The 115,343-nt window shown below is 45.3% G+C and carries 95 protein-coding genes and 3 tRNA genes (1 of these 98 cut by a window edge); 67 read left to right on the top strand and 31 right to left on the bottom strand.

The genetic code is table 11. The features are described from left to right. The 5 genes from rplA to rpoC all read left to right on the top strand — a co-directional run. A protein-coding gene (gene rplA / locus AC5ZC7_RS24300; RefSeq protein WP_496158437.1) for a 50S ribosomal protein L1 crosses the window boundary here: on the top strand, nt 1-228 show its 3' end. The gene continues 462 nt to the left of window position 1, outside the view; the window shows 228 of its 690 coding nt (coding positions 463-690); the start codon falls outside the window, past its left edge; its stop codon occupies nt 226-228. 58 nt (nt 229-286) lie between these two features. Beyond that, a complete protein-coding gene (gene rplJ, locus AC5ZC7_RS24295; RefSeq protein ID WP_496158438.1) occupies nt 287-814 on the top strand; it encodes a 50S ribosomal protein L10 in 528 nt (175 codons plus the stop codon). 133 nt (nt 815-947) lie between these two features. Next, a complete protein-coding gene (gene rplL / locus AC5ZC7_RS24290) occupies nt 948-1,319 on the top strand; it encodes a 50S ribosomal protein L7/L12 (RefSeq protein WP_496158439.1) in 372 nt (123 codons plus the stop codon). Nucleotides 1,320-1,536: 217 nt separating this feature from the next. Continuing rightward, nucleotides 1,537-5,346 carry a DNA-directed RNA polymerase subunit beta gene (gene rpoB / locus AC5ZC7_RS24285; protein ID WP_496158440.1) on the top strand — a complete coding sequence of 1,270 codons (3,810 nt, stop codon included), beginning with the start codon at nt 1,537-1,539 and terminating at the stop codon, nt 5,344-5,346. A 122-nt stretch (nt 5,347-5,468) separates the two neighbouring features. Continuing rightward, nucleotides 5,469-9,767 carry a DNA-directed RNA polymerase subunit beta' gene (gene rpoC, locus AC5ZC7_RS24280; RefSeq protein WP_496158441.1) on the top strand — a complete coding sequence of 1,433 codons (4,299 nt, stop codon included), beginning with the start codon at nt 5,469-5,471 and terminating at the stop codon, nt 9,765-9,767. Between the two features lie 346 nt (nt 9,768-10,113). Here rpoC and AC5ZC7_RS24275 read toward each other — a convergent pair whose 3' ends face one another. Further along, a complete protein-coding gene (locus AC5ZC7_RS24275) occupies nt 10,114-10,671 on the bottom strand; it encodes a hypothetical protein (RefSeq protein WP_496158442.1) in 558 nt (185 codons plus the stop codon). 137 nt (nt 10,672-10,808) lie between these two features. Between AC5ZC7_RS24275 and AC5ZC7_RS24270 the strand changes: the two genes are divergently transcribed. The 7 genes from AC5ZC7_RS24270 (at nt 10,809) to AC5ZC7_RS24240 (ending at nt 17,568) form a co-directional block, all read left to right on the top strand. Continuing rightward, a complete protein-coding gene (locus tag AC5ZC7_RS24270; RefSeq protein ID WP_496158443.1) occupies nt 10,809-11,498 on the top strand; it encodes a DUF4397 domain-containing protein in 690 nt (229 codons plus the stop codon). Nucleotides 11,499-11,722: 224 nt separating this feature from the next. Further along, on the top strand, nt 11,723-12,745 hold the full coding sequence (locus AC5ZC7_RS24265) for a glycerophosphodiester phosphodiesterase family protein (protein WP_496158444.1): 1,023 nt from the start codon (nt 11,723-11,725) through the stop codon (nt 12,743-12,745). Between the two features lie 116 nt (nt 12,746-12,861). Beyond that, entirely contained in the window at nt 12,862-13,470 is a 609-nt protein-coding gene (locus AC5ZC7_RS24260; protein WP_496158445.1) for an OmpH family outer membrane protein, read from the top strand. A 78-nt stretch (nt 13,471-13,548) separates the two neighbouring features. Beyond that, entirely contained in the window at nt 13,549-14,973 is a 1,425-nt protein-coding gene (locus tag AC5ZC7_RS24255) for an amino acid permease (protein ID WP_496158446.1), read from the top strand. 739 nt (nt 14,974-15,712) lie between these two features. Further along, entirely contained in the window at nt 15,713-16,318 is a 606-nt protein-coding gene (locus AC5ZC7_RS24250; RefSeq protein WP_496158447.1) for a DUF4254 domain-containing protein, read from the top strand. Between the two features lie 11 nt (nt 16,319-16,329). After that, on the top strand, nt 16,330-17,367 hold the full coding sequence (locus AC5ZC7_RS24245; protein WP_496158448.1) for a glycosyltransferase family 9 protein: 1,038 nt from the start codon (nt 16,330-16,332) through the stop codon (nt 17,365-17,367). 130 nt (nt 17,368-17,497) lie between these two features. After that, nucleotides 17,498-17,568: transfer RNA gene (locus AC5ZC7_RS24240), tRNA-Gln, on the top strand. A 77-nt stretch (nt 17,569-17,645) separates the two neighbouring features. Here the strand turns inward: AC5ZC7_RS24240 and AC5ZC7_RS24235 are convergent. Both AC5ZC7_RS24235 and AC5ZC7_RS24230 read right to left on the bottom strand, forming a co-directional pair. Then, nucleotides 17,646-18,686 (bottom strand): hypothetical protein, encoded by a 1,041-nt coding sequence (locus AC5ZC7_RS24235; protein WP_496158449.1) that lies wholly within the window; start codon nt 18,684-18,686, stop codon nt 17,646-17,648. Between the two features lie 73 nt (nt 18,687-18,759). Beyond that, on the bottom strand, nt 18,760-19,824 hold the full coding sequence (locus AC5ZC7_RS24230; RefSeq protein ID WP_496158450.1) for an NAD-dependent epimerase/dehydratase family protein: 1,065 nt from the start codon (nt 19,822-19,824) through the stop codon (nt 18,760-18,762). Between the two features lie 103 nt (nt 19,825-19,927). Between AC5ZC7_RS24230 and AC5ZC7_RS24225 the strand changes: the two genes are divergently transcribed. The 4 genes from AC5ZC7_RS24225 (at nt 19,928) to AC5ZC7_RS24210 (ending at nt 23,973) form a co-directional block, all read left to right on the top strand. After that, nucleotides 19,928-20,779, top strand: a complete 852-nt coding sequence (locus AC5ZC7_RS24225) for a helix-turn-helix domain-containing protein (protein ID WP_496158451.1) — start codon at nt 19,928-19,930, stop codon at nt 20,777-20,779. Between the two features lie 181 nt (nt 20,780-20,960). Then, nucleotides 20,961-22,430: an RICIN domain-containing protein gene (locus AC5ZC7_RS24220; RefSeq protein WP_496158452.1), complete on the top strand. Its 1,470-nt coding sequence runs from the start codon at nt 20,961-20,963 to the stop codon at nt 22,428-22,430. Between the two features lie 170 nt (nt 22,431-22,600). Then, nucleotides 22,601-23,389 (top strand): TerC family protein, encoded by a 789-nt coding sequence (locus AC5ZC7_RS24215; protein ID WP_496158453.1) that lies wholly within the window; start codon nt 22,601-22,603, stop codon nt 23,387-23,389. Nucleotides 23,390-23,580: 191 nt separating this feature from the next. Further along, the gene (locus tag AC5ZC7_RS24210) at nt 23,581-23,973 is read left to right on the top strand and encodes a hotdog domain-containing protein (RefSeq protein WP_496158454.1); all 393 of its coding nucleotides are present in this window, start codon (nt 23,581-23,583) and stop codon (nt 23,971-23,973) included. A 2-nt stretch (nt 23,974-23,975) separates the two neighbouring features. Here AC5ZC7_RS24210 and AC5ZC7_RS24205 read toward each other — a convergent pair whose 3' ends face one another. The 3 genes from AC5ZC7_RS24205 to AC5ZC7_RS24195 are packed head-to-tail and all read right to left on the bottom strand — an operon-like array spanning nt 23,976 to nt 25,880. Then, nucleotides 23,976-24,371 (bottom strand): DUF1634 domain-containing protein, encoded by a 396-nt coding sequence (locus AC5ZC7_RS24205; protein WP_496158455.1) that lies wholly within the window; start codon nt 24,369-24,371, stop codon nt 23,976-23,978. 10 nt (nt 24,372-24,381) lie between these two features. Beyond that, nucleotides 24,382-25,215, bottom strand: coding sequence for a TSUP family transporter (locus AC5ZC7_RS24200; protein ID WP_496158456.1), 834 nt, complete (start codon nt 25,213-25,215; stop codon nt 24,382-24,384). An 11-nt stretch (nt 25,216-25,226) separates the two neighbouring features. Next, a complete protein-coding gene (locus tag AC5ZC7_RS24195; protein WP_496158457.1) occupies nt 25,227-25,880 on the bottom strand; it encodes an FCD domain-containing protein in 654 nt (217 codons plus the stop codon). A gap of 383 nt (nt 25,881-26,263) precedes the next feature. On the opposite strand from AC5ZC7_RS24195, the gene AC5ZC7_RS24190 reads away from it, so the two are divergent. After that, entirely contained in the window at nt 26,264-28,198 is a 1,935-nt protein-coding gene (locus AC5ZC7_RS24190) for a hypothetical protein (RefSeq protein ID WP_496158458.1), read from the top strand. A 73-nt stretch (nt 28,199-28,271) separates the two neighbouring features. On the opposite strand, the gene AC5ZC7_RS24185 is transcribed toward AC5ZC7_RS24190, so the two are convergent. Next, nucleotides 28,272-28,604 carry a magnetosome magnetite crystal formation protein family gene (locus AC5ZC7_RS24185; protein WP_496158459.1) on the bottom strand — a complete coding sequence of 111 codons (333 nt, stop codon included), beginning with the start codon at nt 28,602-28,604 and terminating at the stop codon, nt 28,272-28,274. Between the two features lie 242 nt (nt 28,605-28,846). Between AC5ZC7_RS24185 and AC5ZC7_RS24180 the strand changes: the two genes are divergently transcribed. The 5 genes from AC5ZC7_RS24180 to AC5ZC7_RS24160 all read left to right on the top strand — a co-directional run bounded on the left by AC5ZC7_RS24180 (nt 28,847) and on the right by AC5ZC7_RS24160 (nt 32,647). Beyond that, on the top strand, nt 28,847-29,329 hold the full coding sequence (locus AC5ZC7_RS24180) for a DUF4126 family protein (protein WP_496158460.1): 483 nt from the start codon (nt 28,847-28,849) through the stop codon (nt 29,327-29,329). A 78-nt stretch (nt 29,330-29,407) separates the two neighbouring features. After that, nucleotides 29,408-29,478, top strand: a tRNA-Gln gene (locus AC5ZC7_RS24175). Between the two features lie 414 nt (nt 29,479-29,892). Further along, a complete protein-coding gene (locus AC5ZC7_RS24170) occupies nt 29,893-30,471 on the top strand; it encodes a hypothetical protein (RefSeq protein WP_496158461.1) in 579 nt (192 codons plus the stop codon). Nucleotides 30,472-30,497: 26 nt separating this feature from the next. After that, nucleotides 30,498-31,295 carry a hypothetical protein gene (locus AC5ZC7_RS24165; protein WP_496158462.1) on the top strand — a complete coding sequence of 266 codons (798 nt, stop codon included), beginning with the start codon at nt 30,498-30,500 and terminating at the stop codon, nt 31,293-31,295. Between the two features lie 167 nt (nt 31,296-31,462). Further along, nucleotides 31,463-32,647 carry a hypothetical protein gene (locus AC5ZC7_RS24160; RefSeq protein WP_496158463.1) on the top strand — a complete coding sequence of 395 codons (1,185 nt, stop codon included), beginning with the start codon at nt 31,463-31,465 and terminating at the stop codon, nt 32,645-32,647. 114 nt (nt 32,648-32,761) lie between these two features. Here the strand turns inward: AC5ZC7_RS24160 and AC5ZC7_RS24155 are convergent, their stop codons facing one another. From AC5ZC7_RS24155 to AC5ZC7_RS24100, 12 genes are all read right to left on the bottom strand, one after another. Beyond that, the gene (locus AC5ZC7_RS24155) at nt 32,762-34,366 is read right to left on the bottom strand and encodes an FAD-dependent oxidoreductase (RefSeq protein ID WP_496158464.1); all 1,605 of its coding nucleotides are present in this window, start codon (nt 34,364-34,366) and stop codon (nt 32,762-32,764) included. A 347-nt stretch (nt 34,367-34,713) separates the two neighbouring features. Next, on the bottom strand, nt 34,714-35,562 hold the full coding sequence (locus tag AC5ZC7_RS24150) for a hypothetical protein (protein ID WP_496158465.1): 849 nt from the start codon (nt 35,560-35,562) through the stop codon (nt 34,714-34,716). Nucleotides 35,563-35,879: 317 nt separating this feature from the next. Continuing rightward, nucleotides 35,880-37,376: a S41 family peptidase gene (locus AC5ZC7_RS24145; RefSeq protein WP_496158467.1), complete on the bottom strand. Its 1,497-nt coding sequence runs from the start codon at nt 37,374-37,376 to the stop codon at nt 35,880-35,882. 15 nt (nt 37,377-37,391) lie between these two features. Then, nucleotides 37,392-38,705 carry a MutS-related protein gene (locus AC5ZC7_RS24140; RefSeq protein WP_496158468.1) on the bottom strand — a complete coding sequence of 438 codons (1,314 nt, stop codon included), beginning with the start codon at nt 38,703-38,705 and terminating at the stop codon, nt 37,392-37,394. Nucleotides 38,706-38,715: 10 nt separating this feature from the next. Continuing rightward, on the bottom strand, nt 38,716-40,023 hold the full coding sequence (locus AC5ZC7_RS24135) for a MutS-related protein (protein ID WP_496158469.1): 1,308 nt from the start codon (nt 40,021-40,023) through the stop codon (nt 38,716-38,718). Between the two features lie 12 nt (nt 40,024-40,035). After that, complete coding sequence (locus AC5ZC7_RS24130; protein WP_496158470.1) at nt 40,036-42,354, bottom strand: Gldg family protein; 2,319 nt, start codon at nt 42,352-42,354, stop codon at nt 40,036-40,038. 15 nt (nt 42,355-42,369) lie between these two features. Then, entirely contained in the window at nt 42,370-43,290 is a 921-nt protein-coding gene (locus tag AC5ZC7_RS24125; RefSeq protein WP_496158471.1) for an ATP-binding cassette domain-containing protein, read from the bottom strand. A 79-nt stretch (nt 43,291-43,369) separates the two neighbouring features. Continuing rightward, nucleotides 43,370-44,122 (bottom strand): hypothetical protein, encoded by a 753-nt coding sequence (locus AC5ZC7_RS24120; RefSeq protein WP_496158472.1) that lies wholly within the window; start codon nt 44,120-44,122, stop codon nt 43,370-43,372. Nucleotides 44,123-44,135: 13 nt separating this feature from the next. Then, nucleotides 44,136-45,635, bottom strand: a complete 1,500-nt coding sequence (locus tag AC5ZC7_RS24115) for a RagB/SusD family nutrient uptake outer membrane protein (RefSeq protein ID WP_496158473.1) — start codon at nt 45,633-45,635, stop codon at nt 44,136-44,138. Between the two features lie 12 nt (nt 45,636-45,647). Beyond that, a complete protein-coding gene (locus AC5ZC7_RS24110; RefSeq protein WP_496158474.1) occupies nt 45,648-49,076 on the bottom strand; it encodes a SusC/RagA family TonB-linked outer membrane protein in 3,429 nt (1,142 codons plus the stop codon). A 140-nt stretch (nt 49,077-49,216) separates the two neighbouring features. Further along, complete coding sequence (locus AC5ZC7_RS24105) at nt 49,217-50,398, bottom strand: FecR domain-containing protein (protein ID WP_496158475.1); 1,182 nt, start codon at nt 50,396-50,398, stop codon at nt 49,217-49,219. A 57-nt stretch (nt 50,399-50,455) separates the two neighbouring features. Continuing rightward, nucleotides 50,456-51,058 carry an RNA polymerase sigma-70 factor gene (locus tag AC5ZC7_RS24100; protein WP_496158476.1) on the bottom strand — a complete coding sequence of 201 codons (603 nt, stop codon included), beginning with the start codon at nt 51,056-51,058 and terminating at the stop codon, nt 50,456-50,458. Between the two features lie 383 nt (nt 51,059-51,441). On the opposite strand from AC5ZC7_RS24100, the gene AC5ZC7_RS24095 reads away from it, so the two are divergent. Beyond that, the gene (locus tag AC5ZC7_RS24095; RefSeq protein ID WP_496158477.1) at nt 51,442-51,801 is read left to right on the top strand and encodes a cupin domain-containing protein; all 360 of its coding nucleotides are present in this window, start codon (nt 51,442-51,444) and stop codon (nt 51,799-51,801) included. 85 nt (nt 51,802-51,886) lie between these two features. On the opposite strand, the gene AC5ZC7_RS24090 is transcribed toward AC5ZC7_RS24095, so the two are convergent. Next, nucleotides 51,887-51,960, bottom strand: a tRNA-Gln gene (locus tag AC5ZC7_RS24090). A gap of 484 nt (nt 51,961-52,444) precedes the next feature. Between AC5ZC7_RS24090 and AC5ZC7_RS24085 the strand changes: the two genes are divergently transcribed. The 10 genes from AC5ZC7_RS24085 to AC5ZC7_RS24040 all read left to right on the top strand — a co-directional run bounded on the left by AC5ZC7_RS24085 (nt 52,445) and on the right by AC5ZC7_RS24040 (nt 64,579). After that, entirely contained in the window at nt 52,445-53,983 is a 1,539-nt protein-coding gene (locus tag AC5ZC7_RS24085; protein ID WP_496158478.1) for a hypothetical protein, read from the top strand. Between the two features lie 98 nt (nt 53,984-54,081). Then, nucleotides 54,082-54,633, top strand: coding sequence for a sigma-70 family RNA polymerase sigma factor (locus tag AC5ZC7_RS24080; protein ID WP_496158479.1), 552 nt, complete (start codon nt 54,082-54,084; stop codon nt 54,631-54,633). A 90-nt stretch (nt 54,634-54,723) separates the two neighbouring features. Further along, the gene (locus AC5ZC7_RS24075; protein WP_496158480.1) at nt 54,724-55,755 is read left to right on the top strand and encodes a FecR domain-containing protein; all 1,032 of its coding nucleotides are present in this window, start codon (nt 54,724-54,726) and stop codon (nt 55,753-55,755) included. 106 nt (nt 55,756-55,861) lie between these two features. Next, nucleotides 55,862-59,221 carry a SusC/RagA family TonB-linked outer membrane protein gene (locus tag AC5ZC7_RS24070; RefSeq protein WP_496158481.1) on the top strand — a complete coding sequence of 1,120 codons (3,360 nt, stop codon included), beginning with the start codon at nt 55,862-55,864 and terminating at the stop codon, nt 59,219-59,221. A gap of 12 nt (nt 59,222-59,233) precedes the next feature. Beyond that, the gene (locus AC5ZC7_RS24065) at nt 59,234-60,628 is read left to right on the top strand and encodes a RagB/SusD family nutrient uptake outer membrane protein (RefSeq protein WP_496158482.1); all 1,395 of its coding nucleotides are present in this window, start codon (nt 59,234-59,236) and stop codon (nt 60,626-60,628) included. Between the two features lie 55 nt (nt 60,629-60,683). Continuing rightward, a complete protein-coding gene (locus AC5ZC7_RS24060) occupies nt 60,684-61,727 on the top strand; it encodes a Type 1 glutamine amidotransferase-like domain-containing protein (RefSeq protein ID WP_496158483.1) in 1,044 nt (347 codons plus the stop codon). Nucleotides 61,728-61,749: 22 nt separating this feature from the next. Next, a complete protein-coding gene (locus AC5ZC7_RS24055) occupies nt 61,750-62,790 on the top strand; it encodes an isoaspartyl peptidase/L-asparaginase (protein WP_496158484.1) in 1,041 nt (346 codons plus the stop codon). Nucleotides 62,791-62,908: 118 nt separating this feature from the next. After that, a complete protein-coding gene (locus AC5ZC7_RS24050) occupies nt 62,909-63,355 on the top strand; it encodes a hypothetical protein (protein ID WP_496158485.1) in 447 nt (148 codons plus the stop codon). A gap of 166 nt (nt 63,356-63,521) precedes the next feature. Next, nucleotides 63,522-64,103, top strand: coding sequence for a cyclic nucleotide-binding domain-containing protein (locus AC5ZC7_RS24045; protein ID WP_496158486.1), 582 nt, complete (start codon nt 63,522-63,524; stop codon nt 64,101-64,103). Nucleotides 64,104-64,162: 59 nt separating this feature from the next. Continuing rightward, the gene (locus tag AC5ZC7_RS24040; RefSeq protein ID WP_496158487.1) at nt 64,163-64,579 is read left to right on the top strand and encodes a DUF4267 domain-containing protein; all 417 of its coding nucleotides are present in this window, start codon (nt 64,163-64,165) and stop codon (nt 64,577-64,579) included. 5 nt (nt 64,580-64,584) lie between these two features. Here AC5ZC7_RS24040 and AC5ZC7_RS24035 read toward each other — a convergent pair whose 3' ends face one another. Both AC5ZC7_RS24035 and AC5ZC7_RS24030 read right to left on the bottom strand, forming a co-directional pair. Continuing rightward, the gene (locus tag AC5ZC7_RS24035; protein ID WP_496158488.1) at nt 64,585-65,568 is read right to left on the bottom strand and encodes a BTB/POZ domain-containing protein; all 984 of its coding nucleotides are present in this window, start codon (nt 65,566-65,568) and stop codon (nt 64,585-64,587) included. Nucleotides 65,569-65,638: 70 nt separating this feature from the next. Beyond that, nucleotides 65,639-66,205 carry an RNA polymerase sigma-70 factor gene (locus AC5ZC7_RS24030; protein ID WP_496158489.1) on the bottom strand — a complete coding sequence of 189 codons (567 nt, stop codon included), beginning with the start codon at nt 66,203-66,205 and terminating at the stop codon, nt 65,639-65,641. Nucleotides 66,206-66,406: 201 nt separating this feature from the next. Here AC5ZC7_RS24030 and AC5ZC7_RS24025 point away from each other — a divergent pair, with 201 nt between their 5' ends. From AC5ZC7_RS24025 to AC5ZC7_RS24010, 4 genes are read left to right on the top strand one after another with little or no spacing between them, the layout of a single operon-like run. Further along, entirely contained in the window at nt 66,407-67,378 is a 972-nt protein-coding gene (locus AC5ZC7_RS24025) for a FecR domain-containing protein (protein WP_496158490.1), read from the top strand. Between the two features lie 17 nt (nt 67,379-67,395). Then, entirely contained in the window at nt 67,396-70,725 is a 3,330-nt protein-coding gene (locus tag AC5ZC7_RS24020) for a SusC/RagA family TonB-linked outer membrane protein (RefSeq protein ID WP_496158491.1), read from the top strand. 18 nt (nt 70,726-70,743) lie between these two features. Further along, the gene (locus tag AC5ZC7_RS24015) at nt 70,744-72,480 is read left to right on the top strand and encodes a RagB/SusD family nutrient uptake outer membrane protein (protein ID WP_496158492.1); all 1,737 of its coding nucleotides are present in this window, start codon (nt 70,744-70,746) and stop codon (nt 72,478-72,480) included. Between the two features lie 18 nt (nt 72,481-72,498). After that, nucleotides 72,499-73,836 (top strand): alkaline phosphatase family protein, encoded by a 1,338-nt coding sequence (locus AC5ZC7_RS24010; protein ID WP_496158493.1) that lies wholly within the window; start codon nt 72,499-72,501, stop codon nt 73,834-73,836. Between the two features lie 74 nt (nt 73,837-73,910). On the opposite strand, the gene AC5ZC7_RS24005 is transcribed toward AC5ZC7_RS24010, so the two are convergent. The 5 genes from AC5ZC7_RS24005 to AC5ZC7_RS23985 all read right to left on the bottom strand — a co-directional run bounded on the left by AC5ZC7_RS24005 (nt 73,911) and on the right by AC5ZC7_RS23985 (nt 77,782). Next, complete coding sequence (locus tag AC5ZC7_RS24005) at nt 73,911-74,909, bottom strand: hypothetical protein (RefSeq protein WP_496158494.1); 999 nt, start codon at nt 74,907-74,909, stop codon at nt 73,911-73,913. 10 nt (nt 74,910-74,919) lie between these two features. After that, nucleotides 74,920-75,921, bottom strand: coding sequence for a redoxin domain-containing protein (locus AC5ZC7_RS24000; RefSeq protein WP_496158495.1), 1,002 nt, complete (start codon nt 75,919-75,921; stop codon nt 74,920-74,922). A 173-nt stretch (nt 75,922-76,094) separates the two neighbouring features. Next, nucleotides 76,095-76,850, bottom strand: a complete 756-nt coding sequence (locus AC5ZC7_RS23995) for an SOS response-associated peptidase family protein (protein ID WP_496158496.1) — start codon at nt 76,848-76,850, stop codon at nt 76,095-76,097. A gap of 6 nt (nt 76,851-76,856) precedes the next feature. Next, entirely contained in the window at nt 76,857-77,351 is a 495-nt protein-coding gene (locus AC5ZC7_RS23990) for a hypothetical protein (RefSeq protein ID WP_496158497.1), read from the bottom strand. 11 nt (nt 77,352-77,362) lie between these two features. Continuing rightward, nucleotides 77,363-77,782 carry a translesion error-prone DNA polymerase V autoproteolytic subunit gene (locus AC5ZC7_RS23985; protein WP_496158498.1) on the bottom strand — a complete coding sequence of 140 codons (420 nt, stop codon included), beginning with the start codon at nt 77,780-77,782 and terminating at the stop codon, nt 77,363-77,365. A gap of 338 nt (nt 77,783-78,120) precedes the next feature. On the opposite strand from AC5ZC7_RS23985, the gene AC5ZC7_RS23980 reads away from it, so the two are divergent. The 23 genes from AC5ZC7_RS23980 to AC5ZC7_RS23870 all read left to right on the top strand — a co-directional run bounded on the left by AC5ZC7_RS23980 (nt 78,121) and on the right by AC5ZC7_RS23870 (nt 100,992). Continuing rightward, nucleotides 78,121-79,095 carry a DUF8189 domain-containing protein gene (locus AC5ZC7_RS23980; protein ID WP_496158499.1) on the top strand — a complete coding sequence of 325 codons (975 nt, stop codon included), beginning with the start codon at nt 78,121-78,123 and terminating at the stop codon, nt 79,093-79,095. A gap of 375 nt (nt 79,096-79,470) precedes the next feature. Next, the gene (hisG, locus tag AC5ZC7_RS23975) at nt 79,471-80,325 is read left to right on the top strand and encodes an ATP phosphoribosyltransferase (RefSeq protein ID WP_496158500.1); all 855 of its coding nucleotides are present in this window, start codon (nt 79,471-79,473) and stop codon (nt 80,323-80,325) included. A gap of 15 nt (nt 80,326-80,340) precedes the next feature. Continuing rightward, a complete protein-coding gene (hisD, locus tag AC5ZC7_RS23970) occupies nt 80,341-81,621 on the top strand; it encodes a histidinol dehydrogenase (protein WP_496158501.1) in 1,281 nt (426 codons plus the stop codon). 23 nt (nt 81,622-81,644) lie between these two features. Further along, nucleotides 81,645-82,718 (top strand): histidinol-phosphate transaminase, encoded by a 1,074-nt coding sequence (gene hisC / locus AC5ZC7_RS23965; RefSeq protein ID WP_496158502.1) that lies wholly within the window; start codon nt 81,645-81,647, stop codon nt 82,716-82,718. Further along, entirely contained in the window at nt 82,715-83,851 is a 1,137-nt protein-coding gene (gene hisB / locus AC5ZC7_RS23960; RefSeq protein WP_496158503.1) for a bifunctional histidinol-phosphatase/imidazoleglycerol-phosphate dehydratase HisB, read from the top strand. The genes hisC and hisB overlap by 4 nt, the downstream gene beginning before the upstream one ends. A gap of 359 nt (nt 83,852-84,210) precedes the next feature. After that, entirely contained in the window at nt 84,211-85,623 is a 1,413-nt protein-coding gene (locus AC5ZC7_RS23955) for a chorismate-binding protein (RefSeq protein WP_496158504.1), read from the top strand. Between the two features lie 2 nt (nt 85,624-85,625). Continuing rightward, a complete protein-coding gene (locus AC5ZC7_RS23950; RefSeq protein WP_496158505.1) occupies nt 85,626-86,195 on the top strand; it encodes a glutamine amidotransferase-related protein in 570 nt (189 codons plus the stop codon). An 87-nt stretch (nt 86,196-86,282) separates the two neighbouring features. Then, nucleotides 86,283-87,278 carry an anthranilate phosphoribosyltransferase gene (gene trpD / locus AC5ZC7_RS23945; RefSeq protein ID WP_496158506.1) on the top strand — a complete coding sequence of 332 codons (996 nt, stop codon included), beginning with the start codon at nt 86,283-86,285 and terminating at the stop codon, nt 87,276-87,278. Nucleotides 87,279-87,290: 12 nt separating this feature from the next. Next, nucleotides 87,291-88,091, top strand: a complete 801-nt coding sequence (trpC, locus tag AC5ZC7_RS23940) for an indole-3-glycerol phosphate synthase TrpC (protein ID WP_496158507.1) — start codon at nt 87,291-87,293, stop codon at nt 88,089-88,091. Between the two features lie 6 nt (nt 88,092-88,097). After that, nucleotides 88,098-88,733 carry a phosphoribosylanthranilate isomerase gene (locus AC5ZC7_RS23935; protein WP_496158508.1) on the top strand — a complete coding sequence of 212 codons (636 nt, stop codon included), beginning with the start codon at nt 88,098-88,100 and terminating at the stop codon, nt 88,731-88,733. A gap of 6 nt (nt 88,734-88,739) precedes the next feature. Beyond that, nucleotides 88,740-89,948, top strand: coding sequence for a tryptophan synthase subunit beta (trpB, locus tag AC5ZC7_RS23930; RefSeq protein WP_496158509.1), 1,209 nt, complete (start codon nt 88,740-88,742; stop codon nt 89,946-89,948). A gap of 8 nt (nt 89,949-89,956) precedes the next feature. Next, nucleotides 89,957-90,730, top strand: a complete 774-nt coding sequence (gene trpA / locus AC5ZC7_RS23925) for a tryptophan synthase subunit alpha (protein ID WP_496158510.1) — start codon at nt 89,957-89,959, stop codon at nt 90,728-90,730. Nucleotides 90,731-90,734: 4 nt separating this feature from the next. Then, entirely contained in the window at nt 90,735-91,328 is a 594-nt protein-coding gene (gene hisH, locus AC5ZC7_RS23920; protein ID WP_496158511.1) for an imidazole glycerol phosphate synthase subunit HisH, read from the top strand. A gap of 1 nt (nt 91,329) precedes the next feature. Further along, nucleotides 91,330-92,475 (top strand): 1-(5-phosphoribosyl)-5-[(5-phosphoribosylamino)methylideneamino]imidazole-4-carboxamide isomerase, encoded by a 1,146-nt coding sequence (gene hisA, locus AC5ZC7_RS23915; protein WP_496158512.1) that lies wholly within the window; start codon nt 91,330-91,332, stop codon nt 92,473-92,475. Between the two features lie 11 nt (nt 92,476-92,486). Then, nucleotides 92,487-93,242 (top strand): imidazole glycerol phosphate synthase subunit HisF, encoded by a 756-nt coding sequence (gene hisF / locus AC5ZC7_RS23910; protein WP_496158513.1) that lies wholly within the window; start codon nt 92,487-92,489, stop codon nt 93,240-93,242. Nucleotides 93,243-93,263: 21 nt separating this feature from the next. Further along, a complete protein-coding gene (gene hisIE, locus AC5ZC7_RS23905; RefSeq protein WP_496158514.1) occupies nt 93,264-93,860 on the top strand; it encodes a bifunctional phosphoribosyl-AMP cyclohydrolase/phosphoribosyl-ATP diphosphatase HisIE in 597 nt (198 codons plus the stop codon). A 221-nt stretch (nt 93,861-94,081) separates the two neighbouring features. Continuing rightward, the gene (locus tag AC5ZC7_RS23900; RefSeq protein ID WP_496158515.1) at nt 94,082-95,170 is read left to right on the top strand and encodes a redoxin domain-containing protein; all 1,089 of its coding nucleotides are present in this window, start codon (nt 94,082-94,084) and stop codon (nt 95,168-95,170) included. 70 nt (nt 95,171-95,240) lie between these two features. Next, complete coding sequence (locus AC5ZC7_RS23895; RefSeq protein WP_496158516.1) at nt 95,241-96,380, top strand: redoxin domain-containing protein; 1,140 nt, start codon at nt 95,241-95,243, stop codon at nt 96,378-96,380. Between the two features lie 140 nt (nt 96,381-96,520). Beyond that, the gene (locus AC5ZC7_RS23890; protein ID WP_496158517.1) at nt 96,521-96,880 is read left to right on the top strand and encodes a BlaI/MecI/CopY family transcriptional regulator; all 360 of its coding nucleotides are present in this window, start codon (nt 96,521-96,523) and stop codon (nt 96,878-96,880) included. Between the two features lie 11 nt (nt 96,881-96,891). Continuing rightward, nucleotides 96,892-98,391, top strand: a complete 1,500-nt coding sequence (locus AC5ZC7_RS23885) for a TonB-dependent receptor plug domain-containing protein (RefSeq protein WP_496158518.1) — start codon at nt 96,892-96,894, stop codon at nt 98,389-98,391. 35 nt (nt 98,392-98,426) lie between these two features. Beyond that, the gene (locus AC5ZC7_RS23880) at nt 98,427-99,914 is read left to right on the top strand and encodes a M56 family metallopeptidase (protein WP_496158519.1); all 1,488 of its coding nucleotides are present in this window, start codon (nt 98,427-98,429) and stop codon (nt 99,912-99,914) included. Nucleotides 99,915-100,021: 107 nt separating this feature from the next. Then, nucleotides 100,022-100,474 carry a redoxin domain-containing protein gene (locus AC5ZC7_RS23875; RefSeq protein ID WP_496158520.1) on the top strand — a complete coding sequence of 151 codons (453 nt, stop codon included), beginning with the start codon at nt 100,022-100,024 and terminating at the stop codon, nt 100,472-100,474. 5 nt (nt 100,475-100,479) lie between these two features. Continuing rightward, nucleotides 100,480-100,992 (top strand): thioredoxin domain-containing protein, encoded by a 513-nt coding sequence (locus AC5ZC7_RS23870; protein WP_496158521.1) that lies wholly within the window; start codon nt 100,480-100,482, stop codon nt 100,990-100,992. Here AC5ZC7_RS23870 and AC5ZC7_RS23865 read toward each other — a convergent pair whose 3' ends face one another. Beyond that, nucleotides 100,993-102,042, bottom strand: a complete 1,050-nt coding sequence (locus AC5ZC7_RS23865; RefSeq protein ID WP_496158522.1) for an SUMF1/EgtB/PvdO family nonheme iron enzyme — start codon at nt 102,040-102,042, stop codon at nt 100,993-100,995. Between the two features lie 206 nt (nt 102,043-102,248). Between AC5ZC7_RS23865 and AC5ZC7_RS23860 the strand changes: the two genes are divergently transcribed. Next, a complete protein-coding gene (locus AC5ZC7_RS23860; protein ID WP_496158523.1) occupies nt 102,249-103,613 on the top strand; it encodes a GH1 family beta-glucosidase in 1,365 nt (454 codons plus the stop codon). A gap of 199 nt (nt 103,614-103,812) precedes the next feature. On the opposite strand, the gene bamG is transcribed toward AC5ZC7_RS23860, so the two are convergent. Both bamG and AC5ZC7_RS23850 read right to left on the bottom strand, forming a co-directional pair. Next, entirely contained in the window at nt 103,813-105,042 is a 1,230-nt protein-coding gene (bamG, locus tag AC5ZC7_RS23855; protein ID WP_496158524.1) for a BamG family beta-barrel-assembly machinery protein, read from the bottom strand. 9 nt (nt 105,043-105,051) lie between these two features. Further along, a complete protein-coding gene (locus AC5ZC7_RS23850; RefSeq protein ID WP_496158525.1) occupies nt 105,052-106,386 on the bottom strand; it encodes a DUF4270 family protein in 1,335 nt (444 codons plus the stop codon). Between the two features lie 247 nt (nt 106,387-106,633). Here AC5ZC7_RS23850 and AC5ZC7_RS23845 point away from each other — a divergent pair, with 247 nt between their 5' ends. The 5 genes from AC5ZC7_RS23845 (at nt 106,634) to AC5ZC7_RS23825 (ending at nt 111,510) form a co-directional block, all read left to right on the top strand. After that, the gene (locus AC5ZC7_RS23845; RefSeq protein WP_496158526.1) at nt 106,634-107,623 is read left to right on the top strand and encodes a Kelch repeat-containing protein; all 990 of its coding nucleotides are present in this window, start codon (nt 106,634-106,636) and stop codon (nt 107,621-107,623) included. Next, entirely contained in the window at nt 107,616-107,963 is a 348-nt protein-coding gene (locus AC5ZC7_RS23840; RefSeq protein ID WP_496158527.1) for a DUF4907 domain-containing protein, read from the top strand. Before AC5ZC7_RS23845 ends, AC5ZC7_RS23840 begins: the two co-directional genes overlap by 8 nt. 204 nt (nt 107,964-108,167) lie before the next feature. After that, entirely contained in the window at nt 108,168-109,436 is a 1,269-nt protein-coding gene (locus AC5ZC7_RS23835; protein ID WP_496158528.1) for a histidine kinase, read from the top strand. Then, nucleotides 109,433-110,164 (top strand): LytTR family transcriptional regulator DNA-binding domain-containing protein, encoded by a 732-nt coding sequence (locus AC5ZC7_RS23830; RefSeq protein ID WP_496158529.1) that lies wholly within the window; start codon nt 109,433-109,435, stop codon nt 110,162-110,164. The genes AC5ZC7_RS23835 and AC5ZC7_RS23830 overlap by 4 nt, the downstream gene beginning before the upstream one ends. 218 nt (nt 110,165-110,382) lie before the next feature. Then, nucleotides 110,383-111,510 (top strand): aminotransferase class V-fold PLP-dependent enzyme, encoded by a 1,128-nt coding sequence (locus tag AC5ZC7_RS23825; RefSeq protein WP_496158530.1) that lies wholly within the window; start codon nt 110,383-110,385, stop codon nt 111,508-111,510. Nucleotides 111,511-111,643: 133 nt separating this feature from the next. Here AC5ZC7_RS23825 and glmM read toward each other — a convergent pair whose 3' ends face one another. After that, nucleotides 111,644-113,026 carry a phosphoglucosamine mutase gene (gene glmM / locus AC5ZC7_RS23820; protein WP_496158531.1) on the bottom strand — a complete coding sequence of 461 codons (1,383 nt, stop codon included), beginning with the start codon at nt 113,024-113,026 and terminating at the stop codon, nt 111,644-111,646. 240 nt (nt 113,027-113,266) lie between these two features. Here glmM and AC5ZC7_RS23815 point away from each other — a divergent pair, with 240 nt between their 5' ends. Beyond that, nucleotides 113,267-115,285, top strand: coding sequence for a sulfatase-like hydrolase/transferase (locus tag AC5ZC7_RS23815; protein ID WP_496158532.1), 2,019 nt, complete (start codon nt 113,267-113,269; stop codon nt 115,283-115,285). Nucleotides 115,286-115,343: the final 58 nt, after the last annotated feature.

Below are 115,343 nucleotides of genomic sequence, written 5' to 3'. Positions count from 1 at the left end.
AAAGGCGGTAAAATCACTTTCAAGGTTGATAAAGCTGGTATCATCCACGCTTCTATCGGTCGTGTATCTTTCGCATCTGATAAAATTGAGCAGAACTCCCTGGAGCTGATCAATGCTATCATCAAGCTGAAACCAGCTACTGCAAAAGGTACTTACCTGAAAGGTCTGTCTATGGCTAGCACCATGAGTCCTGGTATTGTTATCGATACTAAATCTGTTCAAAACTAATTGATCACGAGTTGTAGTCGTTATCTGTAAAGATGGGACTTGCTACAAACGTTTTAATATGAATAAAGATCAAAAAAATGATGTGATTGAACTGCTGAAAAGCAAGTTCTCTCAATACAGCAACTTTTATATCACTAATACCGAGTCATTAACGGTAGCACAGGTAAATAGCCTGAGGAAAGTGTGCTTCGATAAGCAGGTGGAAATGAAGGTGGCTAAAAACACCCTGATCCGCAAGGCGTTGGAGTCTCTGGATAGCGAAAAATATGCAGGTGTATTTGACAGTCTGCATGGCGTAACTGCCCTGATGTTCTCTGACAGCCCGAAAGAGCCGGCTCTAATCATCTCTGATTTCCGCAAAGCTAACAACAAGCTGGAAAAACCAGTTCTGAAAGCTGCTTTTGTTGCTGACGAAATTTTCGTAGGTGACAACCAACTGAAGGCACTGACCAACATCAAGACCAAGAACGAGCTCATTGGCGAAGTTATCGGTCTGTTGCAATCTCCTGCAAAACGCGTTATCGCTGCTTTGCTGGAAAAAGGCAAGAAAGAAGAAGCTGGGGTGGAAGCACCTGCAGCAGAATAGCTATCAGCTATTAGCCATTAGCTATTAGTTTGACTAACTGCTAAGAGCTAAAAGCAGAAGCTCACAAAACTGGCTTCCAAGTCACAATATAATTAACAACAACATTACAAACATTACATTAAAACATTATAAAATGGCAGACGTAAAAGCATTAGCTGAACAATTAGTAGGTTTAACTGTTAAGGAAGTACAAGAACTGGCAGACGTTCTGAAATCAGAATATGGTATCGAACCAGCTGCTGCTGCAGTTGTAGTTTCTGGCGGTGGTGGCGAAGCTGCTGCTGTTGAAGAAAAAACTGCCTTCAACGTAATCCTGAAAGCTGCAGGTGCTAGCAAACTGAACGTTGTGAAGATCGTTAAAGATCTGACCGGCTTAGGTCTGAAAGAAGCGAAAGAACTGGTTGACGGTGCGCCTAAATCTGTAAAAGAAGGCGTAAGCAAAGCTGAGGCTGAAGACCTGAAAGCTAAGCTGACTGAAGCTGGTGCTGAAGTTGAAATTCAGTAATTCTTTGCTTAAGTATACATCTTTTAAAGGTCAAAAGTGCTTTTGCACTTTTGGCCTTATTCCCTTTGGGAAAGTGTCTTTTTCAGAGAGTCAAAACGGGGAATCACTTGAGGTGACTTTGACCACGTGTAGAAGGCATAAATAAATCGGGATGGTATTGGCAAAGAAATCTTAATTTCCCTAATTCTTACAAGTCATATAACTGCTAACTTCGAATATGTCTCTAAAAAAAGCCCAAACAAACGAAAGAGTAAATTTTGGAAAGATCAAACAAGTTACTGAGACACCGGATCTGTTGGCTATCCAAATCCAATCTTTCAAGGATTTCTTCCAATTAGAAACCACACCAGACAAGCGAAACAACGAAGGCCTTTTTAAAGTATTTAAAGAGAACTTCCCGATTACGGATACCAGAAATATCTTTAATCTGGAATTCCTCGATTATTTCGTGGATCCGCCGCGTTATACCATCGAGGAGTGTATTGAGCGTGGGCTTACTTATTCCGTACCGTTGAAAGCGAAACTCCGCCTCAGCTGTAATGATGAGGAGCATGTGGATTTCCAGACGATTGTTCAGGATGTGTTCTTAGGAAACATTCCGTACATGACTCCAAGAGGTACTTTCGTTATTAATGGTGCTGAGCGCGTAGTTGTATCCCAACTGCATCGTTCACCTGGTGTTTTCTTTGGTCAATCTGTACATCCGAACGGTACTAAAATCTACTCTGCAAGGGTGATTCCGTTCAAGGGCGCGTGGATGGAGTTTGCAACGGACATCAACAACGTGATGTACGCCTACATCGACCGTAAGAAGAAATTCCCGGTTACCACCCTGTTACGTGCCATCGGCTATGAAACAGATAAGGATATCCTGCAGCTGTTTGGCATGGCAGATGAAGTAAAAGCAGACAAAAAGAGTCTTGATAAATATGCCGGCAAAAAGCTGGCTGCCCGTGTTTTAAGAAGCTGGGTGGAAGACTTTGTGGATGAAGATACCGGTGAAGTGGTGAGCATCGAGCGTAATGAAATTATGCTGGAGCGTGATAGCATCCTGGATGAAGCGAATATCGAAACCATCGTAGACATGGGGCTGAAAAGCGTTTTCGTTCAGAAAGAAGAGGTGAGCGGCGATTTCTCCATCATCTACAATACATTAAATAAGGATACATCTAACTCCGAGCTGGAAGCCGTTCAGCACATCTACCGCCAACTGCGCGGTGCCGATGCGCCGGATGATGAAACTGCAAGGGGCATCATCGATAAATTGTTCTTCTCCGACAAACGTTACGATTTAGGTGACGTGGGTCGTTACAAGATCAACAGAAAATTAGGTCTTCCTACTCCGTTAGACATGAAAGTGTTGACGAAGGATGACATCATCTCCATCATCAAGTACCTGGTACAGCTGACGAACGGTAAAGCGGAAATCGATGATATCGATCACCTCTCCAACCGTCGTGTGCGTACTGTAGGCGAGCAGTTATATGCTCAGTTTGGTGTTGGTCTGGCACGTATGGCACGTACCATCCGTGAAAGAATGAACGTACGTGATAACGAGGTATTTACCCCGGTAGATCTGATCAACGCCAGGACTTTGTCTTCCGTGATCAACTCCTTCTTCGGTACTTCCCAGTTATCTCAGTTCCTGGATCAAACAAACCCGTTATCTGAAATCACGCACAAACGTCGTATTTCCGCTCTCGGACCCGGTGGTTTGAGTCGTGAAAGAGCAGGCTTTGAGGTGCGTGACGTTCACTATAGCCACTATGGCCGTTTGTGTACCATTGAAACACCAGAAGGACCAAACATCGGTCTGATTTCTACCCTTTGCGTTCACGCGAAGGTGAATGAAATGGGCTTCATTGAAACACCTTACCGTAAAGTAATCAGCGGTAAAGTAGACATGCATAAAGTGGAGTTCCTGAGCGCTGAGGAAGAAGATTCTGTGAAGATTGCACAGGCTAACGCCCCACTGGATGATAAAGGTCATTTCGTAAATGATAAAGTAAAATCCCGCGAAACCGGTGACTTCCCGATTCTTGACAGAGATGAAGTGGAATTCATGGACGTGGCACCTAACCAGATCGTAGGTTTGAGTGCGTCGCTGATTCCGTTCCTGGAACACGATGATGCCAACCGTGCGTTGATGGGATCAAACATGCAACGTCAGGCAGTACCATTGCTGAACCCTGAAGTACCTATCGTAGGTACTGGTTTGGAAGGCAAAGCTGCACGTGACTCCCGTTTGCAGATTACCGCAGATGGTAACGGTGTGATCGAATTTGTGGATGCAAATGAAATCCATGTTCGCTACGAACGTGATGAAATGCAGAAACTGGTGAGCTTTGAAGACGATCTGATCGTTTACACACTGACTAAATTCGTTAAAACCAACCAAAGCACCTGTATTAACCTCAGACCTTGCGTGAAGAAAGGTCAGCGTGTTAAGGATGGCGACTTCCTCACAGAAGGTTACGCTACCCGCGGTGGTGAACTGGCACTGGGACGCAACCTGAAGGTAGCGTTCATGCCTTGGAAAGGTTACAACTTTGAGGATGCGATCGTAATTTCTGAGCGTGTTGCACGTGAAGATCTCTTTACTTCCATCCACATCGATGAATATGAACTGGAAGTTCGTGATACCAAACTGGGTGAAGAAGAGCTGACTCCAGATATCCCTAACGTAAGTGAAGAGGCTACCAAAGACCTCGACCAGAACGGTATTATCCGTGTTGGTGCGCACATTAAAGAAGGTGATATCCTGATCGGTAAAATTACCCCACGTGGTGAGTCTGATCCTTCTCCTGAAGAAAAACTCTTAAGAGCGATCTTTGGTGACAAGGCTTCTGATGCGAAAGATGCTTCTCTGAAAGCACCTCCGTCTACAGAAGGTGTGGTAATCGACAAGAAATTGTTTAGCCGCGCTAAGAAAGACAAGAACTCCAAAACCCGTGAAAAAGCGGCGATCGAGAAACTGGAGAAAATTCACCAGAAGAATGCGGAAGATCTGCTGGAAGTGTTGATGAGCAAGTTGCTGGTATTACTGAAGGATAAAACCTCTCAGGGTATTACCAACACTTACGGTGAAATACTGATTTCCAAAGGATCCAAGTTCTCTCCAAAGAACCTCGTGAATATTGACTTCATGAACGTAAACCCACTGGGCTGGACAACAGACGAAGTGGTGAACGATCAGATCAATACCCTGCTGCATAACTATAACATCAAGTTCAACGAAGAGCTGGGTCGTTACAAACGTGAGAAGTTCAACATCTCTATCGGTGATGAGCTGCCAGCGGGCGTACTGAAACTGGCGAAGGTTTACCTGGCCAGCAAGCGTAAGTTGAAAGTGGGTGATAAGATGGCGGGACGTCACGGTAACAAGGGTATCGTTGCCAAGATTGTGCGTGATGAAGACATGCCATTCCTGGAAGATGGTACACCACTGGATATCGTACTGAACCCACTCGGGGTACCTTCCCGTATGAACCTTGGACAGATCTACGAAACCGTATTAGGTTGGGCAGGTCTGAAACTGGGTGTACGTTTTGCGACTCCGATCTTTGATGGTGCTACTACAGAAGAAATTGCCGGATATATCAATGAAGCTGGTTTACCAAGCTTTGGTCACGCTTACCTGCATGACGGTGAAACGGGTGACCGCTTCCACCAGAAAGCAACTGTGGGTGTTATCTATATGCTTAAACTGAGCCACATGGTGGATGATAAGATGCACGCCCGTTCTATCGGACCGTACAGTCTCATTACCCAACAGCCTTTGGGTGGTAAAGCCCAGTTCGGTGGTCAGCGTTTTGGTGAGATGGAGGTATGGGCACTGGAAGCATACGGTGCATCTAACATCCTGCAGGAACTGCTTACTATTAAATCAGATGATATCGTTGGTCGTGCCAAAGCATATGAATCTATCGTGAAAGGAGACAACATCCCTAAAGCGGGTGTACCTGAATCCTTCAACGTATTGATCCATGAATTGCGTGGTCTGGGTCTGGATCTGAAATTTGACTAAGAGCTTTTAGCTACCAGCCATTAGCAGTGAATGCTAATGGCTGATAGCTTGGATATTTCGCAGGAATAAAATTTTTGTCGCTGGCTTATCACCAACGGCTAACAGCTAAAAGCTAATAACAGATGGCTATCAAGAAAGAAAATCGTCCTAAATCAAATTTTAACAGCATTACCATCAGTCTGGCTTCTCCGGATGTTATCCTGGAGCGTTCATACGGTGAGGTGCTGAAACCTGAAACCATCAACTACCGTACTTACAAACCGGAACGTGATGGTTTATTCTGCGAAAGAATATTCGGGCCTGTAAAGGATTACGAGTGCTATTGCGGAAAATATAAGCGTATCCGTTATAAGGGTATTGTGTGTGATCGTTGTGGTGTTGAGGTAACGGAGAAGAAAGTACGTCGTGAAAGAATGGGTCACATTCGTTTAGTGGTTCCCGTTGTACATATATGGTATTTCAAATCCCTGCCTAACAAGATTGGTTACCTGCTTGGAATGTCTTCCAAGAAACTGGAAACCATTGTGTACTATGAAAGATATGTGATTATCCAGGCGGGTATGAAACAGGAGAAAGGCATGAACTACGGTGATTTGCTCACTGAAGAAGAATACCTGGATATCCTGGACACCTTACCAAAAGACAATCAACTGTTACCGGATGAAGATCCTAACAAGTTTATTGCTAAAATGGGTGCGGAAGCGGTAGAAATGATGCTGGCCCGTATTGACCTGGACAGCCTTTCTTATCAGCTGCGTAACCAGGCGGCTACTGAAACTTCCCAGCAACGTAAAGCGGAAGCGCTGAAACGTCTGAGCGTAGTGGAAGCTTTCCGTGAAGCAAATGGTCGTGTAGAAAACCGTCCTGAATGGATGGTGATGCAATATATCCCGGTAGTACCTCCTGAACTGCGTCCGTTAGTTCCATTGGATGGTGGCCGTTTCGCGTCTTCCGACCTGAACGACCTTTACCGCAGGGTAATTATCCGTAACAACCGTCTGAAACGTTTGATCGAAATTAAGGCACCTGAGGTGATCCTTCGTAACGAAAAACGTATGCTGCAGGAAGCAGTGGATTCCCTGTTCGACAACTCCCGTAAATCCAATGCGGTGAAAGCGGAAGGTGGTCGTGCACTGAAATCACTGTCAGACGTACTGAAAGGTAAACAAGGTCGTTTCCGTCAGAACTTGCTCGGTAAACGTGTGGATTACTCCGGACGTTCTGTTATCGTGGTAGGTCCTGAACTGAAATTACACGAATGTGGTTTGCCTAAGGATATGGCGGCGGAGTTATTCAAACCGTTTATTATCCGTAAGCTGATCGAAAGAGGTATCGTTAAAACCGTGAAATCAGCTAAGAAGCTGGTAGATCGTAAAGAAGCGGTGGTTTGGGATATCCTGGAAAATGTACTGAAAGGTCACCCGGTAATGTTAAACCGTGCACCAACCCTGCACCGTTTGTCTATCCAGGCATTCCAGCCTAAACTGGTAGAAGGTAAAGCGATACAGTTGCACCCACTCGTGTGTTCTGCGTTCAACGCGGATTTCGATGGTGACCAGATGGCGGTTCACGTGCCTTTGAGCAACGCTGCAATCCTGGAAGCCCAACTGCTGATGCTGTCTTCTCACAACATCCTCAACCCGCAGAATGGTACGCCAATCACCCTGCCTTCACAGGACATGGTTCTTGGTCTGTATTACATTACCAAGGGTAAGAAAACGATAGGCGATGTAGTAGTAAGAGGAGAAGGTAAAGCCTTCTATTCTGCTGAAGAAGTAATCATCGCACTGAATGAAGATCGTATTGACCTGCATGCTCACATCCGTGTGAAAGCGGACGTAAGAAATGCAGATGGTTCACTGGAAAGAAAGCTGATCGAAACTACTGTAGGCCGCGTACTGTTCAACCAGTTCGTACCTAAAGCTGCCGGTTATGTTAACGCCCTGCTGACCAAGAAATCACTGCGTGAAATCATCGGTGATATCATCAAAGCAACTGACATCCCTAAAACTGCGAAGTTCCTGGATGACATCAAACAATTAGGTTTCCGCATGGCGTTCCGCGGTGGTCTGTCATTTAACATTAATGACCTGATCATCCCAGATGTTAAGCAAGACATGATTGATGGTGCTTCCAGCGAAGTAGACGAAGTGTGGGATAACTATAACATGGGTCTGATTACCAACAACGAACGTTACAACCAGATCATCGATATCTGGTCACGTGTGGATACGAAGGTAACAGAAACCCTGATCCGTGAGCTGGCAACAGACAAGCAAGGTTTCAACTCAGTATACATGATGTTGGATTCCGGTGCGCGTGGTTCCAAGCAACAGATCAAACAGCTGGCTGGTATCAGAGGTCTGATGGCTAAGCCGCGTAAGAGTGGATCTACCGGTTCCGAGATCATCGAAAACCCGGTATTGTCCAACTTTAAAGATGGTTTGAACGTATTGGAATACTTCATCTCTACGCACGGTGCCCGTAAGGGTCTTGCGGATACGGCGTTGAAAACGGCGGATGCGGGTTACCTGACCCGTCGTCTGGTAGACGTTGCGCAGGATGTGGTAATTAATGAAGAAGATTGTGGCACTCTCCGTGGTATCGCTACTTCTGCATTGAAAGATAATGAAGAAGTGATTGAAACCCTGTATGACCGTATCCTCGGACGTACTTCCCTGCACGATGTGTTTGATCCTCATAACGATGATGAACTGATCGTAGCAGCAGGTGCTGAAATCACAGAAGAAATAGCACACAGAATTGAAGAAAGTGCCATTGAAACCGTAGAAATCCGCTCCGTACTGACTTGCGAAAGCCGTCGTGGTGTGTGTGTGAAATGTTACGGTAAAAACCTGGCGAGCGGTTACACTGCACAAAGAGGTGATGCCGTTGGTATCATCGCGGCGCAGTCCATCGGTGAGCCTGGTACCCAGTTGACACTGCGTACCTTCCACGTGGGTGGTGTGGCCGGTTCTACTTCCGTTGAATCCGGTTTGCCAGCCAAGTTTGATGGTACTGTTCAATTCGACGGTTTACGTACTACCACCTACGAAAACAACCAGGGTGAAAAAGTACAGATCGTTATCGGCCGTACCGGTGAGTTGCGTATCATGGACGTGAAAAACGATCGTCTGCTGGTAACCAACAACATCCCTTATGGTTCTACCTTACTGGTGAAAGACGGGCAGAAAGTAGTGAAAGGAGACATGCTCTGTACATGGGATCCGTTCAATGCCGTTATCGTGTCTGAAATCCCTGGTAGCATTCGTTTCGATAGCATCGTAGAAGGTATCACCTTCCGTGAAGAAGCAGACGAACAAACCGGTCACCGTGAGAAAGTGGTAATTGAAACCAAAGACAAGAATAAGATTCCGTCTATCCTCGTAGAAGGTAACAAAGAGGTGAAATCATACAACTTACCAGTAGGTTCCCATATCGTGATCACCGAAGGTGATAAGGTAAGAGCCGGTCAGGTAATTGTGAAGATCCCACGCGTTATCGGTAAACTGCGAGATATCACGGGTGGTCTGCCACGTGTAACGGAGCTCTTCGAAGCACGTAACCCAAGCAACCCTGCCATCGTTTCTGAAATTGACGGTGTGGTAGCATTTGGTAACATCAAACGTGGTAACCGCGAAATCATCATCGAAAGCCGTGAAGGTCAGATCAAGAAATACCTGGTGCCATTAACACGTCACATCCTGGTACAGGACGGTGACTTCGTGAAGGCTGGTACTTCTCTCTCCGATGGTTCTACTACTCCTGCAGACATCCTGTCTATTAAAGGACCGTTTGCTGTACAGGAATACCTGGTAAATGAAATCCAGGAAGTATACCGTTTACAGGGTGTGAAGATCAATGACAAGCACATTGAGGTGATTGTTCGTCAAATGATGCGTAAAGTAAACATCGAAGATCCGGGTGATACCCGCTTCCTCGAAGGTGATACTGAAGATAGATTTGACTTCTTTGAAGAAAACGATATGATCTTCGATAAGAAGGTTGTAACTGAAGCGGGTGAATCTGCTAACCTGAAAGCGGGCCAGATCGTAACCCTGCGCCAGGTTCGTGAAGAAAACTCTCTGTTACGTCGTGCAGATAAGAAACTGGTTGAGTACCGCGATGCACAGCCGGCTACTTCCAGCCCACTCCTGCAGGGTATTACCAAGGCATCCCTCGGTACCCGCAGCTGGATCTCTGCTGCTTCGTTCCAGGAAACTACCAAAGTACTGTCTCAGGCTGCGATCAACGGTAAAACCGATGATATGATGGGTCTGAAGGAGAATGTGATCACAGGTCACCTGATCCCTGCCGGTACCGGTTTACGTGAGTTCGAAAACATGATCGTAGGTTCTAAAGAAGAATACGATATCCTGGCCTCTTCTAAAGAAGTGTTCCAGTTCGACGAAGAAGAATAGTGCTGAAAAGCATCTTCAACAATACGAAAGCGGGTGTTTCCAATAGGAGACACCCGCTTTTTTTATGAGGTAAAGACATCCATGTATTGATATCTATCTCCCGAAATCAAAACTTACGGCCTACAAATGAAAGCGGGTATTCCCAACCGGAAACACCCGCTATTTTTTTGAAGTAAACCAATGGATGTATCGATATACGTCTCCTTAATCAATATCTATTGCTTGCCGGTAGCTTAAGGAGTTGTAAGCCTGGGGAACAGGATGAACACGGGTCTTTGCTCATGTAAACACCCGTTTTTGGGGATAAGTCAATGAATGTTGGAGTATAGATTTTTCAAATGAATAACTACTGTTTAGCTGCATCCTGTTGCAGGTCTTTTTTGTCATGCTGTAAATCTTTTACATCATGGTTTTTATCTTTCCTTTCCCGGTTTAGCTGGTGTTTATCCTGCTGAATGTCTTTGTTGTCCTGGTTGCGGTCCCGGCGATCTTTGTTCAGATCTTTATTGTCCTGTTGCAGGTCTTTTTTGTCGTGATGAATGTCGTGGTAGTCGTGTTTCAGATCTGCCTTATCTTTCGCGAGATCTTTAGTATCGCCGTTTTTGCGGTCTTGTGCGATATCTTTTCTGTCTTTGTTTACATCGTTACGATCATGTTGTAAATCTTTGCGGTTGGCATGGATATCTTTTTTGTCATTATTGATATCCCTGTTATCCTGTTTTACCTCGTTGCGATCCCGTTTGATATCTTTTTTGGTGTTGCTGATATCTTTATTATCGTGTTGTATGTCTTTACGATCGTGACGGATATCTTGCCGGTCGTGGCTGGCGCGTTTCTGGGCACTGGTATTCAGGGAAACGAGGCCTAAAAGAAAAGCGGGTACAAGGATAGCTGGCATTTTCATTTTGTTGCAGGTTTTTGTTATATGATAAATAAATTGTTTGTGAAGAATAGACGGGGAAGAATAATATTTGTTTAAGCAGGGCTCATTAAAAACTAATTAAAACCTATTTTTGATTCCGTAAAAACGAAGCGGATTTCATGAAATACCTGATTATTCCCATTATTATAGGGCTCACTATGCTGGGAGCATGCAAGAAGAACAGCGACAGTGCGGTGCCAGATACGCATGGACATTTTATGGTGGTTGATGCATTACCTAATAATGTACAATACGATATCCGCCTGGATTCGCTTGCTTTTGCCAGCAACGTAGGCTACAAAACCGTTACCGGTTATAAAGCCTATCGTGCGCAGAAATACAACCTCATTATTACGCCTACCGGCCAGCCTAATGTGATACTATATAACAGTGGGATTTTTTTGAGAAATAATCACTACTACACGGCGTTCCTGGGGGGAGACAGTGCATTAAATCCCCTGTTGATCATTACAGAAGATGATTTAAGTTCATTTGGTGAAGGCAGTGCAAAGTTCAGGGTGGTTGATCTCAGTCAGGGATTTAAACCTAACAGAACGCCGCTGGGCATGGACGTTTTTGCAGGCTCGTCGCCAGTGATTTTTAAAGGATTAGCCTTCCCTTCGCGGACTGATTTTGTACCATTGATTGGTGATAGTGCTTACTCCATTCGTTTCAATTACGTGGATTCTTCTTTGTCGTTGAGGTATCACCCGTTGCCTACGCAAAAAGGGAAGGTATATACCCTGGTGACGGCCGGTTATCCATTGGACTCTGCAAGATTTGATATATTAACGATCCAGCATAATTAAGCATAAAGCATAAAGCATAAAGCGGAAAGCAAAAAGCTATTGTAGCGAATGATGATAACGTATAAGAGTAGTGCGTGCTGCCATCATTCGATACAATAGCTTTTTGCTTTCCGCTTTTCGCCTTTGCTTTTCCAAAGCTTTATTTTAATTTAACGAGGTGATTTCCGGCAAGGGGGGAGAAAGGAATAAATTGCACGCTATTTTTAGCAACAAACGATCGGGATATGAAAAAAATGTTTCTTCTTGGAGGAATGGCTATGCTGGGCGCCGTAACAGCAGGCGCGCAACAGGCGGCGGCTCCTTACCTGGATGCCTATACGATTCCCGTTAAGAAAAGGAACGCCACCATCGGAAAGGTGTACGACAAAGAAGGAAAGGTAGGTTCGGCTGTGATACTGGAAGATAAATCCGGTTTATTTACCATCAGCGGAAATGAGTTGAAGTTAAAGAGGAAGGTGAGTGTGGCTGATAACGGCGTTATGACTTACCCGGTGCGTATTAAAGCGGGTAATGATACTGCTGATTTTCTGCTGGTAGCAGACCAATTCATCCGCAATAAGGTAGTGGCGCATCGGGGTGCGTGGAAGTATCATGAAGGCAGTCAGAATAGTTTAACCTCCCTGAAAGACGCTATCAAACTGGGTTGTGAAGGATCTGAGTTTGATGTTTGGTTATCGTCTGATGATCAGCTGGTGATATCGCATGATCCGGAGATAGGAGGTAAAAAAGTGGAAGAAACCACCCTGGCGGAGTTACAAACCGTGCAGTTAAAGAATGGCGACCGCGTGCCTACCCTGGAAGAATATATCAATACCATTATGGAACAGCATAAAACCAGGCTGGTATTGGAGCTGAAGCCTTCTGCCAAAGGGAAAGGCGCGCAACTGGCTACGCAGGCAGTAGCCATGGTGCATGCTAAGAAAGCCCAGGCCTGGATGTTTTATATCAGTTTCGACTATAACATTTGTAAGAAAATAAAGGAGCTGGACCCTACCGCTAAAATCGCCTATCTGAATGGTGATAAAACGCCGGCCCAATTGCAGGCGGATGGTATATGGGGACTGGATTACAACCAGCAGGTATTTAAAAAGGATCCTCAATTAATTGCTACCGCCCGTCAACAGCAGGTTACCACTAATGCGTGGACCATTGATAATCCGGAAATAATGGATGGATTATTGAAAGATGGTATTGATTTCATTACTACCAATGAGCCGGAACTCCTGTTGGAGAAGGTAAAGCACTAATATTAGTTAAATCCTAGCTAAAAAAGGGGATCCGAATTTGAAAATCCGGTAAAAACCTTATTTTAGCCGTTCCATTTTAAAAATGTACTAAAAGAAGCACAAATCCACCTATTAACATGCGCACTCGTAAACAATTAGTGACAAAAGGATTATTAGCGGCATTAGCAGCCGGATTATTGATGTCTTGCCAGGGAAACAAAGCTGGTAACAACGCCCCAGCCACGCCAGCAGCAGGTACCAGTACTCCAGCAGCGGGAAGTTTCAAAATTGCGTATGTAGATCTGGATTCACTGGAAGCGCATTTCGAGTATTTTAAAGAAAAAAGAGCCTTACTGGAACAGAAGCAGGAGCAGATGGACAATCAGCTGAAAGGCAAGGCCCGTGCTTTACAGGCAGAATATGAGGACCTGCAGCGTAAAGCGTCCACGCTTACACAGGAGCAGGGTGAGGCCGCGCAACGCAGCCTGATGGCTAAAAAGCAGCAGCTGGATCAGGAAGCGCAGAACCTGGGTGCTTCTTATACTGAGCAGCAAACCAAGTTTAATGAGGAATTGCAGAAAAGACTGGATGATTTCCTGAAGTCCTTCAACGCAGACAAACGTTATGCTTATATATTCTCATACCGTAGCAATGCCAGCAACATTCTGTATAAAGATCCGGCATATGATGTAACACCGGATGTTATCAAAGGAATGAATGCGAATGGTGCGGGTGCGTCAAAATAAGCGCATAAAACCTTCGAAATTTTTTCTACCTTATAGTCCCGGTTCCTTTATGAACCGGGATTTTTTATAAATAACAATATGGAAATCAACCAAACTCAATCTTTCAAGCCCTCCCTGGGGCTGCTAGATGCCACGATGATTGTAGCCGGTTCCATGATAGGTTCCGGTATTTTTATTGTAACGGCCGAAATAGCCCGTAGTGTAGGCGGTGCTGGCTGGATTACCGCGATGTGGGTGTTGGCCGGTGTGGTCACCCTGATTGCCGCGCTCAGTTACGGAGAACTCTCCGGTATGTATCCCAAGGCTGGCGGGCAATATGTTTATTTGCGGGAGGCCTACAATCCATTTATTGCTTTCTTATTTGGCTGGACGCAGTTTGGGGTTATCCAAACGGGTACTATAGCTGCAGTAGCGGTGGCTTTTGCCAAGTTTACCGCTTACCTGATTCCTGGGTTCAGTGAAAAGAATATTTTGTTAGATATAGGTGTGGTGCAGATTTCTGCGGCGCAGATAGTGGCCATTGTGTCTATCATCTTACTAACGTTTATCAATACACGTGGTGTGCATCATGGTAAGTTGATACAAACGGTGTTTACGTTGGCTAAGCTGCTGTCTTTATTTGGCCTGATTATTTTCGGATTTGCGTTGGGAGCTAAACATGAAATCTGGCAGGCTAACTGGCAGCATGCGTGGGATGCGGCGTCGGTAACTACCCTGAATGGAGACGTAGTAACGGCTGGTTTGTCGGGATTGGCATTGATGGGGGCTGTGGCGGTATCTATGAAGGGGTCGTTGTTTTCCAGTGATGCCTGGAACAACGTGACTTTTATTGCAGGTGAAATTAAGAATCCGGCAAAGAATATTGGTCGTTCTCTTTTCCTGGGTACGTTGATTGTAACGATTATTTATGTGAGTTGTAACCTGATGTACCTGGCTGTATTGCCACTGAATGAAATTGCATTTGCCGCCAATGACCGTGTAGGTGTGGCTGCAGCGGCAAAGATCTTTGGGTCTAATGGTGCGATCATTATTGCTGTGATGATTATGATTTCCACGTTTGGCTGCAATAACGGACTGATTTTATCGGGTGCCAGGATTTATTATACCATGGCAGAAGATAAATTGTTTTTCAAACAGGCAGGTGTATTAAACAAGCACAGTGTGCCGGCATATGGATTGTGGATACAATGCGCCTGGGCGTCTATGCTGTGTTTGACAGGCCGCTACAATGATTTGCTGGCGCTGGTGATATTTGGGGTATTGATATTTTATGTGCTGACTATCCTGGGTATTTTTATTTTAAGACGTAAGCGTCCGGAGGTGGACAGACCTTATAAAGCTTTTGGTTACCCGGTACTGCCACTCGTTTATATCATTGTGGCATTGTCGCTTGCGGCGTTGTTGCTGGTGTTTGAAAGCAAATTTACTTTACCCGGACTGGGTATTATTTTATTGGGCATTCCGCTCTATTACATTGCCATGGCGCGTCAACCGAAGAGTTGATTTAGCTAAAATGGACAAAGAAACAGGAGATTTACCACGAAAGTTGTATAAAAAAGAGTGGCCACTGCAGTGCATACTGCAGTGGCCACTCTTAATTTGCACTAAGACACACAGACAATGTGATGTGTGCTAACAGAACCCTAATAATTTAGAAAACCCAGTAGTAATAGAGAATATTTAAACAAAAGGAATTGTCAACATAAGCATAGGAGGTCCCATAAAGCTGGTGGTAAGAGGCCACTTCCATTTATGAAATTTAATGTCTGTGATCCGGCCCTGTAATTTGTGATTTGGATTTTGTTAACAATTGCCGCGATTAGTTATTTTTTATTTATACCCTCAAAAAAACGTATAGCCATTAGAGTGATTAACATTTACTTCATTCAAACAATATTCAACAATATAAACAGTCAATAAAAATATTATTGCCAACATTTGGTGTGTTACAGCATCATTTTTAGGGTAAAAAGGAAATTAAGGTGGTACACCTTGACGGCATCTCAACCCCAAGATAACCATTAAAAGCCTTCACGATTTGCATTCTCGAACATTCACATGACAATCTTTTACAATAAGCGTATGGTTTCTACCATGCGCTTCTTTTTTTTAGCTATTAGCTATTAGCGGTTAGCTTTTAGGAAAATGCGAGATTTTTTAGTGTTTAAGTGAATGGGTTATTTTGGTTTTTACTAACAGCTAATGGCTAACAGCTAATAGCTGTTTTTTGTACCTTCGCGGCATGTTTACACAATTGTGCAATAAGATATTTAACCAGAGTATCGCGGCCTACCACGAGCATAACGATGTGCATCAGGCCATTTCCAATCCTTATGAAAAGAGCAGCATTGAGCACCTGCTTTTCCTGAAAAACTGGATAGACACGGTGCAGTGGCACCTGGAAGATATTATCCGTGATCCGAAAATAGACCCGGTGGAAGCCCTGGGCATTAAGCGCTGGATAGACCGTTCCAACCAGGAGCGTACCGATGTGGTGGAGTATATCGACAGCTATTTCCTGGAAAAATACAGTAAAGTAGTACCGGTGGCGGATGCCAGCATTAATACGGAAAGTCCGGCCTGGGCTATAGACCGTTTGTCTATCCTGGCGCTGAAGATTTATCATATGCAGGAGGAGGCCAATCGTGTTGATGCAACGCCGGAGCACCGGGCTGCCTGTCAGAAGAAACTGGACATCCTGCTGGAACAGCAACAGGACCTGGGAACAGCCATAGAGGCGTTACTGGCAGATATTGAAGCAGGTAAAAAGTTCATGAAGGTATATAAGCAGATGAAAATGTATAATGATCCTTCGCTGAACCCTGTTTTATACAAAACTGAAAAATAAACTGGCAATCATTGGGCACTGTTAAAACGATACTGGTTACCCGGTTGTCGGCCATGGGCGACGTAGCCATGACCATCCCGGTGATGAAGCAGGTGCTGGAAGATAATCCGGAAGTGGAGATTGTTTTTGTGACCAACCGCAACTGGGGTGCTTTGTGCGCTGACATTCCCCGGCTTACTTTTTTTCCGGCAGATGTAAAAGGCATACATAAAGGAGTAAAAGGACTATACCGTTTATTCCGTGAAGTTAAAAAAGCACACCACATTCATGCCGTAGCCGATTTGCACAATGTATTGCGTTCTAAGATAATACGCAGCTTTTTCCGGCTTACCGGTACCCCGGTAGCGTCGATTGATAAAGGACGTGCAGAAAAAAAAGCGCTGACAAGAAAGGAGAACAAGGTATTACGGCCACTTACCAGCACTATTGAACGGTATGCCGTGGTTTTCCGGCAGTTGGGCTTTCATTGTGAAATGGGCCATAAACCCGTTTTTCCGCCCCGTGCCTTAACAGCATCCATCACTGCGGTCACTGGTGCCAAAGACACCGGAAAGTGGATTGGAATGGCTCCTTTTGCCACTTACCGGGAAAAGATGTACCCGCTGGAGAAAATGGCTGATGTGCTGGAGATGTTACTACAGGAACCTAATCACCGGGTTTTACTGATGGGAGGGGGAAAACAGGAGGTGGCGCTGCTAACCGAATTGCAGGCTAAATATCCACAAGCCATACTGGTAGCGGGCCGCTTTACGCTGTTGGAAGAAATGGCGATTATCAGCCAGCTGGATGTTATGATCAGCATGGATTCTGCTAATATGCACCTGGCTTCCCTGTTTGGGGTGCCCGTGGTATCTGTATGGGGGGCTACCCATCCCTTTGCCGGCTTTATGGGCTATGCACAACCGGTGGACCTTGCGGTACAAATCAATGACCTTAGTTGCCGCCCCTGCTCTGTTTTCGGGAATAAACCCTGTTTCAGGGGAGATCACGCCTGTATGGAATGGATAAAACCGGAACAGATAAGCGAAAAAGTAAATAAGTTGCCGTGATCCGCCGGATGGTTGAAATTGAATAGGCTTTACTGTAGCGGATCTCGAAGGATATTTAAAAAATATTGCAAGTTTTTTTTGCAGAAATAAAAAAAGTTATACTTTTGCCATCCCAAACAACAAAGGGTATTGCCCAATAGTATAATGGTAGTACGACAGATTTTGGTTCTGTTTGTCTTGGTTCGAATCCAGGTTGGGCAACTACTAAAAAAGAGAATGGAATTTTTCCATTCTCTTTTTTTTTCTGGTAGATGGAAAAATCAGCACAACATTTTTCATTATTTAACCATTAGCTCCATCAACCACTTTCGCCAATCTTCCGCTACTTTATTCCAGTTGAAAACATCGTAGTTGATGCTACCATCCTCCTTTACCGGGAAATAGTTATGTTCTGTTCCTATATATGTTTTGAAGGTAAAATTCCTGCTTCCCGTTCTAATGGTCTCCACCCTTAAATAATCATTAAATGGCGCGCCGGCATCCCTGGAACCATAAGTTACCAAAACTGGGATTTTAAGCCTGTTAAGATAGTTGACAGGTGGTATGGAGAATTGGTAGGTCGTTTTATAAGGGTCACCAGACAGTGTTTCCATACTTTCCCGGTGTGCTACAATATTTTCCCAGTTACTTATTTCGTCTTCTGCTGCACTCACACTGTCTTTCTCTGCTTTCCTGCTGCGCTCAATGATGGTCATTATCCGCCCCATTGGATTACCTGCCGAATATATTAATGCAGTAACTGCCGGAGTAGCCATGGCTAATTTTGCCGCAATGGTACTTCCTTCTGAATGCCCTGCTACAATGAGTTGTTTTTTCGAAATCCAGTTTTGCTTTTGTAAGAAGAGAAGGACCTGTTTATTCCTATCAACATAATATTCCAGCAGGTTGCGGTCAAGGTATTTTCGTGGGTACTTCCGGGTACTGTCGCTATAAGTCAAATCAGGGTTCAATTGCTCCTGATTCATCATCAATGGAACATATGGTTTACTGATAATAGCGAGATGATATTTTTCGCACAAACTATCGGTGTTAAAAGGAAATACGCTATAAATACCATTCTCCTTAGTTTTATCATAGACAATGATCAGCGGGATAGGTAAACTACCCTGGCAAAAAAGAAATAAGGGTTTCGTTTTTGTTTCTTCTCCTTTCTTCGACTTTATTAAGATATCAACGGTATCTCCTTTGAAAATTGTTTGCAGATGTCTGAAACCATAGTATGCCGGATGATTATTTTGTCCATACAACAGGTAGGAAAAAAGAATAAGGATTAAACACGGTAATTTCCTGATAAACTGTTTGAAGACAATTGGGTTCATGTTGTTAGGATAGGGGTTAATGATGCCAGCGTTACTGGCATCATCTCCTACAGATATCCAAAAATAAAAATCCTCACGGAATCACCTTCATCTTTTTAAAATTGTCGAAGATTTCCATAAACATCCTTTCTGTATCCACAAATTCCTGGAACCCCGCTCTGCGGGCTTTGGAGCCATCAGCAAAGAAGTCGTAGTCCCAGGAGAACACGAAGTCTCCGAATTTCCAGGAAGACACTTCTTCATAGCCATATTGTAATCCGTATTTTTCCATCATGTTATTCCATAGCGGGGCTTTATCGGCCATTACTTCTGCCAGTGGTATGGGGAGCGGATCTGCCACTTCCATATCAAAATAGCGGGCAATGCGTGGCCAGAGATCGGACCAGCGAAACAGGTCGCCGTTGTTGATGTTGAAGGCGTTGTTTGCGCCGGCATCGCTGGTGGCGGCCCAGGTGGTGGCTTTGGCCAGCAGGTTGGCATCGGTCATTTCCATCAGCGTATGATAGGCGCCTGGTTTACCGGGAAAACGGAGCGGCAGTCCCAGCTCTTTGGAAATAGCAGCGTATACAGCTATGACCATGGCGAGGTTCATGGGGTTGCCCAGTGCAAATCCACCTACTACAGAAGGACGTATGGCCGACCAGGTCCAGGATTTTCCGCTTTGTTGTTGCTCCAGGAAATGTTGTTGCGACATATTGAATTCCGGTGGCATAAAGGTACCGGCATCTGATTCCCGCGCAGGTGTTTTAAATGGGCCGAGGTGTGCGCCATATACTTTGTAGCCCTGCATGAGGCTAATATGTTGTAGTTGGGTAGCTATAGGTTCCACTACTGTTACTACATTCTGCAACATGGTCATATTAGGTGCCACCAGTGCGGCCCAGCTGCCGGCATCCTGGTAGGCAGCATAAAATATATGCGTGACAGTGGTGAGATGACCGAGTTTTTGTTGGGTATCTTCCCGGTTCATCAGGTCTACGGCGATGTGTTTTACGTGAGGTCTGTCTTCGCCACCTCTTCTCGACAGGCCAATGATCTCCCACTGCTGCTGTGTTTCCAGGTATGTGGATAAGTTACGTCCTATTACGCCCTGTGCGCCTACTATCAGCGCTACTTTCCGATTATTATGTTGTTCCATATTACTGTTGTATTTTTAGTATTGATTTTGATAACACAAAGATCGCGGGCGGGGACTTTACCGGGCTTGTACATCGCGGTGGATAATTGGTATATTTCAACGAATGAAGAGATACATACAACTGGAGTACCTGAAGGTGTCGCACTTTACTGCTACGGAATGGCAACATCCGGTGCACAACCACAATCATTTTGAATTGATTTTTATTCATAGCGGAAGTGGTACACATTGTATATCTGGTGTGGATTATCCTTATACGGGCCCTTGTCTTTTTTTGCTGGCTCCCTGCGATGCGCATCATTTCGATATCACTACCGCTACTACGTTTACGTTTATTAAGTTTACCAATGTATATCTGCAGGGTAGCGGGCATATGCGGTTAGAACAACACTGGAACCAGGAACTGGACCGGTTATTATTGCAGGCGCGGGAGCAAAGAGTATTTACTTCAGCTGCTGCGGGTATGGAGCCGTTGGTGCAATTGATCAGCAGTGAATGGAAGGCGGCTGCCGGTGAAAACAGTGACACCATTTTCTTCCTGTTGCAGGCATTGTTTGCGAAAATTAAAAAGGCAGCCAACGAAGTGTTAACACCCGCGGGTACTGCCAGTGGCGCCCGGGTAACGGCTATTCTGCATCATATTCATGAACATATCCACCAAACCGGTGAAGTGCAGATAGAACAGTTGGCGGCTATTTTCGGTTACTCCAAACATTATCTCGGTGCTTTCTTTAAAGAGCAAACCGGGAATACCCTGCGGGAATATGTGAACCAGTATAAACTGCATTTGCTGGAAAACAGGTTGCACTACAGTACTTTTTCTTTGAAAGAAATTAGCCACGAACTGGGATTCAATGACCAGAGCCACCTGAATAAATTCTTCCGGAAGCATCATGGTATCAGTCCTTCCGCTTACCGGGAACAGGTACAGGCATCTCCGGAAATTCGCCACTAAAGCGGGCGGGACAGTTCGTTTGTCTTTTTACTTTCACTTTTATACGAATACTAATTTACCCCCTCTTTTAAACGATTTACTCCCCCGGTGTACTACCGGAACACCCCTATATTGCCGGCGTTATTCCACAGAAGACTGATATCATTAACCCTTCCTTTTCACGTTTAAAAAGCAATTCATCATGAAACGATTACTATTCTATCTCCCGTTGATCGTCATTTTTGCTGGCTGTACAAAGAACATGAAAGAAAATTTAGTTACAAAAGTGACCGGAGATAAAGCGGTGATGGCGAATGCGTCACTGCAGGCAGTTTCTTCCGACTTCAGGGGGATGAACTGGGCCGATCCTGCAGACAACTTTAAGGACGACTGGGTAGTTCCCACCGGACTGAGTTCATCCGACAGCTATGCCACCACGGCAACCAAAGCGATTAATATTGTTAATGCCTTTAAACAAAGAGGCGCCAATACCATTCGTATCCCCATCAATCCACCTACCGCTTCCCAAAACTGGTGGAACAGTTATATTGGCGCTATTGACACTGCTGCCAGCAGTGGTATGAAAGTAATCATCGCTTATTGGGAGGCGGCCAGTTCCCGCGATGGTGTAGTGGACAATTTAACCGAATTCTGGGCCATGTGGCAAACAGTGGTAAACAGATACAGTGGCAATGGTAACGTTTATTTCGAGGTGTTTAATGAACCTCATGGGTATAATTTAACGAATCTGAATAATTTGTATGCAGACTGGCTTACCCATTATCCGAATGTGCCTAAAGGCCGGATCCTGCTGGATGGCGCCGGATTTGCCTCTGATGTAAACGGCGTAGGGGCAGATAGCCGGTTTAGTACCTGCTTATTGTCTTTCCATGATTATACCTGGTTTGATAACTCCAAGCACACCAGCGCGGACTGGGAAACTGCCATCACAACTATTGCTTACCCCGATAGAACCGTGGTGACAGAGTTTGGTATTCCTATGACAACCGGGGTGGATTACCTGGCCGCACCAGGCACCAATGTGGATGCTACTTACTACCAGGGGATGACCAACGGTATCCATAACCGGGGGATGGGCTGTGTGTATTGGCCGGGGTTAAGGGACGGCGATTATTACGCCGTAACGGCCCTCAGTGGCAGCACGGTTACTACTACCAATGCTTCCGGTCTGGCCCGTTTGCAGTATGCCTGGGGACTGACTAACATTACGCAACCTGCCGCTACTTTTGATGGCAATGCATGGTATAAGATTATTTGCGCACAAAGCGGAAAGGCGCTGGATGTATACAACAGCTCCACCAGCAATGGTGGAACTATTGACCAGTGGGCCTATTGGGGTGGCAATAACCAACAATGGAAAATGGGCAGCCTGGGCAGCGGACAGTTTAGTATTACCAACCGTAACAGTAATAAATCGCTGGATACCCCCTCCAATAACGCCGGTACGGGTATTATTCAGTGGGATTTCTGGGGTGGTATCAATCAACAATGGAACATCGTAGATATAGGTTTTGGTTATTACCAGGTGTTGAATGTAAGTAGTGGAATGTCGTTGGATGTAAATGGTGCTTCAACGGCCAATGGCGCCAGTATCATTCAATGGTACTGGAATGCAGGCGGTAATCAGCAATGGCAGATTGTAAAATTATAAGAGAACATATCAGTTTTGTGGAATAGCAGAAAGCATAAAGCATAAAGCAAAAAGCTATTATAGCGAGTGATTACCCGCTATAATAGCTTTTTGCTTTATGCTTTATGCTTTCTGCTATTTATAGTATATTACGGTTTGCACATGCAACAACCTATAGATAACTGTCAATTATGGAACACCTGCTCACGGTAGATTCGCTGATTAGTCTTTTGACACTGACTGTACTGGAAATAGTATTGGGGATCGATAATATTGTATTTATTTCGATCCTGGCGGGGAAACTACCGCTGGATAAGCAAAAGAGAGCCCGTCGCCTGGGATTGGGACTGGCGATGTTTGTCCGCATTTTATTATTGCTTTCTATTAGCTGGATCATGTCATTAACCAAGCCGCTGTTTAATGTAGGAGAGTGGATTGGATTGCAAAATCCGGATTGGCTGGAGAAGTCCGCCATTTCCGGCAGGGATCTTATTTTGCTGATTGGGGGATTATTCCTGATTTATAAAAGCACCGCAGAAATTCATGAGAAACTGGAGGGAGGAGAACATGGTAATGCTAATGCCAAAGCCCTGCGCTTTGGACAGGTGATTGTGCAAATACTATTGCTCGATATTGTGTTTTCACTGGATTCTGTGATTACCGCCGTGGGCATGGCCGATCATGTGGAAATCATGATAGCTGCGGTTGTTATTGCGGTAGGTGTGATGATGCTGGCATCTGAATCAATTAGTCATTTTGTGAATAAACATCCAACAGTGAAAATGCTGGCGCTGTCGTTCCTGCTCCTCATTGGCGTTTCATTGATTGCGGAAAGCTTTGATCAACATATTCCTAAAGGCTATATTTATTTTGCGATGGCGTTTTCCGTATTCATTGAGGTGCTCAACCTGAAAATGAGAGCGCGTTCGGAAAAGCCGGTAAAGCTGCATCAGCCTGAATTGCCGGATAGTGAACAATAAGGTATTTATCTTCCGAAAAATAAAACAATAACGGAAAAGGGTATACGTTTTATCTACAGCGCAATTGCCATCTGTCTAAAATCATATACATTATTTTTGATGCAGATATCAATATACAGTTAACCATGGTAGCCGGAAAAGTTGTGCATTGTATGTAAGAAATGGGATAGCTTTGCCCCAAATTAATTGTCATGAATTTTTACACCCGGAAATGGGTAAAGCCCGAGGACTTAAATGCACACGGTACTTTATTTGGTGGTAGTTTGCTACGTTGGATTGATGAAGAAGCAGCTATTTATTCTATTATTCAGCTGGGCACCAATCGTTGTGTAACCAAGTACATGTCTGAAATCAACTTCATCAACTCTGCCCGGCAGGGAGATATTGTGGAATTGGGTATCAAAGCCACTCATTTCGGTCGCACTTCTTTAACACTGACTTGCCAGGTGAGAAATAAGATTACGCAGAAAACTATTCTGACCGTCGATAAAATGGTGTTTGTAAGCGTGGATGAACACGGCAAACCTGTGCCACACGGCCGTACTGAAATCACGTATACGGATGAACGACTGAGAGAAGAATAGCTTTATATTTTCAGTCCGCCGAACATACTGAACAAAATAATTCCCAGCACTATCGTGGTAATTACCACATACAGTTTATCTTTTTCCAGTGCGAAAGCGATGAGGGAAAAAAAGATGCGGAGAATAGGAGTGGCCAGTAATACCAGTACGCCCAGTTGTATAATTTCTGTGGCGTTACCCGTAGCTACGCCATGAAATATGCCGGTGAAGGAAGTATAGTCCGCGCCTTCTCCCCTGAACACACTATAATCCGGAATGCTGGCGGCGCCCTGCTGTACCAGGTATAAAAGACCTCCCAGCAAAGCTATGCTGCTGGCGGTGATTACGCCGGTTCTCAATACCTGGCCAATGAATAATTCAATATCGCGGTCGCCCAATAATTTTTTTAATGGCTTCATATCACTGTTGTTAAAACTGATGATGTAATCCGTTATAGATCATTTCTATGGCCACAAACGTAATGGCGATACCGAAGATGATCCGTAACGTGGTAGGATTAATGAGGGTGAGTATCCTGGCCCCGGTGAAGGCGCCGCCCAGCACGCCCAGTATTACCGGGAATGCAATCCCCGGATCTATATAACCTCTTTGCAGGTATACCACGGCGCTGGCTGCCGCTGTAACACCAATCATGAAATTGCTGGTAGTAGTGCTCACTTTAAATGGAATGCGCATGGTGCTGTCCATTGCCAGTACTTTTAAGGCGCCGGAGCCAATGCCGAGTAAGCCGGACAGGACGCCTGCCACCAGCATGATAGAGAATCCTCCGCCTACATTTTTCAGTTTATAGCTGACTACTCCGGTGGGAGTAGGGTAGCTGCTGTTTAATTTTAATAAGTAAGACAGTTTACTCCCTGTTTCTTCTGCGTGTACATTTTTTTTGCGGATGGTCATCGCAGCAGAAAAGATCAGTACAACGCCCAGCAGAATGGCAATGGCGTTGACCGGCATAAAAATAGCGATGAGAGCGCCGCCTACTGCGCCTGCGGTGGTGGCTATTTCCAGGAACATACCCAGTCTTATATTGGTAATACCTTCTTTTATATAAGCGGTGGCAGCGCCGGAGGAGTTGGCGATAGAGGCCAGCAGTGCGGTGCCTATAGCATAGCGGATATCCACATGAAATACCAGGGTTAACAAAGGAATCAGGATCACGCCTCCACCCAGCCCCGTGATGGAGCCGAGCAGTCCTGCCATGTACGCGCTTCCTAGCAGGATCACACTAAAAATCAAAATATTCATCTCTCAAAAATTTAATAATTGTTGTCCAGGATATCTTCCATCACTTGGCGGGCTAGTTTGGCGTTGCCGCTTTTGATGGCTTTATAAAGTGCCTCATGTAGATGATGACTGATGGCGAAATGGCTAATGCTTTGGGTATCGCGTTTGGTGAAGAAGTCGCGGATTACCACGGTGAAGCTGCGGAACAGATCGGCCAGTACATTGTTACCGGAAGCTTTGGCAACGGCGATATGAAAGGCGATGTCAGCATCCAGGCATTGTTGGTACTGTTGTTCCAGGATGGCTTTTTTCCGTTGTTCCAAAAGATTTTTCAGTTCATGGATATCTTCTTTGGTGTGGTTTTCGGCGGCCAGCTTTACGATTTCGTAGTCCAGCATGCGTCTTACCTGGTTAATTTCTTCGAAGTCGGCGCGGCGGAGGCGCTGGTCCAGCGATTCCGCTTTGATGGTTTCATTCACAAAGGTGCCGGCTCCCTGCTGTACCCGGAGTACGCCGGACATGGCGAGGGTTTTGATGGCTTCCCGGATGGTGGAGCGGCCTACGGCATATTGTACCATTAGTTCCGGTTCTGCCGGTATTTTTTGCCCGGGTTTATATTTCCCCTGGGAGATATCTTTCTGGATGGCGTTGATCACGCGATCGGATAATTTGGAGGTGGGTTCCATTTTCCTTGTTTTGCTGCACAAAGGTATGATGTTTATTTAAACATCAGATGTTTTATTTTTGAATTACGAATTACGGATTTGCGGGAAGATGGTAAACGCGAATTGATATTCGCTATTATCTTCCTACAAATCCGTAATTCGTAATTTGTAATTCTTGTGTGTTTGGGATAACTAACAAAAGAGGAAAGGCCGTATTTATGCGATGTTAAGTTCAGGTGTAGGATGCCGGTTTTTCAAATTTTCCATATGGCGCCTTTTTTTATGAACTCTGATGCAAAAATACAGTACAGTGGCGGATTGCAGGTGTTTTGTATATCTACAACGTTACTACAGGGCCGTATTTTTTATATCTACAAAACAACTACAAATAGTATTTTTGCGGGATGAACCATATTGGAAAGGGGCTGGTATTTTTGTTATGTGCCATTGTTAGCCTGGTATCTAGTATTACATTATCTGCCAAAACGGTGGCGGATTCTTTGAAGCGGGTGTTAACTCAACCCGGGCTCACCGCGGAGGAGCAGGTATTAACAAGACTGAAATTAAGTCGTGCTTTATTGAGCTATGATCAGAAACAGGCGCTTGCCAATGCCCAGGTGGCGTTGTCGATGAGTCGTTCTATGAAGGATAGTAAGTATGCCGCACAATGTCATTCATCGTTAGTGTCTTTAATGTTTGGACAGGAAGAGGTGAAGAAAGTGCAGCAGCAACTGGACTCCGCCTTCCTGTTGGCAGAACAATCCGGGGATCCGCTCACCATGGAAAATGTGTGGTACCGGAAAGGCTGGCTGGAAAACAGGATAGGTAAGCCACATGATGCGGTGAAAAGTTTTCAACAGGCCTTAAAATATGGAGCGGGGCAGCCTGCCAATAGCCTGGAGACAAGCATCCTGTATAATCTTTCTGCTATTTATGCCGACTGGGACGACCTGGAAAACCAGTCGCGCTACGCCTTTGCGACCCTCGATGCAGCCAAGCGTTTCCCTGATCCGGATGATCAGTGCAATGCCTACCAGGCTGTAGCTGGTAGTTATGAACATCGTTTTGCCAGCGATACCAGTGCCCGGCAGTTGTTGGATTCGTCTTTGTATTATAACCGGGCTGCCATCCAGTATTATCAGCAGCATAAAAATCAGATTAGTTTCCCGAGCATATTGGGGTTGGTAGCGTTGAATACGGCTAACCTGTATGCGGAATATTTTCCCCGTAGTTACCGCGATTCTGCGCTGAACTACCTGCATATTTCCCTGGAAATAGGCGTGGCTACTAACCAGCAGGAAGTCATTGCCAGCAGCTATGGCATGATGAGTAACTTTGAAATGGAGGACGGTCATTATGACCGTGCGTCCCATCTTTTAATGGGGGCGCTGGAAACCCTGCTGCGTTCTACATCTCCCGACAACAATGTAATGGCCCACGTGATGGGCTCTTTGTCGGAGGTATTCGAAAAAAAGGGAGACCTGCGCGGCGCCCTGGACTATTCCCGTGAGTATATTAAATATTATACCGCTGCTTTCAATGCAGAGAAAATGTCGATTGCCAAAAAGCTGGAAGCCCAGTACCAGTCGCAGCAAAGAGAGCAGGCATTGACCGCCTTACAGGAAAAAGCTGCCTTCAATAAAAAGTTGAATATCGTATATGTGATCGGGATAGTAGCTTGTATACTGGCGCTGGTATTTCTTTTCCGCGCCTATCACTTCCGCTTGAAAGCGACTATGCAGCAGCAAACTTTATTGGAAAAGGAAAAACAGGATGCCGTGTTGCAGGTGCGGTTGAAGGAAGAAGAGGCGAGGGTATTGGCATTGGAGAAGCAGGAAGCGGCGTTGCAGGCGCGGTTGCAAACAGAGGAAGCGGCGCGTTTACAGGCCGAGCAGGAATTGATGCAGGCGCAAAAAGAGCAGTTGCAGAGAGATTTGCTGGCCGGTACTTTGCAGGTAGAGCAAAAGAATGAGCTGCTGCAAACCTTGCAGGATAAGCTATCGGAGAAATCGGGCGATCGTAACTTGGTGGGGCAAATTAACCGCATGATAGATCAGCACCGGCGTATGGATGAAGATTTCGAGACGGCTAAAACAGAGCTGGAAAATATTCATCCTGAATTTTTCAGCCGCTTGCAGGAGAAGGCGGGCAATAGCCTCACCCGACTGGATTTGAAGCATTGTTCTTATATTTCTATGGGATTATCTACCAAAGAAATTTCCTCGCGGATGGGCGTAGCGCCTAAGAGTATCCTGATGTCGCGGTACCGGATCAAGCAAAAGTTGGGGCTGGGGAAAGAAGAAGGACTGGATGCTTACCTGATGAGTATTGTACACTAATATAAAAAGAATGAGACTGGCTACAGCAGACAGTCTCATTCATGGGGTATAACATTTTGGGGCTTGGTTTTCACTAATCCCGGAGGAAAACAAACTTGTTCTCAAACATTTTTCCTATTACAGGAATCGGTTGTTGCGCGTTGTTGCTGGCGTTGATGATACCAAAAATCATGAACACCAATGGCAGTGCGCCTGCAATAGACAGTATGCCCGCCAGGGATGCTGGTAAAATTGATATCACAATTCCCAATACCACTCCCCATGCGATGCTGGCTATAATAAGTCCCAGCGCCTGTTCCAGGTGATAATTAACCAGGGAACTTTTTTCGTCTTTTCTTTTTACATAAGCAATGATCCATCCTATCAGGGTGATATAGGCAATCATAGCCCATTGATTTGCTTTCATAGTTGTTGTTGTTTTTGTGGTTTAACGATGTGATGCAAAAGTAGGAGGCGGGAATTGGAAAGATGAGAAACGCAGTACTACACGGTAACTACACTACGGAAAATGGACTACTACAAAATGACTACATCTATCTTTGTATATTATAAATCAAATAGTTATTTATGTTTAATATTTTGTATTTTATAAAGAAGCATACACAGCAGGTGTGCTGGTCATGGCACAATGATTGATGCGCAGCTGGTATGAAAAAAGCAATTATACCCTCCATGTTACAGGTAATTGGTTTAGGAATTGTGACCGGCATGCGTAGTGCGATGGGGCCGGCCTTCACCAGTTATGCCATGAACCAGCAACCCTCTGATAAATTACGGCGGTCGCCTTTAGGCTTTATGCAACAGCCCACCACTGCCCGGGTGTTGAAAACACTGGCAGCCGGAGAGCTGGTAGTAGATAAATCACCGGGCATTGGAAATCGTATAGCCGCTTCCGGTATTGCCGGCAGGGCACTTTCCGGGGCATTAACCGGGGCTACACTTTACCAGGCAAAAGGAGGCAAAGCCTGGAAGGGCGGGCTGATAGGAGCAGTGACCGCAGTAGCTGCCGCCTATATATTTTTCTATTTGCGACGGGAAACAGGGCGTAGGTACCAGGTCAAAGATGCAGCATTAGGGGGCGTAGAAGATGCTATGGCATTGGGTATTGCGTCAGTGTCTATCCGGAAGTAATTATTTTTTTGCAGAAATATTTTTCGCGGATGTTGTTTTATTTAAGAAAAAAACTACATTTGCATCCCGTTGAAACGGTGCCTAATAGTATAATGGTAGTACGACAGATTTTGGTTCTGTTTGTCTTGGTTCGAATCCAGGTTGGGCAACAAAGAAAGGACAAAGTGGAAGTAATTCCGTTTTGTCCTTTTTGTTTTAGTTTGTGTGAAGCGTTTAACCATTCCCGTTAGAAGTGATCAATTTGGTAAATATTGAGATAACAATCCTCCCCTTTAAGTAAGGGAAAATCATAGAACCTCATAGTTGTGCATTATGATTTTAAAACTTGGTTCGCGAGACACTTAGTTAAATTTTTTTTTTTAATTTAAATACTTACTATACATTTAATACATACTTATAGAGCAATGAAATTGTGTAAGTAAAAAGTTAACCTTAAGCATTTTTCGTAAGCTTATTACCTATTTGTAAATCCAATTCAAATGTCTGTGTTGTCAAATTAACAAGCAGCAATAGTCAATCAATAGTTTTCCATAGTTTTATCACCAAACCCAAATATTATATTTATGAAAATCATCAAGCTTTTGTTGCCCGCCACAGTATTGTTTTTGTTCGCTTGTCAAAAGGATCAGACAGAATTCTCATCAGTAAAAAAAGAAAATTCCAATTTGTCTACGTTAGAAAAAGATGGTGTTGCTACACCAGATACGGGAAAAGCTAATCAGAGAATGCTCTTAGCATATACTCCGGAAGAGTTGTCGCAGGTTTCTGCTACCTGGGGTGAACCTGGAGGTATTAATGCGACAGTTACGCCATTAAATGATTCAATTCTCCGTAGAACAAGGAATTGGGTAGTATTAAAAAGTCTCTGGAATGTTTGGAGTGTGCAAGCAACCCTTGAATGTACAGGGAATATTAGGACAGGAAAATTTATAAGTTATACGTCAAAAGGATCTTATCTCTCTGGTCCTTCGATGGCAGCTCTTTCCTGGCAAGAGATTTCTTCGACAGTATTTTTGAGTCAAGCGGAGTCAAACGTAAATGACTATAGATCGGGGTATATTGATGTGAAATGGGGAAAAACAGTACCCATCGAGCGTACTAAAGCATATAACTTCAATGCATTCTTTTTTCAAAATAATTGAGTCTAGTTCATTTTTTTGTTCTTAGTTTGATCAAAGAACTGTTTGACAGTCAATTTTTTGCAAAATTCATTCGCATGCATTTTTTAAATCTTATTGGGTTACTTGCTTTCATTTGGCTTCAAATTGGATGTTCTACGCCACAACCCACTCATGCTTTACAAGGAGATTTACAGCATGAAACTCCATCAGGTTCTCAAGTATTGTACGTATCATTCTTTGATCCGGACTCAGCGAAGTATTGCTCCATACCTGAACTACCTCCTCAGGTGTATTTATACTATGATAAATATATTGTGAATGAGGGTAGCCGCGTAGTTGATAAATCAATGACAAGCGTTGACTCTATTACTCATCAATTGGTTACTACCCGTAAAGTTTCCTATCCAATTGATTGGTACGATTTGATAGATTTAGGAAAGCGAAAATATACGCGTTATACTTCGTTCTCCGCGTCAGCAGTAAAAAGTAGAGAAGGTACTATCTCCAAAGAGGTTAATTGGAATGACTTTAATGATTTATCCCTGGGTATGTCAGTCGTGAAAGATTTGAGTGATACAGTAATTGACAGTAGGAGATTCAAGCGGGCATTGCTCAAATCAGACACCAATATTACACATTGTGTTGCATATTTTGAAAAGATAAAAATGGAATCTCCACTTCAAATAAGTAAAATGCTAAGTACAAAATATAATGCAACACTTGTGAAATTTGAAGTATTGAATCCCAATGGAAATCGTATGGTGTACGAAATGGTGTATAAACCAGGTAGCCTTACCAAGGAACAAAAAGAAGTAGTTACGCAATGGATTAAGAATGAGAATTAAATAGTTTGTTCGAATACATTGATAGAAAAGGGCAAAATGGAATCATACCATTTTGCCCTTTTTTTATTTTCAATAAGCTCAGTTTTTGAATCTTGAAAAGATCATTCTCCGCCAATTTTCATAGATTGATGAGCTGAAAACCTATTTAATCCTCAAAAACAATTGTAATGCGATACACATGGCTTTTCTCCGTGTTTTTTCTTTTTGTTATCTCATTCGCACAGGCTCAACAAACCAACATTCAGGTCCTTCCAGGTATCCGGATTCCCATTACTGATAGTGTAGTGAAAGCACAACTTTTCAATGACCTGAATGACTTCCTGGCGCAGAAAAACAAACCGGTAGATAGTAATACCCGCGTTGCGCTGGAATATGCGCTGGAAACAGCAGCTTTGCTGGATGAATTAAACGGCATCGAGAAAAGCGCTAAGTATAAGAACGAGTATTTTTATCGTTGTTATCTGAATAATCTCATCGTGCAAAGTGATGGTCTGGTTTCTATTCAGTTTTCCTATAGAGCAGTATACGACAGTACCCCTTTATTAAGAGCAAGCTTTCACCTTCTGGCAAAGAAAACTGGTGCTAACTATTACTTTTATTCACCATTATCGCAATTGACCAAATCCTGGAAAATCAGTCAAATAGGTAATGTTACTTTCCACTACAAGGATCGGTTAAACGAAAAAAGAGCCGCTGTGTATGCGCAAAAATTAAAATCTTTTGATGCAAAGCTGGAACTTTCCGGTTGTACCACTGAATTTTATTGTTGCGATAATTTCAATGAAGCGCAGCAGCTGATCGGCCTGCAATACAAGGCGGATTACAGTGGAATTGCTTTTAACTCATTAAGTGCTTCTCATGGACATAAAAGCATTTGTGTAGCCGGTGCTGATAATAAGGATGGATTTAATGAGGTGGATATCCACGATCTGTGGCACGACAGGCTACATAGCAAGGTATCTGTGGAAAAGATTAATCGCCCGGTAGATGAAGGATGCGCTTATTTATACGGTGGTAGTTGGGGTATTCCCTGGCCGAAGATTATGGATATAGTTAAACGTTATGCAGCGGCCCACCCGGACGCTAATTGGTTTAATTTGTATAATGAGTCGTATAATTTTTCAGAAGACACCCAGCGTCCTTTGAAAGCTGATTTTGCGATCAATGCGTTAATTGTTAAAATGATAGAGGCGGAAAAAGGGTTTCCGAAAGTGCTGGAATTATTATGCTGCGGAAAGCTGGAAGTGGGAAATGAAAATTACTTCCGGACTTTGGCAGGTATAACAGGGATTACTAAAGAAAAATTTAATGAGCAAGTGACGGCGTTGATTGCCGGTGTCCGGCAGCAATAAAAGAACCGCTACAAGTATTCCCTGTAGCGGTTCTTTTATTAGGTAGTAGTTTACCGGGAAACCTTGCTTTGAAGTCCGTCATTCAAAACAAAGTTTCCGGGTGGAATTAATGGGTTATTTTTTTTCTTCGTGATATTCCTGTTCTGTGTTAATAGACCAGATATTTGATTTGGTAACAATGCCATTGGCGATATTATCTACCGCTACCATGGCTGTTAGCATGGAGTGATCGGAGTTGTTGTATTTGTGCATACCGTTGCGGCCTACAAGGAAGAGGTTTTCGAAGGTGTCAATATATGCTTTCAGTTCTTCGAAGCGTTCGTAGGTGCCCCAGTAAGCGGGGTATGTTTTTTCCATTCTGAGTACGGTGGCATCCAATACATCAGACTGTTGTGCCAGCCCGATTTTGCAGAGTTCGGTGATGGCGGTTTGCCTGATTTGTTCGTCGGTAAGTTCCCAGAAATCATCTCCTTTATTGCAGAAGTATTCCATACCTACCCAGGTAGTATCGGGGTCTTTTACCATGTATGGGCTCCAGTTGTTGAAGAGTTGGAGGCGTCCTACTTTTACATCTTTTTCCTGTATATAAATCCAGGTATCTTTTAATGATAACGGTTGATGTTGCCCTGTTTTTTTATCTTCAAAACTCAGGTTTTTTAGCAAGATGCCGATGGTGATGAAGTCGCGGTAATGCAGTCCTGCCGCAATCTCCCGTACATTGGCCGGTACATTTGCTTCCAGGTCGGCCACCAGTTCCTTGATAGGCATGGTGGAAAAGAAGTAGTCTCCTTCCAGGGTGACTACTTCGCCGGTGGCGCGGTCTACTGCTTCGATGGAAACAATTTGATTGCCGGCGGTGTGAATTTTCTTCACGTCATGTTGCATAAGTACCGTGCCGCCTTTATTGATTACCTGGTGCGCCACTTCTTCCCATAGTTGGCCGGGGCCGTGTTTGGGATAGAGGAATTGTTCGATCAGGCTTGTTTCTACATTTTTTTGTTTAAGATCTTTGGGTTTGCCGGCGTCGATAGCTGATTTTACGGCATGCGCAATGGCCTTACCGATAGAGATCCCTTTGATTCTTTGTGCGCCCCATTCCGCAGAAATGGAGCTACAGGAAATTCCCCATACTTTTTCCGTATAGTCTTTAAAGAAAAGGTGGTAGAGGGTTTTGCCGAAGCGGTTGATCATGAAATCTTCCAGCGACTTTTCATTTTTCCGGGGAAAAATTTGTGCCCACAGGTACGAGAACATGATGCTGATAGTGGTAGTGAATCCCAGTTTTTTCAGGGTATCAATGGATAGTTGTATGGGATAGGTAAAGAATTTTTTCAGGAAGTAGATGCGTGACAGGCGTTGTCTCACCAACATAATCAGATCGGGGTCAGTTGCTACCAGTGTATCGGTGTTGTTATTGTTGTTGCGGGGCGCTTTTACTTCCCTGGTTTTCGACTGGTAGCTGATAGAAAATATTTCTGCCGCTTCTTTGTCCAGGGGCATCATCGTCATCCACCAGTCCATTACGCGATCGGATTTGGAGAAGAAGCGGTGTCCTCCAATATCGATGCGGTTACCTTTGTAGTTGACTGTTTTGGAAATGCCCCCGATGTCGGTACTTTTTTCCAGTACTACCGGTATAATGCTGGTGCGCTGTAATAGTTCATAGGCGGCGGTAAGCCCTGCAGGGCCGGCGCCGATGATGATAGCTTTCTTTTGCATGAGCGAATGAGGTTATTAAATAAGTGATTGCTGAGGTGAGCAGATGGTGGTTGTCAGGGTATTTGTCATAAGTTGTTGGAGAGGTATTCCCCGGATGTAGAAAAGGTGGAACCTGTTGAACATTGGCATAGCAAAATGGTTTTATGCAGGTATTTCCGGTGAAGGAATTACCTGTTTTGAGGGTGTATATTTTATGGGTTAGCAGCAGATGATGAGGGCTGCCCGCACTATACAATTATAGGAGTTGTTACTGAAATGCGACAGCAGCATTACTACTTTGGCCGCGGTTTTGAGCGCAGCGCTTATTGGGAAAAGGGTTTAGTTTTCGTTAAATAGCGGAGCGGGTCTTAGAATTTCCACTTATAAAAATAGAGGGGCGAATTTTTGCCTTCGCTGATGGTTACATAGCCATCGTTGGCAGGTGTAATGGTAATGCCTTCTCCCTGCTTTTCTACCACATACGGCAGTATTTTCGCAGGTTTAGCCATGGCTTCCTCTACACTTTCATTGGCATTGCGATGCCAGTAGTAGATAGTGGTTAATGTTTTAATAACAATGTGGTGGCCGTCTTTAGAGATATCTCCCGAAGTTACCCAGGTATAAGGGAGCTTTATTGATTTTTCCAGCACCACTTTATCTCCATCTTTGAAAAAGAGTGGGCCGGCTTTATAAAGACTCACTTCTTTTTCTCTTTTGCTGATGATATAAATTTGTTTGTTAATGGGATCTATCAGAAGTGATTCAGCATCCCTGGCGCCATTCGGGAACTTGAGGGTGAGTACATCTGGTGTAACACTTTCCTTTTCAGCTGGCATTTTTACAGGCTCCGGAAAGCGATAAATGCGGATATGTTTGCGGATGCCGCCGTTGTCGCCAATGTCGCCCACGTATACGTAATACTTTCCTTTTTCCGGTCCTATACCTTCTGCAATATCTTCCCAGTCGCGGTTGCTGACTTCTTCCAGTTTAATGGTGCTGATCAGCGCGCCTTTGTGATTGAGTAAATATACTTCCGGTTTATTGCCACTATCATTATGCGTCCAGTAGCAGCCTTTTAAAGGTACACTGGCGGCAATGCCTGAAGCTTCCCGGATTTTATCTGTTTCGAGATGCCCGAGTATCTCGGGCGCAGCTGTTTGGGCTACGGAGGAAGCCGTAAACAGCAAACAAAGCATGGAAAGGATGAGTAAGCGCATACGTTAATTTACAGAAAACTGCCGGAATGGAAATTTTTTTGGGTAGTTTTTTGTGGAGATGTTGATTCAAGGGATAAACCGTTCACCACTTATAAAGGTACTTTTTTATTGATCAGGTGATCCCATTGGTATCAGTAGAAGTAGCTTTGATGGCCCTGTCTTCCAGCGTTTTTGAAAGCGACTGAGACGAATTTGTAAGAAATGGTATAGAAGATATAGCTACTTTTTGTCTTTCGATAATGTCAAGAGACACCTTCTGGTTACTTAGCATTCAATAAATAAAAACGCTGCAAAATCATTTGCAGCGTTTTTATTTATTACTTCTTCGCCAAATCTGACTTGGCTTTTATCCGCTCAAACACATACGTCAACTCAGGATCCTTACTCTCCCGTACATAACTAATGAACTGATTCAACGGCACTTCATAATCAGGCATAATACCCCGGCCACTGTCTTTTGATGCATTGAAGAAATACAACTCAGACATAGGTACGGTGAGAATAGATTTTGTTTTGGGCAGCATATATTTCAGGAACCAGGCAGCAGTAGTAGCATCTACGCCGCTACCGGTTTCTTTACCAATAATTTCACCGCGCTTATTTTTTTGTACCAGTGAGGCAAAATAAGTAGCGGCTGATACGGTGCCGCCGCCTGTTAATACATATACTTCTCCTTTGAAGGCATCTTTATCGGCAGGAAAATCTTCCAGTAATCCATCTCTTAAACGGGCATTTCCAACAAAAAAACCGGTACTGTCCTTGTCAAAACGTTGATAGAGGAAGTTCAGATTGCGGCGGATATCATCTTCGGATAATACACGTCCATTGTCGGCTACTGCGTATTCCGTGTAGGAAATGTCAATTGTTTTGGTACGGTAGTTATACACATTGCGGAATGGCCCTTTTGCCAGGAAGGAATAGAGCAATGCGCTGATAGCGGGATTGCCGCCGCCGTTGCTTCTGATGTCGATCACTACCTGTTTGTAATTCCGGCGATTAATTTCTTTAAAGAAATCGCTGAACTCTTTGTAGGCAGTAGCTTCGTCGAGGGAGAAGGTATTTACCGTCAGCAGTCCTGTTTGGGTTTCGTCATAATAATTCCGGTATACATAATACGCGCGTTGCAGCATATTAATGGGCATAACGGCTTTCTTGGTGGCATGGAAAGCATCTGTGGGTGATGAAAAGGGGAGGGTTACTTTACTTTCTTTGCTGGTGTCAGGTGCTTTGTACACGATGTCAAAAGAGCGGGTCACGTTGGTACGGAGACTGAACAGTAATTGAAATTCTTCATATACCCTGTCGGTCCCTGTTTTAATATAGCCGTCACTGTAAGCTGCACTGGAAAGTACGCGAAGGATATCGGGTACTGTCATGCCATTGATGCTTACTACCTCTGATCCGTAGGGAACTTCACCTCCTTTTAAGTTAATAAAGATTCTGCCTCTTTCAATCACAACAGGGAAGGGGAAGAACTGAATATTATTATAGACCTCACGGATATGTTCTGGCGAAAAGTTAAACGCAGTATGTACATCATGCAGGAGTTGCACCGGCGAATATTGCAGGCAACTAAGGATGTCTTTTTGCTGAGACGCCAGTTTTAACAGGGAATCTACCTGTTTGTTAAACGTGGTGGAGTCGGTGAATTTGTACGGGTTTGGATGCTGCTTTTTCAGGATATCCACGGCTAAACGGAAATCTGATAATAGATCTTCTTTCGAGAGTTGGGAGAATTCTTTTTCCTGTGCATGGCTTCCCAAACTTTGTAATGCCAGGACGGCAGCCAGTCCTGTTTTAATAAATTGTTTCATATAATACATAAAATTTTACGAATAAATAAGATCAAGAATGCCTTCATTCCTGATGATCATCATTCCCTGTCTGTCGGCTGTGATGCCTTCTTTCAGCTGATAAGTGTATTTAGGTATGCTGCCTTCCATGATAGTAGGCATGTAGGAGAAACGGATATTCGGGTTGCCTTTCAGCGCTTCGCCTACTTCAATGATGTGTGTAGATACTACAAAAAGACAATGCTGAAAGTCCGCGAAAGCTTCTGTAACGGCCAGGGTGCCATCATAGGCATCTTTTACGTTGGTGCCTTTAAACAGTTCATCGAAAAGGAGGAACAATCTTTTTCCGCTGGCCGTAGCTTCTGCGGCTTGTTTCACCCGCATTACCTCTGCGTAGAAATGGCTGTAACCCAGTCCTATGTTATCTGCTACGTTAATGGACGTATATAGTCCTTCCCGTATAGAAAACTCCAGTGTGGTGGCTGCTACGGGAAATCCCATGTGGGCCAGGTATACGGCAATTGCTACTGATTTCATCAGGGTAGATTTGCCGGCCATATTGGCGCCTGTCAGGAATAATACATTGCTGTGTTCATCCATGGTGAGGCGGTTGCCAATGGCATTGGTTAATGCCGGGTGACAGAGGTTGTCGGCCGTCAGTATGTTTGTTTCTTTCGATAAGGCACGCGCGTAATTAAACCCTCTTTTGGCGGCAACTTTGCTGACGGCGATATATACGTCTACTTCATAAATGAAGCGCAATATGGATTCCATTTTAGCGGCGTAGGCCGATTTCAGCAGGTAGTCGTATCGTGCCAGCGCTGTTAAGGAGAGTGTCTGATAGATATCGGTATCTGCCAGTGTTTTTAGTACCGGTTCTCCTAACAGGGTGCGCATTTCTTTGGTCTTGTTCGCAAAGGGCCCGTTATCCGGGAGGGCCTGTAGTAATGCTGCACAATGATGAAGTACGCCTATCGTAGATTGGAGGCCCTGTACTTTCTTTTTGTAGTGTTCATCGCGGGTCAGGCTTGCCAGGCATTTCTGGGTGAGTGTACCTACAAGTGAGGCCAGCCGGTTACCGCCGGGGGAGGTATCCAGGTATTCCCGCATGTTGATGATTTGTTGTTCATCAAAAGGGAAGGGCATATTTAATGCCTGGAAGAAGCGAAATATCTCTGTGCGCGTGTTAATGGCGTTGATATCTGTCAGCGGGTGATGAAACATATCGTCCAGCATCTTTTCTCCGCCTCTTGTTTTCACCTGGTTAAACAAATGAAAGATAGATCCCGTGCGATATTTTCCTAACAGGTTCAGTTCCTCTAACGTTTGTTTGTCAATAAAAAAGCTCATGTCACTTCGTTTAAACGTTTACGTTAATATTCTTCTTTCCGTTTTTTAGGATGTCGAGGATTTTTTCATTCTGTATAATGATCATCCCGTGGCGATCGGCGGTGATACCTTGTTCCACGCGATAGGTATATTCCGGTGTGTGACCTTTCATGCGGGTAGGAAGATACAGGAAGCCAATGCCTGGGTGTTGTTGCAGGTCTTCGCCTGCTTCCACGATGTGGGAGGAGATAATGAACCGGCTCGCTGTTTTGGATGCAAAAGCTTTGGTTACTTCTACGGTAGCTTCATGAGCGTCTTTTACATTGGTACCCCGGAATAATTCATCAAACACTACAAATATTTTTTTTCCTGCACTGAGTTCTGCGGCTACTTTTTTTACGCGTAGTACTTCTGCATAAAAATGGCTGGCTCCCATACCCAGGTTGTCGGGTAGGTTGATGGTGGTATAAATGCCATCCATAACAGCAAACTCCATTTTACGGGCTGCTACCGGGAAGCCCATATGAGCGAGATACATTACCGTGCTTAATGAGCGCAGGAAAGTAGATTTGCCGGCCATGTTGGCGCCGGTGAGAAAGATCACACGTTGCGATAAGCCCATTTCCACATCGTTGGCGATGGGCTGTGTTAAGGCAGGGTGGTACAGGCCTTCGAGGGTGAGGGTATTGCTTTCTTTTTCCAATGGTATTGGAAAGATGAAGTGATGCTTATTGGCTACCTGTGCTACGGCAATATAAACATCGAGTTCGTATATAAAGTGCAGTATGTGTTGTACTTTTTCCCGTTCGCGGATACGAAGTAAATTATCAAATGCAGCGTTGGCTGCAAATGATAATTTACTTTTCCCGTTTTCACGGAATACAGGTGTAAAAGCGGGATCAGACAAACGCGCTTCCATTTCTTCCCGGAGGGAATTGAAGGCGGTATTGCTGGTGACAGCGTCTGTGGCGATAAAGGCTTTTACCCGCTGTAATAATTCCAGCACGGCTGTTACGCCGTTTTGAATATCTTTTTCTCCTAATTCGCTCTGGCTGTTTCTTCCGGATTGTTGTGCCGGGTGGGAGAAATATTTTTCGGCCAGGTCAAACAGGGATCCGTTAAAAGGGAAGTCTATACGTGCTTGTGCGAAATGCCGGATAATATTCCCTCTGCGGCGAATCGCGGTGGCATCTGTGAGCGGATGGCGGAACATATCCTGTAGCAGCGCTTCTCCTCCCCGGGTGCAGGCCTGATTATAGATTTCATAGATGCCCACAATATCTCTTTTGCTAAATAAGCGCAGATCATCAATTGTTTGCTCATCAGTTTGTAAATGCATCTGACAATGTGGTTATTGCCTTTTACGGCGGATTAATAAAATCGTGGCGCCTACTAACAGTACTCCGGGAATGATCCAGATGAATATCCATTTGATAGTCATCACCTGTGCATAGGTTAATAGTATCAGGTTGTCTTTTGGTGAATGTTGGTATACGAAAATCGGGAAGCGGTTATAGTCCAGCCAGCTATAGATGGTGCTATACATATAGTCGTTCTGGATGCGGCCATTACTCATAAAGTCGGCGTCTCCGGTTACTACGATACGTTGTTCTTTTCCCTTGTGGTTACGTACCAGTTGAAGGGCCGTTACAAAGCTATCGGCCTGTATATCGCCGGCAGCCGTATTGAATATGGGCGCAGCAGAATCCACTACGATGCCATGGGCGCTGTGCCAGGTAGATTGTGGCCGTGTAAGCAGGATAGGCTTTATGGTAAATCCGCTGGAATCGGACCATTTTAGGGGTAGAGCACCGGGCATCATAATATTGATGCTGTCGCCTCCTTCTTTGGCAAGATAGGCGGTTTCATTGTCTGCCATATCCATAGCGGGACGGCTTACATATAAACCGATATGATCCGGCATTTCGTGCGGCGATGGTTGTACGAGCATACCATCCAGTGCGGTAACACCTAACGGTTGCAGTAATGGATTGATCGTATTTTGTTTGCCATTTTCTGCCAGTATCAACAGGTTACCACCCTGGTCAATGTATTTGCTTAATCTCTGACGCGCCTGTTCACTCAGGTCTGTTTTAGGGTCTGCTATTACCAGGCTGGATATGCCGGCAGGAACATCCTGGTGTTCGAGATTAATCGTATCTATATCAAAACCAACATTGGTTAAAGAGCCTCGTACCCACTTTGAAGCGGAGTGGCCGGCATATTCCCGTTCGCCCAGTTTAGATGGATTGCGTTCGTAATGTCCTGCGCTGAATAACACTTGCGGCATCTCTTTCTGTAAAAGTCTTTTGAAGGCGGCGGCAGTAGCCGATTCTGTAGGCCAGAAGAGCGGATCATCGAATGTGCGGAGGAAAGTAGTTCTACCTTTGTATTTCAGTTCCATTACCAGGCGCATATTTTCCGGCGCCAGGTCTATTATTTTCCGGATGCTGTCCGGGCGAAGGAAAGAAGAAAGATCTACCTTATTGCCCTCTGCGGTTAACGCCGCTATTTGATCCAGTGTTTTACCGGGTAAATATTTAAACAGGGTGCTATCGCCGTCCGGAACATCGTAGTAGTATACATACTTAAATTCAATGTTGGGTTTAAAACGGATGTAGCGTGACCACATCTGGGCGAGGTATGCATTCCGGTTTTCCGGGAATCCATTGCTCATGCCGCCCCCCAGCAAGTTCACGTACATGGTTACCTGTAAAGGCTCATCTCCCAGTTCTTTCACTACTTCCTGTGTTTTGGGATGCAGTGTATTAACTTGTTGGGCAGTGGTATCATAATACCAGATATTAGTTAAACGGGAAGTGAAAAAACCGATGACTAATACTACCAGGAAAGCACCCAGGTATTTGGCTGTTTTAACATACCAGGGAAGTACTGCTCTGGCATTCTGTAACCGGAGATAAGTAAACAGGATCAACATAGCATCTATCAACAGAAAGTAAGCGATATCACTGCTGTTAATAAGCCCCATCAATAGATTTTGTGTACGACCATTGATGGAGATGAAGGTAGTCAGGTCTCTGATGAAATCATATTTCTGCCAGAGTTGTCCTATCGAACCCAATACAAAAAGCAGGATGAAGCAGCCAATGGCGGAGAGTACCTGGTAGTTGGTGAGGGAAGACATAAACATGCCGATAGCGGTGTAGGCAGAAACAAGCAGGAAGAAGGCCAGTATTCCACAAAGGAGCACGCCATAGTCGACGTGACTAATACCAAAAAGACCTATTAATACAAAGATGCTGACAATGCTCACCAGCACCATATTAAAGGTTAAAATAGCCAGGTATTTACCCAGCACAATATCTCTTGTTTTAACCGGCGAGGAGTAGAGTAGCCGGATGGTTCCATTGTTAAATTCCCGGCTGATCAGGCCCATTGTCAGCAATGGCACAAAAAGATATAAATTTTTCAGTGCGCTGATAAACAAGCTATTGGCCCCCAGGAAAACAGCGCGTGTTTGCGAGCCGGGAAAACCTTTAAAAATGGGTGAGTTCTTGAAGAAGATATCCTGCCATTTTGCTGTTTCTTCTGTGGCAGCAACAAAAAAGTAGCCGCAAAACACAAAGAAAGCGATGGCTAGAAACCAGGCAACCGGCGAATAGAAAAGGTTGCGAAGTTCATTTCGGGCAATTTTTAAAATAATTTTCATCTGCGCGATATATTATTAGTTCGTTTTAGTAGAGAGTTGTTTGAAAATATCATCCAGTAGAGAGCGTTCCAGGCTTAATTCCCGGAGTTGCCAGTTATGTTGTACACTGGCGTGTACCAGGCGTTCTGTGATGTCAGCGTCTCCTTCGAAATAAAGGCGTATTTGTTTTTTCGTGAGGTATTCCACTTTGGTAGCGCCACGGATTTGTAGCAGGTCTGCTTCTGCCGGCGGGTTCTCCATCGCTATCAGTACGCTTCCCGGCTGGATATAGTTATTGAAGGCATCCATGCTGTCTGAGAAGATGATGCGTCCACCTTCTATCATAATAATTTCCCGGCACATCAGCTGTATTTCAGGCAGGATATGAGAAGACAACAATACGGTATGTTCTTTTCCAATTTCCTGTAACAGTTTTCTGGCTTCAATCAGTTGGTTAGGATCAAGGCCGGTAGTAGGTTCATCCATCACTACCAGCTTCGGTTTATGAATAATCGCCTGCGCAATGCCTACGCGTTGTTTATAGCCACCGGAAAGATTGCGGATCAGGCGGGAGCTGAAATGGGCAATGCCTACTTTTTCTTTTACTTCTTCTATGGCTTTCCTGATACGGTCTTTGGGAATAGCTCTCAGCTCTGCAGTATACCGGAGGTATTCATCTACCGTAAGATCTGTATACAAGGGCAACTGTTGCGGCAGAAATCCTATTTGCTGCTTGGCCAGTTCCGCTTGTTTGCGGGTATCTACACCGTTGATGGTTACCAGGCCTTCGGTTTGATTGAGTACACCGCAGATGATGTTCATCATGGTAGATTTTCCTGCGCCATTGGAGCCCAGCAGGCCAACGATGCCATGCTGATTAATCTCCAGGTTGATGTCGCGGACTGCCCAGGAGCTGCTGTACCTGTGGGAGAGTCCTTCAATGTTAAGTACGCTCATATTATTTTGTATGGATAAAGGTTCCCCGGGAGACCGCATTTGCGGTCTCCGTCAGGATTTCTTTTAGTGAAGCAATTAACTATCTCGAGTGCCTGATGTCCGCTACAGCAGGAGCTTGGGCGCCTGTTGCGCCAGTAGCACCTGTAAGCACCAGGCTAATATTGCGACGGAGCCATGGATTGTTGCCCGTATCAAACTGCCCGATATCATTGGCGATATAAGAGGCGATCAGTGTATTGGTGATCGCATCCCGGAATTCAAATACATAGTTTTCTATTCCTGCTACTACTGGTACTTTAAAAAAAGCGGTTTGCGTTTTAAAAGAAAGCTGGGCCAGTTCTTTTTGTGGCTCGCCTTTGAGTATCACTTTTACTGGTGCAATGCCTGTGGCGGCGTGTATTAGTCGTATGCCCATTACGCTGTCGTTGACTGCATAATAGGGCAGGTCATCGTGAATCAGGAGGCTATCTGGTTTCGCCCTGCTACCGGTCAGGATCAATGTGGTAATGGAGCCTACCGGTAAGGAAAGCGACAGGTTATATAACGCATGATCAGCGGTGGTATCAGGATATTCAAAAATACCTAACGGCTGTGTGCCGCTATAGGAGCTGAATGCCTGCGCTGCGTTATAAGAAATTCTTGTAGTGAGCAAATAATTTATTGGCGTAATGCCTTTAAAATTCATTGCCACATTATTGCTCCCTGCGATGGCATTCATGACCATGAGTGAGGAAGTACCTGGTGGTGTGGCGTCTTTCTTGCAGGAAATAATGCCCAGGCCAAGTAACAACAGCAGGGTAGCAATTTTTTTGTTGATCCGGTAATTGTTCATATGCCAGTTCTTTTTATAGTGCATTGTATCCAGGATTCTGTTTCAGGAAAGGTGCCTTGCTGATTTCATCTTTAGGAATAGGATATAGTAATTGATAATCTCCTGCCCAGGGTTGTTTAAGCGCTATGCTGGAAAGCACTTCCCTGGCTTTCCCTGTTCTTTTAAGATCCAGCCAGCGATGTCCCCATTCGGCAAAGAGTTCCGTACGCCGTTCCGCGGCTACTGCATCCAGTACGGCTGCAGCAGGGAGGTCTTTAGATAATGTGGGAATGCCGGCACGGCGGCGAAGTTGATTCAGGTCATCAATGGCTACGCCCAGACCACCACCAGCGCCGTGTGCGGCCGCTTCCGCACGAATCAGCAGTACTTCTGCCAGTCGTACTACCATATAATACTCCGTGGCAGGTGCACCTGCTACCACATTAGGGTTGCCCGTTTTGTATTTTTTCGGATACCAGGTAAAGAAGGGTGTGTTAGGGTTGGTCTGTTTATTATCGGTGCTGTCTATCCACGCAGTATATCTTTTATCGCCCGGTTCAAAGGCCTGGCGCAATGCTGTGGTCAGGCAGTAAGTAGTACTACCGGAAGTGAAGTTGCCTGTGGGCAGCAGCGCAAACCCTTCTGGCGTAGCATTTTTCAGGATATAAAGATCTTCTGAAGTTTGTTTCAGTTGCCAGATGGCTTCACGGCTATTGGCAAGGAACACCTTGTTGAGATCGTCGAGTTCATAGAGAGAGGTTTGTGCCAATACCTCCGATGCTTTGGCTGCTGCTTCCGGGTAATCGCGTAAATAAAGCGCTACACGGGCAAGGAGTGCCGCTGCGGTCCATTTATTGGGCCTTACTCTTTCACCGCGACCAGCCGTGTAATCACCAGGCAATACGGTATAGGCTTCTTGTAAATCTGCTACTATCTGCCGGTATATATCCTGTTGTGGGGCATTAGGTAATTTTATGGTACTGTTGTAGTCCATCACAAGTGCCAGTGGTACTTCTCCAAATAAATTCGTCAGGTAGAAATAGCAAACGGCACGCGCCAGTTTGGCTTCTCCTCTGAAAACTTTTTTAACGCTGTCCTGCAAGCCGGGAGCTGTTGAAGCATTTAATCCTTCAATCACTGCATTGGCGGCACTAATCGTTTTATAGGCGCTTGCCCAGGCATTCCGGACACTGGTACCGCCATTCTCTACATTTAGTTTGTTGGTACTAAAATAATAGAAGGCAGTATTTTGTACGCCTGCTCTTAAATAAAGTTCATCCGATGATAATCCTCCCAATATGGTGGCGAGTCCGGAGGTAGTGCACTCGGTGGCTGCCTGCCAGGGAGTGAATCCGTTTGAATTGATCATCCGGGAATAAATTCCCACCAGCGCACCTTCAGCTTGTTTATCAGAAGAGAATATTTTCTCTGAAGTCACCGAGGTGGCAGGATCTGGAATTTCTATTAATTTTTTACAGGAAGAAGATAGCAGTAAAATCAAAAAACTGGCGAATACACCACGTGTTAAAGACATATACTTCATGATTTAAAAAGTAAAGGACAATCTGCCAGTCAACGTCCGGGCAGTAGGAATGGTGGAAAGCTGCTGAATTTCAGGATCTAATCCCATATACCTGCTGATCCAGAAAACATTCTGTATACTCATCATCAGGCTGCAACTGTGCATGCCTGCCTTCTTTGCGAAAGCTGATGGTAATTCATAGCCTACACTCAGGTTATTCAGCCGGAGAAAAGAGGCATCCGTATAAGTGCGATCAGATTCATTCATCACATCGATGTTGGTGGAATAAGGTGCATATAATGCAATGTCACCTGGTTTACGCCAGCGGTTTTTAGCATAGTTGGCAGGGAGATATAAGTTTTCCATTTTCCCCGGACGTGCGTTCGCCAGCAGATTTTGTCCCAATTGTTTTCTGAAAGAGAAGCCCAGGTTAAGGGTGAGTTGTTTGTAAGTGACTATTGCTCCTGCGCCACCGGCGAAAGCAGGTGTCATATCCAGCTCTATGTACCGGTCATCGATATTGGGTGTCTGCAAATTGGCATCGTAGGTAACACGTCCGTCTTTGTTATGATCTTCATAACTGTATTGCCCGGTTCTGGGATCCACACCCAGGTAATGAAGCAGGTACATGGTACTGAGCGATCTGCCAACCTTGTAATACATGGCATAGGGTGAGTTTTCGATACCGTCGTAAGACACTAATTTGTTTTTGTTTGCGCCAATATTGAAGTTCACAACAAGCGAAAAATCTTTTTTGCTAATTGCCTGCCAGTTCGCACTCGCCTCGATGCCGCTGTTTTGTACATTGGCAGTCCAGTTGCCCAATACATAAGGGAAGCCGGTAAATATAGGTGTTGGAAACTGCGTGAGCTGATTGTCGGTATGTTTACGATACCATTCCACCGAGATCATCAGTTTGTTATTGAAAAATCCGCTTTCCGCTGCCAGCGACAGCTGTTTACTGGATTCCCATTGATATTGATCATTGAAGGAATGTTGCAGCAGGTATGGTTTAATGCCGTTGTAGGCGGGCATGAGTACCGAGTTGTAATCAGGATCCTTGGGGGCCCATTCTTTCATGTACTGATAATCCATGGAGCCATCGCTACCCGTCATACCGTAGCTTCCCCGGAGTTTGAAGAAATTGATCCATTGCGGCAGGAGAGCTCTCATCCATTTTTCATCGCTGATGACCCAGCCGGCTCCAATGGAGCCAAAATTGCCGTACTGTTTTCCTGGCGCAAACCGGGAGGAACCATCTCTTTCGAGATTAATGTTCAGCATGTATTTATTTTCCAGGTTATAATTCACCCGGGTGAACATGCCGGCATATTTATAGTCGGTACGCATTTCAGTAGTTTGCTGAGAAGGCGCATTGGCTATTGTATTCAGCAATTCATCGTATTCATACCCGGTACCGGTAGCGGTGGTGCCGGTGGTAGTGGCCTGTTGAATAGTACCTCCTACCTGTACGGCTATACGGGATTTTCCCAGCATATGCACATATTCCAGTTGGGGAGTGGCATTAAAATTCCGGGAGAGTGTGTTCCCGAAAGTAGCCTGGCCGGTCACGTCTCCAAACAAAGGATTTTGTGCAGCGATGGGTATTTTATAATTATTGCTGCCGGTATTTTGAGTGAGACCACCTTGTACACTGACGCTCAGCCCAGGGGCCAGCTTATAGGACATATTGAGCGCTGAGGAGAGGAAATTGGTTTTACTAACACTGGGTGTCAGCAAGTAAGAGAAGGGAAATGCAAATGAATTATAACCAAAATTCCATCCTTCGAAGTTTAACTTTCCGTGCTCATCAAAGATGGGTGGCGCATTTGGAATAAACGTGGAGAAGCTGCCGGAATAGTTCACGGCATCCACCAACATACTACTGTAACCCACATTCAAATCCATGCGTAGCTTCTCATTCGGGCTTTTGTGGTTCAGGTTAAATTGTACTAATCCCCTGGTATTGCCACCAGAAACATTCATCAGATCGATGGTTTTATCATAGTTGGCATTTAACCGGAAAGTAGTATGGGAGTCTCCTCCACTTAGCCCTACTGCTATCACACGTTGTCTGCCGGTACCCACCAGTTGCTTTTGCCAGTCGGTATACCGGGTGGTGTCCCATTTCATCAGATCGGGTGCATTTTCGGCGTTGGGTGTAATATTGTCGTTCGCAAAGGCTTCTTTACGCATGGCAATATATTCAGGGGTATTCATCAGCGGAATGCGGCGGGAGGGGGTACTCCAACCTTCTGTGTAGTCAACATTAAAGGTAGTCTTTCCCGGTTTCGCCCTTTTGGTGGTGATGAGTATAACACCGTTGGAAGCCCTGGAGCCATAGATAGCGGTAGCATCTGCATCTTTTAATACTTCAATGCTTTCGATGTCTTTTGGATTGAGGGCAAACAGCGGGCTTTGTCCGCCTACATTCGTATAACCGCCCTGGATCAGGCCTCCGGTCATTCCGTAAATGGGGGCATTGATATTGGCTACATTCCACTGAACGCCGTCAACAATATATAGTGGGTCTGAAATAGCCGTGAATCCTACAGAGTTTCTTCCTCTTATTTCTATACGCACATTTCCGCTGGAATGTCCGTTGTTAGGGGTCACAATCATCCCCGGTACTTTACCCTGCAGCGCGAGTAGGGGATTGAGCACTGCCTGCCTGGCAATTTCTTCACCTGTTACTTTCGTAATACTACCGGTAGCCAAACGTTTACTGGTTACGCCATATGCCTGTACTACCACCTGGTCTAACTGATCTGTGGCCGGTGCCATACTGACGGAAATTTTACTGGTGGCGCCGGCAATTTTTATTTTAATAGGCTGGTATCCGATATAGCTCATGCTGAGCACATCAGGGCCGGCGATTTTAGATATCCTGAATTCACCTTTTTCATCGGTTTGTGTGCCTTTACCATTTTTCATGACCATCACCGTAACACCAATCAAAGGCTTTCCCGTAGTGGCTTCATAAATAACACCATTGATGGTATAGGAGCTGTCTTTAGGTATAGCTACGGCGATGGATAAAGGGAGGCCAGGCGTTTTTTCAGAGAGGAAGATGGTGCGGTCACCAATTCTGAACATCAGTGGCTGATCTTTAAATGCCAGCTCCAGGAAGTCGGACAGCGACATGTTTTGCACCTTCAGATTAATTGGATGTGCAGTCGAGAGTAGTTGTTTGTTATACATAACAGTATAACCGCATTGTTCTTCAATGACAGGGAATATCTTGCAAAGCGGCACATTCTCCCCGGAAAATGAAATCGCATTTTTTAATGTTTGTGCATTGGTTGATAAATTGATGGCCAGGAGGAATAATAGCGATAGCTGAACAGCCCGCGTGTTTATATTACTGAATCCTTGCCGGAAATCCAGGCCAGCACAGACATTGGTGAGCACACGAAGTCTGTACCGAATTGCAGTTTTTTGGTTAAATTGCATCAGTTTGGTTGTTTAAAATAATCGTTGAATGCGAATACAACGGATCAACCGAATACTAGCCGGAGGCGACGCCAATCGCTCCCGGTTTTTTTTGCCGGCATCTGCATATTTGATTTTTCCGTTTTTATTTTGGTTGTGTATTATTTATTAATCACAATGACTTTTCTGCCTTCTAAACGATAATGTACGCCTGATTCTTCCAGTCCTTTCAATAAGCTTTCCAGGCTTTCCTGTCTGCTCATTTTTCCTCCGAAAGTGATGTCCGGTACGCCATTTTCATATTCAACGGTAATGTCGTACCAACGTTCGATCTGGCGCATTAATGCTGCTAATGGAACACCATCGAAGTTGAAGAATCCATTTTTCCAGGCAATTACTTGTTGAATGTTCACTTGTTTAATGAGTTGTAGCTGTTCACTTTGTTGTGCTACCTGTTGACCTGGTTGTAGTGTAATGGTTTGTTGGTTATGCTTTACCTTGATCGCTCCACTGATCAGTGTTGTTTTTATATCCGCCTCATTTGGATAGGCGTTGATATTAAAGGAGGTACCTAATACGTCAATGGTAGTACCATTGTCTATGGCTACACGGAAAGGCATGCTGGCGTTGGCGGCTATTTCCAGGTAGGCTTCTCCCGTAATTTCCACTCTTCTTTCATGGCCGGCAAAAACCGTTGGATAGCGGATGGTGCTGGCGGCATTTAGCCAAACCATGGATCCGTCGGGTAGCGTTAGTTTAAACTGCCGGCCTTTGGGAGTGGTCATTTTATTAAAGACTACTTCTTTTCCATTGGATTCATATACCAGTGTGCCATTCATCAATTTGGCGGAAGCGCCGCCCTGTTGCGGGATCACACCATTACCTACGCTATCAATCGCTACTTCTGAACCGTCGGCGAGGGTGAGTACTGCACCTGCTTTGCCTGGTGGCAGGGTGTTTTTAGTGATGGCTTTGCCTGTTGTGGTGTGTGGTTGTTGCCATAAGTACAGGCCTGTAGCCAATAGGGCCAATACGGCTGCCGCCGCCGCCCAGCGGAAAATGGCGGTATTCCGCCGGGCCGGCGTTAATTCGGCAATCCTGGTTGGAATAGTGTCGATTTGTGCGGTATGTATAATATTATCCCACATGGTGGCCCGGCTGCTATTGCTAAGGTGTTCGTTTTGCTTCACCGTTGACAGGGCTTCGCGGAACATCATAAAATGGGCATCGTCCTGCGCCGGGTCGTTTAGCAAATCGAATAACTCGTCTAACTCGGCCGGTGTAGCGCGGTTGGTAGCATATTGCTGCCACAAATAGCTTAATTGATCCATGGGTGATTCCATACCTGATATTAGTAAGACGAATAGCGCTAAGAAAAAATACTACTCCCTGAAAAAAAATTATTGGAGGGCTGCCATCCAGATCAATAGCAGGAATAAGTCGGCTCCTTTTTCCATTAAAAATGTGCGGATGGTATGCAGGGCCTTCGACATCTGGTTGCGTACTGTATGAACAGAAATAGAAAGCATGACGGCAATTTCTTCATAGCTATAGCCATCACGGTATTTTAGTTGGTATATGCGTTTCCGTTGTTCCGGTAGCTGGTTCACGGCCGCTTGTAGTAATGTTTGCATGCGATCCCAGCGCTCACCTTGTATAGGTTCGTTTGATTGATCCAGGTGTAGTGCCTGGGCGACGAGGTATTGCATTTTAATTTCCAGCTGATCGCGGCGCATGCGATCCATGGCTTTATTGCCCAGCATTTTATACAGATAGGCTCCTGGAGATTCAATATGGGTCAGCAAATCCCGCTTTGCCCATAGCTGAACAAATACTTCCTGCACGATTTCCTCGGCCCAGAATTCAGATTGTAGCAATTTAACTGCATGCCAGTGAAGCGGATCAGCATAAGTTTGAAAAATGCTGGAAAATGCAGCAGTGTCGCCCTCAGATATACGCCGGAATAACTCCTGTTCACTAAAGAGTAAGTCTTTCTCCACCATAATTAATCTATAGCCCGGGTAAACTTAAAGTAAATTATGGATAAAACATAGTGTCAAACTATTCTGATATGAGTTGAAGTATTTCCTGTGTAATCTTGTATGGAGGCATCATTTTATTAATTGATAGTATCAGGTGATACTATCAATATCTGTTTTTGGGGCAGATAAATTAGTAGTTACGCCTATATTTTATAAATCGAATGATTAATTGTAATTGATTGGTTATCATATGTTAATATATTTTCACGATCATGCGTAGACCAAATATATTTTCATCGGTATTTTAGCCTGTCCGGGATATATTATCTTTTTATTAGGGAAGTTTGCAGAGAGAGGCCTGCCATTTGTTTTTTACGTTATTTTAGGTATAAACAAACGAGTCAATGAAAAATTACGTAGTGCAAAAAAGTCCGTTCGTGGTGCCTACAACAGATGGCAAGCTAATTGAAGAAATATGGGGAAACTCTACCGGCCATGGTAATATATCTGTAGCGCACATGATAGCGCCTGCTGGCTGGAGTGAACCTCACCAGACGCCGGAATTTGACGAATTCACTTATATCATTTCCGGAAAGAAAGAATTTGAAATTGATGGGGCAAGCATTGTGCTGGAGAAAGGGCAAAGCATCCTGGTTAAAAAGGGAGCAAGGGTGAGATACAGCAATCCATTTGAGGAGCCTTGCGAGTATATGGCTATTTGCCTGCCCGCATTTTCGATGGACCTGGTTCACCGGGAAGGCTAGGCTCGTCTAAATGACAACATATTAGCCAAACCTGACTCAAATAAAAACGCCGCAAATGCTTTATAGCGAATTTGCGGCGTTTAAGTGGTTGCCTGACCTGGATTCGAACCAAGACTGAGCGAGTCAGAGTCGCGAGTACTACCGTTATACTATCAGGCAATGGTAATTCAGGACCGCGAAATTAGAACTTTTCACAAAAAGAACAAATTTTAAGTGGTGTTTTTTTGAAAAAACCTTGAATTTTAAAGGGTTATATTGATGTAAGTGTAATACAGGCGTCTATTTGAAGGGGATAGCCTAAAAAACAACGGTTCGCGGCTGTACTTTCACCTTAATCTCCATCGTATCATAAAAAGTATTGTTATCAGGCTGGTACGGCACATTCAGCCCGATAGGTAGTATTCAGACGAATCAACATATTTTCAAATATTTACCAGGATGCGTTGAAAGTGGCGATGGTGCTTTTAACGGAGATCACGCTACTAATAAAGAATCCCGTATCGTAAAATAATAATCCTTCTCACTGAATTGCAGTTTCAGTTGTTGCGCTTATACTTGTACACACAGTCAACCCTGAATAAAGACCCTCATTAACGCGTAAAAACCACGGATCCTGCCGGTTGGATCAATTAAAAGTAAGACTATGCTATTATCACCTTTGCTATCTGTTCATACACGTGCCCGGAGTTTCGGTGCCTTCATTTTTGCTGATCGCCAAAATCGCCTGCTGTTGGCAATTGCTTTTGTCGTAGTTGTTGTTAGGATGGTGGTATTCAAGCATTTTTTTCCTTACATGGATTTTACTTCGGATACTGGCGCCTATATGCAAACAGCACTGCAAAATCTTGATCATAATATTTGGCCTATTGGCTATTCCAAATTTTTGTGGTTGTTTCACCAGGTATCGCATTCAGAAACAACATTGGCTGTGCTACAGTTGATATTGTTGGAGGTAAGCGCCTGGTTCTTTTACTTTAGCGTAGTATATATCTTTCGTCCGGATGGTTATTTCAGGTATGGCTTCTACGCTTTTTTGCTGATCAACCCGTTGTTCCCTTTTCTGAGTAACTATTTCATTTCAGATGCGGTGTTTTTGTCGCTGGGGCTTACCTGGATTACCCTGTTGTTATGGATGTTGCATAAGCCTACGAATTTCATACTGGTGTTACATGGACTGGTACTGGGGCTTGCCTTCACCATTCGTTATAACGCCATGTTTTATCCATTTGTGGCGTTGATTCCGATCTTGTTGTCGAGGTATAAGGTATGGCAGAAGATAATGGCTCTTTTATTGCCACTGGTATTGATTATTTCCTTTGTAATGTTTGTCCGGCAACGTTCTTATGAATATGCCGGTGCTCGGGAGTTCTCTGTTTTCAGTGGTTGGCAGTTGATGAATAATTCTATGTATATGCTGCAGTACCGGAAGCTGGACTCAACGGGCGTGCCACCGCAGTTTACCGCTGTGCATAAGCTGGTATATACTTATTCTGAAGGTCTGCGAAAAAATCCTAATAAAAAGCATGTATGGGACGGTGCGGTATTTATGTGGGACCAGGCGGGGCCTCAAAAACAGTTATTAAGCCAATATGGTAAAACCCATAAAGGAGCGGATGCCTATACCGGATGGGCCAATTTAACACCGCTGTTCAGGAGTTACGGCGCTTATACTATCAGTAAGTATCCACTAGATTTTGCGCGTTACTACCTGTTGGAAAATGCACGGCTATATCTATTGCCAGAGCCGGAAGTACTGGATGCCTATAATCGCCCTTATTTAGGCGCTGATATGAATGATGTAAGTGCTTTTTTCACAGATGGGGAAAAACAGAAACCAATGAGCCCATATAATAATTTGCAAAGTGCACTCATGGCCCTATTCCCTTCATTAATCGTTATTTGCCATTTATTATTCCTGGAAGAAACCATCCGTTACCTGGTTAAAAAAGGTATCCGGAAATCCAGCCGCAAATTTAATATCGCGTTGTTGTTATGCTGGACATTTATCCTTGTCAATTTTGCTTTTAGTGTGCTGGCAGCTCCTATTGTACTGCGTTACCAGGTATTGTTGATTGTATTGTTATCTGCATATACCCTATTGCTAACCGGGGAAATAGACCGCCCGGCTATTTCGCAGGAAGCAGCAGCGTTGGAGGAAGAAGAGATTATGCTGGGCATCTGAATGAAATGCAGCGATAAAGATTTTTTCGCTGTATCTTAACCCCAGGATGCGCGAAATCAGTGGATGATTGCGGTAAACTATCCGGCTTAGGAAATGGTATGTCTTATGAAGAAGACAATAGCACTTATTGGGAACGTCTGAGAAACGGCGATAAACAGGCGTTGTTTGCTTTGTATAACAACACTTATTCACATCTGCTGCGGTTTGGGTTGAAAATATGCGGTAGCGATGAACTGGTAAAAGACTGTATCACACAGTTGTTTCTGCAGTTGTGGAGCCGCCATCAAACCCTGCGCCCGGTAACCAACGTCCCTGCCTACTTATTTACCGCTCTTAAGCGACAGCTGCTGGATCAGCTGGCCTACCAGTCAAGAATACATACTGCTATCCACCGGATGACGGATCAGGAGGCAGACAGTGAATTATCTTATGAAGAAATCATCATCCAGGTACAACAGGATGAAGAGCTGAAACAACGTTTACAACAGGCCCTGAAAACATTAACCCCCAGGCAGATAGAGCTGGTGAGATTGAAATTCTTTGAAGGCCTTACCTATGAACAAATAGCGGCACAAACTTCCCAAACCGTGAAAACGGCCTATAATACCATCTATGATGCCATCAAGGCGCTTCGGAAGATGCTGAAATAAGCAGGTACCTATCTTCCGAAAAAAAAAATTAAGAAACGCTTAGGAAAAGTAATGCATTCTGCCGTCTGTATAATCAAAGGCATTACCTACATGAATTTCCAGGAATACGAAGTCATCGATTTTGCATGTGATGAATCCTTCCAGCGCTATTGCCTGGAGGAACATGATGAGGATGTATTGTTCTGGGAAGACTGGCAACGCCAGCACCCTGAAAAAGCAGCCATGATAGCGGAAGCCCGGGACCTGGTAGCCTTGTTATCGGCAGGGCAGGGTAATCGCCTGGAGCAGCTGAAGCACCTGGAAGATGGAATTGCCCGGTATGATCTGCTGCAACAGGCCGTGGGCGTGGAATCCGATCATGCGGGTTCCGGCAGCCGGGTATGGAAATATGCAGCCGTTATAGGCGGTGTGTTGTTGCTGGCGGGTAGCGGCTTCTTTTTTTACCGGCATCCCCATGTACCGGAAAAAGAGGTGGTCATCAATGCGGGTAAAGATCCCCGTAAAACGGTGGTATTGCCGGATGGCTCTTCTATGGTACTGCGGGAAAATAGTAGGGTGGAATTGTCGCCCGGATTTAACCAGCATAACAGGCAGCTCACCCTTACGGGGGAAGCCTTCTTTGATGTTACCCAAAATGCACAATATCCTTTTATGGTACATACGGCGGCAGTAGACATCAAAGTGCTGGGTACTGTTTTTAATGTAAGCGCCTACCAGGATCGTGCAACAGAAACCGCTTTATTTAAAGGGAAAGTAGAAGTGACGATGCCGGGACATCCCGGACAAAAAATTGTATTGCAACCAAATCAAAAATTAATAACGGCGGCCGCCAAACCTTTTGCTGTAGCGCCACTGGATGCAGATCCGGTGAACCACAAAGCCAAAGAAATTGCCTGGGTACGCAACCGGCTTGAAATTGAAAATGAAACCCTGGAAGCCATTGCCGCCAAACTGGAAAAATGGTATGGTATCCGGGTGGAGTTTGCAGATGATACCGTGAAAGAATACCGCTACTCCGGCACCTTCGAAAGTGAAACGATTATCAAAGCATTGGATGCCTTGCAGTTATCGTATCCTTTCAATTTTAAAATGGTAAACGGCGCCATTATTATCAGTAAATAAAATAGTGTAAGTCAACCAAAAATAAAGAAGGGGAAGTGCTGGAACACTTCCCCCGAAAAGTTCAGAAATGTCGGGATTGATCATTTACTAAACCAACATCAAAGGTATGTTAAAACTTGTATTCCTGGAATGGAAAGGGAAGCCTGTTCCCGCCGGCAAATTGCTGCTAACTATGAAATTGACAATCTTTCTTTTTTTGACCTGCCTTCAGGTGCAGGCTATTTGTTTTGGGCAGGAAAGTATTACCCTGCAGGTAAAAGAAACAAGTATCAGGCAATTGCTGAAAACGTTGGAGCAGCAAACGGCTTATCGTTTTGTGTTTCACGATAAAACACTTCCGGACAACAAGAAAGTGACTGTAGCTGCTACAAATGCTACCCTCGATGCGGTGTTAACGCAAGCCTTTTCCGGCACCAACCTGGCTTACCAGTTGAAAGAAGATGGCCTGGTGGTGGTATATGCCCAAACCCCGGGTGCTGTCATGGCCGATAATATCACTATTACCGGAACAGTTCGCGGCATGGATAACCTTCCGCTGCCCGGTGTAACAGTAAGGGCTATAGGCGCCACTGCCGGCGCCCTCACCCAGGCCGATGGTACTTATACCTTAACTATTCCAGACCAGGTGAAAACCCTGCGGTTCTCACTGGTAGGTTATGTGAGCCAGGAAGTACCGGTTAACAACCGCCACGAAATCAACATAAAACTCACAGAAGATATCAAGACCCTGAATGCAGTAACCGTTACCGGCTATACGAATTATGCCCGGGATAAATCTACCGCCGCTTCCGGCATCGTGGGGGCCGATAAAATTACCCAGGTGCCTATGGGTAGCTTCGACCAAATCCTGCAGGGCCGCGTGCCTGGCATGGTGGTATCCGCCGGCTCCGGACAACCCGGCGCCAGCGCTACGGTAACCGTAAGAGGCGTAGGCACTATCAATGGTACCTCCGCACCACTATATGTAATGGACGGAATTCCCATTGAATCCGGCGCATTCCAGGGCATCAATCCCGAAGATATTGCTTCCGTTACGGTGCTGAAAGATGCTTCTGCTAAAGCATTGTACGGATCCCGCGGCTCCAATGGCGTAATTGTGATCACCACTAAAAAAGGACAAACCGGTAAAGTAGCCATCAGCTATAAATCTCAATACGGTTTCTCCAATATGACCACGCCGAAATACGAGATGATGAATTCGAAAGAAGTGCTGCAATTCCAGGAAGAAGTGGGATTGGAAACCGGTGAAAGTAATGGACCCGGTTGGGACTATTCTCCCAAAAATCCGGATTATGCTACCAAAACACCAGCAGAACAAAAAGAGGCGGATCATATTCTCGACAGCTTACGGGGCATGAATACCAACTGGAAGAAATTTTTCCTGCAAACGGGGAAATTCCAGGAACAACAACTGAGCGCCAGCGGAGGAAATGATAATGTGAGATTTTATAGCTCTGTCAACTATTTCAATCAACAGGGTATTGCCAGGCGTTCCGACCTGAAACGTTACAGCCTGAAAAATAATGTGGATTTCAACGCCGGAAAGTTAACCGCTAACATTAATATCGGTCTCGGCTATACGGAGTCGTCTTTTATCCGCAATGAAGCATCCAGCAGCGGCGAAAACACACTGGCTGCTGTATACTACGCCATGCCGTATGAATACCCCTATGCAGCAGATGGTACCCTGATGACCCGCTATAACCGTGATGAATATCCTACCCTCGATCCGCGTGAAGGTAGCAAGGCCCTGGAAGCAATGTTAAATACTTCCGCCAAAGAAAATCAACTGAAAAGCATTATCGGAACCTCCATCAACTACCAATTGGCAAAAGGCCTGATTGCTAAAACAAGACTGGGACTTGATTTCAGGGAAACTACTTCCGAACAATATGTGAACCCGGATTCTTATTCCGGTTATAAGGTAGACAACGGCGCCAAAGGTAGCTTCGGAGAAGGTACTACCCGGAATTTTACCCTGGTGAGCACTTCCGGTTTAACCTATGGCAAAATTGTGGATAAACATGATTTTGAAGTATCCGGTTACTATGAGTATGTGAGCAATAACTATCGCTCATTTAATTATACCGGGTATGACCTGGATGGCCGTTTCCCGGCTACTCCGGCAGCCATTACGCCAGGGTCACCATTCACACCACTGTTAGGCGGCGGCAGAACAAAGAGCGCCCTGGCTTCTTACATCGCAGTAGGACGTTATACCTACAATGAAAAATACACCCTGAACGCCAGTTACCGCCGGGACGGGGCTTCTACGGTACCCGTTAATAACCGCTGGCATGGATTCTATTCCCTGGGTTTTGGCTGGGAAGTGAAACGGGAGAATTTCCTGAAAGATGTCGACGTTGTAAATAATCTTCGCTTCCGGGCCAGCTATGGTACTTCTGCCAATCCATTTACGGGTGCAGGACCTTTCGCTTATTTCCGCACGTTCAAAACCATCCAGTATGGTGGTAACCCGGGCATTTACCCCTATCAGCCGGGTAACCCTGCCTACAATTGGGAATATGCCAAAGAACTGAATATCGGTTTTGATCTCGGTATGCTGGATAACCGTATCCGCGTAGTTACCGATGTATATAATAAAATTACCAATAACCTCTTCGTTGATCAGCCACAGTCTATCACTTCCGGCTTCTATACTTTATCCCTCAACTCCGGTGCAATGCGCAACAGGGGAATAGAAATGGATGTACAGGGAGATGTGATCCGCCGGAAAGATTTCACCTGGACCGTTGGTGTCAACTTTGCCTATAATAAAAACCTGGTCACAGATTTGGGAACAGCCACTGAGTTTACACAGGGCCTCTCCCAGATTGTAAGAGTAGGATTGCCTTATGGTTCGCACTATGCGCCTAAATGGGCGGGAGTAGATCCTGCCAATGGTAAACCCTTGTATTACGATCGTGCCGGTAATAAAACCAGCAACTACAATGAAACCGCTTTAAGTGTAGCTGAATTCGGCACTTATATACCACCATTAACGGGCGGATTTAATACATCGTTGACCTGGAAAGGGTTCTACTTAAATGCCCTGTTTACGTTTGCTGATAAAGCAATGCGTTACCTGAACGAAGATTACTATAACGAAAACCCTTCTTTTGCTAGCAGTAATCAGTCAAAACGCATGTTATACGATCGTTGGAAAAAGCCGGGAGACAATGCTATTCTGCCAGGTATTACCTCCCCTCGTAACTATTCGTCCAAAGATATACAGGACGCATCTTACCTGCGTTTAAGAAACGTGAGTATTGGCTATAATGTTCCCAAAGCATTTGTTACCACACATCTCAAATTCGTACAGGGTGTCCAGGTATTTGCGCAGGCGCAGAACCTGCATACCTGGACCAAATGGAAAAGCTTTGATCCGGAAAATAATAACGGAACCGGGATGTTCGATTATCCCAGTGCGCGGACTTATACTTTTGGCCTGAATGTTAATTTCTAAAACAAGCAACTCATGACGATCCGTTATATAAAATACCTGCTGTTACTGCTGCCTTTTGTACTTTTTTCCTGCAACAAGCAGCTGGACCTGGAACCTACCGATAGTATTATTGATCCGGAAAGAACATTCCGGAATGTGGCCGACCTGAATGGTGGTTTGATAGGCGCTTACGCCCAATTAACGTATAACACCATCTACAGTGTATCGCTGCTCTCTGATGAATGTACCTTGCCCAGCGAAAATAACCTGGGTAGAGGCGTAGCCTCCTACCGTTGGCAGATAGATCCGGGAAGCACTACTATCACCGGTTCTTTCGGAGAATATTACATCGCCATAGACCGGGTGAACCGCGTACTGGGCGCCATGAACCGGGTGCCTGCCAAGGGAAATGATATAGCTTTGAAAGACAGGTACCGCGGTGAAGCCCTGGCACTACGTGCTTATTGCCATTTCCAGTTGTTGCAGAGTTATGCAGAAGCCTATGAACCATCCGCCATGGGGGTGCCATATATGGATACTTCTGTCATCAGCTTTCCGGCCCGCAATACTTTCGGCGACGTGATGACTGCCATTGAGAAAGATTTGCAACTGGCCAGCACCCTCATTCCTGCCGATGTGGACGATAACACCCGTATCACACGCGCCGGCGTAGCCGCTATCCGTGCAAGAGCTGCCCTGTACGCCAAAAAATGGGATGATGCTATCACCTATGCTTCTGCTGCTATTGCTGCGGCTCCATTGGCCAGTGCTGCCGATTTTTCGGGTATATGGAAAGATACCAAACAGTCAGAGGTGATCTGGAAACTGAAACAGGTAGCCGGTGTAAATGATCCTATTGGAGCAGTTTACTACGACGGCGACGTGGTATATTATGCCCCTTCTTTCGAACTAATTAACCTGTTTGATAAAGACAATGATGTACGCTATCCCGCTTACATCCTCTATGATGATACCCGTGGCGACGGTACTTCCAAATACATTGTGAATAAATATTACGGCCCGGATGGTAACATCGGTCTGGCCGATATCAAACTTTTCAGAACCGGTGAAATGTACCTGATCCGTGCAGAAGCACTGGCAGAAAAGAACCGGGTAAGCGATGGCGCTGCTGACCTGAATGCCCTGCGTACAGCGCGTATCAGTGGTTATGTAGCGGAAAACTTTGCCGACAAGGCGGCACTGATCACCGCCATTTATACAGAGCGTTTTAAAGAACTGGCCTTTGAAGGACAACGTTTATTTGACTTGAGAAGAAGAACCCTGGATGTGACACGTGAACCGGCAGATGCTATCAACGCGTTGGGGGCAGTATTGCTGAAACCCGGCCAGCGGGGATATGTATTCCCGATTCCGGATGCAGAAACCAAAGCCAACAAAAACATGCAACAAAACCCGGAATATAAATAGCCCGATTTGATAACCTATGCCGGCAATAGATCCGGCAATCCGTAATGATGATCAGATGAAAAAAAATGTTTTCCTTTTTCCGGCGATAACGGCAACGGCTATCTGTTTTAGTGCCTGCCATCAACGTACGCCACAATTACCTTCTGTCCCGGGCCGGCCTGGCTCCATTGGCATCATCGGCGATACGGCCGATGTAACAACACCGGTGCAGGGTGGCGTAGCTTTGATTGGCGGCGGCGGCAACGTAGACGGTGCATTTCAATGGATGATAACACGCAGCGGCGGCGGCGACGTAGTGGTACTCACCGCTTCCGGCAATGGCAGTTATAATCACGACATCGACTCACTGGGAAAAGTGAATTCCGTGGAAACGCTTAACATCACTTCCCGTGAGCTTGCCAACAATGATACCGTGGCCAATATCATCCGCGGCGCAGAAATGCTTTTCATTGCCGGCGGAGACCAGTCGCGCTACATGAACCAGTGGAGAAATACCAAAGTAAATGCAGCCATTAACTATCTCTTACAGGAAAAGAAAGTGCCGGTAGGGGGTACCAGTGCAGGCTGCGCTATACTAAGTGGTTTGTATTACAGCGGAGAAGGCGGTAGCGCCGTTTCTGATTCGGTGCTGGCCAATCCATACGACTCATTAGTCACCTTATACAACAACGATTTTCTGCATGCACCTTACCTGCAATCGGTGATCAGCGATCAGCATTACCTGAAGCGGCATCGTGAAGGCAGGCATGTTACTTTTATGAGCCGCCTCATCAAAGATCATGGTATCTTTCCCAGGGGGATTGCGCCGGATGAAAAAACAGCGGTATGTATTGATGAAAATGGCATGGCAAAAGTATATGGTGTAAGCAAAGCCTGTTTTATTGTGACAGATAGTTTGAAAAAACCGGAACTTTGTGAGAAGGGGCAGCCCCTGCAATGGAATGCTGGCGGACAAGCACTGAAAGTATATGAAATAGCCGCCAGCGCTTCCGGTAACGGTAGCTTCTCTGTGGCGGACTTTGACCCGGCAAAAGCCAGCGGCGGTACCTGGTACTGGTGGTGGGTGGAAAACGGGCAGCTAAAGAAAAAAGCAATTTGATCACTTCTTAATAAAAGTAGACATGAAAGGTTGGTTTGGTTATTTGTTTATGGGAATACTGGGTATATCTGCCTTTTCGCCGGTGGTGGCGCAGCAGAAGCCTTCCTATGTATTGGTGATTCACGGCGGCGCAGGCACTATTCTGCAAAAGAATATGACACCGGAGAAAGAAGCAGCCTACAAGGCTTCTCTGAAACGGGCGCTGGAAACAGGTTACAAGGTGCTGCAAACGGGCGGTAGCAGTTTGGATGCAGTAGAAGCCACTGTAAGGGTACTGGAAGATGACTCGCTTTTTAATGCAGGTAAGGGTGCGGTGTTTACACATGACGGTCGTAACGAACTGGATGCCGCCATCATGAATGGAAAAACGAAAGCTGCCGGCGCAGTAGCCGGTGTTACTACCGTGCGTAACCCGGTAAGCGCTGCCAGGGCGGTGATGGAGAAATCAGAACACGTGATGATGGTAGGTCCTGGTGCAGAAAAGTTTGCAAAAGAGGCAGGCCTGGAAATCGTAGATCCTTCTTATTTCAGAACGGAGTCCCGCTGGAGGGATCTGCAAAAAGCATTACAGGAAGATTCTGTAGCGGCGGCTAAATCCAACGCCTATACGAATCCGAAAGAAAAGCTGGGCATAAAAAACAGGGACTATAAATTTGGTACCGTAGGCGCCGTGGCGCTGGATAAGCAGGGAAACCTCGCTGCTGCTACTTCTACCGGAGGTATGACCAACAAAAAATATGGCCGCATAGGCGATTCGCCGATTATTGGCGCCGGTACTTATGCCAACAACCAAACCGCGGCTATTTCGTGTACGGGTTGGGGTGAATACTACATCCGCAATGTAGTGGCATACGACCTCTCTGCCCTTATGGAATATAAAGGACTGACAGTGCAGCAGGCTGGTAATACGGTCATCAAGAAAGTAGGTGATATGGGCGGTGATGGTGGCCTGATTGCACTGGATAAGCAAGGCAACATGACCATGTCTTTTAATACGGAAGGCATGTACCGGGGCGCCGTTACCAAAGATGGTAAAATAGAAATCGCTATTTATAAAAAGTAAGCATCAGCCGTCGCCGGTAGTAGTTATCGGCGACGGCTTATTTTGGAATATATTATGGAATGTCGTGAAAAGTGATATTTTTGAGGGGCCTTTTTTATTATAAACCCTATACTATCCCATGACCAGATTGTTATCCGCCTTAACCCTGTTATACCTATTGCTACCGGCCTGTATCAGTAGCCATGCGCCCAAGCCCTACGAAGGCAACTGGACCCAGGTAACCCGCATCAATAATGCCTACGTTATATACGTTCCCTGTGCATTGGATCTGCGAAAAATGAAAATAACGGATTCGGCTATTCACGAAGTATTACCAATGGAGGTGAATGACAGCCACATCGTAAGCGCTACTCCTGTAAATGGTGGATACCGCCTGAAAGGAAAGGAATCCGTATATACGTTTAAGTGGTTGGATCAGCAAAAAGGCACTGCAGAATGGACCATACAATATTCTCCTTCGGCTCCTGAAGAAACGGTAGTTTTTGTAGATAGCGACCACGAAAAAGATTTCGAAAAAGTGCATCAGCCGGAAAGTGATTGCGCCACTACTGCGGATACCCGTTAACGTTATTTCATCAACAGTTTTAGGATTTCCTCTTTTCTTTGCCGGGAAATGGGCACCTGGCTGCCATCTTCCATAGCGATGGTTCTTTGAGCGTTTTACAGACAATTAACTTTTTTTGTCCGGAGACCCATGAATAGCTGTGGTAAAAGATTTATTTTTAGCGTCTATGAGCCAGCAATTAATCCAGTCCGTAAAATACCTTATCCACTTATCAGAAGAGGAGGAATTATTTTTGCCCACACTGTTTAACCGGGTAACACTGAAGAAAAATGAATATTTCCTGCAGGAAGGCAAGGTCGCTAACCAGGTGGGATTCGTGGAAAAAGGACTGATACGTTATGTAATGACCCGCGACGGGGAGGAGATGCATACGTTTTTCTCCTGCGAAAATGAATGGCTGGGTAATCATGAGAGTTTCCTATCGCGGCAGCCTGCCAATGTAAGTATTATGACACTGGAGCCCAGTGTCCTCTGGACTATTTCCCGGGAAAACCTGCAGGTTATGTACGATACCCTGAAGCAGGGAGACCGCCTTGGTCGGTTAATTATAGAAAGTGTATTTGTGGAATCTCTGAAACAGGTGGCTTCTTTATATACGGCTACACCCGAAGAACGTTATCGCGAATTTTTTGAGAAGTTCAGCAGGCTACAGCATCGTATACCTCAATACATGATTGCATCTTACATAGGTGTCAAGCCACAATCACTCAGCAGAATCCGTGCGCGACTGGCCAAAGGAATTAGTTAACCCAGGTGAACGAAATTGAGTGCACGAAGGAGGAAATTTGTGTTATAAAATCAAAACATATGACACCGTACAATTTCTTCAAGTATCTCACCATCGTATCTGGTTTAACATTGGTTTATATTGGTTGCAAATTCCTGTTGCAGCCGGAAATAGCAGAACATGGCTTTGGCATTAACGTCAACACCGGAGGAGATTATTCCTTCCATTACATTAAAGGCATCCGTGATTTATTTTCCGGTGCAGTGATCGCATTAGTAGCAGCATTAAATATGCGGAAAGCATTGTTAGTGGTGTTGCTCTCCGGTATTTTTGTTCCGGTGGTAGACATGAGCATTGTATTGCATGCTACCCATGGTAATGTGATGACTGCCATGCCACATATCATCGCTATTGTATTGACAGCCGTTGCCGCTATTGGTATACAATTTTCGGCTCCCCGTGAGGAAAAGGCAAGCGCTTCGCTTGCCGGAGCATAAAAGAGTTATTCGTTGATCAGCCGGCTTTGGCGGAAAATGTTTCCCCAGGTGTTAATATAACCGGGAGATAAAACGGCCGCTTTTTTAGCAATGAATACCGCATGAAAGGAACGGGCGCCTTGCAGGATGTAATAGAGTTGGGATTCGGGAGGAGGCGTTCCCGTTACCGCCGGTGATTCGATCTTAAATAAGGCCTCGCGGTGACCAGGCAGATTTTCTTTTCTCAACACGGTCACCTTGGCGCCGGGTGATTTTCCCATCGCAGCGTCTGTAAAGCTTTTAATGGCCTGGTCAATATTGGGGATCTTTACGTTTTCCATCGTCATGGCGTAAATCATCTGGCTCCAGTTTTCCGGTGTTTCATTTTCCGGAAGGTATTGACGGGTTACAAAATGATCTACCTCCGTATCTGCTACCATTTTCCATCTGTCGGTGTCCGGAAACGCTATTTTTAGTCGTTCTTTTCGCATCGCCCTGCCTGTTTGGAATGATTCCCCGATCTGATGAAATAAGGGGGCATAAACGCCGGAAAAGGGCAATAGCGTGGTGGCGCTCAGCAGATAAACTTTATTATCTGTATAAGAGAGAAAGATACTGGTAAAGAAAGTATCGGGGTGATTCGGTTCCAGGTGTATTTCATCCAGCCATATGGTGCGTTTGCCATTGCTGATCATACTACCTGAATCAATGAGCCGGAAGAAAGGGTTACGCCCTGTATAATTCAGTAGCTTTTTTACAGCCTTATCTGCGCTGGACGAAGGCTCTGGTAAGATACTCACATTGAAACTCTCCGGCGCCTTTTGTGTACTGTCTGCCAATACACGTTGTGCAATAAACTTAATGGCGGGCGATTGGGTGCTTTTCCAGATATCCCATCCCCTGGGTACCCCCACCGCAAAATTGTGCAAAGTATCTCTGTAATTCACTAATTCCTGTGCGCGGGAAAAAAAAGGTATTAGCAGGATACAGCAACAAAATAAACGTTTCATTCATGGCTGTTTACTGCAAATAAACGGCTTTTTTTACATCTGTTCTATCCTGAACTGGCTGCATCTGGTGTCAGCTGCCCGTATAAACAGACATCGCCATCAATACAAGGCCAAGTGGATGTACCGTTTTTAATTCCCTGCGTAACACCTGTAAGGCCTTACTCATATGCTTTTCCACTGTTTTTACGGAGATGCCCATTTCCTGTGCAATGGCTTTATAACCCATATTGCCATAGTAGCTGAGCATAAATACTTCCCTGCATTTCTGCGGCAACGTATTAATACTTCGGGCAATCTGATTTTTTAATTCCGACTGCTCCAGTTGTACGGGTTGCACTACTTCCTGCTGATAGGCCTGCCTGATCAATACCTGGTGATGATTTTCCTGCAGTAGTTTATTCCGTAACAAGTTGGAGACTTTATATTTTACTGCATTGTTCAGGTATCCGTTGATATTTACGTCCGCTGCTATTTCTTCTCTCCGGAGGTATAAACTGGTAAATACATCCTGTATAATATCCTTTACCTGTTCCCTGTCTTTTAGTATACGATAAGCGTGGTTGCTAAGGGTTATAACAGTAGCGTCATACAATTGCTCAAATGCTTTTGTATTGCCCTTTCTGGCTTGTTGCCACAAGTAATCAGATGTATGGTGAGTGCCGGAGTAGATAAGAATATGGTTTTGCGGGCAAAGATATTTACTGCGGCAAGCTTTGTATGTTAATTTATAGTAAACAACTTTTCCAATGTTAACTAAATATGAATTCCATTTTTTTAGTGAAAACAGAGTGGGGGTAAATGCGCATTGATGTGATAAGTATAGCAAACACATTTACCAATGACGCCTTCGCGCCTGCAATATTTACTGGAACAATATCTTAACGGAACGGCCACAGCAGCGGAGTTGGCGGAGTATAACCATTGGTATGAACAACAACAGGACGAGGAAGCTCCGGCATTTACGGCTGCGGAAAGAAAAGAGATGTATAGTGTAATTAAGCGGAACATACAAGGGAAGTCTGCAGTGGTGTTGTTGCGCTGGGCCGTGGCGGCAGCCGTACTATTATCGGCAGGAGCCCTCTGGCTGTTTAAAGCAACGCCATTGCCTGTACGAAAAACGCTGGCCCGGGCAATAGTGGCCAATACAGATAGTATGGTGGTACATAATACCTCCCAACAGCCGAAAACCCTGAGCTTGCCCGATGGCTCGGAAGTAGTGTTGTTTAAAGATGCTACTATCCGTTATGCTACACCATTCGGGGCAAAAAGCAGGTTGATACAATTGGAAGGGAAAGGCTTTTTTAATGTCACTAAAAATGCACCACTGCCATTCACGGTGTTGACCCACGGGGTAGCTACTACAGCATTGGGCACATCTTTTACTATCGCCACTGTTCGCCAGGAAGTAAAAGTAGTATTGCATACGGGTAAAGTAATGGTGAAAGCACATGATCAAACACGTTACCTGGTACCCGGGCAACAGTTGGTATATAATGCTGTTACCGGAACCGCTAACCTGCTGGCGCCTGCTGCTAAAACGATACCTGCATCACCGGTAATGGCGTATGGATCGCTGCGTGGGGTAGCTGCTACTTTCGACCAGGTGCCATTATCAGCCGTATTGGATACTATTGCCGGGAAATATCATGTAAGCATTACCCGCAATAAAGTCGCTTTCGATGATATTGCTTTTTCCGGCGTTATCAGGGATACAGATTCACTGTCGCAGGTGTTGCATCGGATGGCGATGCTACACGATTTAAAAATAATATCAACACGTACCGGGTACCGTATAGAAAAAAATAACTAACTAAATATTTGCGCATTATGACACATCGCTACCTGCTAGCGAAGGGCGGAGCTTTGTCCCTTCCTCAACGGCAGTCAACGTTTCACACCAGTTGTAAATTTTTGGGCCTGCTGTTACTGATGGTTTTTATCCATCTGTTGCCTGCACAGGCACAAAAGAAAACATGGATTAAAGGTTTAATTGAAGATGAGAAAGGACAACCCATTCCAGGCGCTTCCATACAGTTGAAAAGCGGCCCGGACAGCCTGAAAAGCTTTGCGGTGACCGATAGCAAAGGCATCTTTACTTTTGATAATACCCGTCAGCAAGGGCCATTTGTATTCACCGTGGCCTATGTGGGTTATATCACGCAAACCATTACTAAAAATAGCCTGGACCCACAAAAAGAACAATCTATTTATGTAGTGCTGAAAGAATCCTCTTCTGCGCTGAGCGAAATAGTGGTGGTGGGTTATGGTACCCAAAAGAAAGTAAACCTGACTGGTGCAGTAGACCAGGTAGGTAAAGAAGTATTTGAAAACAGGCCAATGACCAGCGCTACCCGTGGATTGCAGGGAGTGCTGCCTAACCTGAATATTCGTATGACCGATGGAAAGCCTATCCGTGGTGCCACTTACAATGTAAGGGGTACCACTTCTATTGGTGCCGGCGGTAGCGCCCTGGTGCTGATAGACGGTGTTCCCGGCGATCCCAATTTGCTCAACCCTAACGACATTGAAAGCGTATCTGTATTGAAAGATGCCGCCTCCGCCGCCATTTACGGCGCCCGCGGTAGCTTTGGTGTAGTGTTGATCACCACAAAGAACCCGGCGAAGAACGGCACACAACTTACTTATTCCAGTAACTATTCGCTGAACGATCGCACTATCAAACCCCGGTTTGTAACAAACGGTTATGAATGGGCGAAGAATTTTGATGAAGCGTATTACGCCTGGAACGATTATAAATCACACCCCGCAAAGGCTAACAGTGTATTCCCTTTTTCGCTGGATTACCTGGATGAGCTGAAGCATCGTAATGATGACCCATCACTGCCTAAGACAGTCATCGATCCCACTACCGGCAACTATGTATACTATGGCAACACGGATTGGTTCCAGGAATTATACGCCGACAGGAATCCATCTACCGAACAAACATTATCCGCTTCCGGTAGTAATGCCAAATCCGAATATTATCTCTCTGGCAGATATATGTCGCAGAATGGTATTTTTCGCTACAATCCTGATAAATTCAAAATGTACAATGTGCGTGCAAAAGGAGCTGTAAGGCCGTTTGACTGGTTGAAACTGGAGAATAACTTCGACTTCTCCCAACGCACATATTTCTTTCCTATCCTGAATCATCCCAGCAATACACCCGTGTGGAGAAGAATTTCTGATGAAGCTTTCCCGGTGGCCATGCTTAAAAATCCGGATGGCTCACTCACCGAAAATGCCGCTATTGTATTTGGTAGTTTCTTAACAGGTAACAACTATTCAGATCAAACACAGTTACTGCTGAGAAATACTTCCCGTTTCATTACCTCGTTTTTGCACGACAAACTGCATGTAAACGGCGACTTCACTTATGCTTATACTTCCAGTGTAGAAACCCGTTTATATACACCGGTACCCTATAGCAAAGCCCCCGGACAGACGCTGTTGCGGGGAGAAAGTAAAATGAATGAGCAAAACGATCGCACTACCTATACCGGTATGAACTTCTACGCCGACTATGAACAACGTGTGGCGAAAAATACGTTTAAAATATTAGTAGGATATAACTATGAAAATACCTTGTTCAAGTCGAGATATTACCAGCATGATGGTATGATTAATAGCAGTATGCCGGATTTCTCCCTCATGAATGGATTGAATTATATACTTACGGGTGGTGGCTATGAATGGAGAACCATGGGTGGCTTCTTCCGCCTCAATTACAACTATGATGAACGTTATCTGCTGGAAGTAAATGGCCGGTATGATGGATCCTCCAAGTTTCCGCAGTCGCAGCAATTTGGGTTCTTCCCATCTGCCTCTGCCGGCTGGCGCGTGTCAAAGGAGAAGTTTTGGAACGTATCCAATAGTTTCATCAGTGATTTAAAATTGAGAGCTTCTTATGGCGCATTGGGAAATGGGAATGTAAGTCCTTACCAGTTCCTGCAAATGATGTCGGTAAGCAAGCTACAAATGTCTATCAATGGCGTGTTGCCGGACTATACCCAACAACCCAACGTAATTCCTGATGGCCTTACCTGGGAAAAGGCTACTACCTTAAATGGTGGTATAGATGTGGCTTTCCTGAAAAATCGCCTGAAGGTGAGTTTTGATAAATATACCCGTAACACCACTAATATGTTTACCACCGGGTTGCCTGTACCCGCAGTGTTTGGGACTACAGTACCCAAAGGGAATTATGCAGATCTGCAAACCAAAGGTTGGGAATTATCCGTGAACTGGAGCGACCAGTTTAACGTGCGCAACAAACCTTTTAACTATGCCTTTGGCGCAGTGTTATCTGACTACCAATCCTATATTACCCGCTTCAATAACCCCAGAGGTCTTATTAATACTTACTACAAAGGTATGCGGGTAGGTGATATGTGGGGCTTTGTGAATGACGGCTATTTCCAGAGCCAGGATGAAGTTGACAAGCGTACAGCCGACCAGTCTTTTATCAAAGTATCTAATGCTAACCTGCTACTGCCTGGTGACATCCGCTTCAAAGACCTGGATGGCAACGGTAAAATAGACCAGGGAGAAGGTACAGTAGAGAAACCAGGTGACCAGGCGATTATTGGCAATACAGAACCTCGCTATGCTTTTGGTATCACGGGTAGTGCCAACTGGAATAATTTCTTCTTCGATATCTTCTTCCAGGGTATTGGGAAGCGGAACTGGTGGCCGGGCACAGATGCTTCGCTTTTCTGGGGACAATACAACCGCCCTTATAGCTGGATGCCGGAAGATATTATGGATAAACGCTGGTCAGAAACCAACCGCGATGCGTATTTCCCGCGCTTCAGGGGCTACACAGCGCTTAATTCCAATGCCGAACTTACCGTACAGCAATCCAAATATGTGCAGAACGTAGCTTATATCCGTTTGAAAAACCTGACCATAGGATACAACCTGCCACAGGCCTGGTTATCAAAAGTGAAAATGAAAAATGCACGGGTGTTCTTTACAGGTCAAAATCTGTGGACATGGTCGCCTATGTATAAGATCATGAAAACACTGGACCCTGAAGTGATTGAGGGATCTGATCCGGAACTGAATAACAATGCAGGCGGTATTGGTGCCGGTAACGGGATGTCTTATCCGATGCTGAAAACATATACCGTTGGTTTGAGTGTAACTTTTTAATGTTTAATGCTTATTAAGATGAAAAAGCGTGTTTATTTCTTGTTGATGTTGGCAATAGTTGCCTGTAAGAGAGACCTGAATCTGAAGCCATTTGATAAACTGAGTCCTGATAATGCCTTTAATACAGAGTCCGACTTGCAGCTGTATGCTAATTCTTTCTATAAAATATTACCTGATGGGAATAGTATTATCAGGGGAGATGTGATGAGTGATGTGATGGCGGGGAAAGATGTGAGTAATTTTCTGATAAAAGGTGGTTACTCGGCCACCCAGTCCAGTGGATGGACCTGGACGGATCTGCGGAATATCAACTATTTCCTGGAACATTATAGCCAGGCAAAAATTTCAGACGAAGCTAAAAATCACTATGCCGGTATCGCCAGATTTTTCCGGGCGATGTTCTATTTTGAAAAAGTGAAACGCTTCGGTGATGTACCCTGGTATGGGAAAGCCCTGGATATTAATGATCCTGCTTTGTATAAAGGCCGTGATCCACGCGCAACGGTGATGGACAGCGTACTGGCAGATCTTGATTTTGCCTGCGCCAATATCCGCGCAAAAAAAGATGTTACAAGTTCACAAATCACCAAATGGGTAGCACTGGCTTATAAGTCGAGGGTATGCCTGTTTGAAGGCACTTTCCTCCGGTATCATTCCACTACCAGTCAACCTGCCGAAACGAAATGGCTGCAAGCCTCGCTGGATGCTGCCGACGAGGTGATTAAGAGCGGGCAATATACACTCAATACTGCTGGTGATCCAACTATGAATTACCGCAACCTGTTTATTAATGAAACGCCTGCTACCAACGAGGTAATATTGGCTTATGTATGTAATAAAAGTATGCGCGTATTCAATGACGCCAACTGGTATTTTACGAGCGCTACATATGGTAATCGTATCAGCCTCGTGAAAACATTTGCAGATACTTACCTGAATATTGATGGCAGCCGCTTTACAGACAAACCAGGTTTTGATAACCTGTCTTTTAATGAAGAAGTAAAGAACCGGGATTTGCGGTTGCAGCAAACGATCCGTATGGGCAATTACAGCCGGGAAGGGCAAATTGCCGCACCTGATTTTACGTATACCTATACTGGTTATCAGCCCGTGAAATTTACACTGGACTCAAAAGCTACGGATGGCGTGGCAGAAAATAATAATTCTATTCCCATTATCCGGTATGCAGAAGTATTGTTAAACAAGGCAGAGGCTAAAGCGGAACTGAATAACGGGTTATCAACAGATGATTGGAATGCTACCATTAAGCCACTCAGGCAGCGGGCCGGTTTAAAAAATACGGATATGCCTGCAACGGTTGATCCCTATCTCGCCAGCAAATTCTATGGCAATCTGAAGGTGCCCATATTACTGGAAATTCGCCGTGAGAGGGCCATTGAGCTGATTATGGAAGGCTTCCGCTTTTATGACCTGATGCGTTGGGGCCTGGGTACTTTGCTGACCAACCCTTATGTAGGCCTGTATGTACCAGCCATGGATGTGTTAATGGATTTGAATGAAGATGGAAAACCAGATGTATCGTTCGTGAAAAAAGTGCCGGCCACCAAGGTCCCCGGCGTGTATTATTTCCTCATAGATGGAGATCAGACAAAACTGTCGGCAGGTACCAGCGGCAACCTGATCTGGCTGGGGAATATTGTAAGAACATGGGAAGATTATAAATACCTGTATCCGATTCCTTATAATGATTTGTCGCTGAACCCGGCATTGAAACAAAACCCATTTTGGAACTAATACTTTAAGCATCATCATATGAAGAAAATAACAGGAATGGCGCTGCTGTTGCTAATGGGCCTGGCATCTTTTGCCCAACCAGCCCAACATGTAGTGTTGATTACGATAGATGGTTTCCGTCCGGAATTTTATACCGATCCTTCCTGGGGAATGGTGAACCTGCGGATGATGAAGGAGCAGGGCGCTTATGCGGATGGTGTAAACAGTGTATTCCCCACCGTTACCTACCCCAATCATACTTCCCTGGTTACCGGTGTAACACCGGCAAAACACGGCGTATACTACAATGCACCATTTGAGGCGAAAGGTGCTAGTGGCAAGTGGTATTTCTATTACGACAGTATCCGCGTACCTACTTTATACGATGCGGTACACCGGGCAGGGAAAAAGTCTGCCAATGTGATTTGGCCGGTGACGGTAGGAGCTCCCATCGACTACAATATTCCGGATGTGTGGACACCTGGTAAAAAAGACCGCCGGGAGATTATGGCTACATTGTGTACGCCTGTTGGTTTGTGGCAGGAAGTACAGGACAATGCCACCGGTAAACTGGGCGTAAGAGACTTCAGCATGGAAGGGGAAGAAATGATCTTTGATGAAAATGTGGCGCGTATGTCGGCTTACCTGATCACTACCTATAAGCCCGCATTTACTACATTACACCTGGCTTGTACCGATCATTATGAACATGAACAAGGCCGCGATGGGTTACTGGTAAGAAGGGCAATAGCAGGAGCTGACCGGGCATTGGGAACTATTATGGAGGCACTCAAACGGGCAGGGATATACGATAGTACCGCGATTATTATCACCGGTGATCATGGTTTTGTAGACATCAGCAAGACTTTTTCTCCCAATACTTTACTGGCTAAAAACGGGTTATTGAATAATGCTGCTGCCGGCGACTGGAAAGCGCAGTTCCTGGCTTCCGGAGGCGCTGCTTTCCTGCATTTGAAAGAGGAGAATGATGTGACTACCAGCAACAAAGTACAGGCTATTTTAAAGGCGTTGCCCGCAACACAGCAGGAATTATTTAAGGTAATCAACCACACACAATTGAAAACCATAGGTGCTGATCCACATGCAGCGTTGGCACTGGCTGCTGCACCAGGTGTAACTATTGGCGGCGCTGTTACCGGGGAACTGGTGAAACCTGCCAAAGGAGGTACCCATGGTTATTACCCGGATTTTAAGGAGATACAAACCGGCTTCGTGGCCTTTGGTGCGGGGATCAATAAGGGCGGTCATGTGAAAGAAATGAATGTAACAGATGTAGCGCCGGTGGTAGCGCAATTGCTGGGTGTATCACTGGATAATACAGATGGTAAAGCACCGGCAGACGTGCTGGCGAAGTAGTAAGTTCACTGCAAAAAAAAGGGGATGGTATCCGTTACGGACACCACCCCTCTTTTGTTTATAGAAGGCGGAAGTTATTCTTCGTGTTTCGTTAATGGGTAGTGGAGGTTTGAGTTGTACTTTATCAGCATCGTCAACATCTCTTCCGGGATGTCGTTGGGAATAGAAGCCATCTGGAAGTAACCATTACGTATAGCAAGGCACTGGGTATTGCCACGTATCGCAAACAAACGGCGGAATTCCGGTATATCCTTTGGCTTCAAATGATACTGTGGTAATGTACCAACAGCTGGTGTACCTGGTTGCAGGTGAATGGCCATAAAAATGAAGTTGGTGTCACCTGCAAATCGCTGCGCAAGGGCACAGAAATTCTTGTAAATGCGCATGCTGGCAGTATCTGATGGTGTATACACCTGGATGATCCACTCCTTTTCACTGGGGGCATTGGTTACCAGTTGACCGCCGTGCTCATCGTACAAAGTAACAACAGGTACCCGTTCTCCCTGACGCACATTACGCCAGTGCTGTAACAGGGAATCGTATTTATGTCGTTGGCGTGCCGGTACTACATCAGCGAGATCTGCATTCAGTGCATTCAGTGTTGCATCTTCATCATTAAGGCCGGTTTGTTCGGCTGCTATGCGTTTATAGTAAGCCCATCTTACCTGGTCGTTCTGTACATTGTACAACACATATTTCAACCGCATCACACCGCCGTCATCGAAAGCATTGGCCACTCCTGCGAGACGGCGCATTTCAAAGAATCCATCAATGTAACTGTTGATAGCGTTGTCGTTATTTTTTGCCTGGAGACTGCCCACTTGTGAAGTGCCATCAAGGCTGCGGTTTGCATTGCCGTTGCTTAATGTAGCTAATGCAGGGTTGTCGATGTCCAGCTGTGGTAAAAGTTGGATCGCCGCTTTGCTGGCAGCAGCACTGTCTCTGGTGCCGTCGGCCACAATTTTATGGATTGCCTTCAGCTGATCAGGCAGGCTTTTAGTGGGTGGTACCTGCTGCGCAGTGGTGGAGATACTCCAGCACCCAAACAGCCCTAACAGGAAAGTATATTTCATGAAATTTTTTTTATTTGATTTGTGCCAATGCTTCATCCAGCAATTGTTCCAGCGATTTGCCGGTACGGTCCCATACATTGAATACGGTGCCGTCTGCGTTGATGATCACCGCAAAAGGAACGAAGCCGAATCCAAATACTTTGCGGAAACCATTTTCATCAAATCCTTTGGGATCGCGTGCCTGTGTCCAGGGCATTTGTTCCTGATCTAACGCTTTCTTCCAGGCGGCGTCTACAGCGTCTACAGAAATGCTGAGAATTTCCACCCCTTTTTCATGATAGGCCTGGTATACTTTTTTGAGATGTGGTATTTCCAGGCGGCAGGGATGACACCAGGAAGCCCAGAAATCCAGCATCAGTACTTTGCCACGGAAGCGGTTGTAGTTAACGGTATCGCCGGTATTTACGCCCAGGGCTTTGAAATCCGGTACTACACGGCCAGGCTGTGATTTAGACATCACATCTTCTCTTTGTACCACCAGTTTGCCATACCAGGAGTTGCGCGCATGAGGGCCCATGGCATCCAGCATGGATTTTACACGGGAATAGGGATATTTCCCCCAGTAGTTCGCCAGGAACGCGCCTACTTCGGAATCAGGATATTTAACCAGGAATTCGGCGGTACGACTCGGATTGGAAGGGTCGGTCATGTCATGAACATAGTACTGGTATTCGTCGTTCAGCTTGCCGCCTTTCAGCTGCTTGCCATTCAGACCGAAATATTCCGTTTGTAGCTGATAACGGGTATTCTGAAGGAATACAGGGATGCTTGTTCCGTTAATACAGAGGGTAACGGGTTGGGGATAGTCCAGTTTCCCTTTGACGATAAATTGATGGTTTTTGATAACTGCTTCTCCCAGCACTATTTTGTTATCTTCCAATGCCAGCAATCTTACCTTGCCATATTTAACATCTTTAACGGAGCCCTTGATTTCGAACCCTTGTGCCAGCCCCGGCAGTCGCAGCAGGAGCAGTAGCAGTACGCAACAGGCGCTATTCCTTATTTTGATCATATTTGTGCGCGTTTATTACTAGACAACGCATCATGCATAAAGGGTGAAGAGCCGGCGGAAATACTTTTAAAATAGCTGCGTTTTACCAGTGTAAACAGCTATTGGGCGGCTCAGGTCATCGCCTGCCACAGGGGGCTGATTTGTTTTAGTAGCAGGGTTAGCAGCGCACGGGGTTATAATGCCTGGAGGGCAGGCAGCCCTTCATATACCGCGGGGGCAATAACAGACGCATCGTCGGGTTTTACTTTGCGAACAGAGTTTACCGGCCAGCAATCCAGTTCATGGGCGGGTAATTCATATTGTAATATGTCACGTATACCGGTATCTGTAAGGGATGGTTTAATCCATTCCTGGGCCAGCTCGTTGGTGAGCATCATCGGCATTCTGCCTGCGTTGTCGCCACCATTATGGATTTGCGCCATCAACGGGTTGGCATTCCGGGTCAGCAAAGTAAAAGTGGGAATACGGGAGGGTTTATCCACATCCCAGGAATTGGATAATGCCCATAACCCGGCAATGAAAAAAACATCCTGCTCTTTCGACCTGATGTAATAGGCTACTTTATTCTTCCAGCCGCTGATTTGCCGGTATTCAAAGAAGCCGGTGGCGGGTACCAGGCAGCGTTGATGCCGGATGGCATTCCACAGCGTTCCATTCTCCAGTACTTTTTCGCTACGGGCATTCAGGAATAATTGCCGTTGCCTTTTTACCTTGTCAACAGTATCCAACATTTTGGGAATAGGTCCCCAGGTATACTTCTCCAGTTTTAATCCGTTGTGTTGTGTAATGACGGGCCATTGCGGGTACGACATCCCGATCTTATGCCAGGTGCTGTCAAAGTCGATATCCAGGTTCCCGGCAGCCTGTAGTTGTGGCAAATACTTATAAATACTTTCTATGTTGGCAGTAAAAGCGATATCGTAACACATAATGATTTAGTCGTAGTCTATCTCCGATAAAGGTACTTTTATTTCCTCATCTCCATACTTCAAAGCAAAATACAGGTCGCCATAATGCAGGAATAATTCTGCCTGAACGGCTTCTTCCCGATCCGGCCGCCACGTGGTTTTGCGGGAAATATATTTTCTCACTGCGGGATCCATATACAACGGTGGTTGCCATACTTCCTGTTGTAACAGGGAAGCATATACTTTATAGCCGGCAGGCTGTGAGGCTGCTTTGTACAGCTTTTCTATCTCTTCCGGATGATGCGCCTGGTAAATATATTTCCGGCTGTCGAAACGGATATGCTGAAAGTGCATATTGGCTTCGCCGATATCTTTATAAGGCGTGATCAGGAATACCTCCCGGATGTGCATATCGGTATTTGTTCTGCCGGCTGCATAGCTCTGGCGAACAAACAATGTGAACCCGTTTTCCAACAGGGCGGTTACCAGCGCGCCCGACAATAATGCCAAAGGATTGTGCATAACGATGAAATTTATTTACGCATGTCTACTATCACGGCCGTTACTACACCCCATACCTGGAAATCGGCATCTTCAGTGATGATGATGGGTTTATAAAACGCATTTTCAGGATGTAATACCCAGTTACGACCAGCTTTCACTAATCGCTTTACGGTATACTCTCCGTTCAATGCAGCTACCACAATATCGCCGGTACCCGGACGGATAGAGCGGTCTACTACCGCCATGCAGCCATCAGGGATATTGGCTTCGGCCATACTATCTCCTTTTACTCTGATAATAAAGGAGGTGGCGGGGTTAGGCTGCAGGATGCGGGAAAGATCAATTTCTTCTTCCTGGTAATCCAGGGCGGGGGCGGGGAACCCTGCGGGGATGCTGGTGTTAAAGAAGGGCAGGGTTATATTCAATCCGCTCATTTTCAATGCTTCCATATAACTATCGGTTTTGTGAATACTAATATTATTAGCAAAATAAAGCTAAATTTGTTAGCTTTGGAAATCAATTAACAGATCATTTGCAAGGCGGGAAAATGGCGGTAGAACTAAGTGGCAGCAGATCAATAGGCTATGAAAAATGGGTGCTGAAACCGCCGCAGTGAGATTTTTTTATGGCTTATCCATGAAACTCGCCGACTTCTTATCTAGATGTAATTTTATAATAATATGTACAACGGATACCTATATTTGCCCTGTTTTTTTTAATACCCTATACACCTAATATCGTTTTTATTGATTGTCTATTAAATAAAACCCTTTAAAACCAAGTACCCATGAAGAGAATTTTGTTACCCTTGCTGGGAGGCATATTGGCCCTCTGTTCCTGCAAAAGAGACCGCATTATTATTGGTGCCAACCCTGCTGGAAGCACCACTAAATTAGACACTGTACGCGTAGATTCTTCATTGTCGCTGGCCTCCTCGCCGGTGGCTTTTTCGAGAAGTAATACCAACAAAGTGGATATGTTTGGGAGAAGTGCCAGCAATACACTCATACACCGTACCTGGTCACCCACCGCAGGCTGGTCTGCCTGGGAGAACCTGGGTGGTTACATTACATCACAGCCAGCTATCGCTTCCTTTGGCACACACTCCTTGTTGGTATATGCGAAGAGTGCTACCAACACTATGATAGAAAGGAGATGGACTGACTCAACCGGATGGTCAACCTGGGTAGATCTGGGCGGACAACTTGCATCGGCGCCGGCGGCGGTTTGCCGGGACGGTGTAAATATCAATACATTCGCACGTGGCATCAGTAATACGCTCATACAGAAGTATTCCACAGGCGGCACCGGTTGGTCTAACTGGCAGGATCTGGGTGGAACAATTACTTCCGCTCCGGCAGTAGCAGCTACGGGACCGAATAACGTATATGTATTCGCTAAAGGTGACTCCAGTAACCTGGTACTCAAAAAATGGGTAATGGGAGAAGACTGGCATCCATGGGCAAACCTGGGCGGATATATTGTATCTGCACCTACTGTTGTATCAAAGTCGCCACTAACGCTGAACATATATGCACAGGGTACAAATAATACCTTAGCGCAACTTTATAATACCGTGGCGGGTTCAGATTCCTGGTCTGGCTGGCAGAGTTTAGGTGGTTTCATCAGTGGCACACCTACCGTTGCCTCAATGTCTACTACATCCCTTAATATTTATGCACCTGCTGTAGCAGGTGGTTTAGTACAAATATCATGGCAGAGTGGCTTGGGTTGGTCTGCATGGACCAGCGTACCTAACTAAGGAAGTGTACCTACGTTACTAACTAAAGAAGCGAAGATGGAAAGCAGTGCTTTTCATCTTCGCTTCTTTAGTTAAAAATGGTATTTGTCAATATGGTCCGGTAAACGTGGAATCCAGGCTGGACGCCCTATTTATATCAGTCCTTATGTATAAGTGCTTATATTTAAATTTCCGCGCAAATCCAAAAAAAACCTTTGATTTCTCGTTTTACTTCCTATTTTTGCACTCGAATTATGAACACAAACATACATATCCATCATCACCATCATTTCTTACCAACGCGGTAGGCTGGGATGATAATGTGTATATCACTATATTAAATCATCAACAGGGGCTTACCGAAGAGGTAAGCCCCTTTTTTATTTATTATCCAGGATGAAATTGAAAATTGCAATCCAGAAATCCGGCCGCCTGCACGATGATTCCATCAAATTGCTGAAGGAATGCGGTATCGACATCAATAACGGTGTAAACAAACTGAAAACAGAAGCAACTAACTTCCCGCTGGAAGTATTCTTCCTGCGCGATGATGATATTCCTCAATACATTGAAGATGGTGTGGCAGATATAGGTATTGTAGGAGAAAATGTAGTGCTGGAAAAACAAAAGCAGGTGAACATCGTTCAGAAGCTGGGCTTCGGAAAATGCCGCCTCTCCATGGCCGTGGAAAAATCAGTGGATTACACAGGTGTGAAAGATTTGCAGCACAAAAGAATTGCCACCAGCTACCCGGTGATAGTGGAAGAATTCCTGCAACGCAATGGCATCACCGCAGAAATTCATGAGATCAGCGGCTCCGTGGAAATAGCACCTGGTATTGGCCTCGCAGATGCTATCTGCGACCTGGTGAGCAGCGGCTCTACCTTGTTCATGAATGGATTGAAAGAAGTAGAAACGGTGTTGAAATCAGAAGCCGTATTGGCCGCCTGCCACAACCTGAAGCCGGAGCAGCAACTACTGCTCGACAAATTATTATTCCGTATTCAGGCGGTGAAAAAAGCGAAGAATAATAAATACATTCTGCTCAATGCACCTAATGATAAACTGAATGAAATCATTGGTTTACTGCCTGGTATGAAAAGCCCGACAGTACTGCCACTGGCAGAAGCAGGCTGGAGTTCTGTTCACTCTGTACTGAATGAAAATGATTTCTGGGATATCATCGAAAGCCTCAAAGCTGCCGGTGCACAAGGTATCCTGGTAGTACCCATCGAAAAAATGGTGATCTAAAAAACGGAGTAAACGATGCAAGTAACCAGATTTCCCGATAAAAGCACCTGGAGCGCCCTGTTGCAACGCCCTGTAATGGATACTTCTGCCCTGGAGAAAAAAGTAAACGATATCCTGCAGGAAGTACGTACCAATGGCGACCAGGCCATCAGAAAATTTGCAGCAGAATTTGATAAAGTAACGCTGGAAAATATACAGGTACCAGCAGCGGCTTTTGCACAGGCAGAAGCTACGCTGGAACCCACGCTGAAAGCCGCTATTCAGCAGGCAGCAAAAAATATTACTACCTTCCATCGCGCGCAGCAGGAGAAAGTACAGGTGATTGAAACCATGCCCGGTGTACAATGCTGGCGCAAACCGGTAGCCATCCAAAAGGTGGGATTATATATTCCGGGTGGTTCAGCCCCGCTGTTTTCTACCATACTGATGCTTGGTATACCCGCTATGATAGCCGGTTGTAAAGAAATAGTACTCTGTACGCCTTCCTTGCATCCCGCTATTTTATATACGGCACAACTGATAGGTATTGAAAAAGTATTTACCATCGGTGGGGTACAAGCCATTGGCGCTATGGCTTACGGTACGGAAACGGTACCACAGGTGTATAAAATATTTGGACCCGGTAATCAGTATGTAACCTGTGCCAAGCAACTGGTGAATAAAAGCGGCGTAGCCATCGATATGCCTGCCGGTCCTTCGGAAGTGGCGGTGCTGGCGGATGATACTTGTGTGCCGGCTTTTGTGGCAGCCGATTTACTGTCACAGGCAGAACACGGCCCGGATAGCCAGGTGGTATTGGTCACCACCAGCGAAAAGGTACTGACCGATGTGACCAACGCCCTGAATGCACAGTTGGAACAACTGCCCCGCAAAGGCATTGCTACAGCGGCCCTGGAAAACAGTAAAATGATCCTCGTGAAAGACATGGATACGGCGATGGATATGCTCAACGCTTATGCACCGGAACACCTGATCCTGGCCTGCAGCGGCGCAGAAAATATCGCAGATAAAGTCACTGATGCGGGATCCGTCTTCATGGGAAATTATACACCGGAAAGTGCAGGCGATTATGCATCCGGTACTAACCATACATTGCCTACAAATGGCTATGCAAGGGCATATAGTGGTGTATCGCTGGATAGCTTCGTGAAGAAAATTACTTTCCAGCAAATTTCTCCCGAAGGACTGCAAAACATTGGCGCTACCATTGAAGCCATGGCTGCAGCGGAAGGGTTGGAAGCACATAAGAATGCCGTTACCGTAAGATTGCAACAGCTGGAGAATGCCGGCGTTTAAATAACAAGATAATTATCACTGATATGTTTAATCTCGATACCCTCGTAAGGGCAAACATAAAAAGACTGGTACCTTATTCTACTGCCAGAGATGAGTTTAAAGGAGAGGCTACTATCTTCCTGGATGCAAATGAAAACAACTTCGGATCACCACTGCCGGTGAACTACAACCGCTACCCAGATCCGTTGCAATGGAAGCTGAAATACAAACTGGCCGATGTAAAAGGCGTACCGCCACAGAATATTTTTATCGGCCACGGTAGTGATGAAGCCATCGACGTGCTTTACCGCTGCTTCGTAAACCCGGGTGTGGATAACGTAGTACTTTGCCCGCCTACCTACGGGATGTACGAAGTAAGCGCACACATTAACGATGCGGTCATCCGCAAAGTAAGCCTTACGCCTGATTTTCAGCTGGACATCCCTGCGCTGCAACAAGCCATCGATGAAAATACAAAGCTCATTTTCATCTGTTCTCCCAACAATCCTACCGGTAACTCTATTCACCGCGCGGATATTGAATTGCTGTTGAATAACTTCAATGGAATTGTAGTGATAGATGAGGCTTACATTAACTTCTCCCGTCAGAAAACATTTATACAGGAGCTCACAGAATATCCTAACCTCGTAGTGCTGCAAACCATGTCAAAAGCATGGGGATTGGCAGGACTCCGTATCGGGATGGCGTTTGCCAGTGAAGATATTATTAACACCTTCAACAAGGTAAAACCTCCGTATAATATCAGCCAGGCTACCAGTGAACTGGCGTTGCAGGCGCTCGATAACGTAGGACAGGTAAATGAATGGATACGGGAAATCGTGATTGAACGCGATCTCCTCTCTGCTGCGCTGATACAGCTGCCGGAAGTGCTGGAAATTTATCCCAGCGATGCCAGCTTTATCCTGGTGAAAACCACCGATGCAAAAGGTATCTATAATCACCTGATCGAACAGGGTATTGTGGTGCGCGACCGCTCCAAAGTAGAGCTTTGTATGGGCTGCCTGCGTATTACCATCGGCACACCTGCCGAAAACCTGCACCTGCTGGAGGTATTGAAATCTTTTAACCTGAAAAAAGAAACACCTGTATCTGCATGAAACGAGTACTCTTTATAGACCGTGATGGTACCCTTATCAAAGAAGTGCCACCTACCTACCAGATTGATAGCCTGGATAAAGTGGAATTTTATCCGAAAGTATTTGTCAATATGGCACGGATTGCCGCTGAACTGGATTACGAGCTGGCAATGGTGACCAACCAGGACGGGCTGGGAACCCCCTCTTTCCCGGAAGACACCTTCTGGCCTGCACAGCAGATGATCATAAAGGCTTTCGAAAATGAAGGGATAAAGTTTGACGAAGTATTCATTGACCGCTCTTTCCCGGCAGATAATGCCCCTACCCGGAAACCCCGCACCGGTATGCTCACCAGGTACCTGGACGGTAGCTACGACCTGGCTAACTCTTTCGTAATCGGGGATCGTATTACAGATGTACAACTCGCCAAGAACCTGGGTGCTAAAGCCATCTGGATGAACGAAGGCGCCGGTTTGGGAAATGCGGAAATCAGCGATGATATTGCAGCCCTGCAATCGGTGATTGCACTGGAATCGACCGACTGGAACCGGATCTATGAATTCCTGAAACTGGGATTAAGAACAGTAACGCATGTACGAAAAACAAACGAAACAGATATCAGCATTGAACTGAACCTGGACGGCACTGGTAAAGCCAGTATCCACACCGGACTGGGCTTCTTTGATCATATGCTCGACCAGATTGCCCGTCACGGTGCGATGGACCTGACCATTACCGCTAAAGGTGATCTGCATATCGATGAGCATCACACCATAGAAGATACCGGTATTGCCCTGGGGGAAGCCATGGCTAAAGCATTGGCAGATAAACGTGGTATTGAAAGATACGGTTTCTATTTGCCGATGGATGACTGCCTGGCACAGGTGGGTATTGACTTTGGCGGCCGTAACTGGCTGGTATGGGATGCTACCTTTAAAAGGGAGAAGATAGGGGAGATGCCTACCGAAATGTTCTACCATTTCTTCAAATCCTTCTCAGATGGCGCTAAGGCCAACCTGAACATTAAGGCAGAGGGAGAAAATGAGCATCATAAGATAGAAGCCATCTTCAAGTCTTTCGCAAAAGCCATAAAAATGGCGGTGAAGCGCAATCCATATAATATGCAACTGCCTTCCACAAAAGGGGTATTATAGGAGCTGAAAGCATAAAGCGGAAAGCAAAAAGCTATTGAAGCGAATGCCGGAAGCGAATATTTTAATTGCTTATCCGTGCCTGTAAATCGCTTCAATAGCTTTTTGCTTTCCGCTTTTTGCTTTTTGCTCAAAAAAATATTTGCATCTTCCAAAAAAATGTTTCATTTTTGTTCCGCTATGCAAAATATGATTACTATAAACAAACATTGGTGGTGGCACGGAATCAATTCCTGATCTGTGTTACAGTGCCATGTTTCGTCTAGAAATATATTTGGAAGGCCCGCTGTTACACAGCGGGCCTTCCGCTTTTTCAGCCCTTCCTGTTTAAAAAATAAAATAAACACTTCACCCAATACATCATGCGTACCATCCAAGTAAAAACGAGATCCAAACAAATGCTGGCAGACATCTACACGCCAGTAGGAATATATCTGCGGCTGCGCGATAAATTCCCGGGTTCTATCCTCCTTGAAAGCACCGACTACCGGGCCAGTGATAACAGCTATTCGTATATATGTGTGAAACCTATCGGAGGCATTGAAGTTACCTCTACTTCTCACTTTGAATTTAAATATCCTAACCTCCCGGTAGAAAGAAAAGAGCTGAAGAATAAACAACAGGTACTGGATGAAATGGGGCAGTTTCTCGGTAACTTTTCTTTCACAGGCAGCAACCCGGTGCCAACAGCACAAGGCCTCTTCGGCTATACTACCTTTGATGCCGTTCAGTTTTTCGAAACCATTGAATTTAATAAAAAGAAGCAACAACCCGGTAACACCATTCCGTTAATGCGTTACCGCTACTATCAATATGTCATCGCTATCAATCACTTTAAAGACGAACTCTTTTTAATTGAGAACCAGATAGAAGGAGTCGACAGCGAGTTTGAACTGGTAGAGTCGCTGATCCGGCACAAAGATTCCCCCGGGTATCCGTTTGCCACTACCGGAACAGAAGAAAGCAATATGACGGATGCGGAATATATGCAGATGGTAGAGAAAGGCAAACAACACTGCTTCCGGGGCGATGTGTTCCAGGTAGTACTCTCCAGGGCTTTCCAGCAATCCTTCACCGGCGATGAATTTAACGTATACCGCGCCCTCCGCTCCATCAACCCCTCTCCTTATCTATTCTTCTTCGATTACGGCGATTACAAATTAATGGGCTCCTCACCGGAAGCACAAATTGTGATTAATGATGGCAAAGCCACCATTCACCCTATTGCCGGCACTTTCCGCCGCACAGGAGATGATGTACAAGACAGGTTACTCGCCGATAAACTACTGGAAGATCCAAAAGAAAACGCAGAGCATGTGATGCTGGTAGACCTTGCCCGTAACGATTTGAGCAGAAATGCTACTGAAGTGGAAGTGGCTTCCTACAGGAAAGTACATTTTTATTCTCACGTGATTCACCTGGTGAGTGAAGTAACCGGAAAGGTAGATCCGAAAATGAATCCATTTACCCTCCTGGCTTCTTCTTTCCCGGCAGGTACCCTGTCCGGTGCGCCTAAGTATCGCGCCATGGAAATCATCGACCAATATGAACCTACCGCCCGCGGCTTCTATGGTGGCTGTATCGGTATGGTAGGGTTCAATGGCAACTTTAACCACGCCATCATGATCCGGTCTATGCTCAGTAAAATGAACACCCTGTACTATCAGGCCGGCGCTGGTGTAGTAGCCAAATCGGTCGCTTCTTCCGAACTCGAAGAAGTAAACAACAAACTCAATGCGTTAAAACAAGCCATCCTGCTGGCACAAAAAATTTAGTAATGAACATCCTCGTTTTCGATAACTACGACTCTTTTACATACAACCTCGTTCATCTCGTGGAGAAAATCATTAACGGTAAAGTAACCGTGGTACGTAATGATGAAATTCCTTTGGAGAAAGTAAACGACTACGATAAAATAATTTTATCACCCGGCCCTGGTATTCCGGAAGAAGCTGGCTTATTACTGCCACTCATCAAAGAATATGCACCCACCAAATCTATCTTTGGTGTTTGCCTCGGCCAACAGGCCATCGGACAAGCTTTTGGCGCTTCCCTCACTAACCTGAAAGAAGTGTACCATGGAGTAGCTACCAAAGTGAATATTATTAAGGAAGATGGACGCCTGTTTAATAACTTACCGAAACAAATAATGGCAGGTCGCTATCACTCCTGGGTAGTAGACGAATCTACCCTGCCCGCTGAATTAATCATCACCGCAAAAGATGAAGACGGCTTTATCATGGCCTTACAGCATAATAAATACGATGTAAGCGGCGTACAGTTCCACCCGGAAAGTGTACTCACCCCGCAGGGAGAAACGATTTTGAGAAACTGGTTAAGCCTGTAATAACATACATCTTCCTTAACCAATTTCAACAAATCATCTAACTAACAGCTAACTGCTAAAAGCTAACAGCTTCCAACAACAGCTATCATGAAAAAGATTCTTAATTACCTCTTCGAACATAAAACCTTTAGCCGCGAAGCTGCTAAAGACATCCTGATCAGCATCTCCAAAGGCATGTACAATGAAAGTGAACTCGCCGCTTTCATGACGGTATTCCTCATGCGCAGCATCACCATCGATGAACTGCTGGGCTTCCGCGATGCCCTGCTGGAACTTTGTGTACCCGTAAATCTCAATGGGTATGATGTACTCGACATCGTAGGTACCGGCGGGGATGCAAAAAATACCTTTAATATTTCTACCTTGTCGTGCTTTGTGGTGGCAGGCGCCGGCGCTAAAGTAGCCAAACATGGCAACTATGGCGTGTCTTCCGTAAGTGGCGCCTCCAACGTGATGGAACTGGTAGGCTATAAATTCAAGAACGATGACGCCAAACTAAGAACAGAACTGGAAACATCCGGCATCTGTTTCCTCCATGCTCCCCTGTTTCACCCGGCCCTGAAGAATGTAGCCGGTATCCGCCGTCAGCTGGGTATCCGCACCTTCTTCAATATGCTCGGACCACTGGTAAACCCGGCTTTCGCCAAACACCAGCTGATAGGGGTGTATAGCCTGGAAATGGCCAGGGTGTATAACTACCTGTTCCAGCAAACCGATAAACAGTTTGTGATTGTTCATAGCCTGGATGGATACGATGAAATATCACTGACCGCCGATACCAAAGTGATCACCAACAAAGGGGAGCAAGACTGGACGCCGGAACAACTGGGTAAACGTAAAGTACATGCCGAAGATATCTACGGTGGCAATAGCACGGAAGAAGCCGCCAAGATCTTTATGAAGATCCTGAAAGGAGAAGGTACCTGGGCACAGAACTCCGTTGTATTCGCCAACGCGGCAATGGGACTGTACAGCCTCGGAAAATATAATTCGTATGATGATTGCTTCGCCGCCGCAGTAGAATCACTGGAATCAGGCAAAGCATATACCGCATTTAAAAATCTGATTGCGTTGCAGTCGTAGGCGTATTTTTTTATGAAGAATATCTTAGCAGAAATAGTTGCACATAAACATATTGAAGTAGCTGCCCGCAAATTGCAGCGCAGTACTGCCGACCTGGAACAGGCGCCCGGGTTTGCCCGTGAAACATTGTCGTTGCGGCACTTCCTGCAACAACCGGGAAAAACCGGCATCATTGCAGAATTCAAGCGCCGCTCTCCTTCCAAAGGCCTGATCAACGGCGAGGTAACAGTGCAACAGGTAACTACCGCATATACACGCTACGGCGCCTCCGGTCTCTCTGTACTCACCGACGAAAAATATTTCGGCGGTTCCTCAGACGACCTGCAACAAGCCCGCAGCTTTAACCAGATTCCCATTCTGCGCAAAGACTTCGTGATCGATGAATACCAGATCCTCGAAGCCAGAGCCATTGGCGCGGATGTAATTCTCCTGATCGCAGAATGCCTGGAAGCTGCGGAAGTAGCCCGTTTAGCTACTTTTGCCCACAATCTCGGCCTGGAAGTATTGCTGGAAGTACACAGTGAAGCACAACTGGAAAAAGTAACGGCACATACCCACCTGGTAGGGGTGAATAACCGCGACCTGATTACTTTCCAGGTAGACTTCAACCGCTCCTGTGAGCTGGCGCCGAAAATTCCGGCAGATAAAGTGAAAGTAGCAGAAAGCGGTATCAACGATCCGGCTGCTATTGTAACACTGAAAGCCGCCGGATTCCAGGGCTTCCTCATCGGAGAACATTTTATGAAACAGGAAGATCCTGCCCGTGCTTTCGAAAATTTTGTTCAAACACTCCATGACCTGGAAAACAAATAACTATCTATGCGTATAAAAGTTTGCGGCATCACAAGAATAAATGATTTGCAGGCGCTGGTAGCTAACAGTGTGGATTATGCAGGATTTATTTTTTATGAGAAATCGCCCCGTTTTGCCGGCAATAAAATAGACGCAAGAACCGTACGGGAAACCACCGGTATCAAAAAGGTAGGGGTGTTTGTCAATGCTTCGCTGGAACAGGTACAACGTACCATCTCCGACTATGCACTGGACCTGGTACAATTACATGGCGATGAAACACCTGCGTTTTGCGCTGCTATCCGCAAATCGGTTCCGGTGATCAAAGCTTTTCGTATTGGTGACAACGTTAACTGGGAAGCAAACGTGGAGCCATTTATCCCGGTAACGGATTATTTCCTTTTCGACACCGCTTCTGTAAAGGGTTACGGCGGCACCGGCGAAAAATTCAACTGGGAATTGCTGGCAGGTTATCCTTTTGAGCATCCGTTTTTCTTAAGTGGAGGTATCACCCCGGATCAGGCAGCGGAAATCAGTGAGATGCAGTTGCCCGCATTGTTCGCAGTGGATGTGAACAGTAAATTTGAAGACAGCCCCGGTGTGAAAAACATTGCACTGGTGGAACATTTTGTGAAACAAATTCATTCATCAATAATAAAATAATCGGTCATGGATATTGCGATTAACACCGGCAACTCCAGGTATCAGGTAGATAAGAACGGCTATTATGGCAGATTTGGTGGGGCATACATTCCTGAAATGTTATACCCCAATGTGGAGCAGTTACAATCCCAATACCTTAGCATACTGAGCGATCCTTCTTTTCAACAGGAGTTTGAAGCACTGTTAACAGATTACGTAGGCCGCCCTTCCCCGCTGTATTTTGCGAAACGTTTGTCAGAAAAATACAAAGCAAAAATTTATCTCAAACGGGAAGACCTCAATCATACCGGCGCACATAAAGTAAATAATACCATCGGGCAAATCCTGTTGGCAAAGCGTTTGGGTAAACGTCGCATCATCGCAGAAACCGGTGCCGGACAACACGGCGTAGCTACGGCTACTGTATGTGCGCTCATGGGCTTCGAATGCGTGGTGTACATGGGTAGCATCGATATTGAAAGACAGGCGCCTAACGTAGCCCGCATGAAAATGCTGGGCGCTACCGTGGTACCGGCTACCAGCGGCAGCAAAACCCTGAAGGATGCTACCAACGAAGCTATCCGCGACTGGATCAACAACCCGGTAGATACTCATTATATCCTCGGCACCGCTGCCGGCCCACATCCATACCCGGATATGGTAGCCCGCTTTCAATCGGTGATCAGTGAGGAAATCAAAAAACAACTGAAGGCAAAAACCGGCAGTGAAGATCCCAACTATGTAGTGGCTTGTATTGGTGGTGGCAGTAATGCTGCCGGCGCCTACTTCCATTACCTGGACCGGGAAAATGTGAAACTGGTAGCCGTGGAAGCCGCCGGACATGGGGTACATAGCGGCCACTCCGCTGCCACCACCCAGCTGGGTACCATTGGCATTATCCACGCCAGCAAAACCCTGCTCATGCAAACCGCCGACGGACAGATTACAGAGCCGTACTCTATCTCCGCCGGTCTGGATTATCCGGGCATCGGACCTATGCACGCCCACCTGTATGAATCAGGCCGTGCACAGTTCCTGTCTGCCACCGATGAAGAAGCACTGGCAGCTGCCTATGAACTGAGTTTACTGGAAGGAATCATTCCTGCTATGGAGTCTTCCCATGCGCTGGCAAAATTAAAGGACCTCCCGCTGAAAGAAGAAGATGTAGTGGTAGTATGCCTTTCCGGCCGCGGTGATAAAGACCTGGATACCTATATCCGTCACATGAAAAAATAAAATGGATTATGCAAAACCGTATTGACCAACTGTTCGCTAAAAAGCAACACGGCGTTTTAAATATATATTGCACCGCAGGTTTTCCAAAGTTAAATGATACCCTGCCGGTAATGACCGCATTACAGCAACATGGTGCCGATCTTATTGAACTGGGTATGCCTTTCTCCGATCCACTGGCCGATGGTCCTGTGATCCAGGACAGCAGCACCAAAGCATTGCAGAATGGGATGAGCCTGCACGTTCTTTTTGAACAGCTGTCCGGCTTCCGGAAAACAATACAGGTACCCGTGATCCTCATGGGATATTTCAACCCTGTGCTCACTTTCGGGGTAGAAGCTTTTTGTGCTAAATGTGCAGAAGTAGGGGTAGATGGTATCATTGTACCAGACTTGCCGATGGCAGAATATGAAAATGAATACCGGCCGCTTTTTGACAAATATAACCTGCACCTCATTTTCCTGGTAACACCGGAAACCAGTGAGGCCAGGATCCGCAAAATAGATAGCCTGAGCAAAGGATTTATCTATGCCGTATCTTCTTCTTCCACCACGGGAAAAGACAAGGATATGAAAGACCAGCAGGCGTATTTTGAGCGACTGAAAAAATTGCAGCTCAGTAATCCGGTATTAATTGGGTTTGGTATAAAAGATAAAGCTACTTTTGAGGCGGCTTCAGCGCATGCCAATGGTGCTATTATCGGAACAGCCTTTGTCAAAGCCATTGAAAATAGCCAGGATATTGACGAAACGGTGAAAACGTTTATCTCGGGAATAATTCAGTAATAACATGAAAACGGTTATCATAAAATACAACGCCGGTAATATTCGCTCTGTGCAATTTGCATTGGAGCGTTTAGGCGTTAACGGTACTGTTACAGATGATCACGAAGAGATCATGTCGGCCGACAAGGTTATTTTCCCCGGTGTGGGAGAAGCCAGTACGGCTATGCGGTACCTGAAGGAAAGAAAGCTCGACCAGGTGATTGCCAACCTGCAGCAGCCGGTATTAGGCATCTGCCTGGGTATGCAACTACTCTGTAAACATTCAGAAGAAAATGATACGGATTGTATTGGCGTTTTTGATACAGCGGTGAAACGCTTTCAATCGCCGGTAGAAAACCTGCTCAAAATACCACAGATCGGCTGGAACAATATCACCGGCCTGCATAGCGTGATGTTTGAGCATGTACCGGAAAATGCTTACATGTACTTTGTGCACAGCTACTACGCAGCTTTGGGTGCAGACACGGTAGCTATCGCCAATTACGTGATCAACTACAGCGCGGCCCTGCAGAAAGATAATTTCTATGCGGTACAGTTTCACCCGGAGAAATCCGCGGAAGCCGGTGGTCGTATTATTGAAAACTTTTTGAACCTTTAAGATGAACATTCGTCCGATTAGTGCAGATGATACCTTGCAACTCCGCAGGGATGTATTGTATCCTAACGAATCATTATCTGCCGTAAAAGTAGATCATGATGCAGATGGCTTACACTTCGGCGTATTTGATCAGGGACAAATGGTGACCGTGGTATCCCTGTTCCTGGACCGCGATAGCGCACAGTTTCGTAAGCTGGCTACCTTGCCGGCCGCGCAGGGAAAGGGCTATGGAAAAGCCATTCTCGCTCACCTGGTGAATATCTGCAAAAAAGAAGGTATCAAATTACTCTGGTGCAACGCCCGCAATACTGCCGTTAGCTTTTATGATAAGCTGGGCTATTCTAAAAAAGGCGATTATTTTATAAAGAGCGGAATTTCTTATGTAAGAATGGAGTTGCCGCTGGACCTGCATAACATGACAGCTAAACGTTTCGAAATTATTCCTGCCATCGACATCATTGATGGTAAATGTGTAAGGCTCACCCAGGGTGATTATAGCCAGCAGAAAGTATACAACGAACATCCGCTGGAAGTGGCAAAAGAATTTGAAGCCATCGGCGTAAGACGCCTGCACCTGGTAGACCTGGACGGCGCAAAAAAAGGACAGGTAGTGAATTGGAAAGTGCTGGAAAGTATTGTGGGTAAAACCAGCCTGGTAACTGATTTTGGCGGCGGTATTAAAACCGGTAAAGACATAGACATTGTATTCGAATGTGGCGCGGCATTAGCTACCATTGGTAGCGTGGCAGTAAAGCAACCGGAGTTGTTTTTCAGCTGGGTAAAGCAATACGGCGCAGATAAAATATTTTTGGGTGCGGATGTGAAGGAAGAAAAAATTGCCGTAGGTGGATGGCTGGAAACAACGGAGCTGTCTGTATTCGATTTCCTGGAAAGTAATATCGCGCAGGGCGTTACCAATATCTTTTGTACCGATATCGCCAAAGATGGCTTGTTACAGGGCCCGTCTACAGAGTTGTACAAAAAAATTGTTGCACGCTTCCCGGCGATCAATTTTGTTGCCAGCGGCGGTGTAAGTAATATTGAAGACGTGGCAGCCTTACAGGAAATTGGCTGTAGCGGCGCTATTATTGGTAAAGCGATCTACGAGGGTAACATCTCCATGGATGCATTAAAAACATTCCTGTAAATTATTAGCACATGTTGACCAAACGCATCATACCATGCCTGGATATCAAAGACGGGCGTACCGTTAAAGGTATCAACTTCGAGAATATCCGCGATGCCGGCGATCCTATAGAACTGGGCGCTTTATATGCTGCACAGGGCGCTGATGAACTGGTATTCCTGGATATAACAGCTACGAATGAACGTAGAAAAACATTATCTGAACTGGTGACGCGTATTGCACGTCATGTGAATATTCCATTTACCGTTGGTGGTGGAATTTCTTCCGTGGAAGACGTGAACGTATTACTCCAATCCGGTGCAGATAAGATTTCCGTAAATACCTCTGCTTTCAAAGATCCGGAGCTGGTAGACCGGCTGGCCCGCGAATTCGGTAGCCAATGCATTGTACTGGCTATTGATACCCGTTTTGAGGATGGCGACTGGTACGTATACCTCAATGGCGGCCGCGTGAAAACAGACGTGAAAGCATTTGACTGGGCCAAAGAAGCGGTGAACCGCGGCGCTGGTGAAATACTACTCACTTCCATGAACAACGATGGTACTAAAAAAGGGTTTGCACTGGATATTACCGGGCAAATGTCGCAGCACCTCAATGTACCGGTGATTGCCTCTGGTGGCGCTGGTAATATGGAGCATTTTGTAGACGTATTCCAAAACGCCCAGGCAGATGCCGCGCTTGCTGCCAGCATCTTCCATTACAAAGAAATAGAAATACCTGCGCTCAAAACCTTTCTTTACAACAAAGGGGTGAACGTAAGATTTTAGAGATACCTGAAATAAGTTAACATGCAGATAGATTTTCAAAAGTCGTCCGATGGCCTGGTGCCGGCTATTATACAGGATGCCGTGACTTGCAAAGTACTGATGCTGGGATATATGAACCGCGAAGCATTGGAAAAAACCATGGCAGACAGCAAGGTGACTTTTTTCAGTCGCTCCAAAAACAGGCTGTGGACGAAAGGAGAGGAAAGCGGTAATTTCCTGATCGTAAAAGACCTGAAGGTAGACTGCGACCAGGATACCATTCTCATCAAAGCCAGTCCTGTAGGCCCGGTATGCCATACCGGTGCGGATACCTGCTGGGATGAGCAAAATATCAGCAATGATTTTCTGTCCACGCTGGAAGGCATTATTGCAGATAGAAAAAACAACCCTACTGATAAATCTTATACGGCCAGCCTGTTTGCACGCGGCATTAATAAGATTGCACAAAAAGTAGGAGAGGAAGCAGTAGAAGTAGTGATCGAAGCAAAAGATAATAACGACGACCTGTTTCTGAATGAATCTGCCGACCTCCTGTTTCATTACCTGATCCTCTTGCAGGCCAAAGGATTCCAGTTGTCAGATGTTATTTCGGTGTTAAAACAGCGCCACAGTAAATAACCCGCAGATGCGGGTCTATGACGTGTTCAGATAATGATGATGCAGTTATCATCGGGCTTAATAGTTATTATTCATCCCGTAACAGATAGTAAATAATTCATCATCATTATCTGCAACCGCTATGTCTCCCTCAAAAAATGACCAACGGTAAGCAACAACCCACCTACCCTTAAAAATCTCTTCGTATATTACACCCCTCTAACTAATTAAAATAATTCGTAATGAAACAAATTTTCCTGTTAGCCGCTGTAGGGCTGTTTTCCACAGGAGTGTACGCCCAGCAGGTGGTGTCAGGGATTGTGAAGAACGGCAACGGCAAAACCATATACCTTTTTGACGACCAGGATAATAATCCCGATGACTCTGTGGTCATCAAGAATGACCAGTTTAGTTTCAAGGTAAAGAGTGGCAAGGAGCCATCCGTGTATGCATTGATTTTGAGAGAAGTGGATTACCCGATGTTGTTCGTAACAGGTGGTAATGAGCCCGTGCATTTTACTACGTCTGTGGCTACTTATCCCATTGCATCTGTGGTGAAGGGAAATGAGAATACACAAGCTATGCAGCAGTACCAGAAAGCGTTTGAGCCGTTAATTAAACGGGCTCAGGACCTGAACCTGATTGCTAAAAACGTAAACCCGGAAGATGAACCGGCTAAGAATTCCTTCCGTAAGAAAGCGGATGAGTTTAGCCTGGATGTAATTAAAACTGGTAATGATTTTATCAAAGCACATCCGGGCAGTATTGCCAGTATCTGGCTGCTGATGAACGAATTACGGTCACGGGTGAACGCGGAAGAATTTCAACAACTGTTCAATTCGCTCGATGCATCTGTTAAAAACGGGGAATACGGAAAAAGCGTAACCGCCTATATAAAAAGTTTGAAAGCCAATGCGGTAAACATTGAAGCAGATGACTTTTCCCAGACAGATGCCAAAGGGCAAACGGTAAAACTCTCTTCTTTCAGGGGAAAATATGTGCTGGTGGACTTCTGGGCCAGCTGGTGTGGTCCTTGCCGCCAGGAAAATCCTAATGTTGTAAAAGCCTATAACAAATACAAGGATAAGAACTTTACCATCCTGGGTGTTTCCCTGGATGACAACCGTGATCGCTGGTTGCGGGCGGTTAGCCAGGACAACCTCCACTGGACACAGGTATCCGACTTGCGTGGATGGGGCAATGAAGTAGCCGTGCAGTATGGCATTCAGTCTATTCCTTCCAATTTCCTGGTGAGCCCCGATGGCAAGATCATCGCCCGCAACCTGCGTGGAGAAGAACTGGAAGCCAAATTGCAGGAAGTACTGAAATAGCCGCTTATCAAAATCAGGTTGCGATTGATCAGCCGATTTTACAAATTTGTTGTTCGTAAAACAAAAACCAATGAAAAAAACGATTGTAGGGATCGCCCTTTTCGTACCGGCAGTGATATTTGCCCAGGATAAAAAAGGCGCAGCCGCAGGTAAGCCTTATACTATACAGGGAACGGTTTCTCAACAGAAGAACCCCGCTACTGTTTACCTGAGAATGCGGAAAGGCGGAGAGAGCTTTATGGATAGCGCTCAGATCAAAGACGGCAAATTTACTTTTAATGGCAGCCTGGAAGAACCTGCTATGGCCAGCCTCATGCTGGTACAGAAAGGCACAGAAAAGCCAGTATCCATGGGCCGCGATATGCTCGCCGTATTCCTGGATAAAGGTGTCATCAATGTAACTACCACCGATTCTATCAGCAAAGCCGACGTAACGGGTTCCAAAGCCAACGACGACTATAAAAAGCTGAATGAGTTATTAAAAGATGTCAACGAAAGAGGTGCTGCACTCCAGAAACAGTATCGCGAATTGGCACAGAAGAAAGACGAAGAAGGCATCAAAAAGCTGGAAGCGCAATACGATGCGCTGGACGCAGAAGAAAAGAAAATAGAGAATGATTTCCTGGTTAAAAATACCAATTCTCCTATCTCCATGTTCTTAATGAACCAGGTAGCAGGATACGATATTAAACCAGCAGAAGTAACACCGCTGTTTAAGAAATTAAGCAAAGAAGCCAGGAATTCTCCTTCCGGTAAGGAATTCTCCAAACGCCTGGAATCAGCCCGCAAAACCGCTGTCGGACAGCCTGCTATCGAATTTGCACAGGCAGATGCCAATGGCAAGAATATCAGCTTATCTTCCTTCCGTGGAAAATATGTACTGGTTGACTTCTGGGCCAGCTGGTGTGGCCCCTGCCGCGCTGAAAACCCGAACGTTGTAAAAGCTTACGATCAATTCAAATCCAAAGGCTTCGAAATCCTGGGCGTTTCCCTCGATGATAAGAAAGAAAAATGGCTGGCAGCGGTAGAAGCAGATAAACTGACCTGGACACATGTTTCCGACCTCAAAGGCTGGAAAAATGCAGCAGCAGATCTCTATGGTGTACGCGCTATCCCGCAGAACGTGCTGATTGATCCTAAAGGAAAAATCGTAGCTAAAAACCTGCGTGGCGAAGAACTGGCTTCTAAACTGGAAGAAATATTGAAGTAACAGGCAATACGCTGATAAATAAAAAAAGGGGTGGTATCCAACGATACCACCCCTTTTTTATGGGCTAAAATAAATTTTGTTATATCTACGATAGTTTCGTAGATTTACGAAAGAATCGTAATTGAACATAAAATAATATCATGGAAAAACTGACCCAGCAAGAAGAAACAGCCATGCTGGCTATCTGGAAAGTAGGGAAAGGTTTGGTAAAAGACTTCCTGGAAGCACATCCTGCGCCCGTGCCTCCTTATACTACCCTGGCCTCTACCATTAAAAACCTGGAGAAGAAAGGGTTCCTGGACAGCCGGAAAATAGGTAACGTATATGAATATACGCCTGCCATCGAAGAAGCGGCCTATAAGCAGAAATTTATGAATGGCTTCGTAAAAGACTATTTCGAAAACTCCTATAAAGAACTGGTATCCTTCTTCGCAAAAGAAAAGAAGATCAGTCCGGATGAGTTAAAAGAAATTATCAACATGATAGAAAAAGGCAAATAAAACTGCTGACTATGGTACCTGCTATATTAATATATCTGCTGAAAGCAAACATTGCGCTGACCATGTTCTTTCTCGCTTACCGCTTCGGTTTGCGCAGATTGACCTTCTATACATTGAACAGGCTGTTTCTGCTGATAGGTATCGCATTTTCTTCCTTGTTTCCCTTTATCCCTATCAACGCATTTGTAAATAAGCACGAAGCCATTGCCGGTAATGTGATGACGTATGTGCCTGATCTTTCCGCATGGCAATCGCCGGAGCCTGTATTTACGGTATGGACGGTGTTGGTATACATCTTCTGGACAGGTGTATCAGTCATGACTATACGCCTTTTAATACAATTGATCTCCCTGTGGAAAATTCACCGGCAATCGCAACGGGGGCAAATCGATGATATTCCCGTGCAGTTGCTACAGCAACCGGTAAATCCTTTTTCGTTCTTTCGTCATATTTATATCAATCCTTCCCTGCATCAACCGGAAGAATTACCCGCCATTCTGCACCACGAAAAAGTGCATGTACAGCAATGGCATACCGCCGATGCGTTGCTGGGAGAAGTTAACCAGGTGTTCTATTGGTTCAACCCAGGCGCCTGGTTGATGAAAACAGCCATCCGCGAAAACCTGGAGTTCATTACAGACAGGTACCTGCTACAGCAGGGCGTGGATAAAACCAGTTATCAGTATAATCTTATAAAAGTTAGTGGGATCCCCTATGCGACGGCCATCGCAAACAATTTCAATTTCTCACATCTTAAAAAACGAATTATCATGATGAACAGCAAAAGGTCATCCCGCTATCAATTGGTTCGCTACCTGGTATTAGGAGTATTCGTAGGAGGGTTGGTGTTATCGTTGAACTATACAAGAGCAGCCGCGGCACTAAATTTCATCCAGATTACAACAGATACTACACCCGTCTTTAAAGATGTAGTAATAACACAATCGATAACTGAAGAACAAGCTAAAGCTATAGACGCAAAACGAACTAAAAAGACAACCCAAAAGCCTAATGTCATCAGGTTGAAAGGAACCAGTGGGCATGATCCGGTGTATATCGTCAATGGAGAAAGGATTAGTAAATCGGCTATGGATGCCATAGATCCCAATACCATCGAGTCGATAGGTGTAATAAAGTCCAAAACAACAAATGGAAAAGACGTTTACCAGGAAAAATATGGTGCGGCGGCGAGAAATGGGGTTGTTTTAGTTGAGTTAAAGAAGCCGAAAGCGATTGGTATTTCCCTCCGGGGCGGCGGTGCAATAGGTACATCAACGGAAGGGTCGCCATTGGTACTGGTAGATGGTGAAGTATGGAAAGGTAAATCCATTAATGATATTTCGTCCGATAAAATTGCTTCTGTAGACGTGCTTAAAGGCGATGCCGCCAAAGCGCTCTATGGCAGTGCGGCCGAAAATGGTGTGATCATGATTAAAACCAAATCAGGTGCCGGCGTCAAAGAAGTGCAGAAAATAGAATTACGCCTGAACGATTCCACAATTGTAAAATAATTATTTACATCACTGATAAAAGCCAGAAAGCTGCTATGGTGCCTGCTATGCTGATATACCTGCTCAAAGCGAATATTGCATTGACGCTGTTTTTTCTCGCCTACCGTTTTGGTTTGCGTAAGCTCACTTTCTATACGCTGAACAGAATATTCTTATTGGCAGGCATTGCCTTCTCGTCCTTGTTCCCCCTTATATCGGTGGATACTTTTGTGAATAAACATAAAGTGATTGCAGGGAGCGTAATAACCTACGTACCCAATTGGCAAGCCTGGCAGGCGCCCGCGCCCGTATTCACCGTTTGGAACGTATTGGTATACATCTTCTGGACAGGAGTATCGGTAATGGCTATACGCTTTTTTATACAACTTTTTTCGCTGTGGCGCATTCACCGGAAATCACAACCGGGAAAGCTTTATGATATCACGGTACAATTGCTACAGCAACCGGTGAATCCTTTTTCGTTTTTCCGTCACATCTACATTAATCCCTCCCTGCATCAGCCGGAAGAGTTACCTGCTATCCTGCGCCATGAAAAGGTGCATGTGAAGCAATGGCATACCGCGGATACGCTGCTGGGAGAATTAAATAATATTTTTTACTGGTTTAATCCCGGCGCCTGGCTCATGAAAACAGCCATCCGTGAAAACCTGGAATTCATTACAGATCGTTACCTGCTGCAGCAGGGCGTAGATAAAGTCAGTTACCAGTACAACCTGGTTAAAGTTAGTGGGATCCCTTACGCGACGGCCATCGCGAACAATTTCAATTTATCACACCTTAAAAAAAGAATTATGATGATGAACAGCAAAAAATCGTCCCGCTACCAGGTAATACGCTATATGGTATTGGGTTTGCTGGTAGGGGGAACCGTGCTGTCGTTGAACTATACCAGGGCTGCAGGCGTGATGCATTACAACAATGCAAAGGATAGCCTGCCCACTAAAACTTCCCACGGTGCTAAGCAGGCAGCAACACCTGTAACATCTAAAACATGGACTGATACAGTGCCGGTGGTGGTCTCCAGTAGTATTGCTTTTTCTGGTAAGGACTCTACGGGCAAGGTTATCTTTTTTGTAAACAATAAGTCAACTGACAAAGCTTCGGAGGCATGCGGCGGATGTCCCGCTAAACAAGGCGATAGCACTGCTGTAATTTCCTTCACCATTAACGGCGATAATATCTCGCAGCAAACAGCTACCGTCAACGATATCTCTAATAATATCCAGGTAACGGTAACCGGTGTTAAAGTTAGCCCGCAGGAAAAACCAGCACAGACCTACGCCAAAGATATCTCTAATGATATCCAGGTAATGGTAAACGGTGTTAATGTCAACACACAGCATATCAAGCCAACACAGTCTTATGATGTAAAAACAAAGACGTTGGTGGGAAATTCAACTGTGACCGTGCTGCCAGGTCAGCCACAAACCATCACGATTACCACTCACCCAATCGTTATCAACGGTACGGAAGTGCAGGGGCAAGGTGTAACCCTCAAAATTGACACCGTTATTGTAAAATAATCCTACCATCCAATAACAAAAGCCACGGTCCGCCACCGTGGCATTTTTGTTTCTATACAACATTATCCATCCACAACTGTTTATATAGGTGATTAATACACCTGCTTATGCTGCAAAAAGGCGATACTGCTCCAGACTTCACCCTGAGCTCAACACCTGAAAAAACAGTTACCCTATCGGCCCTGAAAGGCAAAAATGTAATCCTGGCTTTTTATCCGGCCGACTGGAGCCCGGTATGCAGTGATCAGATGGCGCTGTACAATGAAATGCTACAATACTTTGAGCGATATAACGCTGTACTGCTGGGCATATCCGTTGATGGCGCGTGGTGCCACCATGCTTTTGCCAAAGCCCGGCAACTACACTTCGACCTCCTGGCCGATTTTGAGCCGAAAGGTGCGGTATCCCACCTGTATGGCGTATATGAAAATGGCGTAAGTCAGCGGGCCCTTTTTGTAATAGACGCGCAAGGGATTATTCAATGGAGTTATTTATCACCTATTGGTCAGAATCCAGGTGCAGATGGCATCCTGGCCGCATTGGAAAATATTAAAAACTAACCTGGATGGCTACCCTGATTCCCCCCGTGAATGCATTGGATCATATCCTCGGCACGCCCAACGCTACCATTGAACTGGTAGAATACGGCGACTTTCAGTGTCCCTATTGCCGGGAAGCGTTCTTTGTGGTAAAACAGCTGCAGGAGCGTTTTGCAGACCGGCTACGCTTTGTGTTCCGTAATTTTCCGCTGTCGGAAGCCCATGAATACGCCATGGATGCAGCACTCGCCGCAGAAGCAGCTGCCAGGCAGGATCGTTTCTGGGATATGCATGATGCCATTTATAACCGCCAGCCTGAACTAAATGAAGCAGTGCTGCTCAGGCTGGCGGCCGATATGGAAATCGACCTGCGAAAATTTGCCGATGATATGGAATCCCCCAAACTATTAAGCAGGGTGGAAGCCGACTTCGAAAGTGGCGTGCGTAGCGGCGTAAATGGTACCCCTACGTTTTATCTCAATGGCAAACGATATAATGGCGATTACCGGGTACTATCCTCTTTCCTGGAAGAAGAATAATCAGTGTTGTTGATCAACAGAACGCGCACAACGAAAGCCCAGGTTAGATAAACCGGATTCCGGCGTGCTTTTCATACGGGCAGATACCCGGTAGCCCCGGCAATATTCATCGCTGCACATGTATGAACCGCCACGGATCACTCTTTTGGCCTGGCCCGGATCGTCAGGGTCAAGTCCTGCTGTTGGGCCTGCCGGATTTTTCACACCTTTTTCTCCCTGTATATAGTAGTTGGCATCGTACCAGTCTTCACACCATTCCCATACATTTCCGGCCATATCATACAATTGATAACCATTAGGGCTATACGATTTTACAGGCGCCGTGCCGTAGTAACCATCTGTTTTGGTATTCTTGTAAGGAAAGTTACCGTTCCAGGTATTGGCTTTGGCTTTACCGGTCGTCAGCGGCTCATTTCCCCAGGGATATAAACTGCCGGCCAGGGCGCCACGAGCGGCATATTCCCATTCTGCTTCCGTAGGCAGCCGTTTGCCGGCCCATTTGGCATAAGCCTGTGCATCCAGCCAGGAAACCTGCGTAACGGGTTCGTTGTCCCTGTTGGCGATGCTGCTATTAGGACCTTCGGGATGTTTCCAACTGGTACCTGGTACAAATGACCACCACTGGGAAATATCGTTAAATGGAACGGCATGATCCGGTGGGGTAAATACCAGCGCGCCCGGCGCCATCATTTGGGCCAGCACGGCACTATCTGGTTCCGGTGTACCCGGCGGCAAGCTGGCCATTAATTCCGCTTTGCTGACAGGCTGTTCGGCAGTAGTTACATAACCGGTAGCGGCTACAAAACGGGCAAATTCAGCTTTGGTTACTTCATGTTCATCCATCCAGAAAGAGGCGATGTCTACCTGGTGTTTGGGGTATTCATCTGCCATGCCGGTGCTGTCATCTGCGCCCATCAGGAACGTACCTGCAGGTATCAGTACCATCTTGTTAAGGGTGTCTTTCTCTTTGCCGGCAGTATCCTGTTTGGCGGAGTTGCCTGCACAGGCGCTTAATAGTGCCAATCCCAGCACCAGGTTTATCTTCCACATATTGTAGTCGGGCGTTTTTAATCGTTTTTCAAAAATAATATTTAAAAAATTGCTTTCGCCGGAATTTGCTGAAAATCACCATTAAGGAGAGATGTGGGAGGAATAAAGGTGGTCTTAACAATTATATAATTACTTTTCCACGAAAACTGTTGTAAACTGCAGGCGGTTACGGGGCAGCTATGCCTCCTTTTTTATTGGTATCGCGTATGCAAAAATCTGCTGTACCCTTTACACGCAAGGATTTCGGGGAAGACTTTCTTTGGGGCGTCACAATTTCAGCTTTTCAAAATGAAGGGGCCTTCAATACAGATGGCAAAGGGCCTTCTATTTGGGATACTTTCTCCGGCCGCAAAGGCAAAATCAAAGATAAAAGCCACGCACAAACCGCTACGGACTTCTACAATCGCTATACACAGGATATTCTGCTGGCAAAGTTGCTGGGCTTTTCCGTATTCCGTTTTTCGCTTTCCTGGTCACGTATTATGCCTAAAGGTACCGGCGCGGTAAATCCTGCCGGCATCGACTATTATCACCGGGTAATAGATGCCTGCCTGGAATTGGGACTGGAGCCTTATGTTACCCTCTATCACTGGGATTTACCCCAGGCGCTGGAACATAAAGGCGGTTGGGCCCACAGAGGCGTTGTTTTCGCATTTGAAGAATTTGCAAGGATATGTGCCCGCGAATACGGTAACAAGGTGAAAAACTGGATCGTATTGAATGAGCCCTTTGGCTTTACGGCCCTGGGCTATATGCTGGGCGTACATGCGCCGGGTAAATTCGGGCTTTCCTGGTTTTTGCCGGCAGTACACCATGCAGTATTAGCGCAGGCGGAAGCGGGGCGGGTGCTGCGCGAAGAAGTAGCCGGCGCCAATATTGGTACGGCCCTTTCCTGTTCACAGATTATTCCTTATTCCAATAGTGCTGCCGACCAACAGGCAGCACGCCGTGCAGATGCGCTCTTTAATCGCCTGTTCCTGGAGCCAGCGCTGGGTATGGGTTACCCGGTGGCCGATTTTCCGCTGCTTCGGCGTATTGAACGCCGTTATGCCCTCTGGCGCGATTGGGACCGGCTGGCTTTTGATTTTGATTTCATCGGCGTACAGAACTATTTCCCGCTGGTGGTGAAATACAACTCTTTTATGCCCATCGTTAAAATTTCGGAAGTAAAGGCCAAATCCCGCAATGTACCCCTGACAGGATTAGGATGGGAGATTAACGGCAACGGCCTGTATGAAGTATTGAAACAATTTGCCGGCTACCAAAATATTAAGAAACTCATTGTAACAGAAGGTGGTGCGGCTTTCCCCGACGTGCTGTCTCCCGATGGCCGTATCGAAGACCAGGCACGTATTGCCTATTTCCAGGAATACCTGGCAGGTGTATTGAAAGCCCGGCAGGAAGGTATTCCGGTAGAAGGTTACTTCGCCTGGACCCTTACCGATAACTTTGAATGGGCGGAAGGATATCGCGCGCGCTTTGGATTGGTACACATTAATTTCGATACCCAGCAACGCACTATTAAAGACTCCGGATATTGGTTCCGGCAATTGCTGGAAGCAGAAGGCTGAAAGCTTTTATAGCAAATGATCGGAGCGGATTTTGTCTTAGGACAGGATTAGACTGATTATACTGATTTTTATTTTTTTTATAAGATTTTGGGAGAAGAATGAAGCAACTTATTTGCTTATATCTTCTCCCATCTTTTTAAATCAAAAAATAAAAATCAGTATAATCAGTCTAATCCTGTCCTAAAACAAAACTGATGCTTTATTGCGACAAGCGCTTGAAGAACCAGATATCTCTTAAACTGAAGTTAAACACTGCATTCACATACGTTTCTTTTACCAGCGCAGGGCCGTTTTGTCCGCGTTGACCGGCTTCGAGGCCGATATAGTATCTTAATGCGCCATTTTTACTGGGTAAAGAAAAGCCCAATGACCCGGAGATATCTTTGATTTGTGTACTGCTTACTACCAGCGGAGACCTGTTATAAGCGAAACCTGCCTGTAATACAGTGCCTTCGTAGGTTTGGTTGTAGTACTGGCGTTTCAGCGTATATTCTACACCGGTAGAAAAACGATCACCATCCTGGTAACTATAGGTAGCGCCTTTTTCATTCAGGCTATTCCATAACTGGTGACGATAATCCGCTACCCAGGTGAAACTACCGTTGGTCAGCATAATACCCGCGCCATATTCAGCAGGTAATGTAAAGTAAGAAGGATCTTCATCTTTACTGTACATGGAAGTACCATTCTGATCTACAATGTTGAGTTTATCCTGTAGCTTCATTTTGGTTTGGAAGCGGTAAGTGGCGCCCAGTCCAAGTTGCCAGTCTTTACTGATTTTACCGGCATATTGCGCACCGGCCGTAAAGTTAGGCTTGAATCCATACCGGTTATGTTGTGTTTGTAAGGAATCGGAACCAACATACTGGGTGGTATTCAGCGGACCAAAAAGAAACGCGGTAGACACCCCTACAGAGAAGTTTTTATTCAGTTGGAAACCATTGGAGATATAAGCCCGGTTAAAACCACCGGTACCGGTAGTGGTAGCGGTAACTGGTGCCCCCGTGCCCGTTGTAAATTGTTGATTCAGCAGTTTGTAGTCTACTGTGCTGAAAGGCGTAATACCTGCGCTAATGCCCCAGAATTTTGCTGCTTTAAAGCCAAGTGCCAGCCTTTTAAAGTTTATATCACCGGCACTTTGTGAAATGCCGCTACCATTATAATTAATTTGTTGTGCTTTCAGTGATACGTCGAACATAAAGTTCTGGGTAGGTAAAGCACTGTAAGAGGCCGGGTTGAGTTCATTGAGGTAACCGTTGTGGCGCCGGGCAATGCCGGTACTTCCTAACCCGAAGTTGCGGCTGTAGTCCCTGTCTTCCAGGTCGCCTATACCATAGGCGGAGTAAATTGAATTAAGGCCGTGTTGTGCTTTTACTGCTGTACTGCACAACAGGAGTATAATAAAACCGCTATATATTTTGATTCGCATGAGTATCCTTTATTTGTACAACAGATAGTATAACTGTATTTTAGCCTTGTTCGCGGTGTTCTGCTGATCGCCGATCACCAGTCTGTCCATGGTCGTTCTGCCATCTGTAGCACTAGGCGTGAGCAGGAGGCCACGTGAATAAAAATCTGCGACGGTTTGCTCTTTAATAACATAATTGGTAATGTCGAAGGTATAGTTGGTGTTGACGTTAAACTGCTTGTCAATGGTAAGTTGACCATAAGTCAGGGTATCCGTGACATTGTTGTTCTTATCCAATTCACAAAGCGCTACCCTCGGCGGAAGCCGGTCGTTTATATACGTGCCATTCACCGGTTTCAGGGTCATATAAACCCTCATGATTTTGAAGAATTGTCCCAGGTAAGCAAGGTTCTTGATATAAGGAATATCAATACGTGTAGCCGTACCTGCTATAGGCTGACAAAAGCCCTGGTTACCGGTACTGGCAGTAGGCAATGATTTTACGGTACCATCGAATGGTGCCAGCGGTGTGCCGGTACGTACTGTTTTTACCTGGTTGAACTGCAGGTTAGATGCCTGCATTTTAAAGTCTACATACCGGGCGGTAACAATCTGTTCATTAATATGATAGTATAACCGCATCACGAGGCTCGTATCGTTTGCCCTGAACCCGTTGATGGTTTTGCTATCCGGACCACCCCGTACATTCAGGCCTTTGAAGAAAGCGAGCCAGGTTGGATTAGTGGTGATATCGCCACTTTGATCACGCAGCATATTGAATAACTGTGTACCCAACTGGTTAGACATATACGCCCTGATTTCTTTGTCAATACTTGGCCGTATAACTCCCTGGAAGCTACCGATAGGCGTGCTTTCTGTAGAAAAGTTGCTGGAGTTGTACAGGTAGTAAAAGTTAGTCGCCGTTTGTATGGTAGACGTCACCCGGTAAATCTGTAAGTGTTGTACCTGGTTGGAGTCGCCGGAGTAATAGCCGTTGGGGTGCATAATGAGCACCATGGAATCGTATCCGGAACCGTTAACCGGGATGGTTACCGCCGCTGGTTGTGCAATCTGGAAGAAAGACTGGGCGGCAGATGTGCCAAATATGGGATCTGTTCTTTTACCGGCCAGCAGTACTTCAGATCCGGAAGTAGGCATGGAGTCCTGCTGGATGGTCTTCATTTGTATAGACAGGGTATCAGAAAGTACATAGTCCGTTTGCTGATTGTTATCTACAATATTGTTATAGGTAAACCCTGTTTTCTGGCAGGAAGAGATGGCAGCCACCAATAAAAATGCCGGAAGATATCTCCATATACTTCCTTTTACGCGCCTGAAAAATAAATGATACATGGTATTGTTCATGGTGCGCAATTTTAGACAGGATCAATACTTTCAGTTCCTTTAATATGCCAATAGCCAAAATTTATCGATGAATTACGTAATATATCCTTTATGCCGCCAGTAGCGCGGGAAGAAGCATTTTCTGCCAAAGATTCCAACTGGTAGATGAAATAACGGTATCCGTCAGCTAAAATCAGGGGAACAGCTATTTCCTGTTTGCCGGAATGCTTCGGCGGATAATTTTGGCAGCAGTAAAAAGAACATGCTAATGCGATATTTAAAAGGTTATAGTTTATTATTGATGGCTTCCCTGGCAGCCTGTTCGAAAAGTTCAAACACCACTACATTGGTAGGAAACTGGATTAAACGTTCCGAGTTTGAAGGTGTTGCCAGAAATGCAGCTGCTTCTTTCGTAATTGATAATAAAGCCTATGTAGGAACCGGTTATGATGGACTTAACAGGTTAACAGACTTTTGGAGTTACAACGTGGACCAGGATCAATGGACACAGGTAAGTGCTTTCACTGGTCCGGGCCGGAGCAATGCAGTAGGAATGAGCATCAATGGAAAGGGCTATGTGGGTACTGGTACAGACGGACTAACCAAAATGAACGACTTCTACCAATATGACCCCGCTGCCAATCAATGGACTGTAAAGAAACCTTTCCCTGGTACGGGTCGTTATGGCGCAGTTGCTTTCGGACTGGGCACTAAAGGTTATATCGCTACTGGTTACGATGGTAACTGGTTAAAGGATAACTGGGCATATGACCCGGCTACCGATACCTGGGTACAGGCATTGAGCCTTCCCAGCGGTAAAAGACAGGATGCTTCCGTTTTCGTGATCAATAACAAGGCATATGTATGTATGGGTACGGCCAACAGCACCGCCGTCACCGACTTCTACGCTTTTGACGGTACCAACTGGGCTACCCTCAATGCTATTGCCAATGTAAACGATGACAGCTTCGATGATGCCTACAACTTTGCAGGTAGTGGCGCTGCTTCATTTGCTATTAAAGGTAAAGGATATGTGGTATCAGGTATTAAAGGCGGATTATCTGCAGCTACCTGGGAATATACGCCTGAAACAGATCGTTGGATACAGAAAACCGATTTCGAAGGCGCTGCCCGTCAATACTCCACCGGATTTTCAGTGAAAGACCGTGGCTTCGTAGTACTGGGCGTAAGCGGTACCCTTCAGTTGGATGATATGCGTGAATTGAATCCTACAGCAGAGTATAACAAAAATGACTAAGCGTAACATTATTATAGCTGGTATAGCAGTGCTGGCGTTAACATTTATTGCCTGGATAACTACCCGCGATAAAAAGGCCGCCAACCATGGTTCCGACATGCTGGCAGTAGTGGTGGAACCATTCGAAGTAAATGGGGGATGGGGCTACAAAGTAAATGTAGACGGACATACCTACATTTATCAGAACATAGTGCCAGGCGTTGCAGGAAACCGCGTTTTTCACAGCAAAGAAAATGCATTGCGCGTGGGAAATGTGGTGGCAGATAAGTTAACGCACCATAAAATTCCCGCCATGACACAGCAGGAATTGATCAACATGCACATTACCGAAGCAGAATAATTTTATTCAGCTATTTCAGTTGCTTTACTGTAGGATGGTTTCTTCTTAAAGAATATCTTATCCTACAGTAAGGCATTGCTATGTCCGGCATTTTAATTGGATTTTAATATCATTATTAAATTTAACAATCCCTTATACAGGATTAACATATTTTAACACAAGCCTAACCCTATCTGGTGTAAGTTTATCGCATCAAATAACAGGATGCTAAATTTTAAACGGATCATCAGAAGTCGTCCCTTCCTCATTTCGCTGCACGTCCTTGGATGGGCATGTTTTTTATTTTTCCCGTTTTTCATTTACCGGATACAGATTTTACATACCGGTTTTTTTATCAAGGAGTTGATAGATAATCTCTTTTTGATTGGTATTTTTTATTTGAATATTTATGTGCTGATTCCCCGGTTTTTTAATGGGAAGAAGATTGCCATATACCTTTGCAGTATCGCGTTACTCATCGTTTTTATCACGGCGCAGCAAGCATCTCTCAACTATTATTTCTTCAGAAAATATGGACATCGTCAGCCACCTATGATGGCGTTGCGGATGGATAAAAAAATTAACAACGGAACAGTAACATCTGGACGCTTTCCACCGTTTCACCAACGGCTTTTGGAGATAGCTGACGAAAGCGGCGCCGGGTCAATGGCTGTACCGGCATCTGCCAATGCTGACAAAGGGTTACATATAGACAGTTTACATGCCACCACCGCAGCTTTTCCGGCGCTCCCACTGATGGAACCGGATGCTCCCACTATCCTGGAGTATCTTTTCTTCCCGGAGGTGCTTCGCAGATCCGGGTTTTTCGCGCTCCTGATGTTATTCATGAGCGGGTTTATAAAGATTGCACTGGAGTGGTTTAAAAGTGAAAAGCAGCGGGAGGAGCTGAAAGTAGAGAAATTGAATGCGGAATTAAAATTTTTAAAGTCGCAGATTAATCCTCACTTCCTTTTTAACTGTCTAAACACCATTTACTCATTGGCTCATAAGCAGTCAACGCAAACAGAGCATGCTATTTTGAAGTTGTCAACCATTATGCGGTACATGATTTATGAGTCCAATGAAGCGAGGGTGTTGCTGTCACAGGAATTAAGGTACCTGCACGACTACATAGAAATACAACGATTACGGTTGCCAAAAGATATTGACATTAATTACCAGTTAAACGGGGAAGCAGATCGTTTGCAGATAGAACCCATGTTACTGGTCCCTTTTGTGGAAAATGCCTTCAAACATGGCATCAGTTACACCGAAGATTCTTTTATTGATATAGATGTTACGACAACGGAAAATATGATCAGGTTAATCGTCCGGAATAGTCACTTTAAAGAACGGGTGGCAGAAAGGGGAGGAATAGGCCTGGACAATGTATTGAAACGGTTGGAATTGCTCTATGAAAACGAGCATGAGATTAATATCAGGGAAACGGAAAACCAATTTATTGTAGATCTTAAAATTGTGTTGAAAAAATGATGAAGTGTATTGCAGTGGATGACGAGCCGCTGGCGCTGGAAATCATGGAAGATTACATTCGTAAAGTTCCATTCCTGACATTGGCGGGCAAATTCGAAAATGCTGCTACCGCCTTGCGATTCATACAGGATGAACCGGTAGACCTGGTGTTCCTGGATATTAAAATGCCCGATATTACCGGCATTCAGTTCCTGAAATCGCTTAAATATCCTCCCATGGTGGTATTTACTACTGCTTACGGTGAGTATGCGCTGGATGGCTTTAATCTCGATGTGGTAGATTATCTCCTGAAGCCTGTACCATTTGAGCGCTTTCTGAAGGCTGCGGCTAAAGCTAGTGAAACGTGGTCGGTAAGCCAGCAAAAAAGTCTGAGCGCCGGAAATAATGCCCTGCCTATGGATGCCACCTGGGTAAATGATTACATCTTCATTAAAACAGAGTACAAGATTATTAAAATCAACCTGGAAGATATTCTTTTCATTGAAGCACTGAAAGACTATACGAAGATCTATACACATAACCTGCCGGTACTGACCCTGCGGAGTCTTAAATCATTCGAAACCCGGCTGCCAGCCGATAAATTTATCCGGGTACACCGGTCCTACCTGGTTTCTCTCAATAAAATCAATTGCGTGGAGAAAAACACGGTCATGATCGCGAATCAGTCGATTCCCATCTCTGATGGTTACCGCGACCGGTTCTATGACGTCATTAACCGGAATTCCTAAGAGGAAATTACGAATTACGAATTACGAATTACGGATATATGGGTAGATGGTAGCGAATATCTTTCGCGTTTACTATCTACCCATATATCCGTAATTCGTAATTCGTAATTCGTAATTCGTAATTCTTTCAGCTTTCTGCTTTTTTTCCGATCTTCGCTCTCTTTTTAATACCACCATACCACCATTAATTATTATTCTTTTATCAAAAACCACCAACATTGGAAAGAATATATTTCGACAACGCAGCAACCACATCGCTGGACCCGGCAGTGCTAGAAGCAATGCTGCCGTTTATGACGGAAAAATTCGGTAACCCTTCCTCTATTTATTCTTATGGTAGAGAATCGAGACTAGGTATCGAAAATGCACGTAAATCAGTCGCCAAAACACTGAATGCTCATCCCGGAGAGATCTTCTTTACTTCCGGCGGTACAGAAAGCAGCAATACAGCCATTAATGCTGCGGTAAAGGACCTTGGCTGCAAGCACATCATTTCTTCGCCTATTGAGCACCATGCCACCCTGCACACCGTAGAATACCTGCACCATCACGATGGCGTAGCACTCTCTTTTGTGAATGTATTACCAAGTGGCCATATCGATATGGATCACCTGCGCGAACTGCTGCAGAACTCCACCGAAAGATGCCTGGTAACGCTCATGCACGCCAACAACGAAATTGGTAACCTGCTGGATATACACGCAGTGGGTAACCTCTGCAAGGAGTTTGACGCCATTTTCCATTCAGATACCGTACAAACGGTAGGGCACTATCCATTTGACCTGCGTAACACGCCAGTACACTTTATTACCGGCGCTGGTCATAAATTCCATGGTCCTAAAGGAGTGGGTATTCTTTATATCAATGAAAATGTAAAAATTACGCCGTTCATCCAGGGGGGCAGCCAGGAACGCAATATGCGCGCTGGTACTGAAAACCTGTATGGTATCATCGGATTTGCGAAGGCGCTGGAAATTGCTACTGCTGAGCACGAAGCACACAGCACCTACATCAATGGCCTGCGTATGTATATGGCAGAACAACTGCAAAAGCATATTCCAGGTATCGTAGTCAACGGCGATCTGCACGGTCGTAGCCTGTATACCGTATTAAACGTAGGGTTCCCTAAGTCAGAGAAAAGTGAAATGATCCTGTTTAACATGGACATTAATGGTATCTGCGCTTCCGGTGGCAGTGCCTGTACTTCCGGCGCAAATGCGGGATCTCACGTTATTCGCGCCATCAACAGCAACCCTAACCTGATTGCGGTGCGCTTCTCCTTCTGCAAAAACAATACAAAAGAAGAAGTAGATAAGGTAGTAGCAAAATTGCAGGAACTGATATAAAGAGGAGCAGAAAGCTGAAAGCAGAAAGCAAAAAGCTATAAAAGCGAATGACCGAAGCGATTATGAAAATAATTTACGCTTCGGTCATTCGCTTTTATAGCTTTTTGCTTTCTGCTTTCAGCTTTCTGCTCTCTTAATGCATGAATTCTTTAATATCCTGCATAATTCTTTTCGCGATATTATCCGCGGTGGTTTCATTCTGGCTTTCAGCGTAAATGCGGATAATGGGTTCGGTATTGGAAGTACGGAGGTGTACCCAGTCTTTATCGAACTCAATTTTCAGCCCATCTTCAGTATTTAAAGGTTGGTTTTTATACTTCACCTTAATTTTTTCGAAGATCGTTTTTACGTCGACCCCTTTATCCAGCTCAATTTTATTTTTAGAGATGAAATAATCAGGATAGCTGTTGCGCAATGCTTTGATGCTTTTTTTGCTGTGGGCGAGGTGACTCAGGAAAAGACCAATGCCAATCAGCGCATCACGGCCATAGTGCAGGTCTGGAACAATGATACCACCATTGCCTTCCCCGCCGATTACTGCGTGGGTATCTTTCATCTTCTTTACCACATTTACTTCACCTACCGCTGAAGGGGTATATTGACCGCCATGTTTCAGGGTAATGTCTTTCAATGCCTGTGTGGAAGACATATTGGAAACCGTGTTGCCTTTTCTTTTACTTAAAACGTAATCAGCTACGGCTACCAGGGTGTACTCTTCCCCAAACATGCTACCATCTTCGCAAACAAAGCAAAGACGATCCACATCCGGATCTACAGCGATACCCAGGTCCGCTTTGGATTTATTCACTTCGTTGGAGAGCGCCGTCAGGTTTTCTGCCAGCGGTTCCGGATTGTGGCTGAATTTACCATTCACTTCCGCAAACAATACTTCTACTTCTTCCACACCCAATGCTTTTAACAAAGGCGGAACAAATAAAGCGCCGGTAGAGTTTACCGCGTCTACCACGATCTTGAAATTACGCGCCTTAATGGCCGGAACATCTACCAGTGGATAGTTTACCACCAGGTCTACATGTTTCTGTAAATAAGAGTCATCTACAGTGTAGGTACCCAGCTTATTTACGTCCGCGAAGTTGAAATCTTCCCGTTCTGCAATGTCCAGCAGCTGTGCGCCATCATCCCCGGAAATAAATTCGCCTTTACTGTTCAGTAATTTCAGCGCATTCCATTCTTTCGGATTATGACTGGCAGTAAGAATAATACCGCCGGCGGCATTTTCCATGGTCACCGCCAGCTCTACGGTAGGCGTGGTAGAAAGACCGAGGTCTACTACATCAAAACCCAATCCGTTCAGGGTGGATACTACCAGGTTTTTTACCATTTCGCCGGAAATACGACCATCACGGCCTATTACCACTTTACGGTTGTCTGTTGCATGGCTGAGCCAGGTGCCATATGCCGCCGTGAATTTTACCACATCTAATGGAGAAAGTCCCTCGCCGGGCTTACCGCCTATGGTTCCGCGTATGCCGGATATCGATTTGATCAGTGCCACAAGATTCTGTTTTTAAGGAAGGCAAATATAAAAAAATCCATTCCAGAAATCCTAATTATGAATAGAAGAACAAAGAGCCGAAAGCTGAAAGCAGAAAGCAAAAAGCTATTGTAGCGGAGATCTATCCGGGTATATTAATTATAATCGCTCAAATCTCCGCTACAATAGCTTTTTGCTTTCAGCTTTCGGCTTTTTCGATATATTTGCAGCTACGCTTTTAAAAAAACAGCTATACGTTACATGCAATACTCGTGGAAGAATATACCCCGGTATATTCGTTATGTGTTTGTTCAAACGCTTTACCTCTTCCTGCTGATGGTAATGTTCAGGGCGATTTTTTACCTGTTCTTCTTCAAAACTACCATCACAGACCACGCTGCAATCATGAAAGCCTGGAACCTGGGATTACGGTTCGATATGAGGCTTACGCTGTACCTGATGATCCCTATATTGCTGCTGGCGCTGATTACACGTAATAAATTCTTTACGTCTAAAGCAATACGGAATACCAACTTCATATATTTCTTCCTGGTTTACCTGTTACTCACCCTGCTGTATATCCTGGACCTTGGTCACTATGATTACCTCGGCCAACGCCTGGATCCTTCCGTGTTAAGGTTCCTGGCCAAAGGAGAAAGAGCCGATAACGCCCGTATGGTGTGGCAAAGTTATCCGGTGGTAAGAGGTGCTTTGGGTATTTTCATCTTCATGTTTCTCGTGTATCGCCTGCAGAAGGCTACCTGGAAAAGATTTGCCGCCCAACCGGTTATTTACCTCCGCAACTGGCCTTTTACAGGCTATACCATTGGAATGGTACTGCTTTTTGCTGCCGGCATCTATGCCAATATCGCCTATTTCCCGCTGCGCTGGAGCCAGGCCATGTTTACCCGCGACAATGGCGTAACCAGCCTCGGACTCAACCCCATCCTGTACTTTGTGTCCAATTTTTCCGTAAAAGGGGATACTTACGATTTGCAGGCCACCAAAAAATATTATCCGGCCATCGCCAACTACCTGAAGGTGGACAATGCCAATACTGATAGCCTGAACTATGTACGTACTACCGCCGGAGACGCCACCAGGCCTAAGCTCAATGTAGTGCTTGTGATGCTGGAATCTACCGGTGCAGCTGTTACCAGTATGTACGGCAATCCCATGCAGGCTACGCCTAATATGAAGCGACTGGCCGACAGCGGTATCCTGTTTAAGAATTTCTATGTACCGGCCATCAGTACCGCCAAAACGGTATTTGGGGTGCACACGGGCTTACCCGATATTACGACGGTGAAAACGGCCAGCCGTCACCCTAAAATGCTCGATCAACGCATTGTGATGGACCAGTTCAAAGGGTATGATAAACTATACCTGCTGGGTGGAAATACCAACTGGGCCAATATCCGGGCTGTATTTACCAACAATGTGGAGGGTATCCGTATTTATGAAGAAGGCATGTATAAGGCTGCCAAAGCGGATGTATGGGGCGTTTCCGACTACGACCTGATCACTGAGGCCAGCGGTATCTTTAAAGAAAATAATGATAAGAAGCAACCCTTCGTGGCTTTCCTGCAACTGGCAGATAACCACCCTCCTTACACTACTACTACCGGCGCAGGAGATTTTAAAAAGCTGACAGAGAAAGATATTGACATGAAGCAGTTCAAAAAATCGGGCTTTGTGTCAATCGATCAGTTTAATGCGTTGCGGTATGAAGATTATAACGTAGGACACCTCATCGATATGGCCCGCAAAGATGGGTATCTTGATAACACCGTCTTCATGTTTTTTGGCGACCATAATTGTGTATTGAATCCATACAGCTTTATGCCATTGCCGGAATATGAGCTGGCTACCGGTGGGGTACATGTAACGGCCTTCATGTATAGTCCTAAACACCTTGCACCACAGCAAATCACTACACCCGGCAGTTTACTGGATGTATATCCTACTATGGCAAAAATGGTGGGTATGCCTTATAAAAACTATACATTGGGGGTGGATCTGTTCGATAGTACCCGTGTAGATAATAAATATGTATTCATGGCGTATCTGCGCAATCAGATGCCTTTTTATGCTTGCCTGGGGGATCGTTATCTCTATGAGATCAACCAGATCACCAATGCAACAGCCATGTATGATCTGAAAGGAGATCCGCTGAAGAACATACAGGCTCAACAGCCAGATACCGCAAAAAGCCTTGATAATTTAACACGGGGCTTTTACGAAAGCACCCGATATTTGATGTTTAATAATAAAAAATAGCTATTGGTGATTGGTGGTTAGTATTGCTAAAAACGCCAACAGCTATCAGCTAATCGCT

The sequence above is a fragment of the Chitinophaga sp. 9-1-y genome, assembly GCF_059511905.2.
This window is presented reverse-complemented; position numbering and strand designations above follow the sequence as displayed.

Coding starts and splice junctions, on each gene's coding strand:
- AC5ZC7_RS24185 (WP_496158459.1), bottom strand. CDS start 28,604: ATGAAAGCAAATCAATGGGCTATGATTGCCTATATCACCCTGATAGGA.
- trpA (WP_496158510.1), top strand. CDS start 89,957: ATGCAAAACCGTATTGACCAACTGTTCGCTAAAAAGCAACACGGCGTT.
- AC5ZC7_RS24075 (WP_496158480.1), top strand. CDS start 54,724: ATGAATTTCCAGGAATACGAAGTCATCGATTTTGCATGTGATGAATCC.
- AC5ZC7_RS23900 (WP_496158515.1), top strand. CDS start 94,082: ATGAAACAAATTTTCCTGTTAGCCGCTGTAGGGCTGTTTTCCACAGGA.
- AC5ZC7_RS23865 (WP_496158522.1), bottom strand. CDS start 102,042: ATGTGGAAGATAAACCTGGTGCTGGGATTGGCACTATTAAGCGCCTGT.
- rpoB (WP_496158440.1), top strand. CDS start 1,537: ATGTCTCTAAAAAAAGCCCAAACAAACGAAAGAGTAAATTTTGGAAAG.
- AC5ZC7_RS24065 (WP_496158482.1), top strand. CDS start 59,234: ATGACGATCCGTTATATAAAATACCTGCTGTTACTGCTGCCTTTTGTA.
- AC5ZC7_RS24215 (WP_496158453.1), top strand. CDS start 22,601: ATGGAACACCTGCTCACGGTAGATTCGCTGATTAGTCTTTTGACACTG.
- AC5ZC7_RS24125 (WP_496158471.1), bottom strand. CDS start 43,290: ATGAGCGTACTTAACATTGAAGGACTCTCCCACAGGTACAGCAGCTCC.
- AC5ZC7_RS24135 (WP_496158469.1), bottom strand. CDS start 40,023: ATGCATTTACAAACTGATGAGCAAACAATTGATGATCTGCGCTTATTT.
- AC5ZC7_RS23885 (WP_496158518.1), top strand. CDS start 96,892: ATGGTACCTGCTATATTAATATATCTGCTGAAAGCAAACATTGCGCTG.
- AC5ZC7_RS23860 (WP_496158523.1), top strand. CDS start 102,249: ATGCAAAAATCTGCTGTACCCTTTACACGCAAGGATTTCGGGGAAGAC.
- AC5ZC7_RS24230 (WP_496158450.1), bottom strand. CDS start 19,824: ATGGAACAACATAATAATCGGAAAGTAGCGCTGATAGTAGGCGCACAG.
- AC5ZC7_RS24130 (WP_496158470.1), bottom strand. CDS start 42,354: ATGAAAATTATTTTAAAAATTGCCCGAAATGAACTTCGCAACCTTTTC.
- AC5ZC7_RS24010 (WP_496158493.1), top strand. CDS start 72,499: ATGAAGAAAATAACAGGAATGGCGCTGCTGTTGCTAATGGGCCTGGCA.
- hisH (WP_496158511.1), top strand. CDS start 90,735: ATGAAAACGGTTATCATAAAATACAACGCCGGTAATATTCGCTCTGTG.
- bamG (WP_496158524.1), bottom strand. CDS start 105,042: ATGCGAATCAAAATATATAGCGGTTTTATTATACTCCTGTTGTGCAGT.
- AC5ZC7_RS24275 (WP_496158442.1), bottom strand. CDS start 10,671: ATGAAAATGCCAGCTATCCTTGTACCCGCTTTTCTTTTAGGCCTCGTT.
- AC5ZC7_RS24085 (WP_496158478.1), top strand. CDS start 52,445: ATGCTATTATCACCTTTGCTATCTGTTCATACACGTGCCCGGAGTTTC.
- AC5ZC7_RS24035 (WP_496158488.1), bottom strand. CDS start 65,568: ATGAAACGTTTATTTTGTTGCTGTATCCTGCTAATACCTTTTTTTTCC.
- AC5ZC7_RS24025 (WP_496158490.1), top strand. CDS start 66,407: ATGACGCCTTCGCGCCTGCAATATTTACTGGAACAATATCTTAACGGA.
- AC5ZC7_RS24270 (WP_496158443.1), top strand. CDS start 10,809: ATGAAATACCTGATTATTCCCATTATTATAGGGCTCACTATGCTGGGA.
- trpC (WP_496158507.1), top strand. CDS start 87,291: ATGAAGAATATCTTAGCAGAAATAGTTGCACATAAACATATTGAAGTA.
- hisIE (WP_496158514.1), top strand. CDS start 93,264: ATGCAGATAGATTTTCAAAAGTCGTCCGATGGCCTGGTGCCGGCTATT.
- AC5ZC7_RS23830 (WP_496158529.1), top strand. CDS start 109,433: ATGATGAAGTGTATTGCAGTGGATGACGAGCCGCTGGCGCTGGAAATC.
- AC5ZC7_RS24040 (WP_496158487.1), top strand. CDS start 64,163: ATGACACCGTACAATTTCTTCAAGTATCTCACCATCGTATCTGGTTTA.
- hisA (WP_496158512.1), top strand. CDS start 91,330: ATGAACATTCGTCCGATTAGTGCAGATGATACCTTGCAACTCCGCAGG.
- AC5ZC7_RS23995 (WP_496158496.1), bottom strand. CDS start 76,850: ATGTGTTACGATATCGCTTTTACTGCCAACATAGAAAGTATTTATAAG.
- AC5ZC7_RS24105 (WP_496158475.1), bottom strand. CDS start 50,398: ATGGAATCACCCATGGATCAATTAAGCTATTTGTGGCAGCAATATGCT.
- AC5ZC7_RS24155 (WP_496158464.1), bottom strand. CDS start 34,366: ATGCAAAAGAAAGCTATCATCATCGGCGCCGGCCCTGCAGGGCTTACC.
- rplJ (WP_496158438.1), top strand. CDS start 287: ATGAATAAAGATCAAAAAAATGATGTGATTGAACTGCTGAAAAGCAAG.
- AC5ZC7_RS24045 (WP_496158486.1), top strand. CDS start 63,522: ATGAGCCAGCAATTAATCCAGTCCGTAAAATACCTTATCCACTTATCA.
- AC5ZC7_RS24120 (WP_496158472.1), bottom strand. CDS start 44,122: ATGAACAATTACCGGATCAACAAAAAAATTGCTACCCTGCTGTTGTTA.
- AC5ZC7_RS23850 (WP_496158525.1), bottom strand. CDS start 106,386: ATGAACAATACCATGTATCATTTATTTTTCAGGCGCGTAAAAGGAAGT.
- AC5ZC7_RS24070 (WP_496158481.1), top strand. CDS start 55,862: ATGTTAAAACTTGTATTCCTGGAATGGAAAGGGAAGCCTGTTCCCGCC.
- AC5ZC7_RS24200 (WP_496158456.1), bottom strand. CDS start 25,215: ATGAATATTTTGATTTTTAGTGTGATCCTGCTAGGAAGCGCGTACATG.
- trpB (WP_496158509.1), top strand. CDS start 88,740: ATGGATATTGCGATTAACACCGGCAACTCCAGGTATCAGGTAGATAAG.
- AC5ZC7_RS24050 (WP_496158485.1), top strand. CDS start 62,909: ATGACCAGATTGTTATCCGCCTTAACCCTGTTATACCTATTGCTACCG.
- AC5ZC7_RS24100 (WP_496158476.1), bottom strand. CDS start 51,058: ATGGTGGAGAAAGACTTACTCTTTAGTGAACAGGAGTTATTCCGGCGT.
- AC5ZC7_RS24205 (WP_496158455.1), bottom strand. CDS start 24,371: ATGAAGCCATTAAAAAAATTATTGGGCGACCGCGATATTGAATTATTC.
- AC5ZC7_RS24195 (WP_496158457.1), bottom strand. CDS start 25,880: ATGGAACCCACCTCCAAATTATCCGATCGCGTGATCAACGCCATCCAG.
- rplL (WP_496158439.1), top strand. CDS start 948: ATGGCAGACGTAAAAGCATTAGCTGAACAATTAGTAGGTTTAACTGTT.
- AC5ZC7_RS24255 (WP_496158446.1), top strand. CDS start 13,549: ATGGAAATCAACCAAACTCAATCTTTCAAGCCCTCCCTGGGGCTGCTA.
- AC5ZC7_RS23985 (WP_496158498.1), bottom strand. CDS start 77,782: ATGGAAGCATTGAAAATGAGCGGATTGAATATAACCCTGCCCTTCTTT.
- AC5ZC7_RS24210 (WP_496158454.1), top strand. CDS start 23,581: ATGAATTTTTACACCCGGAAATGGGTAAAGCCCGAGGACTTAAATGCA.
- AC5ZC7_RS24180 (WP_496158460.1), top strand. CDS start 28,847: ATGAAAAAAGCAATTATACCCTCCATGTTACAGGTAATTGGTTTAGGA.
- AC5ZC7_RS24265 (WP_496158444.1), top strand. CDS start 11,723: ATGAAAAAAATGTTTCTTCTTGGAGGAATGGCTATGCTGGGCGCCGTA.
- rpoC (WP_496158441.1), top strand. CDS start 5,469: ATGGCTATCAAGAAAGAAAATCGTCCTAAATCAAATTTTAACAGCATT.
- hisB (WP_496158503.1), top strand. CDS start 82,715: ATGAAACGAGTACTCTTTATAGACCGTGATGGTACCCTTATCAAAGAA.
- AC5ZC7_RS24060 (WP_496158483.1), top strand. CDS start 60,684: ATGAAAAAAAATGTTTTCCTTTTTCCGGCGATAACGGCAACGGCTATC.
- AC5ZC7_RS23845 (WP_496158526.1), top strand. CDS start 106,634: ATGCGATATTTAAAAGGTTATAGTTTATTATTGATGGCTTCCCTGGCA.
- AC5ZC7_RS24140 (WP_496158468.1), bottom strand. CDS start 38,705: ATGAGCTTTTTTATTGACAAACAAACGTTAGAGGAACTGAACCTGTTA.
- AC5ZC7_RS24225 (WP_496158451.1), top strand. CDS start 19,928: ATGAAGAGATACATACAACTGGAGTACCTGAAGGTGTCGCACTTTACT.
- AC5ZC7_RS23895 (WP_496158516.1), top strand. CDS start 95,241: ATGAAAAAAACGATTGTAGGGATCGCCCTTTTCGTACCGGCAGTGATA.
- AC5ZC7_RS23875 (WP_496158520.1), top strand. CDS start 100,022: ATGCTGCAAAAAGGCGATACTGCTCCAGACTTCACCCTGAGCTCAACA.
- AC5ZC7_RS24220 (WP_496158452.1), top strand. CDS start 20,961: ATGAAACGATTACTATTCTATCTCCCGTTGATCGTCATTTTTGCTGGC.
- AC5ZC7_RS23870 (WP_496158521.1), top strand. CDS start 100,480: ATGGCTACCCTGATTCCCCCCGTGAATGCATTGGATCATATCCTCGGC.
- hisC (WP_496158502.1), top strand. CDS start 81,645: ATGTTTAATCTCGATACCCTCGTAAGGGCAAACATAAAAAGACTGGTA.
- AC5ZC7_RS23890 (WP_496158517.1), top strand. CDS start 96,521: ATGGAAAAACTGACCCAGCAAGAAGAAACAGCCATGCTGGCTATCTGG.
- AC5ZC7_RS23880 (WP_496158519.1), top strand. CDS start 98,427: ATGGTGCCTGCTATGCTGATATACCTGCTCAAAGCGAATATTGCATTG.
- AC5ZC7_RS24170 (WP_496158461.1), top strand. CDS start 29,893: ATGAAAATCATCAAGCTTTTGTTGCCCGCCACAGTATTGTTTTTGTTC.
- hisF (WP_496158513.1), top strand. CDS start 92,487: ATGTTGACCAAACGCATCATACCATGCCTGGATATCAAAGACGGGCGT.
- AC5ZC7_RS23815 (WP_496158532.1), top strand. CDS start 113,267: ATGCAATACTCGTGGAAGAATATACCCCGGTATATTCGTTATGTGTTT.
- AC5ZC7_RS24115 (WP_496158473.1), bottom strand. CDS start 45,635: ATGTCTTTAACACGTGGTGTATTCGCCAGTTTTTTGATTTTACTGCTA.
- AC5ZC7_RS24080 (WP_496158479.1), top strand. CDS start 54,082: ATGTCTTATGAAGAAGACAATAGCACTTATTGGGAACGTCTGAGAAAC.
- AC5ZC7_RS24160 (WP_496158463.1), top strand. CDS start 31,463: ATGCGATACACATGGCTTTTCTCCGTGTTTTTTCTTTTTGTTATCTCA.
- AC5ZC7_RS24235 (WP_496158449.1), bottom strand. CDS start 18,686: ATGAACCCAATTGTCTTCAAACAGTTTATCAGGAAATTACCGTGTTTA.
- AC5ZC7_RS24000 (WP_496158495.1), bottom strand. CDS start 75,921: ATGATCAAAATAAGGAATAGCGCCTGTTGCGTACTGCTACTGCTCCTG.
- AC5ZC7_RS23950 (WP_496158505.1), top strand. CDS start 85,626: ATGAACATCCTCGTTTTCGATAACTACGACTCTTTTACATACAACCTC.
- AC5ZC7_RS24055 (WP_496158484.1), top strand. CDS start 61,750: ATGAAAGGTTGGTTTGGTTATTTGTTTATGGGAATACTGGGTATATCT.
- AC5ZC7_RS24190 (WP_496158458.1), top strand. CDS start 26,264: ATGAACCATATTGGAAAGGGGCTGGTATTTTTGTTATGTGCCATTGTT.
- AC5ZC7_RS24020 (WP_496158491.1), top strand. CDS start 67,396: ATGACACATCGCTACCTGCTAGCGAAGGGCGGAGCTTTGTCCCTTCCT.
- AC5ZC7_RS24150 (WP_496158465.1), bottom strand. CDS start 35,562: ATGCGCTTACTCATCCTTTCCATGCTTTGTTTGCTGTTTACGGCTTCC.
- AC5ZC7_RS23840 (WP_496158527.1), top strand. CDS start 107,616: ATGACTAAGCGTAACATTATTATAGCTGGTATAGCAGTGCTGGCGTTA.
- AC5ZC7_RS23835 (WP_496158528.1), top strand. CDS start 108,168: ATGCTAAATTTTAAACGGATCATCAGAAGTCGTCCCTTCCTCATTTCG.
- AC5ZC7_RS24260 (WP_496158445.1), top strand. CDS start 12,862: ATGCGCACTCGTAAACAATTAGTGACAAAAGGATTATTAGCGGCATTA.
- hisD (WP_496158501.1), top strand. CDS start 80,341: ATGCAAGTAACCAGATTTCCCGATAAAAGCACCTGGAGCGCCCTGTTG.
- AC5ZC7_RS24145 (WP_496158467.1), bottom strand. CDS start 37,376: ATGAAACAATTTATTAAAACAGGACTGGCTGCCGTCCTGGCATTACAA.
- AC5ZC7_RS24005 (WP_496158494.1), bottom strand. CDS start 74,909: ATGAAATATACTTTCCTGTTAGGGCTGTTTGGGTGCTGGAGTATCTCC.
- AC5ZC7_RS23990 (WP_496158497.1), bottom strand. CDS start 77,351: ATGCACAATCCTTTGGCATTATTGTCGGGCGCGCTGGTAACCGCCCTG.
- AC5ZC7_RS24015 (WP_496158492.1), top strand. CDS start 70,744: ATGAAAAAGCGTGTTTATTTCTTGTTGATGTTGGCAATAGTTGCCTGT.
- AC5ZC7_RS23955 (WP_496158504.1), top strand. CDS start 84,211: ATGCGTACCATCCAAGTAAAAACGAGATCCAAACAAATGCTGGCAGAC.
- AC5ZC7_RS24095 (WP_496158477.1), top strand. CDS start 51,442: ATGAAAAATTACGTAGTGCAAAAAAGTCCGTTCGTGGTGCCTACAACA.
- AC5ZC7_RS24250 (WP_496158447.1), top strand. CDS start 15,713: ATGTTTACACAATTGTGCAATAAGATATTTAACCAGAGTATCGCGGCC.
- hisG (WP_496158500.1), top strand. CDS start 79,471: ATGAAATTGAAAATTGCAATCCAGAAATCCGGCCGCCTGCACGATGAT.
- AC5ZC7_RS24110 (WP_496158474.1), bottom strand. CDS start 49,076: ATGCAATTTAACCAAAAAACTGCAATTCGGTACAGACTTCGTGTGCTC.
- AC5ZC7_RS23980 (WP_496158499.1), top strand. CDS start 78,121: ATGAAGAGAATTTTGTTACCCTTGCTGGGAGGCATATTGGCCCTCTGT.
- AC5ZC7_RS23935 (WP_496158508.1), top strand. CDS start 88,098: ATGCGTATAAAAGTTTGCGGCATCACAAGAATAAATGATTTGCAGGCG.
- trpD (WP_496158506.1), top strand. CDS start 86,283: ATGAAAAAGATTCTTAATTACCTCTTCGAACATAAAACCTTTAGCCGC.